80 protein-coding genes and 2 tRNA genes are annotated in these 82,410 nt (G+C 51.7%); 29 read left to right on the plus strand and 53 right to left on the minus strand.

The genetic code is table 11. From position 1 onward, the window contains the following. Positions 1-322, plus strand: a 322-nt coding sequence (locus MHN01_RS00005) for a DUF481 domain-containing protein (RefSeq protein ID WP_239409475.1), incomplete at its 5' end; no start/stop codon positions are given. Between the two features lie 95 nt (positions 323-417). Here MHN01_RS00005 and rplI read toward each other — a convergent pair. The 7 genes from rplI to nsrR form a co-directional block, all read right to left on the minus strand. Then, the gene (gene rplI, locus MHN01_RS00010; RefSeq protein ID WP_075767869.1) at positions 418-870 is read right to left on the minus strand and encodes a 50S ribosomal protein L9; all 453 of its coding nucleotides are present in this window, start codon (positions 868-870) and stop codon (positions 418-420) included. Positions 871-907: 37 nt separating this feature from the next. After that, positions 908-1,135, minus strand: coding sequence for a 30S ribosomal protein S18 (gene rpsR, locus MHN01_RS00015; RefSeq protein WP_002539422.1), 228 nt, complete (start codon positions 1,133-1,135; stop codon positions 908-910). 16 nt (positions 1,136-1,151) lie between these two features. Then, a complete protein-coding gene (gene priB, locus MHN01_RS00020) occupies positions 1,152-1,454 on the minus strand; it encodes a primosomal replication protein N (protein WP_075767868.1) in 303 nt (100 codons plus the stop codon). A gap of 7 nt (positions 1,455-1,461) precedes the next feature. Beyond that, on the minus strand, positions 1,462-1,860 hold the full coding sequence (rpsF, locus tag MHN01_RS00025; protein ID WP_075767867.1) for a 30S ribosomal protein S6: 399 nt from the start codon (positions 1,858-1,860) through the stop codon (positions 1,462-1,464). 227 nt (positions 1,861-2,087) lie between these two features. Next, positions 2,088-2,828, minus strand: coding sequence for a 23S rRNA (guanosine(2251)-2'-O)-methyltransferase RlmB (gene rlmB, locus MHN01_RS00030; RefSeq protein WP_239409476.1), 741 nt, complete (start codon positions 2,826-2,828; stop codon positions 2,088-2,090). 3 nt (positions 2,829-2,831) lie between these two features. Beyond that, positions 2,832-5,372 (minus strand): ribonuclease R, encoded by a 2,541-nt coding sequence (rnr, locus tag MHN01_RS00035; protein ID WP_239409477.1) that lies wholly within the window; start codon positions 5,370-5,372, stop codon positions 2,832-2,834. 124 nt (positions 5,373-5,496) lie between these two features. Further along, positions 5,497-5,928, minus strand: coding sequence for a nitric oxide-sensing transcriptional repressor NsrR (nsrR, locus tag MHN01_RS00040; protein WP_160657774.1), 432 nt, complete (start codon positions 5,926-5,928; stop codon positions 5,497-5,499). A 114-nt stretch (positions 5,929-6,042) separates the two neighbouring features. Between nsrR and hmpA the strand changes: the two genes are divergently transcribed. Next, entirely contained in the window at positions 6,043-7,227 is a 1,185-nt protein-coding gene (hmpA, locus tag MHN01_RS00045; RefSeq protein ID WP_239409478.1) for an NO-inducible flavohemoprotein, read from the plus strand. Positions 7,228-7,306: 79 nt separating this feature from the next. On the opposite strand, the gene MHN01_RS00050 is transcribed toward hmpA, so the two are convergent. The 12 genes from MHN01_RS00050 to MHN01_RS00105 form a co-directional block, all read right to left on the minus strand. Continuing rightward, entirely contained in the window at positions 7,307-7,933 is a 627-nt protein-coding gene (locus tag MHN01_RS00050) for a tetratricopeptide repeat protein (RefSeq protein WP_239409479.1), read from the minus strand. A 252-nt stretch (positions 7,934-8,185) separates the two neighbouring features. Further along, the gene (locus MHN01_RS00055) at positions 8,186-9,502 is read right to left on the minus strand and encodes an adenylosuccinate synthase (protein WP_239409480.1); all 1,317 of its coding nucleotides are present in this window, start codon (positions 9,500-9,502) and stop codon (positions 8,186-8,188) included. A 122-nt stretch (positions 9,503-9,624) separates the two neighbouring features. Further along, positions 9,625-9,819, minus strand: coding sequence for a DUF2065 domain-containing protein (locus MHN01_RS00060; protein WP_075767861.1), 195 nt, complete (start codon positions 9,817-9,819; stop codon positions 9,625-9,627). Positions 9,820-9,930: 111 nt separating this feature from the next. Further along, positions 9,931-10,926: a protease modulator HflC gene (gene hflC, locus MHN01_RS00065; RefSeq protein ID WP_239409481.1), complete on the minus strand. Its 996-nt coding sequence runs from the start codon at positions 10,924-10,926 to the stop codon at positions 9,931-9,933. Between the two features lie 2 nt (positions 10,927-10,928). Continuing rightward, positions 10,929-12,089 carry an FtsH protease activity modulator HflK gene (gene hflK, locus MHN01_RS00070; RefSeq protein WP_239409482.1) on the minus strand — a complete coding sequence of 387 codons (1,161 nt, stop codon included), beginning with the start codon at positions 12,087-12,089 and terminating at the stop codon, positions 10,929-10,931. Between the two features lie 56 nt (positions 12,090-12,145). Then, complete coding sequence (gene hflX / locus MHN01_RS00075) at positions 12,146-13,435, minus strand: ribosome rescue GTPase HflX (RefSeq protein WP_239409483.1); 1,290 nt, start codon at positions 13,433-13,435, stop codon at positions 12,146-12,148. Positions 13,436-13,463: 28 nt separating this feature from the next. Beyond that, a complete protein-coding gene (gene hfq, locus MHN01_RS00080) occupies positions 13,464-13,733 on the minus strand; it encodes an RNA chaperone Hfq (protein ID WP_075767857.1) in 270 nt (89 codons plus the stop codon). A gap of 85 nt (positions 13,734-13,818) precedes the next feature. Beyond that, on the minus strand, positions 13,819-14,754 hold the full coding sequence (miaA, locus tag MHN01_RS00085) for a tRNA (adenosine(37)-N6)-dimethylallyltransferase MiaA (RefSeq protein WP_160657758.1): 936 nt from the start codon (positions 14,752-14,754) through the stop codon (positions 13,819-13,821). Next, positions 14,751-16,874: a DNA mismatch repair endonuclease MutL gene (gene mutL, locus MHN01_RS00090; RefSeq protein ID WP_239409484.1), complete on the minus strand. Its 2,124-nt coding sequence runs from the start codon at positions 16,872-16,874 to the stop codon at positions 14,751-14,753. The genes miaA and mutL overlap by 4 nt, the downstream gene beginning before the upstream one ends. Positions 16,875-16,893: 19 nt before the next feature. Continuing rightward, the gene (locus MHN01_RS00095; RefSeq protein WP_239409485.1) at positions 16,894-18,564 is read right to left on the minus strand and encodes an N-acetylmuramoyl-L-alanine amidase; all 1,671 of its coding nucleotides are present in this window, start codon (positions 18,562-18,564) and stop codon (positions 16,894-16,896) included. Positions 18,565-18,614: 50 nt separating this feature from the next. Next, positions 18,615-19,079, minus strand: a complete 465-nt coding sequence (tsaE, locus tag MHN01_RS00100; protein ID WP_239409486.1) for a tRNA (adenosine(37)-N6)-threonylcarbamoyltransferase complex ATPase subunit type 1 TsaE — start codon at positions 19,077-19,079, stop codon at positions 18,615-18,617. Positions 19,080-19,087: 8 nt separating this feature from the next. Then, positions 19,088-20,575 carry an NAD(P)H-hydrate dehydratase gene (locus MHN01_RS00105; RefSeq protein ID WP_239409487.1) on the minus strand — a complete coding sequence of 496 codons (1,488 nt, stop codon included), beginning with the start codon at positions 20,573-20,575 and terminating at the stop codon, positions 19,088-19,090. A gap of 230 nt (positions 20,576-20,805) precedes the next feature. Between MHN01_RS00105 and queG the strand changes: the two genes are divergently transcribed. Beyond that, a complete protein-coding gene (gene queG, locus MHN01_RS00110) occupies positions 20,806-21,939 on the plus strand; it encodes a tRNA epoxyqueuosine(34) reductase QueG (RefSeq protein WP_239409537.1) in 1,134 nt (377 codons plus the stop codon). Positions 21,940-22,813: 874 nt separating this feature from the next. On the opposite strand, the gene MHN01_RS00115 is transcribed toward queG, so the two are convergent. From MHN01_RS00115 to orn, 3 genes are all read right to left on the minus strand, one after another. Continuing rightward, positions 22,814-22,889 (minus strand) — tRNA-Gly (locus MHN01_RS00115). 2 nt (positions 22,890-22,891) lie between these two features. Then, positions 22,892-22,968: transfer RNA gene (locus MHN01_RS00120), tRNA-Met, on the minus strand. Positions 22,969-23,095: 127 nt separating this feature from the next. Next, on the minus strand, positions 23,096-23,641 hold the full coding sequence (orn, locus tag MHN01_RS00125) for an oligoribonuclease (protein ID WP_239409488.1): 546 nt from the start codon (positions 23,639-23,641) through the stop codon (positions 23,096-23,098). A 133-nt stretch (positions 23,642-23,774) separates the two neighbouring features. Here orn and rsgA point away from each other — a divergent pair, with 133 nt between their 5' ends. The 5 genes from rsgA (at position 23,775) to MHN01_RS00150 (ending at position 30,741) form a co-directional block, all read left to right on the plus strand. Beyond that, positions 23,775-24,827, plus strand: coding sequence for a small ribosomal subunit biogenesis GTPase RsgA (rsgA, locus tag MHN01_RS00130; protein WP_239409489.1), 1,053 nt, complete (start codon positions 23,775-23,777; stop codon positions 24,825-24,827). A gap of 166 nt (positions 24,828-24,993) precedes the next feature. Continuing rightward, on the plus strand, positions 24,994-25,881 hold the full coding sequence (gene asd, locus MHN01_RS00135) for an archaetidylserine decarboxylase (RefSeq protein ID WP_239409490.1): 888 nt from the start codon (positions 24,994-24,996) through the stop codon (positions 25,879-25,881). Positions 25,882-26,018: 137 nt separating this feature from the next. Next, positions 26,019-27,434, plus strand: a complete 1,416-nt coding sequence (locus tag MHN01_RS00140; RefSeq protein WP_239409491.1) for a DASS family sodium-coupled anion symporter — start codon at positions 26,019-26,021, stop codon at positions 27,432-27,434. 249 nt (positions 27,435-27,683) lie between these two features. Further along, on the plus strand, positions 27,684-29,567 hold the full coding sequence (locus MHN01_RS00145) for a methyl-accepting chemotaxis protein (protein ID WP_239409492.1): 1,884 nt from the start codon (positions 27,684-27,686) through the stop codon (positions 29,565-29,567). Positions 29,568-29,856: 289 nt separating this feature from the next. Further along, the gene (locus MHN01_RS00150; protein ID WP_239409538.1) at positions 29,857-30,741 is read left to right on the plus strand and encodes a DMT family transporter; all 885 of its coding nucleotides are present in this window, start codon (positions 29,857-29,859) and stop codon (positions 30,739-30,741) included. 319 nt (positions 30,742-31,060) lie between these two features. On the opposite strand, the gene epmA is transcribed toward MHN01_RS00150, so the two are convergent. Then, on the minus strand, positions 31,061-32,032 hold the full coding sequence (gene epmA, locus MHN01_RS00155) for an elongation factor P--(R)-beta-lysine ligase (RefSeq protein WP_239409493.1): 972 nt from the start codon (positions 32,030-32,032) through the stop codon (positions 31,061-31,063). Positions 32,033-32,584: 552 nt separating this feature from the next. Between epmA and frdA the strand changes: the two genes are divergently transcribed. From frdA to frdD, 4 genes are read left to right on the plus strand one after another with little or no spacing between them, the layout of a single operon-like run. Then, on the plus strand, positions 32,585-34,399 hold the full coding sequence (gene frdA, locus MHN01_RS00160; RefSeq protein WP_239409494.1) for a fumarate reductase (quinol) flavoprotein subunit: 1,815 nt from the start codon (positions 32,585-32,587) through the stop codon (positions 34,397-34,399). Further along, on the plus strand, positions 34,399-35,139 hold the full coding sequence (locus MHN01_RS00165; protein WP_075768179.1) for a succinate dehydrogenase/fumarate reductase iron-sulfur subunit: 741 nt from the start codon (positions 34,399-34,401) through the stop codon (positions 35,137-35,139). Before frdA ends, MHN01_RS00165 begins: the two co-directional genes overlap by 1 nt. 2 nt (positions 35,140-35,141) lie before the next feature. Then, positions 35,142-35,525 carry a fumarate reductase subunit FrdC gene (gene frdC, locus MHN01_RS00170; RefSeq protein WP_075768180.1) on the plus strand — a complete coding sequence of 128 codons (384 nt, stop codon included), beginning with the start codon at positions 35,142-35,144 and terminating at the stop codon, positions 35,523-35,525. A gap of 10 nt (positions 35,526-35,535) precedes the next feature. Then, positions 35,536-35,898: a fumarate reductase subunit FrdD gene (gene frdD, locus MHN01_RS00175; RefSeq protein WP_239409495.1), complete on the plus strand. Its 363-nt coding sequence runs from the start codon at positions 35,536-35,538 to the stop codon at positions 35,896-35,898. A gap of 77 nt (positions 35,899-35,975) precedes the next feature. On the opposite strand, the gene MHN01_RS00180 is transcribed toward frdD, so the two are convergent. Then, positions 35,976-37,373 carry an SPFH domain-containing protein gene (locus MHN01_RS00180; RefSeq protein ID WP_370646380.1) on the minus strand — a complete coding sequence of 466 codons (1,398 nt, stop codon included), beginning with the start codon at positions 37,371-37,373 and terminating at the stop codon, positions 35,976-35,978. A gap of 176 nt (positions 37,374-37,549) precedes the next feature. Then, the gene (efp, locus tag MHN01_RS00185; RefSeq protein WP_075768197.1) at positions 37,550-38,116 is read right to left on the minus strand and encodes an elongation factor P; all 567 of its coding nucleotides are present in this window, start codon (positions 38,114-38,116) and stop codon (positions 37,550-37,552) included. 33 nt (positions 38,117-38,149) lie between these two features. Between efp and epmB the strand changes: the two genes are divergently transcribed. The 3 genes from epmB to alr all read left to right on the plus strand — a co-directional run bounded on the left by epmB (position 38,150) and on the right by alr (position 42,276). Then, positions 38,150-39,172: an EF-P beta-lysylation protein EpmB gene (gene epmB / locus MHN01_RS00190; RefSeq protein WP_239409496.1), complete on the plus strand. Its 1,023-nt coding sequence runs from the start codon at positions 38,150-38,152 to the stop codon at positions 39,170-39,172. Positions 39,173-39,403: 231 nt separating this feature from the next. Continuing rightward, positions 39,404-41,020, plus strand: a complete 1,617-nt coding sequence (locus MHN01_RS00195; RefSeq protein ID WP_239409497.1) for a methyl-accepting chemotaxis protein — start codon at positions 39,404-39,406, stop codon at positions 41,018-41,020. Positions 41,021-41,061: 41 nt separating this feature from the next. After that, the gene (gene alr / locus MHN01_RS00200; RefSeq protein WP_239409498.1) at positions 41,062-42,276 is read left to right on the plus strand and encodes an alanine racemase; all 1,215 of its coding nucleotides are present in this window, start codon (positions 41,062-41,064) and stop codon (positions 42,274-42,276) included. 216 nt (positions 42,277-42,492) lie between these two features. On the opposite strand, the gene MHN01_RS24475 is transcribed toward alr, so the two are convergent. Further along, positions 42,493-42,615, minus strand: coding sequence for a hypothetical protein (locus MHN01_RS24475; protein WP_255724903.1), 123 nt, complete (start codon positions 42,613-42,615; stop codon positions 42,493-42,495). Between the two features lie 81 nt (positions 42,616-42,696). Here MHN01_RS24475 and rimK point away from each other — a divergent pair, with 81 nt between their 5' ends. The 3 genes from rimK (at position 42,697) to MHN01_RS00215 (ending at position 44,784) form a co-directional block, all read left to right on the plus strand. Beyond that, the gene (gene rimK / locus MHN01_RS00205) at positions 42,697-43,602 is read left to right on the plus strand and encodes a 30S ribosomal protein S6--L-glutamate ligase (protein ID WP_239409499.1); all 906 of its coding nucleotides are present in this window, start codon (positions 42,697-42,699) and stop codon (positions 43,600-43,602) included. Between the two features lie 16 nt (positions 43,603-43,618). Continuing rightward, the gene (locus MHN01_RS00210) at positions 43,619-44,125 is read left to right on the plus strand and encodes an MgtC/SapB family protein (RefSeq protein WP_239409500.1); all 507 of its coding nucleotides are present in this window, start codon (positions 43,619-43,621) and stop codon (positions 44,123-44,125) included. Positions 44,126-44,619: 494 nt separating this feature from the next. After that, positions 44,620-44,784: a hypothetical protein gene (locus MHN01_RS00215; RefSeq protein WP_239409501.1), complete on the plus strand. Its 165-nt coding sequence runs from the start codon at positions 44,620-44,622 to the stop codon at positions 44,782-44,784. Between the two features lie 62 nt (positions 44,785-44,846). On the opposite strand, the gene groL is transcribed toward MHN01_RS00215, so the two are convergent. Both groL and MHN01_RS00225 read right to left on the minus strand, forming a co-directional pair. After that, positions 44,847-46,493, minus strand: coding sequence for a chaperonin GroEL (gene groL, locus MHN01_RS00220; protein WP_239409502.1), 1,647 nt, complete (start codon positions 46,491-46,493; stop codon positions 44,847-44,849). Positions 46,494-46,534: 41 nt separating this feature from the next. After that, positions 46,535-46,825: a co-chaperone GroES gene (locus MHN01_RS00225; protein WP_075768202.1), complete on the minus strand. Its 291-nt coding sequence runs from the start codon at positions 46,823-46,825 to the stop codon at positions 46,535-46,537. Positions 46,826-47,034: 209 nt separating this feature from the next. Between MHN01_RS00225 and MHN01_RS00230 the strand changes: the two genes are divergently transcribed. Further along, a complete protein-coding gene (locus MHN01_RS00230; protein WP_239409503.1) occupies positions 47,035-48,402 on the plus strand; it encodes an MATE family efflux transporter in 1,368 nt (455 codons plus the stop codon). 107 nt (positions 48,403-48,509) lie between these two features. On the opposite strand, the gene MHN01_RS00235 is transcribed toward MHN01_RS00230, so the two are convergent. After that, entirely contained in the window at positions 48,510-49,043 is a 534-nt protein-coding gene (locus tag MHN01_RS00235; RefSeq protein WP_239409504.1) for an FxsA family protein, read from the minus strand. A gap of 456 nt (positions 49,044-49,499) precedes the next feature. Here MHN01_RS00235 and aspA point away from each other — a divergent pair, with 456 nt between their 5' ends. The 4 genes from aspA to MHN01_RS00255 all read left to right on the plus strand — a co-directional run bounded on the left by aspA (position 49,500) and on the right by MHN01_RS00255 (position 55,815). Continuing rightward, positions 49,500-50,960, plus strand: coding sequence for an aspartate ammonia-lyase (gene aspA, locus MHN01_RS00240; RefSeq protein WP_239409505.1), 1,461 nt, complete (start codon positions 49,500-49,502; stop codon positions 50,958-50,960). 111 nt (positions 50,961-51,071) lie between these two features. Beyond that, positions 51,072-52,373, plus strand: a complete 1,302-nt coding sequence (locus MHN01_RS00245; RefSeq protein ID WP_239409506.1) for an anaerobic C4-dicarboxylate transporter — start codon at positions 51,072-51,074, stop codon at positions 52,371-52,373. 513 nt (positions 52,374-52,886) lie between these two features. Beyond that, positions 52,887-53,780 carry a LysR family transcriptional regulator gene (locus MHN01_RS00250; protein ID WP_239409507.1) on the plus strand — a complete coding sequence of 298 codons (894 nt, stop codon included), beginning with the start codon at positions 52,887-52,889 and terminating at the stop codon, positions 53,778-53,780. A gap of 160 nt (positions 53,781-53,940) precedes the next feature. Beyond that, on the plus strand, positions 53,941-55,815 hold the full coding sequence (locus MHN01_RS00255) for a protein-disulfide reductase DsbD (protein WP_239409508.1): 1,875 nt from the start codon (positions 53,941-53,943) through the stop codon (positions 55,813-55,815). 45 nt (positions 55,816-55,860) lie between these two features. On the opposite strand, the gene MHN01_RS00260 is transcribed toward MHN01_RS00255, so the two are convergent. Then, positions 55,861-57,045, minus strand: a complete 1,185-nt coding sequence (locus MHN01_RS00260) for a membrane-associated sensor domain-containing protein (protein ID WP_239409509.1) — start codon at positions 57,043-57,045, stop codon at positions 55,861-55,863. Between the two features lie 188 nt (positions 57,046-57,233). On the opposite strand from MHN01_RS00260, the gene MHN01_RS00265 reads away from it, so the two are divergent. The 3 genes from MHN01_RS00265 (at position 57,234) to MHN01_RS00275 (ending at position 60,077) form a co-directional block, all read left to right on the plus strand. Then, a complete protein-coding gene (locus tag MHN01_RS00265; protein ID WP_239409510.1) occupies positions 57,234-57,869 on the plus strand; it encodes a response regulator transcription factor in 636 nt (211 codons plus the stop codon). 226 nt (positions 57,870-58,095) lie between these two features. Further along, positions 58,096-58,362: a DUF4212 domain-containing protein gene (locus tag MHN01_RS00270; RefSeq protein ID WP_239409511.1), complete on the plus strand. Its 267-nt coding sequence runs from the start codon at positions 58,096-58,098 to the stop codon at positions 58,360-58,362. Positions 58,363-58,373: 11 nt separating this feature from the next. After that, complete coding sequence (locus MHN01_RS00275; RefSeq protein ID WP_239409512.1) at positions 58,374-60,077, plus strand: sodium:solute symporter family protein; 1,704 nt, start codon at positions 58,374-58,376, stop codon at positions 60,075-60,077. A 107-nt stretch (positions 60,078-60,184) separates the two neighbouring features. Here the strand turns inward: MHN01_RS00275 and MHN01_RS00280 are convergent, their stop codons facing one another. The 23 genes from MHN01_RS00280 to flgB all read right to left on the minus strand — a co-directional run bounded on the left by MHN01_RS00280 (position 60,185) and on the right by flgB (position 80,807). Continuing rightward, the gene (locus tag MHN01_RS00280; RefSeq protein WP_239409513.1) at positions 60,185-61,135 is read right to left on the minus strand and encodes a hypothetical protein; all 951 of its coding nucleotides are present in this window, start codon (positions 61,133-61,135) and stop codon (positions 60,185-60,187) included. Then, on the minus strand, positions 61,128-62,174 hold the full coding sequence (parM, locus tag MHN01_RS00285) for a plasmid segregation protein ParM domain-containing protein (protein ID WP_239409514.1): 1,047 nt from the start codon (positions 62,172-62,174) through the stop codon (positions 61,128-61,130). The genes MHN01_RS00280 and parM overlap by 8 nt, the downstream gene beginning before the upstream one ends. Positions 62,175-62,297: 123 nt before the next feature. Further along, positions 62,298-63,287, minus strand: coding sequence for a flagellar motor protein MotB (locus tag MHN01_RS00290; protein ID WP_239409515.1), 990 nt, complete (start codon positions 63,285-63,287; stop codon positions 62,298-62,300). 3 nt (positions 63,288-63,290) lie between these two features. Then, the gene (gene motA, locus MHN01_RS00295; protein ID WP_239409516.1) at positions 63,291-64,142 is read right to left on the minus strand and encodes a flagellar motor stator protein MotA; all 852 of its coding nucleotides are present in this window, start codon (positions 64,140-64,142) and stop codon (positions 63,291-63,293) included. Between the two features lie 12 nt (positions 64,143-64,154). Then, positions 64,155-64,895, minus strand: coding sequence for a FliA/WhiG family RNA polymerase sigma factor (locus tag MHN01_RS00300; protein WP_239409517.1), 741 nt, complete (start codon positions 64,893-64,895; stop codon positions 64,155-64,157). 25 nt (positions 64,896-64,920) lie between these two features. Further along, the gene (fliL, locus tag MHN01_RS00305) at positions 64,921-65,406 is read right to left on the minus strand and encodes a flagellar basal body-associated protein FliL (RefSeq protein WP_239409518.1); all 486 of its coding nucleotides are present in this window, start codon (positions 65,404-65,406) and stop codon (positions 64,921-64,923) included. 44 nt (positions 65,407-65,450) lie between these two features. After that, the gene (locus MHN01_RS00310; protein WP_239409519.1) at positions 65,451-66,674 is read right to left on the minus strand and encodes a flagellar hook-length control protein FliK; all 1,224 of its coding nucleotides are present in this window, start codon (positions 66,672-66,674) and stop codon (positions 65,451-65,453) included. 8 nt (positions 66,675-66,682) lie between these two features. Further along, entirely contained in the window at positions 66,683-66,973 is a 291-nt protein-coding gene (locus MHN01_RS00315) for a hypothetical protein (protein WP_239409520.1), read from the minus strand. Beyond that, the gene (gene fliS / locus MHN01_RS00320; RefSeq protein ID WP_160656302.1) at positions 66,963-67,370 is read right to left on the minus strand and encodes a flagellar export chaperone FliS; all 408 of its coding nucleotides are present in this window, start codon (positions 67,368-67,370) and stop codon (positions 66,963-66,965) included. The genes MHN01_RS00315 and fliS overlap by 11 nt, the downstream gene beginning before the upstream one ends. A gap of 13 nt (positions 67,371-67,383) precedes the next feature. Next, complete coding sequence (fliD, locus tag MHN01_RS00325) at positions 67,384-68,934, minus strand: flagellar filament capping protein FliD (protein WP_239409521.1); 1,551 nt, start codon at positions 68,932-68,934, stop codon at positions 67,384-67,386. A gap of 219 nt (positions 68,935-69,153) precedes the next feature. Continuing rightward, complete coding sequence (locus MHN01_RS00330) at positions 69,154-70,422, minus strand: flagellin (RefSeq protein WP_239409522.1); 1,269 nt, start codon at positions 70,420-70,422, stop codon at positions 69,154-69,156. A 292-nt stretch (positions 70,423-70,714) separates the two neighbouring features. Then, positions 70,715-71,800 (minus strand): hypothetical protein, encoded by a 1,086-nt coding sequence (locus MHN01_RS00335; protein WP_239409523.1) that lies wholly within the window; start codon positions 71,798-71,800, stop codon positions 70,715-70,717. A gap of 64 nt (positions 71,801-71,864) precedes the next feature. Further along, the gene (gene flgL, locus MHN01_RS00340) at positions 71,865-72,779 is read right to left on the minus strand and encodes a flagellar hook-associated protein FlgL (RefSeq protein WP_239409524.1); all 915 of its coding nucleotides are present in this window, start codon (positions 72,777-72,779) and stop codon (positions 71,865-71,867) included. A 25-nt stretch (positions 72,780-72,804) separates the two neighbouring features. After that, positions 72,805-74,211: a flagellar hook-associated protein FlgK gene (gene flgK, locus MHN01_RS00345; protein WP_239409525.1), complete on the minus strand. Its 1,407-nt coding sequence runs from the start codon at positions 74,209-74,211 to the stop codon at positions 72,805-72,807. Further along, positions 74,208-74,711 (minus strand): rod-binding protein, encoded by a 504-nt coding sequence (locus MHN01_RS00350; protein WP_239409526.1) that lies wholly within the window; start codon positions 74,709-74,711, stop codon positions 74,208-74,210. Before MHN01_RS00350 ends, flgK begins: the two co-directional genes overlap by 4 nt. Next, positions 74,711-75,814, minus strand: a complete 1,104-nt coding sequence (locus MHN01_RS00355) for a flagellar basal body P-ring protein FlgI (protein WP_239409527.1) — start codon at positions 75,812-75,814, stop codon at positions 74,711-74,713. Before MHN01_RS00355 ends, MHN01_RS00350 begins: the two co-directional genes overlap by 1 nt. Before the next feature lie 5 nt (positions 75,815-75,819). Further along, complete coding sequence (gene flgH / locus MHN01_RS00360; protein WP_239409528.1) at positions 75,820-76,479, minus strand: flagellar basal body L-ring protein FlgH; 660 nt, start codon at positions 76,477-76,479, stop codon at positions 75,820-75,822. Positions 76,480-76,489: 10 nt separating this feature from the next. Next, positions 76,490-77,275 carry a flagellar basal-body rod protein FlgG gene (gene flgG, locus MHN01_RS00365; protein ID WP_239409529.1) on the minus strand — a complete coding sequence of 262 codons (786 nt, stop codon included), beginning with the start codon at positions 77,273-77,275 and terminating at the stop codon, positions 76,490-76,492. 69 nt (positions 77,276-77,344) lie between these two features. Beyond that, positions 77,345-78,079 (minus strand): flagellar basal-body rod protein FlgF, encoded by a 735-nt coding sequence (gene flgF / locus MHN01_RS00370; RefSeq protein WP_239409530.1) that lies wholly within the window; start codon positions 78,077-78,079, stop codon positions 77,345-77,347. A gap of 12 nt (positions 78,080-78,091) precedes the next feature. Continuing rightward, positions 78,092-79,297: a flagellar hook protein FlgE gene (flgE, locus tag MHN01_RS00375; protein WP_239409531.1), complete on the minus strand. Its 1,206-nt coding sequence runs from the start codon at positions 79,295-79,297 to the stop codon at positions 78,092-78,094. Between the two features lie 32 nt (positions 79,298-79,329). After that, positions 79,330-80,001, minus strand: coding sequence for a flagellar hook capping FlgD N-terminal domain-containing protein (locus tag MHN01_RS00380; RefSeq protein WP_239409532.1), 672 nt, complete (start codon positions 79,999-80,001; stop codon positions 79,330-79,332). Positions 80,002-80,010: 9 nt separating this feature from the next. Continuing rightward, positions 80,011-80,430, minus strand: coding sequence for a flagellar basal body rod protein FlgC (flgC, locus tag MHN01_RS00385; RefSeq protein WP_239409533.1), 420 nt, complete (start codon positions 80,428-80,430; stop codon positions 80,011-80,013). Between the two features lie 5 nt (positions 80,431-80,435). Next, positions 80,436-80,807, minus strand: coding sequence for a flagellar basal body rod protein FlgB (flgB, locus tag MHN01_RS00390; RefSeq protein ID WP_160656262.1), 372 nt, complete (start codon positions 80,805-80,807; stop codon positions 80,436-80,438). Positions 80,808-80,940: 133 nt separating this feature from the next. On the opposite strand from flgB, the gene flgA reads away from it, so the two are divergent. The 3 genes from flgA to flgN form a co-directional block, all read left to right on the plus strand. Beyond that, a complete protein-coding gene (flgA, locus tag MHN01_RS00395) occupies positions 80,941-81,690 on the plus strand; it encodes a flagellar basal body P-ring formation chaperone FlgA (RefSeq protein ID WP_239409534.1) in 750 nt (249 codons plus the stop codon). A 93-nt stretch (positions 81,691-81,783) separates the two neighbouring features. Further along, complete coding sequence (gene flgM / locus MHN01_RS00400) at positions 81,784-82,056, plus strand: flagellar biosynthesis anti-sigma factor FlgM (protein ID WP_239409535.1); 273 nt, start codon at positions 81,784-81,786, stop codon at positions 82,054-82,056. Next, positions 82,056-82,410 (plus strand): flagellar export chaperone FlgN (gene flgN / locus MHN01_RS00405; protein WP_239409536.1); only part of this gene is annotated, 355 nt, incomplete at its 3' end. The genes flgM and flgN, both read left to right, overlap by 1 nt.

Genomic DNA, 82,410 nt, shown 5'->3' on the forward strand with positions numbered 1-82,410 from the left:
GGGCTATCGCCACCAGGAACCGAATATTGATGAGATTGACGATGATGACATCATCGTGCCGGAAACAGTCGATGAGCTGATCCTGCGGGGAAGTACCAAATTTACCTGGAAACCGTCGAAGACCGTCGAGTTCAATGCCCGCTTTACCGGTGTGGCCGGTAACAGTAACAGCACCCTGGAAACCGAGATTGACCTAACCAGCTCTATCACAGACCACATCGCCATCAAGTTCAGCAACACCCAGAAGATCAACAGTTGGGTACCGGACGGGCTGGAGAAACGAGACTCAACGATGACAATCAACCTGCTGTTCAAGATCTAGCAATGCCATCCTGCCGGTAACACTGCATTTTGTCAGACTCCAGATACAAAAAAACCAGCCCGGAGGCTGGTTTTTTCTAACAACACTAAAAGCTATTACTCTGCAGCAACAACGTTTAGGTTGATAGTTGCGAATACATCAGAGTGCAGCTGGATGCTGATCTCGAATTCGCCAGTAGTACGTAGTGCGCCTTCAGGTAGACGAACTTCGCTCTTCACTACTTCAACGCCAGCTGCAGTTACAGCATCAGCGATGTCACGAGTACCGATAGAGCCGAATAGTTTACCTTCGTCACCCGCTTTAGAAGCGATTTCTACAGCTTCTAGAGCGTTTAGTTTTTCAGCACGTGCTTCAGCAGCAGATAGTTGCTCAGCAACTTTTGCTTCTAGCTCAGCACGACGAGCTTCAAACATTTCAACGTTAGCTTTAGTTGCCATAACAGCTTTACCCTGTGGGATAAGGAAGTTACGAGCAAAACCCGCTTTAACGTTAACCTGATCGCCAAGGCCACCTAGGTTACCGATTTTATCAAGTAGAATAACTTGCATTATCTTGTCCTCTTAAACTTAATTAAACCGCTACCGATTACTGATGCTTGTCAGTGTATGGTAGAAGTGCTAGGTAACGAGAACGCTTGATAGCGCGAGCTAGCTGACGCTGGTATTTAGCGCGAGTACCAGTAATACGGCTTGGTACGATTTTACCAGCTTCAGTGATGTAGTTTTTTAGAGTTGCTACGTCTTTGTAGTCAATCTCTTGTACGCCTTCTGCAGTGAAACGGCAGAATTTACGACGACGGAAGAAACGTGCCATGGGCTTATCTCCTGAACTAAATTTTTTCAATGTGATCGGCATGTAACACTAATTTACCAATGCCATTCCGGCCGGTTTGATAAGAGACAAAGCCCCCTACCTTAATGTGACTGCCGACAGCTAAATCTTGAGTGAGTATTTGCTGACCTTGCCCGCTGACGACCACGTTAATGTAACAGTACACTTGACGGGGTAAATCAGCTTCCCGCTGGTAGGAACGATGCTCAAGCACAAAGTGACAATGAGGAATTCCCGCCAGGGACTTGCTTCGTTTGGGGTCTTTGGCGATAACGCCAGATAACTCCAGACGATTGGTCATTTACAAATTACTCAGCTGCTGCTTCGCCTTCAGACTGTGCTGGAGCTGGCTGCTCTGCACGCTCTTCACGACGTGGGGCACGCTCTTCTTTAGCCTTCATCATTGGAGATGGCTCAGTGATAGCGCCTTTAGTACGCATGATCATGTTACGGATCACTGCATCGTTGAAACGGAAAGTTGATTCCAGCTCGTCAATAACAGACTGCTCAGCTTCAACGTTCATTAGAACGTAGTGTGCTTTGTGCAGTTTGTTGATTGGGTAAGCCATCTGACGACGACCCCAATCTTCTAGACGGTGGATCTGACCGCCAGAATCTTTGATAGCAGCAGTGTAACGCTCGATCATGCCAGCAACCTGCTCGCTCTGATCAGGGTGCACCATGAATACGATTTCGTAATGACGCATTGGTTGCTCCTTACGGATTAATCAGCTTCTCTATTTGGCTCGGTCATCCAGGAGAAGCAAGGAACTAAAAAAAGAACCGAGAATTTGGAGGCAGAATAGTACAGAGAATGGACAATCTAAGCAAGCTAATTTTATGGTTTGGCGGGAATAAAAAAAGCAGAAGCGTTATCAATAATCCGCTTCTGCTCTATCTTGTCCGAGGCGTTGCTACGCGTTAGCTGCTACGACTAGCCGTCCTGGCGCTGGCGAACCGCTTCAAACAGGCAGATACCAGTAGCCACCGAGACATTCAGGCTCGACACCGAACCCGCCATCGGAATTTTTATCAGGTCGTCACAAGTCTCGCGGGTCAGACGGCGCATACCCTCGCCCTCGGCGCCCATGACAATCGCCAGCGGGCCTGTCAGCTTGCTGTGGTAGATATCGTGCGTCGCTTCCCCGGCAGTACCGACAACCCAGACACCTTTCTCCTGCAGTGCACGCAGCGAGCGAGCCAGATTCGTAACCCGTACCAATGGCACCACTTCTGCCGCCCCGCAGGCTACCTTGCTGGCTGTTGCGTTCAACTGAGCCGAGCGATCTTTTGGCACAATCACTGCCACGGCGCCAGCCGCGTCTGCATTTCGCAGGCAGGCACCCAGGTTGTGCGGGTCGGTCACGCCGTCCAGCACCAACAGCAACGGGTTCTCTTTGCCTGCCAGCAGATCGTCGAGATCATTCTCGTTGTACTGTTTGCCCGGTTTGACGCGCGCAATGATGCCCTGATGGGAGGCACCTTTGACTTTGTCATCCATCGCCTTACGACCCGCCTGCTGCATAGTAATACCCAGCATCTGCAGTTCGTTCAGCACAGGCATCAGACGATCGTCCTGACGCCCCTTCATCACAAACACTTCGATAAAGCGTGACGGATCGGAAGCCAATACGGCTTTCACGGCATGGATGCCGAAAATTATTTGATTACTCATTACTTATTTCTTCTTCGCTGCGCGTTCTTTCTTGCCTGCACGTTGTTTGCGTTTCTTGGTCGACTTCTTCTTGGCTTTCTTCTTATCGTCAGCCTTCGCCTTACCTTTAGGGGCCTTATCGTCCTCGAAGCGCGGAATAGCGCCTGCCTTCAATTTCTGCCGTATCGAGCTACGCTCTTTTTTCGACTTGCTACGATGCTCCTGCTGCGCCTCGCCGTCTTCCACCCGGTAGACTTTCATGCTCTGGCGCTGCAGCCCTTCAGCCTTACGCATCCGCTGTTGTTTCTCGCGGTTCTTGGCCGTTTTACCGGCGCCACGCTGTTTGCGGGTACTGCCAACAATGTCGAAATCTATCTGACGGTCATTGAGATTAATCGAGGCAACCTTCACTTTCACCGTATCACCCAGGCGGTAGACCTGGCCGGAACTGTCGCCAATCAGACGCTGGCCGATCGCATCATACTGGTAGTAGTCATTGGCCAGGTTGGAGATGTGCACCAAACCGTCAATGTTCAGCTCATTGAGGCGAACAAAGAAACCGAAGCCCGTCACGTTCGCTATCACACCGTCAAACTCGTCGCCGACATGATCCTGCATGTATTCACACTTCAGCCAGTCAGCCACATCGCGGGTTGCGTCATCGGCCCGGCGCTCGGTCATCGAGCACTGCTCGCCCAGCACGTCCATATCATCAAACGAATAATGGTAGCCGCCAGTCGGTGTCCAGCGATCGGTATTCTTGCCTTCCTGCTTCGCAATCAGGTATTTGATTGCACGGTGCAAGGTAAGGTCCGGATAACGGCGGATTGGCGAGGTAAAGTGTGCGTACTGCTTCAGGGCCAGACCAAAGTGGCCGATGTTATCAGCCTGATATACCGCCTGCTTCATCGAGCGCAACAGCATGGTCTGGATAAGCTCCTTGTCCGGACGATTCTGGATCAGCGAAGCCAGCTCGGCATAGTCACGTGGCGACGGTTCCAGCCCTCCCGACAGGTTCAGGCTCAGCTCGCCGAGGAAATCACGGAACCCCATCAGGCGCTCCTCGCCCGGCGCATCATGCACCCGGTACAGAGCCGGCTCTTTGGCTTTCTCGACAAAACGGGCCGAGGCGATGTTAGCCAGGATCATACACTCTTCGATGATCTTGTGCGCATCATTACGCTCTGCCGGTACAATGCGGTCAATCTTGCGATCCGCATTGAAAATGAACTTGGTTTCCACCGTTTCAAATTCAATCGCGCCGCGCGATTCGCGCTCGGTCTTCAGCACTTTGTACATGCTGTACAGCTCTTCAAGGTGCGGAACCAACGGTGCATAGCGCTCACGCAGCTCCTCGTCCCCCTCAAGCATATGACTCACCTTGGTATAGGTCAGACGAGCGTGGGAGTTCATCACCGCTTCATAATGCTTGTACCCTGACAGCTTACCACTGGCCGAAATAGTCATTTCGCAGACCATACACAGACGGTCAACCTGCGGGTTCAACGAACACAGGCCGTTCGACAGCACTTCCGGCAACATCGGGATCACCTGGGACGGGAAATACACCGAATTGCCGCGCTTGACCGCCTCGTTGTCCAGTGCCGAGCCCTGGCGAACATAGTGGCTGACATCGGCAATTGCGACCCACAGACGCCAACCGCCAGACTTCTTGCGCTCACAGTAAACGGCATCATCAAAGTCACGAGCATCTTCGCCATCAATCGTCACCAACGGCAGATCACGCAGATCAACCCGGCCTTTTTTGGCCTCTTCAGGTACTTCTTCCGATAGCCCCTGGATCTGTTTTTCAACTTCACCCGGCCACTCATTAGGAATATCGTGGGTACGCAGGGCGATCTCAATCTCCATCCCCGGCGCCATGTTCTCACCCAGCACTTCCACGACCTTACCGACAGCATTGTACTGACGGGTTGCCCGCTGGTTGATCTCGACCACCACGACATTCCCCATGCGGGCACCCATCCGGTGCTCATTCGGGATCACAATATCCTGGGAGATCCGGGAGTCATCCGGCACCACATAGCCCATGCCGTCTTCGATAAAGAAACGACCGACGATCTGACCGGAGTACTCCTGAAGTACACGAACTACACGGCCTTCGCGGCGACCGCGCTTATCAGTACCTGCCACCTGGGCAAGAATATAATCACCGTGGATCACCCCGCGCATCTGGTGATGCGGTAGCAGCAGATCTTCTTCTTTGGCATTGGTGCCTTCAGGGCGCAAAAAGCCGAAGCCGTCACGATGGCCAATAACGTGGCCTTTGATCAGATCAAGGCGCTCTGGCAGGGCATAACACTGACGGCGGGTAAAAATAAGCTGGCCGTCACGCTCCATCGCCCGTAAACGGCGACGCAGGCCTTCATACTGATCATCCCCTTCCAGCTTTAACTCAGCAAACAGCTGGTCACGGCTAACAGGAGCAGTAAAGCCGCGGATCACTTCAAGGAGCATCTCACGGCTTGGGATTGGGTTTTCATAATTTGATGCTTCGCGATCGCGAAAAGGGTCGACCGGTAAATCGGTAGTACCTTTGGACATAAGCAGATCCATATTGGCGAAGATATAACCATAGTATATCCGGGCCATAGGTGAACAGACGGGAGCAAAGTTCAATTTCTTTGCTCCACTGAAAAAATTTAGAAGTTATTGATTGGCTGTACGATTATGCGACAGGGCGATCCAACAATACACGCAGTGGCGGGTTATCCGAAATCAGGCTTGCCAGCGTATGTCTGTCAAGCTCGGCCAAAAATGCCAGTCTCGCGGAATCGAGGATCCCTTTCAGGCGACATGCCGGTGTAATGTGGCAAAAGTCTTCACTACAATTGACGATCTGCAACGGTTCAATCGCACGCACCACATCGCCAAGAACTATCTTGTCCGCAGGCATACCCAGGCGAATACCGCCATTCTTGCCCCGAACGGTTTCGACATAGCCCAGTTGGCCCAACCTATTGATGATTTTGACCATATGGTTGCGTGACACGCTATATATTTCGGTTACTTTAGAGATACTGGCCAGCTCACCTTCCGGTAACGTTGCCAAGTATATCAGGGCCCGCAGGCCGTAATCGGTAAAACTTGTTAACTGCACAATAACTCCTCCTGCCGCCATTTTAGTCTGGTTATTGACTAAAAGATACAGATCAGATACAACTTATAAGATGCATTATAAATATAACTTTAATGTGAGAAAGTAAAATAAGTCATGATAAGTCAAAAAACCATCGATACAGTGAAAGCAACTGCTCCGTTGCTTGCCCAAACCGGTCCGTCGCTCACGGCCCATTTCTACCAGCGAATGTTCAGCCATAACCCTGAGCTGAAAGATATTTTCAACATGAGCAACCAGCGAAACGGCGATCAGCGCGAAGCCTTGTTCAACGCCATTTGCGGTTATGCGAACAACATCGACAATCTGGCTGCTTTGCTGCCGGCCGTCGAGAAAATTGCCCACAAACACACCAGCTTTATGATCACTGCCGAGCAATACGCCATTGTCGGCGGCCATCTGCTAGCAACCATCGACGAGCTATTCTCGCCGGGACAAGAAGTGTTGGATGCCTGGGGCGAAGCTTACGGCGTGCTGGCAGATGTCTTCATCAAGCGAGAAGAAGAAATCTATCAGGAGAACGAGAGCAAAAACGGGGGCTGGCGCGGTACCCGTCAATTTGAGGTAGTCGACAAACGCCAAGAAAGCGATGTGATCACCAGCTTCACCTTCAAGCCGGTCGATGGCGGCCCTGTTGCTCCCTTCAAACCGGGACAATATCTGGGGATTTACCTCAAGCCTGACGACTTCGAGTACCAGGAGATCCGCCAGTACAGCCTGTCGAGTGCACCACGCCAAGACAGCTACCGTATCTCCGTCAAGCGCGAAGACGGCGGCAAGGTCTCTGGCTACCTGCACGATACCCTTTCAGTCGGCGACAAAGTTGCACTTGCCGCTCCCACCGGAGACTTTTTCCTGGAAGTTGATCCGACAACGCCTGTCGCCCTGATTTCAGCCGGTGTCGGCCTGACACCCACCCTGTCAATGTTAGAAACCCTCACCGGCCATCAGGCCGAGGTACATTGGCTGCACGCGGCCGAAAACGGTGCTCAGCATGCCTTCAAAGAGCAGGTGCGTACCATCGCCGACCAGCACGAGCATATTTCTGTCAACACCTGGTATCGCGAACCACTTACGTCTGACCGTCCAACAGAAGACTACCAGCACCAGGGCCTGATGGATCTGGGACGCCTTAAAGACAGCCTGGCGACACCGGGGATGCATTACTATTTCTGCGGACCGGTCGGCTTTATGCAGCATATCGGTAAGCAGTTGATCAACATGGGGATCAGCGAAGATCGTATTCACTACGAGTGCTTCGGTCCTCATAAAGTGCTGTAAAGTAAGCCAGAACAAGAGCGGATACTAAAAGAGAGGCCCAAGGGCCTCTCTTTCATATGTTCGTCATGATAACGCTATTCTACCAGAAGGTATCGCGACGCTTCGCCCGGGCAATCACATTGCCCGGCATGCGGTTTTCCAGGCTACGGCGTAAACTTGTGATTTTACTGTGAGTCTTGCGGCTAGCCGTCACCGTGTTATAGAGCCAGCGATAGGCATCCTCGAAATCCAGCGGGCTGCCGTAATTGCTGAGCAGCAGCTCGGCCAACTGGATGCGGGCATCGACATTGCCCATGGATGCCGCTTCACGCAAGTAAGGAATCGCTCGCTCCCGATCTTGCTGAACCAGCGTTCCCGTCGCATAGTAGCGACCCAACTGCTCCAGTGCTGCCGGTGATCCCTGATGAGCTGCAGACTGCATGTAATAGATGCCCGTCTCGACATCACGATCAACGCAAACCCCCCATGCCAGCATGTCACCATATAAGAACTGGTAAGCCGGAGATTCAACCCGGACTGCACGGGCTTCAATATCCTGAAGCAGCTGACAATCATCGGCTTTTACCTGCTGAAGGTGGCTGTTGGAGTCAAACATACGGATCAGGTCTGACTCGGTATACACAGGCACTGCCTCACCTACATCTTCTAATGCATAGGCGGGTGTCGCTGTCAGCAATGTGGAAAGAAGCAGGGCTTGCAGTTTCATTTACTAGTCTCTGTTGAACCGTAGATACCTTATCGGCAAGAGTCAGTCAGACTTTAACCTCTTTATCAGAAAAACGGCAATTTTTTGCCGCTTGAATTCTTTACACAGTAGGAAAATTGACGCAACCGGTAGCAGCTAATAATGGGAGCAAGATCCATAGTAGACGAGTATCGCCGCTCCCCCAATCCTCAGGCATAAAAAAACCAACCCCTCGGGGTTGGTCTTTATCCATCCAATCATCAGAAGCGATGATTATTCACCGTATGGGTGAACCTTGATGATAGTCTCGTTACGGTCCGGACCAGTCGAGATAATATCGATTGGCACACCTGTTAGCTCTTCGATACGCGCGATGTAATCAAGAGCCGCCTGTGGAAGCGCATCCAGTGACTTAGCACCAAATGTGTTTTCAGACCAACCAGGCATCGTTTCGTAGATTAGCTCTAGATCTTCGTAAGCGTCAGCCGCCATTGGAGACACTTCCAAGAGCTCGCCGGCTTTAGTCTTGTAGCCAGTACAGATTTTGATTTCTTTCAGGCCATCCAGTACGTCTAGCTTAGTTAGGCAGAAACCTGAAATTGAGTTGATCTGAATGGCACGGCGCATAGCCACCGCATCAAACCAACCAGTACGACGTAGACGACCTGTCGTTGCGCCAAACTCGTTACCGACTTCACCTAGGTGCTTACCAACTGGGTCTTGCTTGTCTTGACCGTCGTATAGCTCAGTCGGGAATGGACCTGCACCAACACGTGTGCAGTATGCTTTCGCGATACCCAGGATGTAACCCAGGTGACGAGGACCAAAACCAGAACCTGCAGCAACACCACCAGCAGTTGTGTTAGAAGAGGTTACATACGGGTAAGTACCGTGGTCGATGTCCAGCAGCGTACCTTGTGCACCTTCGAACATGATCTTGTCGCCACGCAGACGCGCATCGTCAAGCTCTTTAGTCACATCGATAACCATCGCAGTCAGTACGTCAGCCTGACCCATGATAGTTTCCAGCACTTCTTCGTAGCTTACTGGCTCGGCATTGTAGTAATGCTCAAGCTGGAAGTTGTGGTAAGCCATAACTTCTTTAAGCTTCTCGGCAAACGCTTCTTTGTCGAACAGATCGCCAACACGTAGGCCGCGACGAGCAACTTTATCTTCGTAAGCAGGACCGATACCACGACCTGTTGTACCAATCGCTTTTTTACCGCGAGCGATTTCACGAGCCTGGTCTAGTGCGATGTGGTATGGAAGGATTAGCGGACAAGCTTCTGACAGGAACAGACGTTCACGAACAGGAATACCACGCTCTTCTAGCGGGCCCATTTCTTTCATCAGAGCATCTGGAGAAAGTACAACACCGTTACCGATGATACATTTAACGTTGTCACGCAGGATACCTGATGGGATCAGGTGAAGGACAGTTTTTTCACCGTCAATGACAAGAGTGTGACCTGCATTGTGGCCACCTTGGTAGCGTACTACATACTTTGCATCTTCGGTCAAAAGATCAACGATCTTACCCTTACCTTCGTCACCCCATTGGGTGCCAAGAACGACTACATTATTTGCCATCTTTCTTCGTCTATCAGTAGTTAAAAAGGGATTCTAGCACCTTAAAGAGCGCCTTGCAGTCATTTTTTAACCATAAAGCGTATTTCTGCAAGAAGACTGTCACGGTTGCATGCTAGACCAATTTACATACTAGTGTACATCATGTAGGCAATCACACTGCCGGCAACAACCAGGCAGCCGCCGATCCGGCGCAGGGTATTGTCATTTTGCTGGCTCAACTGACTTACCATCTCTCGCCACCCTCTTGGTGCCAATAACGGTCCAAGTCCTTCAAAAACCAACACTAACCCCAAAGCCAACCAAATTGCTTTACTCATACTCACTACCTTAACGTTGCAGACTGCTCCAACGGGGAGCCGCTGATTATGATATAACGGCAAAAAAAAAGACAAGGCCGAGGCCTTGTCTTTCTGCTTATCTATACCGGCTTAGTTAGTGCCGCTAGATTCTTTCATGTACTTGAAGAAGTCAGTACTTGGATCAACCACCAGGATATCGTTCTTCGAGTTGAAGCTGTTTTCGTAGGCCTTCAAAGAACGCAGGAAGTTATAGAACTCCGGATCCTTGTTAAACGCTTCAGAATAAATCTCTGCCGTTCTTGCATCGGCCGAGCCGCGAACAACACGGGCTTCACGATCTGCATCAGCCAGGATTTTCGCCACTTCCAGTTCAGACTGGGCGCGAATTACCTCTGCCTTCTCACGACCTTGCGAACGGTGCTTACGTGCTACTGACTCACGCTCTGCACGCATACGACGGTAGATTGACTCACTGATCTCATCCGGCAGATTGATTTTCTTCATACGGAAGTCAACCACCTCAACACCCAAGTCTTTCATCGCACTGACTTTGATGTCGGCCAATACGTTGGCCATGATCTGATCGCGCTGACCTTCCACCTCTTTACGAGGTGCAACTTCGGCCACAATCTCAGTCGCAGGAGCCACTTCGTCGCCATTCTGCTCGGCGCTATCCGTTTGAGTACCGCGATCCGGACCAGACACAATCTGCTTGATCTCACGCGAACCGATTTCAGCACGCAGGCTATCCACCACTTTACGCTTCAATAGCGCTTCAGCAGTTGATGCATCACCACCACCGGTTGTCAGGTAGTACTGACCAAAATCTTCGATACGCCATTTCACATAGGTATCGATGATCACGTCTTTTTTCTCTGACGTTACGAAACGGTCAGCCTGATCATCCATAGTCTGAATACGGGCATCAAGCATACGGACGCGGTCGAATACCGGCACCTTGAAGTGCAGACCCGGCTCGTAAATGCGCGCAATTTCAGTATTGTTGTCTTTCAGGATCCGGCCGAACCGAACCACAATACCGCGCTCGCCTTCCTGTACGATAAACATCGACATCAGCAACGCAGCAATAAAGATGACAATCACTGGGATCATTAACTTACGCATAATTAATATCTCCCTTGACGGCCAGTATCGCCACGCGGAGCGGTAGATACAGGTGCTGTTGTTTCAACTTTCTCAAGCTCAATACCGTAAGAACCACTTGATGTGTTGCTCTTAGGCGTGCTGCCCTGCGCAGACGGGTTGATTAGCTTGTCTAACGGCAGGTAGAGCAAGTTGCCGCTGGAGTTGGAATCCACCATGACCTTGCTGGTATTGCCGTATACGCGCTCCATCGTCTCCAGATACAGACGGTTACGAGTAACTTCCTGAGCAGCCTGGTACTCCGGGAGTAGCTTCTCAAACTGGGCCACTTCACCGAGTGCACCGTTGATTGCCTTCTCAGAATAACCTTCAGCTTCTTTCTTCAGACGCTCCGCACGACCTGTGGCTTTCGGCAAGATATCATTGCTGTAGGCCTCGGCTTCACGAACGAAACGCTCTTCATCTTCTCGCGCTGCAATCGCATCATCAAACGCATCTTTCACCGCTTCCGGCGGACGCGCTGACTGGAAGTTCACATCGACAACCAGAATACCCATATCATAGGTCTGGATAATTTTGTCGATCGCTTCCTGGGTATTGGCACGAATTGTCTGACGACCTGTCGTCAATGCTTCATCCATCGTCGAGTCACCAATTACCGCACGCAGTGCAGAATCAGTCGCCTGACGCAGACTGTCATCGGCATTGGTTACGCTAAACAGGTACTTGTTGGCATCAGATACACGGTACTGAACATCCATTTCTACTTTCAGTACGTTTTCGTCTTTGGTCAGCATGAGACCGGAGCTACGCAGAGAACGAATCGCCTGAACGTTGACAGGTTTAACTTCGTCGATAAACGTCGGCTTCCAGTTCAGACCCGGATCCACCATCTCGTAAAACTTACCGAAACGTAGCACTACGCCTCGTTCTGCTTCACCAATGGTATAGAAACCAGAGAATCCCCATACCGCAGTCGCTAATACCGCAATTGCCCCAAGACCGGCAGCACTGCCACCAGCCGAAGGTCCTTTCTTATTCCCCAAAATGCCACCGAACTTACGACTTAGTTTTGAGAAAACCTCATCGAGATCCGGTGGACCTTGATCACGACCGCCGCGATTATTGTTCCCCCAAGGGTCTTTATCACGGCCGCCGTTGTTACCAGGCTCATTCCACGCCATTATAGAACTCCATCAATATGATATGACGACAGTTTTTCTTTTACTCTAGCAGTCCATTAAGCAACGATAAAGTCATCTAACGAAGTACTTTCTCTTTTTTGTAACCGAGACCACTCTGCCAGCGGTAATCGAATATCAATCGTCAGGCTACCATCAGACTCATATTCTTCGTGCAAAATACATCCCAACTGGTAAAACTTACTGCGATAGCGGCCAATCAGATGTGGCGGCAAACACAAGGTATGTTTCACCATGGTGCCAGACAAACGTTCAGTCAGCGCCTCGAACAACAGGTCAATGCCTTGCCCTTCAATCGCCGAGACCCAAACACGACGGGGGATCCCGTCTTCGTCTCGCTCGATACGCGGTTCGGCACCTTCCAGATTGTCGATCTTATTCATCACAATCAGGACAGGGACTTCGCCGGCATCGATTTCATCGAGCACGTTATTTACTGCATCAATGTTTTCGCGGAAACGCTCGTCGCTGGCATCCACCACATGCAATAGCAAGCTTGCATCCTGGGTTTCTTTCAGTGTTGCCTTAAATGCAGCCACCAGGTCATGAGGCAAGTGACGGATAAACCCAACCGTATCAGCCAGAATCGATGTCCCGACATCGGCCACGTCTATCTTGCGCAAGGTTGGATCCAGGGTCGCAAACAGCTGATCGGCAGCATAAACCCCGGCATCTGTAACCCGGTTAAACAACGTTGATTTTCCCGCATTGGTATAGCCCACTAGCGAGATAGTCGGTATTTCAGCCCGATTTCTGGCTCTACGCCCCTGATCGCGCTGTTTCGATACCTTTTCCAATCTACGTAAAATAGTTTTGATACGGTCTCGTAGTAAACGGCGATCCGTTTCCAGCTGGGTTTCACCCGGACCACGCAAACCGATACCACCCTTCTGTCGTTCAAGGTGGGTCCAACCGCGGATCAGTCGAGTGGAGATATGACGCAACTGAGCAAGCTCAACCTGCAGTTTCCCCTCATGGGTACGTGCACGCTGGGCAAAAATATCCAGGATCAGACCAGTACGGTCTAATACTCTGCATTTACAAATCTGCTCCAAATTACGCTCTTGCGCTGGAGAGAGGGAGTGGTTGAATATCACGATCTCGGCTTCTTCAGCCCGAACCGCTTCGGCAATTTCCTGTGCTTTACCTTCTCCCACGTAATACTTAGGGTGGGGAGTTTTACGACTACCTGTGACGACACGTAGCGTATTAACTCCCGCAGAGGAGACCAGCATTTCGCATTCACTTAGGTCTTCCCATTCCCCTTCTTGCGTGAAGTTGATATGAACAAGAATAGCCTGCTCACCGGCTTCATAACGGTCAAACAAGCAATCAACTCCTTATCGAAGAATAGTCTTATTCTTCTGTTTTTTCTTGAGAACGCTCAGCAGGAGCCGGACGGTCGCCTGCATGATGGTGGTTCACTGGACGAGCCGGAACCACAGTAGAGATCGCATGCTTGTACACCATCTGGTTAACAGTGTTTTTAAGAAGGATCACGAACTGATCGAATGATTCAATCTGGCCCTGAAGTTTGATGCCGTTCACCAGGTAGATAGAGACCGGTATTCTTTCACGACGCAGCGCATTCAAAAACGGGTCTTGCAAAGATTGCCCCTTAGCCATTATTTCTTTTCCTTATTTGTTTGTAGTTGTATTTAGCAACGAACAAAATTAAAAATACGCAAAACAGTGAGAGTATACACGTTAATCAAACATCACATCTAACTGAGTTTGTGACTGTTTGTAACGCTTTATCCACATCACTGCTATCCAACCACGTCAAATCTTTCCAGCTCCGAAGCCAGGTAATTTGACGCTTCGCCAATTGACGGGTTGCGCAGATTCCGCGGAAAACCGCTTCGTCCAAATCACACTTCCCGTCCAAGTATTCCCACATCTGTCGGTAACCCACACAACGTATCGATGGAAGATCTGGATGCAGATCACCTCGCTCATACAAAGCACGAACTTCCTGTTCAAAACCTGCTTCGATCATTTTGTCAAAACGTTGCTCAATCCTCTGATGTAGGACAGCCCTATCCTTGGGTGTTATTGCAAATTGGTGAACCTTGTATGGTAAAGATTCACCTTGGGTTTTCGTCAGCTCTGTTAAAGTTTTACCCGAAATACGGAAAACTTCCAATGCCCGAGAGAGCCGCTGCGGATCATTAGGGTGGATCCTGGCTCCCGATACCGGATCTATCCGCACCAGTTCCTCGTGCAATGCCTGCCAGCCTTTCTCTTCGGCTTCTCGCTCAATCTCAGCCCGGATCTCAGGATCCGCTGCCGGCAATGGCGACAAGCCTTCCAATAATGCCTTGTAGTACAACATAGTACCACCAACCAATAGAGGAATTCTCCCTGCTGCAACTATATCAGCCATTTCTTTCAGTGCATCAGCGCGAAAGTCTGCAGCTGAATAACTTTGCGCTGGATCACGAATATCGATCAGACGGTGGGGTGCAAGAGAAAGTTCCCGCGCATCTGGCTTGGCTGTGCCGATATCCATTTCTTTATAGATAAGGGCTGAATCAACACTTATCAACTCCACCGGCAACTGCTGGCGCAATCGAATGGCCAAATCTGTTTTTCCCGATGCGGTCGGGCCCATTAAAAAAATGGCTTGAGGTAGTGGCTTGCTCATAAATCAAATGCTTCTATTGCTGCGCCGACATCCACCGGTCGCAACAAGTTTGGATAATAGTGTTCTAGTGAATCGCCCCAGAGCTGCTCCAGATCCGTCACCAGCTGTATTGCCTGTGACAGACTAAAGCCTTCGGTCGGAATCACGAGCTGTGATGCTAACCAGTCCAGCAGCTTATCCCAGCCTTGCGCCTCAGGGTCATCGGCTACCGAAGCCAGATATCCCAACAGGGCCGGAATTAACTGTTGCAGGTTTTGCTGCCTAAGCGGCATACAGACCGACATAATGATCAGCCCGCTTTTGCCCTTGGCTTTTAGATGAATGCCCAGTTGCTTGAGCAACTGAGCATGCTGTTCTGCACATTCTATCATGCCTGGCTCAACTGGCACGGAGTGCGGGATCAACAATGGCTGCGGTTTCAACCCTTCCGTTTGGGCCAATCGCAGCTGCCCCTTGCTACGCAGGCGCTGTGCGTTATCCAGCGAGAGCACAAATACCCCGTCATCCCGGCTCAGCAATAAGTAGCGCTGCTGAGTCAAACACAACGCCTTGCCCAGACCGACCCCGTTTTGCGCATCAATCGCGGTTTGGCGAACTGGCGACGGCATGGCAGGAGAGCGAGAGTCCTGTGCATACGTCGTTGGCTCTGGCCGGAATTCAACTGGGTTTCCCCGCGAAGAAGGAGCGGATGGCTCCGGTGGAGAGACCGGTGAAGGCGGCGTATAGTCTGCCTGTTCCGGTGTCTGCATTAGCTGTTGGTAAGCGCTGACTTCTCGTTTTGATGGGGCATCATTTCCAAACTGGCGCTGCTGCCCCTGGCCTCTTTGCATCCCTGATGTACCCGATGAGCCCGCACTTTTTGACGCGCCTGAGTCTCGGTAGCGGCCATGGCCTGGCTGCGCCTCCGCTCCCCGGTTGGCCGTTGACCTTTCGCCGGAGGTAGGTAACCACTCACTCGAGTGGGCCTTGTTGGGGTAATCAGGTGTACGTGCCACTGCCGACATCACTGCCGACGGCTCGGCAACCCCATGGGCTGGCGGCTCGGCATCCAGATTGGCTGCCGCACTGGCTCGCTGGGGCGGAGAATATAGCGCTTCGCTGCTCTCTTCCCCGCTTTGCTCCAAACCTTGCAACAGAGCACTTTGCAGGCCCTGACAGATAAAGTCATGCACCAAACGGGCCTGATGGAAGCGCACTTCATGTTTCGCCGGATGGACATTGACATCCACCTGATGCGGATCCACCTCGATAAACAGCACATAAGCCGCATACTGATCAGCGGCAAGACTGGTTTCGTAGGCCTGACGGATAGCATGGTTGATGAGCTTGTCCTTCATCATCCGGCCATTAACATAGCAGTACTGAATATCGTTCTGGGCCCTGGCTCCCTGCGGGCTGCAGATCCACCCCGACAGTTTCAGGTCACCATGCTCCAGCTCGACAGCCAGTGCATGATTTAAAAAATTAGAACCGCACACCGCCGCCAGACGGCGCTCTTTTTGTATCTGGGTCTGGGCAGCACGGTATTGACGGATCATTTTGCCGTTATGGCGCAAGTTGATCGTGACATCCAGCCGACTAAGTGCGATGCGCTTGAGCAATTCGTCAATATGGCCGAATTCAGTTTTTTCGGTTCGCAGAAACTTGCGCCGGGCCGGGGTATTGAAGAACAGATCCAGCACTTCCAGCGTGGTCCCCACCGGGTGGGCTGCCGGTTTCAGCTGTACCTCCATATCCCGTCCTTCCGCATAGGCCGACCATGCCTCTTCCTGCTCGTCCGTCTTGGAGGTCAGGGTCAATCGCGATACCGAGCTGATACTTGCCAGGGCTTCACCACGAAAGCCTAGGCTCACAATGGCTTCAAGATCGTCTAGCGAGGTGATTTTTGACGTCGCATGGCGGCTGAGCGCCAGGCTAAGTTCATCTTTCGGGATCCCTTTGCCGTTATCGCGGATACGGATAGTCCGGCTGCCGCCCTTGTCGATATCGATATCAATACGGGTGGCACCGGCATCCAGGCTATTTTCTACCAGCTCTTTGACCACCGAGGCAGGGCGTTCAACAACTTCACCTGCAGCAATCTGGTTTGCCAGCCGGGCGGGCAAGATCTGAATCGGCATAATTCACTTCTAGGTATGGTTAACTACTCGGGATGGTTAGCTGTTGGCCGACCGCTAATGTATCTGAGCTTAGCTTATTCGCCTGACGGAGACTATTTACACTGATCCCATAACGGGAAGCAATCTTACCCAGAAACTCGCCACGCTGCACCGTATGCTTAAGTGCCTTGCGGTTACTGGTATCGATTTTGAGCTTCTGACCAATTGCCAACTCATCGGAGCGTAACTTGTTCAGGCTACGGATACTGGCAACCGTCACGCCATAATTGGCTGCAATCTTGCCAAGAAACTCGCCACGCTTCACCGTATGGGTCGTTATTCTGGCCGTTCGGATGGCAGGCTTTGCAGATGCCGGTGACGCAGTCTTCGTCGCAGCGACAACTGTGCTCCCGGGAATAACCAGCACCTGGCCAACTCTCAGGGTATTGCTGCTGAGCTTATTGACCTTTTTCAGGGCGGCAACCGATGTACCGTACTTGCTGGCAATCACGCTCAGGGACTGTCCCGAGGTGACTTTGTGTTTCACTCCGCCTTTTCTTGCTGCAAACAAGGTGCCTTCCGGCGGCTTGGCATTAAAGTAGGCGAGCACCCCTTTGTAGACGGCATTCGCCAGCTTGGTCTGGTGCGAGCGAGAGTTGAGCAACCGCTCTTCCTTCGGGTTGGTAATAAACCCGGTTTCAACCAAGAGCGACGGAATGTCCGGCGATTTAAGCACCGCCAGGCTGGCGTGTTCCGGTTTGCTTTTATGTAGGGTCGTCACCCGGCTCAGCTCTTTCAGTACCCGTGTCGCTACATCATATCCCTCTTTCTGGGAGTGGCTGAACTGCAAGTCCAATACGGCCATACTGAGGTACTGATCATCGTTCCCCCCGGATAATACGTCACCGCCGCCCAGCAGCTCCGATTGTTTCTCATGCTGCTCGAGCCAGCGACCAATCTCACTATTAGCTCGGCGGGTATTGAGTACCCAGACAGACGCCCCGCGGGGCTGCGGTTTGTGAAAGCCGTCAGCATGGATGGATACCAGCAAATGAGCCTTGTTACGACGGGCTATCTCCGAGCGTTTGTTGAGGTTGACAAAATAGTCGGCCTGACGGGTCAGTACCGCTTTCATTCCAGGTGTCGCATTGATCTTGGCCGCCACCTTCTTCGAGATATCCAAAGTGACATTTTTCTCGTACTTACGTGTCGGACCGATAGAGCCAGGATCTTCTCCGCCGTGACCAGCGTCAATTGCGACGATGATGTCATCGTTGCCATAAGGCAACAGGGCTTTCTGATTTTCAGTCACCGGTTTTTTCGGCGCCGCAGGTTTGGCCTTGACCGCTTTCTTCTGATGCGGCAAATCCAGCACCAGACGGTGGCTATAATGACCATCCGGCGTTGGCGCTAATTTGAAAATGGTTGGGTTAACACCAACCTTGGTTTCAAACACCAAGCGGTAGGTGCCTTTCTCCGGCGGACTACTCGTGCGAATTTTCTTCAGTACCGCACTGTTTTTGACCGTCACCGGCAACTTGGTTTTCAAGGCGGTTTTTTTAAGATCAACCACCAAGCGCTCAGGCTTGGTCAAGGTGAAATAGGAAAACGACACCTCATCTTGCAGATCCAGCACCACGCGGGTTTCATCTGGCGCAGGCCAGACACGAATACCCTTCAGCTCGTTGGCCATCGCCACCGAGCCGAACATTCCTATCCCCAAAAACAATAAATACAAAAAAGCCCGTAAAGACATCCTGATCAACACAACTCCAAACGCTTGATCAACTCTAGACCATATTCATTTCTTGCAGTGACGCAGACTTTTCGCTGCTCACCGACATAGCGCATTTCGATTTCCAGATCCGGCTCCGGCAACAAGCCTTCACCTTTATCCGGCCACTCCACCAGACAAATGGCGTCATTGCTGAAGTAGTCACGGATCCCCATAAATTCTAGCTCTTCCGGATCCGCCAGGCGGTATAAGTCGAAATGGTACACCTGCCAGGGTGGCAACTCATACGGTTCCACCAAGGTATAGGTCGGGCTCTTCACGTTACCCTGATGGCCAAGAGCCCGAATAAAGCCCCGGCTAAATGTGGTCTTGCCTGCACCCAAGTCGCCATACAGATAAATGGTTGTCTGGCGCTTACATGCCGTTGCCAATTTAAGGCCTAAGTCTACGGTTGCCTGTTCATCGGCAAGCAATGTTTCAAATGTTTGCATTGTTATCTTTATCTTGGGTTTACTAATTGTCGAATATAAGAAAACAGATCACTGGCCAGTACCCCGCGCTCCCCCTCTCGAGCACAGAGATCAGCGGCAGTACTATGGATCCAGACCCCGGTCCGGGCGGCTTCCGATAACGAAAGTCCCTGCCCAGCCAGCGCCCCGATAATGCCAGAAAGCACATCACCCATGCCACCTGTTGCCATTCCAGGGTTACCGGCAGTACATACCCAGCACTGCCGACCGTCATAAATCAGGGTGCCGGCTCCCTTAAGCACAACGACACCGCCAAACTTTTGCTGCAACGACTGCGCGGCAGCAAACCGGTCAGCCTCTACTGCAGCGACCGTGGTATTTAGCAGCCGGGCAGCTTCTCCCGGATGCGGCGTCATTATACGATTATTTTTATAGTCTGGTGAGAGGGCCAATAAGTTCAATCCGTCGGCATCGACGATCATTGTTTTTTCGGTGTCATCAAAGTGGAACAGCAGTGCCTTGCTCCAGTCACTCTGCCCCAGGCCAGGCCCTATCACAATAACATCGGCCCATTCCAGCCGCTGGCTGATTTCATGTGCTTTGTCTTGCCATCCCTGCACCATTATCTCAGGTCTGGCAGTAACAATTGACAGCACATTGTCAGGCTGGGTGATCACCGCGGTCAAGCCGGCCCCGCTTCTGGCACACGCCTCGGCAGCCAGTCGAATGGCCCCGGCCATCCCCAGATCACCACCGGCACAGAGTACCCGACCATGATCGCCCTTGTGGGCAATACGATCACGGCGAGGCAAACACCGCTTCACCGCCCCCTGGCTGATCCGGTAAGCCGACGGCTGCACCTGCTGGCAAAAAGCCTCATCGACTCCCAACCCGGCAAAATGCACCTCACCGCAGTACTTCGATGCCTGGCCGGTACACAGCCCTTGTTTGAGGCCAATAAAGGTCACTGTCGACTGAGCCTGAACAACGATGCCAAGGTTATTGCCCGTGTCGGCGCATAGCCCGGACGGCACATCGACCGCAATAACGGGGAGCCCGGCCTGATTAATAACCCGAATCAGCTCGGCACTGTCTTCCCGGACGCTTCCTTTCAGCCCCGTTCCCAGCAAGGCATCAACAATCACCTCAGCAGAATCCGGCACCTTGGCCTGTGGCGACACAATCTTTCCGCCACTGGCAAGCCATGCATCCCGGGCTCGGGCAGCATCGCCCGACAATCGCTCGGGCTGCCCTAACTGCCACAATGTTACCGTCAGCCCCGACTCCCGGGCTAACCTCGCCACCACATAGCCGTCGCCGCCGTTATTACCGCCACCGCAGCATATTAATAGCGAACTCGCCTCCGAATATTGTTGGCGAAGGTGCGAAAATACCGCCTGCCCGGCTCTTTCCATTAACTGGTACATCTCAAGCTGCATTGCCCGGGCCGCCAACTGCTCGCCGTGGCGAACCTGTCCTGCACGGTATAAGTGTGTCGGTAGTTGCGAAGTCACCATGGTATTGTTTTACCTCTGAGCCGCTAACGTTCTTCAAGGTTGCCAAGAAAAACGCAGGCAGGGCAACCAAACCACATAATGAATAAATAGTGCCCAAAACTCCCGCCCGGTACAATGTCAAAAAAGTATTTCTGCTCCCATTCTTGCTGAGTTTTCTATTATCAGTGAAAGCAGGGATGATTGTGTTACACTTCGGCCCCCTAGAATTCAGCCACACTGTGAATCAGAGCATGAACATCGACTACAGCGAACTGACCCAGAAAATCAAACAATGGGGCAAGGAACTCGGCTTCCAGCAAGTGGGGATCAGCGATATAGATCTTCACCAGCACGAGGCTCAGCTTCAACGCTGGATTGATGCCGGCTATCACGGTGAAATGGACTGGATGGCCCGCCACGGGATGATGCGAGCCCGCCCTGCCGAGCTGCATCCCGGTACAATTCGGGTTATCAGTGTGCGGATGAACTACCTACCTCCTGAGGCCGGGTTTGCCCAAAGCCTCAAAAAGCCCGATACCGCCTACATCAGCCGCTACTCACTAGGACGGGATTACCACAAGCTGATTCGTAATCGCCTCAAGCGTCTTGGTCAGCTGATCGAACAAGAAGTGGGCAAGTTCGGCTACCGCCCTTTTGTCGATTCAGCCCCTATTCTTGAACGCCCTCTGGCAGAAAAAGCCGGCCTAGGCTGGACAGGGAAACACTCGCTAATCCTTAGCCCGGAAGCCGGCTCTTGGTTTTTTCTTGGCGAGCTACTGATTGACCTTCCCATCCCAGTCGATACACCTATCGACAACCAGTGCGGAAAATGCGTTGCCTGTATAACCAGTTGCCCGACGGGTGCCATTGTTGAGGAAGGTGTTGTCGATGCCAGACGTTGTATCTCCTACCTCACCATTGAGTTTGACGGCATTATTCCTGAGGAGCTACGAGAGCCCATCGGCAACCGGATTTACGGTTGTGATGATTGTCAGCTGGTCTGCCCGTTTAACCGTTTTTCAGATCTTACCGAAGAAGTTGACTATCATTGTCGTGATAGCCTGTATCAGCAGCCACTGCATGTGCTGTACCAATGGACAGAACAACAGTTTTTGAAAAATACGGAAGGTTCGGCAATCCGGCGTATCGGTCATATCCAATGGTTGCGTAACTTAACGATTGCTATGGGTAACGCACCATATAGCGCAGATATCTTTGAAGCTTTGGAACAGCGCCTAGGGGAAAACGAATTGCTTGATATTCATATTCACTGGGCGATGGAAAAACAAACGGAGAGGCGTCAGGAACATGCCGTTGAGATATTGCCGGGCAAAACCAAGAGGCTAATCAGGATTGTTGAAAAAGGGCTGCCGCGAGATGCGTAGCTCTGTGGGCCTTTAAGCGTCTGCACACTTTTAGATACACAAACTGGGAGCGAAATCAGGCTTCTGCATGAATGTGGAAAACAATTTCATCCCCACGATTTTATCCCTAGTCGTAAAATATTAAACACAGGCCTGAATGCAGGGAATCAAAACAGTTACCCCAAGACAAAACATATTGATCAGGCTGTATATAAATGTTGAATAAAGATATTAAAATCCAGCAATATCAACACATTAGCTTGTTGATAATTTTTCTGGGATAACATTTTTCTGAGGCGGATTTATTGGGAAAAAGGAGTTATTCACACGGAGTCGGCACACGTAATCAACTGACTTACCCACAGTTTGACTCATGTGGATAAGTCTGTGTACTAACGAATGGTTTGTTCCAAAGATCAAGACAGCAGCCCAGAATATATCAGCATTCAGGCAATTATTGATTCTGGATAAAGAGAGCAGATACGATTCACAAGCCCTTATCAGCAGCGTATAAGCCAGCTACTGGTGTCAGCTAAATCAAAGAGCATGTGTCGTCATTTGGCACCAATTCCTCACGGCATTGGCTTACAGAGCATCGTATTTACCTAAGATACAAAATCAGTCACTGAAGACTGTCTAGGCAATAATCTGATGATGTCGTCGAAGCTGATTGCTTCTTATGGTTCCTTGTAGCCTAAGCTACGGAACTTGGAGCAACACACAAGGCTATCGGTGGTCGAGTAACCCAGGAATGCTGCATTTGGACTAATACTTCACAGTAGTAGTTTTGCCGTTTCACTATCAGATATAGCGATAGTGACAGCAGAAATTGGAGCGTCGCGGCCGGCTAGGTACACGAGGTTCCTCGCACATTTGCCATGACTCTCATTGAAATTGGAGCGACACACGAGGTTCGAACTCGTGACCTCAACCTTGGCAAGGTTGCGCTCTACCAGCTGAGCTAGTGTCGCATTGGTTGCGGGGGCCGGATTTGAACCGACGACCTTCGGGTTATGAGCCCGACGAGCTACCAAGCTGCTCCACCCCGCGTCCGTACTGTCGAAAGCAACCATTTGATAATTGCCTTTCGAGGCTGCGCATTATACGAGGAAAATTTACGGATGCAATAGATCTTCAAAAAAATCCGCAGATTTCCCCCCGAGCGACTATTTTACCATCAAATAGTGAAAATATGCTCACGATAATAGCGCAATTCAGCGATCGAATCACGAATGTCATCCAACGCTAAGTGGCTACCCTTCTTGGAAAATCCGCTCAGCAGCTCCGGCTTCCAACGCCGAGTCAGCTCTTTTAGCGTGCTAACGTCCAGATAACGATAATGGAAGTACTGTTCCAACTCAGGCATATGCTTATACAGAAAACGACGATCTTGGCCGATGCTATTACCACAGATAGGAGAAGCGCCTTTAGGTACCCACAGCTCCAGAAACGCAATGGTCTGACGAACTGCCTCTTCCTCGGTAATGTTGCTTTGGCGGATCCGTTCAACAAGTCCGCTGTTGGTATGGGTTGTCGTGCACCACTCATCCATTTTGGCCAGTTCCGCTTCAGGCTGATGAATTGCCAGAACCGGTCCCTCGGCCAAAATATTGAGCTGAGCATCTGTCACTATGGTTGCGATTTCAATGATTTGATGTGTTTCTGGATCCAATCCTGTCATTTCCAAATCAATCCAAATAAGGTTCTGATCGCTGATCGTCATCGGATATTGCCTATTTTGTGAGTAAACCATGTATGATAATACCAAACGGAGGCGCTGTCTGAATCCCTACCGGACCAGATAATCACTCCAAAGGGTAATTTACCGTAAGCCAACTCAACTGAACGATATTCTTGTGGCAAAAAAGAAAAAGCTCACCAAAGGTCAGAGCCGTCGCGTACGCTCTAACCAAAATAAACGACTTCGTCGTGATAAAGATGACGTCCAGTGGGACGAAACTCTGCTGGAATCTGCACGTGAAGGCCTAGTGATCACTCGCTTTGGCCAGCATGCCGATATCGAAGATCCTGAAACCGGGACAATCCACCGCTGCAACCTGCGCCGAAGCATCCAAAGCCTGGTATCGGGTGACCGAGTCGTCTGGCGCCCGGGCGTCGAAGCACTCCAGGGGATCGCCGGTGTCGTCGAGGCCGTTCACGAACGCGAATCGATGTTAACCCGCCCCGACTACTATGATGGGGTAAAAGCCGTTGCAGCCAACGTGAACCGTATCATCATAGTGTCAGCCGTGTTGCCGGAGCTTTCCCTGAACATTATCGACCGCTATCTGATAGCGGCTGAAACAGTAGGGGTCGAGCCGCTGATCGTCCTCAACAAGGTCGACTTGCTGGATGCCGAAAACCGCCAGCAAGTTGAACAAGTTTTATCTTTGTATCAAGACATTGGTTACCAGCTTCGCTACGTCAGTACCGATACCGGTGAAGGGATGGACGCGCTGAAAGAAGACTTGAAAGGCCATGTCAGCATCTTTGCCGGCCAGTCTGGTGTCGGCAAGTCAAGTATGGTCAATGCCCTGATGCCAGAGGTCGATGCAGAGATTGGAGACGTTTCCGAAAACTCCGGTCTCGGCACACATACCACGACGGCAGCACGCCTGTACCACTTCCCCGAGGGAGGCGATTTGATCGACTCACCGGGAGTCCGAGAGTTTGGCCTTTGGCATCTGGAGCCAGAGCAGGTCACCGAGGCCTTTGTCGAGTTCCGTGATTATCTGGGCGGATGTAAATTCCGCGACTGCAAACACGGCGACGATCCGGGCTGTATCATTCGGGAAGCCATGGAAGCGGGCAAAATCAGCCAAGAGCGCTACGACAGCTACCACAAGATCATTGATAGCATGTCAGAGAACGTAGCCAACCGTCAGTTTTCCCGCAACAAACCTGATTAATACCCCATCCCCTGGCAACAGGGGATAGTTCTCTCGTCGCAATCGCAGCCTGCAATTAACTGACTTTCCGCCGTCTTTTAGGTATCATGCTTGGTTCGAGTTATTCTTAAGATGTTATAAGAGTAACCAAGTTGTTGATTGGTTGACACTTTCTGGAAAACATACCGTGCAAGATAATCTCAAAATCGGCCTGCAGTACTGCGCGCCCAAACATGCTCTGACCCGTGTAGCGGGTAAGCTGGCTTCGTTAAAAGCCGGCATGGTGACCACCGCTGTCATTCGCTGGTTTATCGGCCGATACAAGGTTGATATGTCTGAAGCACGTAACCCAGATCCGGCGGCTTACGCGACCTTCAACGACTTCTTTGTCCGCGAGCTCAAGGACGGCGCCCGTCCAATCAATGACGAGGCAGATATCATCTCCCATCCGGCAGATGCCTGTGTCAGCCAGTTCGGTCCAATCACCGAAGGGCGTCTATTCCAGGCCAAGGGCCACTACTTTGATGCCGTCGAACTGCTGGGCGGTGACGAAGCACTGGCAGACGAGTTCAAGGACGGCGACTTTGCCACCCTGTACCTGTCGCCACGTGACTACCACCGTGTCCACATGCCTTGCGACGGTACCCTGCGCCAGATGATTTACATCCCGGGCGACCTGTTCTCGGTCAACCCGCTGACCGCACAGAATGTACCGAATCTGTTTGCCCGCAACGAGCGTGTCGTGTGTGTCTTCGACACCGAGCACGGTCCGGTTGTCCAGATCCTGGTGGGTGCCACCATTGTCGGCAGCATCGAAACCGTATGGGCTGGTACAGTTACCCCGCCAACCGGCCCAGATGTCCGCCGCTGGGATTACCCGGCTACCGGCGATCAAGCGGTTGTGCTGAAAAAAGGTGACGAGATGGGCCGCTTCAAACTGGGCTCGACAGTGATCAACCTGTTCCCGAAAGACATGATCGACTTTGTCGAAGAGATGCAGCCTGAGCAACCGACCCGCATGGGTGAACCCTATGCCAAGGTAAATACTCCACAGCTGGCAGCAGAAGAAGCGTAACTACTTAACAATTTTGAATAAAAGGGGCCGTATCTGCCCCTTTTTTAGTGCGAAAAATAGACCCTGTCGTAGAAATCTCAAGCGCTCAAATAGTATGCTGATTTGCAGTCTATAACTTATAAGCAAGCCAACATACTATGAAGAAGATATCCATTGCGCAGCTGGTCAAGCTGCTGATCGCCTTCGGGATACCGCTTGGTATATTGATGCTCCCTATCGACGTCATCCCGATAGACGGTCTGACCCTCATCCAGCATCGACTGCTGGCCATTTTTGCCCTCGCCGCCCTACTCTGGGTACTCGAACCGGTACCGGTTTTCGCAACGTCCATACTCATCATTGCCCTTGAGTTGATCATGATCTCCGATAAGGGGCTTCACTTGTTCCGCTCCAGCGTAGACGGACACGAAATGGGCGAGATGATGAAATACACTGATATCTTCAGCGCCTTTTCATCGCCGATTATTATTCTGTTCATGGGTGGCTTTGCGCTGGCGATTGCCGCCTCCAAGTATGAGCTGGATAACAACCTCGCCCGGGTTTTGCTCAAACCTTTCGGTACCCAGCCAAAATTTATCATGCTTGGTCTGATGCTCATTACTGCCGTATTCTCTATGTTCATGTCCAATACGGCGACTACCGTAATGATGTTGGCCCTGCTGGCACCGATTGTCGCTTCTGTTCCCAAGGGAGATATCGGGATCAAGGCTCTGGTTTTGTGCATCCCGATAGCGGCGAATACCGGCGGCATCGCCACCCCAATCGGGACACCGCCCAATGCCATTGCCCTTCAATACCTCACCGGGGAGCACAGCATCAGCTTCCTTGGGTGGATGATGATTGGTCTGCCGTTTGTGATCTTGCAGCTGACTTTTGCCTGGTGGCTGTTACAAAAGCTGTTCCCGTCGACCCAGCAACAAATGGAGCTCAAACTCGAGGGCCACTTCCAGAAAAGCTGGCAGGCCATTGTGGTTTATATCATGTTTGCCCTTACCATCATTATGTGGATGACTACCTCGCTACACGGCATGAACACCTATGTCGTCTCTATTATTCCACTGGCAGTGTTTACCCTGACCGGAATCATGGGCAAGGAAGAGCTTAAGCTGATCAACTGGGATGTCTTGTGGCTGGTCGCCGGTGGTATTGCTATCGGCCTCGGCCTCGACAAGACCGGGTTGGCGGCGGCACTAGCGCATGCCATCGACTATGATGCCCTTTCTCCGATTGCCGTGGTGCTGACACTGTCGATTATCTGCTGGTTAATGGCTAACTTCATGTCCAACACAGCGACCGCTAACCTGTTGATGCCCATTGCCGCAGCTGTTGCGGCCTCTATGGAAAGCCTGGCTTCGATGGGTGGCCTGCAGGGCGTACTGGTTGTCGTTGCCTTCTCTGCTTCTCTTGGGATGATTTTACCAGTCTCGACACCACCGAACTCGCTGGCCTATTCAACCGGACTGATCGAGAGCAAAGACATGGCCAAAACCGGGGTAATTATCGGCCTGGTCGGCCTTATCGTTGTCTATGCCGGAGCCCTGGTCCTGACCTAAAAACCACGCACTATAAACACGCACCACACTTGCTCCACCAGCGAAGGCAGCTTGGCTGCCTTCGCATTCTCTGCCCCTTCCAGTGTCTTTGACATGTATTTGCTACTGCTATCACATTATTTTCGCAGCAGGTCGATGAGGATTATCTGTTGAAAGCCGATATAACTATCGAGAGATACCATAACAACAACTCTTCCCACTGAGTCATACCCATATATCTATAAATCTGGCCACACGTGAGAGTCCAAGATGAAATATACGATCAAGCTAAAAATACAGGTCGCAATAGCCGCAATTATTGCCTCAGTCAGTGCCGTACAGGCCTGGATATCTATCAGCCAGCTGCAACAGGAAACCACCACGGAAGTCAGCAACCAGATGCGTGATATCGGCCAGGCCACCAGCCGCTATATAGCCGACTGGCTCGATACCCGCAGTGATATGATGCTGGCTAACGAATCCTTAATTGCCAATCAGGATAACGTTGATCGCGAGCTGCTGCTGACCAAGCGTGCCGGTCAGTTCCTGTCGGTCTATGCCGGTTTCAGCGACGGTAGCATTGCCTACGGTGACAAAACGGAAGACTGGCCCGCCGACTACGATCCTCGCTCTCGTCCCTGGTACCAGGATGCAATCAATGCTGGTGAACTGGTGCTCACCGAACCGTACCAGGATTTTGACGGCAGTATCGTCGTCAGCTTTGCAAAAGCGTTTCAGGGCCGCTACCAAGGTGTTCTCGCCGCCGACCTGACCGTCAGCCATATCATTGATCAGGTACTGAACCTAAAAATGGAACACAACGGGTTTGCCTTTCTGATCGACGGCAACCACAACATTGTCGCCTACCGCGATGAAGCACTCAGTCAGCAACCCATCACGCAACTAGACAGCGAACTAACTTCGGCGCTGTTTAGTCAGCTGCAAAACGAGCAAACCATCCAGACATTCACGTTAGATAGCGACAACCAGGAAAAGCTGATCTATGCCAGCCCGATTGCCGGAACAGACTGGACACTGGCATTGGTCGAAGATAAGTCACTGGCCTTCGCCTCCATCGGCGAGCAGATCAAGTTCATTGTCCTGGCTTCAGTCATGCTTTACCTGGTTATCTCGGTTATTGCGACCATGATCATCAACAGCCTGCTGCGCCCGCTTAACAATCTGAACCAGTCTGTCAGTCAGCTAGCACAGGGCAGCGGTGATCTGACACAACGTATCGCCATCGAGCGAATGGATGAGATTGGCGAGCTGGCCGATAATATGAATCGCTTTCTCGCCCAGCTGCAGACCATGATCAAAGGTGTCGTCAACCACTCTCAGGATCTGGGCCAATATGCCGAGCGTTCAGCCCAGCTCAGCAACCTTGCCTCACAGCGAGTCAGCGAACAGCAAAATGATGTCAACCAAATTGCCACTGCTATCCATGAAATGTCCGCCACGTCCGGTGAAGTTGCCAACCATGCCGAGATGACAGCCGCTGCCGCCCAGGCATCAACCGCGGCCTGCGAGCAGGGTCAGGGAGTTATAGGCCAAAACCGGAATGCCATCACCTCACTGGCCAACCAGGTTCAGGATGCTGCCAATGTGATCCATGAGCTGGAAAACAACGCCCAGGGCATCAACCAAATCCTGTCCACCATTCAGGGCATTGCCGAGCAGACCAACCTGCTGGCACTGAATGCGGCGATCGAGGCCGCGCGTGCCGGCGAACAGGGACGAGGTTTTGCCGTCGTGGCCGATGAGGTCCGGGTTCTCAGCCAGCGCACCCATGACTCAACCGAAGAAATCCGCAGCATGATTGAGACCCTGCAGCAAAACACCCAGCAGGCGGTCGACAGCATGCAAACCAGTACCGAACTGGCCGATCAGAGTGTCGGTTATGCCGAAGCGGCCAGTGAAAGCCTGAATCAAATCACCCACACTATTACTGAGATATCGGACATGGCAACCCATATTGCCAGCGCCGCCGAAGAACAGCGGGCCGTGAGTGAAGATATCAGCCGTAATACCCAGGCCATCAAGGAGGTCTCGGATCATCTGGCAGAACAAACGGCCGAGGTCAGCCAGAGCAGTCGCGAAATGAACAGCTCTGCCGACACCATGCGCCAGGATGTCTCGCGCTTTAAGGTGTAAATTCATTCAGCAGGTAAGCCTCTTCAAAGCCGCCTTTATTGGGCGGCTTTTTTCTGGAAGGTGGTAAACGCCCGCCCGCTCCAGCCAGTCAACGCCCGGTTAGTGCTTGAGTAGGGGCCAATATGGTAACACCTGGCAGAACATGAAAATCTCTCATACCCAGTATGAAAAAATAGCTGAATCCTTTATCAGCAGGCCTCCCTCCCTTGCGGTAAGATGAGCCGACTACAGGTCCCGGAGCACTTCCGGTACCGACTTACTGACAAGGATAGTTATGCCGCACGGGATTATTGGGTATGAATGGCTTGCGCTCGGTGCTGCCTTGCTATGGGCACTGAGCAGCCTGATCTCTGTCGCCCCCGCCCGCCACCTTGGTGCTTTTGCCTATAGCCGCTGGCGGATGGCCAGCGTCACCTTGATGCTATCTGTCATGGCTGTTGTGAACGGTGGCTGGGACAGCATGCAGTGGAGCTACGCCGGGATCATGATCCTGTCAGGGTTGGTGGGTATTTTTGTTGGTGATACGGCCCTGTTCTCTTGCTTTAACCGGATCGGGCCACGACGAGGCGGGTTGCTCTTTTCCTGCCATGCCGTATTTTCTGCCCTATTGGGGATCTGGCTATTTAACGAAGCCTTACTTGGCTGGAAACTGGTAGGCGGCCTGCTGGTTTTTCTCGGTGTCGTCAGCGCCATCTTTTTTGGCCAGCAGAAAAGCCACGCCTGGGAAGGCGTACAGGGCAAGCTCTGGATAGCTATCGTATTAGGATTGGTTGCTGCTTTATGCCAATCTCTCGGGGCCGTCATCGCCAAGCCGGTCATGCAGACCAATATAGACCCAATCGCCGCTTCCGCCGTTAGGATGGCCAGCGCATTCGGCGCCCATTTGCTGCTGCGGGTAAGTGGCGCAGCTCTTTTTCGACCGGTAAGGCCTATCACCCTGCCCATTTTGACCATGGTTGCCGCCAATGGCTTTCTCGCGATGGCTGTCGGTATGACATTGATTCTCTATGCACTGCGCTATGGCGATGTCGGTATGGTCGCCCTGCTCTCTTCAACGACGCCCATCATGGTCCTGCCGTTGCTCTGGCTGCACACCGGCAGCATCCCCAACAAGAGTGCCTGGGTGGGAGCCTTTTTGGCTGTCATAGGCACCGGGTTAATCGTCGGCAGTTAGCACGCTTGCTGACGCCACCAATTGCAAGTGATAACCGTTTGCATTTACCTGCAAGATTGCTTATAGTTTGAACCGCTTCGATAAGACGCCTTGAAATCCTAACTTGCCGCCTATCGATAGCCTGCAAACAGTTCCCCCTGCTTCCTGCCAATAAGGCAGAAAGCAAAGTCCGTTTCAACTGGCTAAGAAACGGCATACCAGTCAGCAGTATTGGCAACCCTCTGCACAATGCTGATGTCTGGTTAACAGCCAACATAAAAAGCGCGGCCTGGGCCGCGCTTCTTGTGCTTGATCCTTTCTGGCAACATATTTCCTGTTATCAGGCAATATCGATCGGAAAAGCCGTCACCTGATCAATATGATCCAGTTGCTGCGCTAGCATGATCAAACGATCCACACCAAGCGCAACCCCTGCGCAATCAGGAAAACCTGCACGTAGGGATTCAACCAAATGGTGATCAATCGGCTGAGGTGGCAAACCCATTTTCAGGCGCTTGCGGTTATCTTCTTCAAAACGGGCCAATTGCTCGTCGCCGTCAGCCAACTCATGGAAACCATTCGCCAGCTCAACCCCCTTAAAGTACACCTCGAAACGCTCAGCCACGCGCGGGTCGGCCGGGTTAATTTGAGCAAGCGCAGCCTGAGAGGCAGGAAAGTCATAAACAAAAGCAGGGACTTGCTGCCCTATTTTGGGTTCGACGCCGACACTGAACAGTAATTGCAACAAGGTATCGCGATCATCTTCGGGCTCTGCGATATCGCTCAGTCCCAACACCGATGCCGCCAGTTTCAGCTCCGCCATACTGCCTTGCAGCGGACAAACCCCCAGTATATCGACAAACGCCTGCTGGTAAGTCATTCGCACAGCCTGATCCGAGCCCAGCACCAGCTGCAGTAGCTCATCCATTTCATCCATCAAGGCATGATGGTCAAACCCCGGGCGATACCACTCCAGCATCGTAAATTCAGGGTTGTGGAACCGGCCAGACTCTTCGTTTCGAAATGACTTACAGATCTGATAAATAGGACCACTGCCCGCGGATAATAACCGCTTCATGTGAAATTCAGGACTGGTCATCAGGTACAGCGTCTGTCCTTTTGCATAGCCCGGCCCGACAAACTCAGTCTGGAAAGTATGAAGATGAATATCCGTCACTGTTGCCTGGCTCATCGCTGGCGTATCAACTTCCAGCACCTCTCGGCGAGCAAAGAAATCACGAATTGTAGCGATAGTCGCCGCACGCTGTTTCAGCTGCGCGATTGAGGCTGTCGGTTGCCAGTTCAATGTCATAGTCTACTTCTTTTCAGTCGGGGGGAAATCAGTTGCGCATCAGTTTACCAAACTCCTTTATTCGCCACAGCTCCCCCCCCTTTCCCATACCACAAGAGCATCAGCCATAGTTGTGAAGAATTATGAACAGTCAAACATCACCCTAGCGAGCCACCCATATCAAAACCGCCACCAAAACAACACCACTTGGCAACAACTACCACACCAAATCGAAATAAACACAACATTTTGTCACATGCGGCTACCACTAATGATTTAGTTTCCTTTTTAAATGAGGAGGTTAACAACCAAACACGAAACACACTGTTAATGAGCCAGAAACAATTAACACAAAATAAAACGGTCAATTAACAACCACAAAACATTACAACTTGTGACAATAATCACACTTTCTGTAATCACCCTATACTTTGGGGCTATTTCGATAAAAAAGCTGCGTCTAAATCAAATTTTCTATCGATATTGTTTCATAGAATGAAGTCAGGATTTCAAGGGAAAGTACGCAAAAGCGTACTTTTTTAAATTTTATCGTCTTACCTTCGGAGGATAGCTGTGAAGACTATTACCACAGATATCGCTGTAATCGGCGCAGGTGGTGCAGGCCTACGTGCTGCCATTGCTGCTGCAGAAGCAAACCCAGACTTAGAAATTGCACTAATTTCAAAAGTTTACCCAATGCGCTCTCATACCGTAGCTGCAGAGGGTGGCTCCGCTGCCGTCATCAAGGATGAGGATAGCTTGGATAACCATTTCAACGACACGGTTGGTGGTGGTGACTGGCTATGTGAACAGGACGTTGTTGAATATTTCGTAGAAAACGCGACTCGCGAGATGACCCAGCTGGAACAGTGGGGTTGTCCTTGGAGCCGTAAGGAAAACGGTGACGTTAACGTTCGTCGTTTTGGTGGCATGAAGGTTGAGCGTACCTGGTTCGCAGCCGACAAAACCGGCTTCCACATGCTGCACACTCTATTCCAGACTTCTATCAAATACACGCAAATCAACCGCTTTGACGAGTACTTCGTGGTTGATCTTCTGGTAGAAGAAGGCGAAGTACAAGGCCTGGTTGCTATTCACATGTCTGAAGGCGAGCTGGTTTGTATCAAAGCCAAGTCTGTTGTACTGGCAACCGGTGGCGCAGGTCGTGTATACAACTGCAACACCAACGGCGGTATCGTAACCGGCGACGGTATGGCAATGGCCTTCCGCCACGGTGTACCGCTGCGTGATATGGAATTCGTTCAGTACCACCCAACCGGCCTGCCTGGCACCGGTATCCTGATGACCGAAGGTTGTCGTGGTGAGGGCGGTATCATGCTGAACAAAAATGGCTACCGTTACCTGCAAGATTACGGCATGGGTCCAGAGACACCAATCGGTCAGCCTAAGAACAAATACATGGAACTGGGTCCGCGAGACAAAGTTTCTCAGGCATTCTGGCACGAGATGCAAAAAGGCAACACTATCAAACACCCACTGGGTGATGTAGTGCACCTTGACCTTCGTCACCTGGGTAAAGAATACCTGCACGAGCGTCTGCCATTCATCTGTGAACTTGCCAAAGCCTACGTGAACGTTGATCCGGCAGAAGAGCCGATCCCAATTCGCCCAACCGTGCACTACACCATGGGTGGTATCGAAACAGACAAAAACAACGAAACACGTATCTCTGGCCTGTTTGCGGTTGGTGAATGTTCGTCTGTTGGTCTGCACGGTGCTAACCGTCTGGGCTCTAACTCACTGGCAGAGCTTGTAGTATTCGGCCGCCTGGCGGGTGAAGGCGCGGCAAAACGTGCTGCAGAATTCAAAGGCTGGAACGAAGAGTCTATTGCCAAGCAGGTACAGGCTGTTCAAGACCGTATCGATACCCTGCTTTCTCAGGACGGTGACGAAAACTGGGCGGATATCCGTACTGAAATGGGTCACTCCATGGAAGCCGGCTGTGGTATCTACCGCCAGGAAGATTTGATGCAGGCAACGATCGACAAGCTTGCCGAACTTCGTGAGCGTTACAAGAAGATCAGCATCAAAGACAAGGGCAAGGTATTCAATACCGATCTGCTTTACGCAATTGAAGTTGGTTACGGCCTGGAAGTGGCTGAAGCAATGGCTCACTCCGCGATCCTGCGTCGCGAATCACGTGGTGCGCACCAGCGTCTTGACGACAACTGTACCGAGCGTGATGACGTGAACTTCCTGAAGCACTCGCTAGCATTCTACAACGGTGACCAAGCACCTCGCATCGAATACAGCGACGTGACAATCACCAAGTCTCAGCCTAAAGCCCGTCTATACGGTGCCGCGGCAGAAGAGGCAGCAGCGAAAGAAGCAGCAGAAGCGGCAGCGAATAAAGAGGAGCAGGCATAATGTCAGGCAACCGTATCCAAAAAGTTGAAATTCTGCGTTATGACCCAGAGAAAGATGCAGAACCGTACTTCGAGATGTTCGAAGTTCCATTTAACGAAACCATGTCTGTGCTTGATGCACTGGGTTACATCAAAGATAACCTAGACAAGGATCTGGCTTACCGCTGGTCTTGCCGTATGGCTATCTGTGGTTCTTGCGGCATGATGGTCAACAAGGTGCCAAAACTGGCCTGTAAGACCTTCCTGCGTGACTACCCGAACGGCCTGAAGATCGAAGCGCTGTCTAACTTCGCGATCGAGAAAGACCTGATTGTTGACATGACCCCGTTCATCGAGCGTCTGGAAGCGATCAAGCCTTACATCATCGGTAACGATCGTAAGCCTGAAGATGGTCCAAACAACCAGACCCCAGAGCAAATGGCGAAGTACAAGCAGTTCTCTGCCTGTATCAACTGTGGCCTGTGCTACGCAGCATGTCCTCAGTTTGGCCTGAACCCAGAGTTCATCGGCCCGGCGGCACTGACGCTTGCTCACCGCTACAACCTGGATAGCCGTGACAACGGCGCCGATGAGCGTATGAAGCTGATCAACGGCGAAAACGGCGCTTGGGGCTGTACATTTGTTGGTTACTGTTCTGAAGTTTGTCCGAAGAGCGTCGATCCAGCCGCTGCGGTAAACCAGGGCAAAGTGGAATCATCTAAAGATTTCGTTATTGCGATGATCAAACCTCAGGAGGCATAAGGATGAGCAATCGTAAACCTTACGTTCGCGAAATGAAGCGTACCTGGTGGAAGGATCATCCTTTCTACCGCTTCTACATGGTACGTGAAGCAACTGTATTACCACTGATTTTCTTCACTATCTGCCTGACTTTCGGTCTTGGTAGCCTGGTGAAAGGCCCTGAAGCATGGGCGGGCTGGCTAGAGTTTATGGCTAACCCAGTAGTTGTGGTTCTGAACATTCTGGCTCTGGCAGGCAGCTTGTTCCACGCGCAAACTTTCTTCAGCATGATGCCTCAGGTAATGCCTATCCAGATCAAAGGCAAGAAGCTGGATAAGAAAGTTGTTGTTCTGGCTCAGTGGGCGGCAGTTGCTGCAATCTCACTGTTCGTTCTAGTACTAGTTTAAGGAGAGCCACGTGGTTAATCTAAATCCTAAACGTTCTGACGAGCCAGTATGGTGGGGTCTGTTCGGTGCCGGCGGTACTTGGTTTGCAATGCTGACACCTGTGACTGTACTGGTACTGGGTATCATGGTTCCACTGGGCATGCTTGATGCCGAAGCGATGAGCTACGAGCGTGTATCAGGCTTCGTGACCAGCATCATCGGTGCGCTATTCACGATTGCGACACTGGCACTGCCTATGTGGCACGCGATGCACCGTCTGCATCACGGTATGCACGACATGAAATTCCACACAGGCGTGGCGGGTAAAGTCGCGTGTTACGCTTCTGCCTTCCTAGTTTCTGCATTGGCGGTTATCTTTGTCTTCATGATCTAATCTCAAGACAAGAAATTCCCCCTACAAAAAAAGCACCGCTCGACGGTGCTTTTTTTATTCATACTTTTGAACCACCATTATTTCTTGGGGTTCGACTCGGCCATTTTCTGGCTCTGCTCTAAAATACCTAACGCCCCAAAGCCTGTGATCACATCAAGGTTGGTGGTTAGCTTTCCGCCTTCACTGCCGCCAAAGTAGTTATTAGGCATCTGCACCTCATAGTTCTTCAGGTTCTGATACAGCGCCGTCGAGACATCGCGGTTCAGCTCGGCCAGGTACACATCACGGTTCGCACCGTAGGCATCATATTTCGCTTTCAGGATCTCCGCTTCCGCACGCCCCTTGGCCAAAATCGCCTTCGCTTCATACTCTGCAGAAAGCGCGTTGGCCTTCTGAATTTCAAGGTTTGCCTGAGCAATCGCCAGCTCTTTCTCTTTGTCTACCTCGGCAAGACGCTTTTTCTTCTCGACCTCAACAATTTCCCGTTCCGCTATCTGGCGGGCAACTTCGACTTCTTTTTGCTGGGCAATAATCGCCAGCTCTTTGTTACGCTGGGCATCCTGGACTTCGCGGGTACGCTGGATTTCTTTGCGTAACTGCTCGGTTTCGGCTTGTGCCTTTGAGGTTTCCTGCTCCTGGATGGCACGAATACGATCGGCAACCAAACGCTTCTTATCCATTAGCAGCTTGTTCAATTGCTCTTCCGGCTTCGGATCACCAATTGTCACCTGGGTGACGGCAATACCGTATTGCTGTAGCGGGTTGTTCTGGCGTTCGGGATTACCCTGCGCATCCAATACCGGTACTGTCTTCCAAACCAACTGCTGGGTACGCTGCAGCTGATTAGAGTTGGACTGATTGACCCCAACCGGTGCCAGGTCAATCTGCTCAACTTCGACCTGGCGACGCTCTGTCATATAAATACCGTCACGGAGTTGATCCCCCAGCTTGGACTTGAACTGGTTAAGCCCGCCCTGGAAAAACTCTTCCCCGGTATATTGGGTTGCGGTGATCACTGTAACATTGCGGGCATTTTTAACCAGCAAGGCATCAATCAGATTACTGTTGTTGCGAAACTCTCGGTGCATTTTTTTCACCGATTCAGGGTCAAGAGACAGCTTGAAGCGGAAAGTCACGGGAATATTGCCTATGTAGGTATCGGCAAAGCGTACCTGGATCGGAGGCAGGCGCTGGTAGAAGTCTTCACCCGTCGTATTACCATAAGAGACGGTAATCACCTGATCATATTTAGTGATCTTAGACAAGAATGGCATCCGGAAGTGAATCCCCGGCTCGTTGAACACGTCCAGCTCACCCGTCACGTTGTTCTGATGCACGTAGGTATAACCGGCATCAGTCATTAGAACGGAGCTGTTAACGAGACCAATCAGTGCTGATACGCCGAGAATTCCCCCGACGACAGGCAATGATATTTTCTTCTTTAATGTTGTGCTTGCTTGCGGCTTAAAATCCATTTCTTCGTTTACCTAGTCATATTGTTGTTGTGAATTAATAAATAGAAACGATTCTAACAACAAATACAACCAACTTCATAAAGACAATGCCAACAAACTAATATTACTGATTTTGCTTAAGTTACAGGCAACAAAAAAGGCCGCCGAGGCGACCTTTTCTCAGCAGTAGACGGTGATTACTTCACACGGCCTACGTATTCAGCGCTACGCGTATCAACTTTGACTACTTCACCAATCTGAATAAATAGCGGTACACGTACTACAGCACCTGTAGTTAGTGTTGCAGGCTTACCACCTGTACCCTGAGTATCGCCTTTCAGACCTGGATCAGTTTCAACCACTTCCAGCTCAACAAAGTTAGGTGGAGTCACAGTGATTGGGTTACCGTTCCACAGCGTCAGCGTACAAGTATTGTTCTCTACCAGCCACTTCGCATTATCACCAACAGCTTTAACATCGGCAGCAAGCTGCTCGAATGTTTCGTTGTTCATGAAGTGGTAGAATTCACCATCGTTGTACAGGTAATCAAGATCGATGTCGATTACGTCTGCAGCTTCAACCGACTCACCAGACTTGAAAGTCTTTTCAAGCACCTTGCCTGAAAGTAGCTTACGGATCTTAACGCGGTTGAACGCCTGGCCTTTACCTGGCTTAACAAATTCGTTTTCGATAATGACACATGGTTCATTATCTAGCATAATTTTCATTCCGCCGCGGAATTCATTGGTGCTGAAAGACGCCATTTCTATCCTCTTAACATCTTCGAGTTGTATTTAATGCCGCATATAATAACCCGAAACGCATCAACTGTTGAGCAAAACTGGCTCAATGATCTAGCGAATGCGATATCCGATCCCTTTCTGCTGCTCAAAACCCTGGAAATTGATCCGACTCCCTGGGAATCTGGCCTCGCAGCCCGGAAATTATTTGCGCTCCGTGTTCCTATGAGCTTTGTCGAAAGAATGGAAGTTGGCAACCCCTACGACCCGTTACTGCGACAAGTACTCCCGCTCGAAGAAGAGTTCGAGGTACATAGCGGTTATTCCCTCGACCCGCTGGAAGAGCAGGACAATGCCATTCCCGGCCTACTGCACAAATACAAGAACCGGGTGTTGATGATTGTAAAAGGAGGCTGCGCGGTCAACTGCCGCTACTGCTTCCGCCGTCATTTCCCCTACGAGGACAACAAGGGCAGCAAGCGCCACTGGCAGACCGCACTCGACTATATTGCCACCCAGCCCGAGGTCAACGAGGTCATTCTTTCCGGCGGTGATCCTCTGATGGCCAAAGATCATGAACTGCAGTGGCTGATCGAAAAGATCGATCAGATCCCGCATATCAAACGTCTTCGGATCCACTCTCGCCTGCCCGTGGTACTACCGGCACGTATTAACGAACAACTGTGCATGCTGCTCAAGCAAAGCCGATTGCAGACCGTTTTGGTGACTCACATCAACCATGCCAACGAAATCAATGACGAATTTCGCCAGGCGATGACCAAAATCAAGCAGGCCAATGTCACGCTACTCAACCAAGGTGTTCTGCTGAGAGGGGTTAATGATTCGGTCGGTGCCCTCTCGCAACTGAGCGAGGCTCTGTTTGATGCCGGTATCCTGCCCTACTACCTCCATGTACTGGACAAGGTACAGGGAGCAGCGCACTTCATGGTCGATGACGAACAAGCCCGCAAGCTCATCGCGGGGCTCCTGGAGAATGTCTCGGGCTATCTGGTGCCCCGCCTGACTCGCGAAATCGGGGGTAGAAACAGCAAAACCCCGCTTGATCTTCACCTCGAATAATCTCCCTGTTAGTCCCACCTAACTCGATGGGTTTGCGTGATTAGTCGCGCAAACCCATTTTCAGCATCCCCCTATCCACCCACGTCTTATCTCCGCCCCTTCTCTCCGCAAAACGTTGAAAAAAACAGCGAACGATGTTCGTCACCTTAAGTACTTTCATTGGCATGTCGCATATTATCCGTGCAACACAATTATGGAACTAATATCACATGACAAGAAGCAACTAACAGAATGAACCTTAAGACTAAACTATCGGCATGTTTTGCAACTCTCTCACTCATCATCATCCTAGTGCTATCCACTTTTTCCTACCAGGCTTTGCAAAACAGAACCATTAGCAGCCTGAATACCGAGCTGACAACGGCAGCCTATGCCACCAATAAAATAATCGGTGACGGACGACATGATCACCTGGACAAAGCCAACAACGATTACGACAACATTTCCCGCAACCTGACCAGCTTCACCCAGGCCTCAGATTTGGATTGGGCCTACTCGACCGTGATGAAAAATGGCCAGGTGTATTACACCTATATCAACCAAACTGATGACGAGGCACGCTCAGGTCGCTACCAAAACTGGTACCTGGAAGAGTACAAGATAGTGCCGAAAATGCTGCACAAGGCCTTTGCCACCCAACAGGTTCAATTTGAAGAATACCAAGGTGAATACGGCAGGTACCGCTCGATTTTCGTTCCGTTTCGCACACAGGCAGGCGACACCTATGTCATCGGTGTCGATGTCTCCCTGAGTGAAGTCGATGCCATGATTGAAGGCGAACTTAAGCTGGTCTGTATCACTGCGGTGATCGTAATGGCCCTGGCTCTGATAGTCGCCCGCCTGTTTGCCAATCGTCTTGTCGCGCCGATTAATGTCCTCAATGCCGTACTGCTCAATATTGCCAATGGGGACTGGAACTTAACCCAGCAAGTGCCGGTAACCAGCAAAGACGAAGTCGGCACCATGTCGCAATCATTCAATACTTTCATGGTCGCCCTGCGTGAGCGCCTGCTGGAAATCAACCAGTCAACAGACAGCGTAGCAGCCGTTAGCGCCCAGCTCGACAGTCTGATCCAGGCCGTTACCGAACGCTCCGTCGAACAGGCCGAGAATGTCGGCAACAGTGCAACCGCCATTGAAGAGCTGGCAACCAGCTCTCAGAGCATCTCGGAAGTGGTCACTCTCGCCAACCAAAAGATGACCCATTTCGAGCAACATACCCAGGACACTGTCGGGGCTATCAACCATGCCGTGACAGGCATGCAGAGCGTCCAACTCGAAACGAATACCGTTGCCGAAAAGCTTCACCAGCTTGATGGCCGTGCCAATGACATTAACTCCATTGTCGAGGTGATCAAAGATATCGCCGACCAGACCAATTTGCTGGCACTCAATGCCGCCATCGAGGCTGCCCGGGCCGGCGAACAAGGACGCGGTTTTGCCGTCGTCGCCGATGAGGTTCGCCAGCTGTCAGAGCGCACAGCCAAGGCCACGGTAGAGATCGGCTCCATGATCAGTACCATCCAAAGTGATACCAGCGGGGCCACCGATACCATGCAATCTGCCGTCGGACAGGTCGACAACTGCGTACAGCATGCCGATCAGGCCAATGAATCCCTCAACGGATTTCGCACTGAAATTACGTCGGTCACAGAAGGAATGGAAGAGATCACCGAGTCCGTCAAGGAACAGGCTTTCGCCGCCGAGCATCTGTCATCCAATGTCGCCGCACTCAGCAGCAGCGCTGATGAGAACCGACTCTCGACCCAAGAAGCCCAGCAAGGGGTCGAGGAGCTCAAACGCCGGGCGACTGAACTGCGCAAAGTGGTGCAGCTGTTCACCCTATAAATTAACAGCCTTTTTTAACCGTAAATAATAGGAAATACATTTTGAAACTGAAGCTTAGCCTCCTTGCTCTTGCCCTAACGGGCCACACTGCCGTTGATGCCGCCCCTCTGCTGGTTGATTTTGACAACAGCGAACGCGAAGAGCGCATTCAATCAAGCAATGCATGGCTGGAAATCGATACCCAGGCTTTCTCAGGCAACATTCAGTTACTCCAGAATCAACTCAACGCTGAGACAAAAATCTGTGCCATCATGAAAGCCGACGCGTACGGCAATGGCATCGCAGGCCTGATGCCGAGCATCATTGCCAATCAGGTACCGTGCGTTGGGATCACCAGCAACGAAGAAGCTCGCGTCGTACGTAAGCATGGCTATACTGGCAAAATCATGCGCGTGCGTGCAGCAAGCAAGAACGAAATCGAGGCCGGGCTGGAATACCAGATGGAAGAGTTAATCGGCACCAAGGCACAAGCCGATCAAATCATCGATATTGCCCGAGCCCACGGCACCACCATTCCTGTTCACCTCGCACTGAATACCTCAGGCATGGGTCGTAACGGCCTGGATCTGACAACTTATGAGGGGCAGGTAGAAGGAGTCGAGATCGCCGGCAACCCGAACCTGGAAATTGTCGGTATGATGACCCACTTCCCGAACGAAGGCCTTGACGAAATCAAGCGCAAGGTCGATCGCTTCAAGGTAGAAACCCAGTGGTTGATGGAAAGTGCCGGGCTTAAGCGTGAAGACATTACCCTTCACGTTGCCAACTCGTACATTACCCTGAACTTGCCTGAAGCTCACCTTGATATGGTTCGCCCGGGTGGCATGCTTTACGGTGATTACCCGGCGACGGCACCGTATCAGCGTATCGTCTCTTTCAAAACTCGCGTCGCATCGCTTCACCACTTCCCGGCAGGCAGCACCATCGGCTACGGCAGTACAAAAGTGTTAGAGCGCGACTCTGTTCTGGCTAACCTGCCTATCGGTTACTCTGATGGCTTTGCCCGCTCTTTAAGTAACAAGGCGGACGTACTGATCAACGGCCAGCGCGCGAAAGTGATGGGAATGGCCTCGATGAATACCACGATGGTCGATGTCACCGACATCATCGATGTACAGGCCAATGATGAAGTGGTTATTTTTGGCCACCAGGGCGCAGAGCAAATCACTGGTGAAGAGACCGAAGAGAAAAGCGGTCGCATTCTACCAGAGCACTATACGGTTTGGGGAGCAACCAACCCACGTATCTACCGCTAAGGACGACCTCATCGACATTCAAGGCCAGCGTCATGCTGGCCTTTTTCTTGATAGCGATATTTCACACGTACAGCTTTACCCCTCAAAAACAGCTAATTGATGCACCTTTCACCTCATCACAAGGCAAACACAAAAAATTAAGTTAAATCTCTGATTTTTATAGACTTATTTACGTACAGCTTTTCTAGCTTTTTTCCTGATAAACTCAACACGCCTCTAAAAGGCTACTACAAGCCAAATGCTGCCTTCGAAATCACCGGGTTCAAGCAAATTCCCTTGTCCAGACGATAAAAAAATATCATCGCCATTTCGCTCGCTTTTCAGCCATTTCGGGCGCATAGTCGCGCTCCATTCAGCAGGATCGAAGGCAGCCAAACTTCTCTTGCTGAGCCTTTCTGACTATTGATAACGAGTAACGCAATGAAAATTGGCATTTTATCCCAGAACGAAAACCTGTATTCCACCCGTCGCCTGCGCCAAGCCTGCGAAGAGCGTGGCCACGAGGCAGTAATCATCAATGCACTGCGTTGTTATATGAATATCAACTCGGTACAACCGTCGATTCACTTCGAGGGTAATGATTTAACCGGCTTTGATGCCATCATTCCCCGTATTGGTTCAGACATTACGTTCTATGGCTGCTCGGTACTGCGTCAGTTTGAAATGATGGATGTATTTTCGGTCAATCAGTCCATTGCGATTTCTCGTTCTCGCGACAAGCTGCGCTCACTACAGCTGTTAAGTCGCAAAGGCGTCGGCATGCCTATCACCGGGTTTGCCAGCAAGCCCGACGATGTGCCCGATCTAATCAAAATGGTCGGTGGTGCGCCGTTGGTGATCAAGCTGCTTGAGGGCACCCAAGGAATTGGTGTCGTACTGGCAGAAACCCAAAAAGCGGCCGAGAGCGTGATTGAAGCCTTTATGGGCCTAAAAGCCAATATCATGGTACAGGAATTTATTGAGGAGGCCGGTGGGGCCGATATTCGCTGCTTTGTGATTGGCGACAAAGTGATTGCTGCGATGAAGCGCCAGGCTGCCGACGGAGAATTCCGTTCCAACCTGCACCGTGGCGGCAGTGCGACCCTGATCCGAATTACACCGGAAGAGCGCAAAACGGCCGTTGCGGCAGCCAAGGCGATGGGGCTCAGTGTCGCCGGAGTTGACCTGCTTCGCTCTAAGCGCGGGCCACTGGTGATGGAAGTCAACTCCTCACCGGGGCTGGAAGGGATCGAAAACGCGGCAGGCAAAGACATCGCCAGCCTGATTATCGAGTTCATCGAAAAGCATGCCGCCAAAAAGGGGCGTCGCCGGCTACCGTTTCAGTAAACCAGGAGAATAAGCAATGTGGCCTGACATTGCCCCTTTTGCATGGCCAGCACTATTGAAGTGCGGAGTTTGTGGCGCTCTGATCGGTTTGGAGCGCCAGCTACGAGGCAAGCCGGTAGGGATCCGAACATCGACCTTAATCATTGTCGGCACTTACTGCTTTATTACTCTCGGGCGGACTCTGTCTGACAACAATGCCGATATTGCCCGTGTCATGGCACAGGTGATCACCGGCATCGGCTTTCTCGGTGCCGGTGTGATGATGAATCGTGACGGCCAAATACACGGTGTGACATCAGCGGCTGTGGTCTGGATGCTGGCCGCGCTGGGCGTCACCATCGGGTTAGGCTATGGCCAGAGCGCGGTGATCATGACTGGCGTCATGATTGCGGTACTGCTCGGCGTCGACAAGCTGGAAAACAGCCTGCGTTTTCTGCGCAAGGGCGTTCACGCCCATTGGTCTGGCCGACGTCAGCGCAAGCTGATGAAGCGCAATCCGCCTCAGCCGCAACCCGAGGAATAACCAGTACACCTTTATTGAAAAAGTACAGCTAAAAGCTGAGCAAAAACAGATTTTAAAATAAAGACAACCACACAATGCTTAAACAATTTTTTTTATTGGAAATTAATTTGATCAGCTTTTTTGGCTTTTTTCCTTTAAAGCTTACTACGATAAAAATGCAGCAAACGCCGAGCACGCGTACAGCTTTATACCTCAAAAACAGCTTTTATATGAGCAAATTACCCACCCTGTTTCCAAAGCTCCTCGACAAAATTAAATTATTGATTATTAAATATAAAATTCACGTACAGCTTTTCCAGCTTTTTCCCCGACAAACTTTGCACAGTCTTTTTGTAGCTTTTCCCTTCTCATACTGTCGAACATGATCAGCAAATAGAGCTTTGTTCAACAAAAAGCTGAGCAAAAGTAACACCATGAGCTATAGTCTTTAGAGTTAATTATAAGTTATTGTTTTAAAACGATAATAATAAACGTACAGCTTTTTGAGGAAATTTATGGATGAACTACTCGAGGAAAGGAAAGTAGCCTTAACCGTCAAGGAAGATAGTCGGTACGAAAGCATTTTGCCCCAGAAAGCCACCGCTTCTTTGCAATATACGACAGGCACAAAAAAGCTGGAGACAGAGCTCCAGCTTCAAGAATTTTCAACTCAACGCTAGGTAGTTCAAGAGCACTTCCGACACCGCTATTGGGCTAACTAGCTAAGAGGTGATAAGTTCGACTACATCATGCCGCCCATACCACCCATACCGCCCATACCGCCCATGTCAGGCATTGCAGGAGCAGAATCTTGTGGTAGGTCAGTCACCATCGCTTCGGTAGTGATCATCAGGCCAGCAACAGAAGCGGCAAACTGCAGTGCAGAACGCGTTACTTTTGTTGGGTCCAGGATACCCATTTCGATCATGTCGCCGTACTCACCAGTTGCCGCGTTGTAACCGTAGTTAGCTTCGCCAGCACGTACGTTGTTGGCAACCACTGATTCTTCATCACCGGCATTCTTGGTGATTTGACGAATCGGTGCTTCCATAGCGCGTAGTGCAACACGGATACCCACGTTTTGCTCTTCGTTCGCACCTTCAAGGCCAGCAACTTTAGAAGCCGCACGGATTAGGGCAACACCACCACCAGCAACCACGCCTTCTTCTACCGCTGCACGCGTTGCGTGTAGTGCATCTTCGACACGGTCTTTCTTCTCTTTCATTTCAACTTCAGTAGCAGCACCGACTTTGATTACTGCAACACCGCCTGCTAGCTTAGCAACACGCTCCTGAAGTTTTTCTTTGTCGTAGTCTGACGTCGCTTCTTCAATCTGCTGACGAATTTGAGCCACGCGGCCCTCAATCATCGCTTCTTCACCCATACCATCGATGATAGTGGTGTTCTCTTTAGTGATTGTTACACGCTTCGCCTGACCCAGGTCTTCAAGCTGAACTTTCTCAAGCTCCAGACCGATTTCTTCAGAAATCACCGTACCTGCAGTCAGTACCGCGATATCTTGTAGCATCGCCTTACGACGGTCACCAAAACCAGGTGCCTTAACAGCAGCCACTTTCACGATACCGCGCATGTTGTTCACAACTAGGGTTGCCAGCGCTTCACCTTCTACGTCTTCTGCAATGATAAGCAGTGGACGAGACGCTTTCGCTACTGCTTCCAAAGTCGGCAGTAGTTCACGGATGTTAGATACTTTCTTGTCAACCAGCAGGATGAATGGGTTTTCCAGATCAACAGAACCCGCTTCCTGGTTGTTGATGAAGTAAGGAGACAGGTAACCGCGGTCGAACTGCATACCTTCAACAACGTCTAGCTCATCGTGAAGAGCCTGACCTTCTTCAACCGTGATAACACCATCACGACCTACTTTTTCCATTGCTTCTGCAATGATGTTACCAACAGTCTCATCAGAGTTTGCAGAGATAGTACCTACCTGAGCAATCGCCTTAGTATCAGCACACGGTACAGACAGCGTCTTCAGCTCTTCAACGGCTGCAGTAACGGCTTTGTCGATACCACGCTTAAGATCCATTGGGTTCATGCCTGCAGCAACTGCTTTAAGGCCTTCGTTAACGATAGACTGTGCAAGTACAGTCGCTGTTGTCGTACCGTCACCTGCCGCATCGTTGGCTTGAGAAGCAACTTCTTTAACCATCTGTGCGCCCATGTTCTGGAACTTGTCTTCCAGCTCGATTTCGCGTGCAACAGAAACACCATCTTTAGTGATAGTTGGTGCACCGAACGATTTGTCCAGAACTACGTTACGACCTTTAGGACCCAGTGTTACTTTTACTGCGTCAGCCAGAACGTTAACACCTTCCAGCATTTTAACTCGTGCATCGTTACCAAATTTAACGTCTTTAGCAGCCATGTCTTTCTTCCTTTCTTAATTCTTTATTCGTAGTGATCGGATTATTCAACGATTGCCATGATGTCATTTTCAGACATGATCAGGACTTCTTTACCGTCGATCTTCTCAGACTTCGTGCCGTAGCCTTCAGCAAAGATCACAGTATCACCAACTTTAACGTCCAGCGGCTGTACCGTGCCGTTTTCTAGGATGCGGCCTTTGCCTACTGCCAGTACTGTACCGCGAGTAGATTTTTCAGCTGCAGAACCAGTTAGAACGATGCCGCCGGCAGATTTTGATTCAACTTCTTGGCGCTCAACGATAACTCGGTCATGTAAAGGACGAATGTTCATCGGTCGTCTCTCCTGATTTTGGTAATATCCATACGATTAATAAAGCTAGCATGGTTTCACACTAACTTTTTCTGATAACTAAACATGTTGGGACGTTTTTCTGGATCCCAAGTCCCCTGTACTATTTTTTTCAAAAAATTCTCACAGACTTTTTGCCCGATCACACTCTTTGCTTTAGGGTAGGCGGGCATCCCGATAATGAGACAGCTATGGCAACAGAAAGAAAAGCAGACAAACATGGGCTTTTATCAGCGCCCATTCCTATCGTCCTGCGCCGGTTAACCGTTCCGATGGTATTCGGGATGGTTGCGATCTTGCTGTTTAACCTGGTCGACACCTTCTTTATTTCGCTTCTGGGCACCGAGGCACTGGCCGCGGTCAGCTTTACCTTTCCGGTCACCTTTGCCCTCAACTGTATCACCATGGGCGTCAGTGTCGGGATATCAACCCGGGTAGGACGCCTGCTGGGCAGCGGCGACAATCATACCGCCGCCCGGTTCGCCAGCCACGGGCTGTTGCTGGCAGTACTTTTGATGATCACAGCATCCAGTATAGGCCTGCTGACCCTCGAACCCTTATTTTCGCTCATCGGTGCGTCGCCGGAGCTATTGCCAATCATTAAGCAATATATGGATATCTGGTATCTGGCTATTCCGTTGCTGGTCATACCGATGGCGGGCAACAGTGCCATTCGTGCCACCGGGGACGCCAAGACGCCGGCCAAGATCATGATGCTGGCCGGGGTGATCAACGGTGTACTCGATCCTTTACTGATCTTTGGTTATGGTCCGTTTCCCGAGCTGGGCGTAAGAGGGGCAGCGATAGCCAGCGGGATCAGCTGGGCCTTCGCCCTGATCTGCTCCCTCTATATTTTAATCAAAAGAGAAAAACTGCTGGCGATGCCACAGCTGAGGTTGCTCGGCAGGGACTGGCAACAAATCATGCAGGTCGGCACTCCGGCAGCCCTCTCCAATGCCCTGACTCCCCTGTCCGGAGCCATACTGATGTCGCTGCTAGCCGGCCTCGGCACTACCTCGGTGGCCGCCTACGGCGCCGCGATGCGAATCGAATCCCTGCTGGTGCTCGTTATGATGGCACTGGGATCTGCCCTGATGCCGTTCATGGCCCAGAACCTGGGCGCCAACAACCCGCAACGTGCCTTCAAGGCAATGTTTACCGCGATGCGGTTTGCCATTCTGTTCCAGCTGCTGATATTTATCATGATGGTGCCGCTTAGCTGGCCGTTATCGGCATTGTTCAGTCAGGACATCGCCGTTCAGGAGCAACTCTGGCACTACTTGATTGTGGTCCCGATCAGCTACGGCATGCAGGCCGTGTGTATGCTGCTCATCAGCGCTCTCAATGCTATGCACAAGTCCGTCCATGCCCTAGTGTGGAACCTGCTGCGGCTGTTTGCCTTCTTGCTGCCGGCGGCTTGGCTGGGCAGCTGGATAAACGGAACCGAAGGATTATTTGTCGGCATTGCCATCGCCAACTTACTGAGCGGTATCGGGGCATACCTGTACGCGGTCAAAATGCGGCGACACATGTACAGCAGTCTGGCCAATCCAAGCTAAAGATCACACCTTTTGGCTGACAAAAAATATGAACAGTATTAACAAAAAGGCAGCCATTCGGCTGCCTTTCTATATTCACGTTGTTGTACAATGCTTGCCGTGCCTACTCAAGGCAGCCGGCGATCATTGTTGTCCTTGTTTTCATCTTTACGCTCATACTCGCCATCGAACACGTCGCCGTCGGACGGACGCTGATTGAATGAGTCCGAACGGTGATCAAACGGCCCCTGGCCGCTGAAGCCCTGACCGCCACCGAAACCGGCACTAAAGCCCGAGCCCATACTCTGGACCTTCACCCGGCTCATTAGCTGCTTGGCCAGCATTGCACGCGGTGCCGGAAGCAATACAAGCATCCCCAGTGCATCAGTCATAAAACCCGGTGTCAGCAACAATACCCCGGCAACAGCCAGCATTACCCCTTCGACAATTTGCTGAGCAGGCAACTCGCCTTGCTGCAGGCGGCTTTGCACCGACATAAGGGTGGCTATCCCCTGGCTCCGTACGAGCGATGCACCGACAACCGCCGTTACCAACACCAGTGCAATCGTTGGCCATAGGCCCAGAAATCCCCCTAGTTGGACAAACAGGGCAATCTCAATAATCGGAACAACAATAAACAGAAATAGTAAAACAGGAAACACGACTCACCTCTTTGCGGTTGCGGTCTGTAATAAACGGGTATACGCGACACGGATAAAATCATCCGGAGTCATCACGCCAGGTTCTATCTTTTAATATCGGGAACAAATGGCCCTTTTTCAACCTCTGGAGTGTACCAAAAAACACAGCCTGAACCCACGCTGACTGCGCAAAACAGAACTTTCACATCTTGTCATTTTTGCTCATTAGTCGACATAAACCACCGACTAGCTGTTAACACTAAATGTGATGTAGATCGTGTTTTTGTGCAAATGTTTTCAGGCCGATTAAAAAAGTGATCTGGATTATGTTTTTACCACTAAAGGGGAGTATTATCGGCTTCAGACAATAGGTGTCAGGTACGATCATCTAGCCAAAATCTCTGCGGAACGGATTCTAATCATTCAGAATTGGCTCAATAATTGAATTTCATTAGCAGATTCCACTAAGGCTACACTATGTCTCAGATGATTGATCTAGAAAAAAATGAAGCAACTCTAAACGTTGCAACCCGCATCGAAGAAGATCTTCTTGGCGATCGCCACGTCCCAGCTGACGCATACTGGGGTATTCACACTCTTCGTGCTGTTGAAAACTTCAACATTTCCCAAACGACTATTTCTGACGTACCAGAGTTTGTTCGCGGTATGGTTTTCACCAAGAAAGCTGCTGCAATGGCGAACAAAGAGCTGGGTGTTATCCCTTCTGATGTTGGCGAGTACATCATCAAGGCGTGTGACGAGATCCTTGAAACAGGAAAGTGCATGGATCAGTTCCCGTCTGACGTCTACCAGGGTGGTGCCGGTACTTCAGTTAACATGAACACTAACGAAGTGATTGCAAACCTTGCTCTTGAGCTAATGGGCAAAGAAAAAGGCGAGTATGACATCGTTAACCCTAACGACCACGTCAACAAGAGCCAGTCAACTAACTGTGCCTACCCAACAGGCTTCCGTGTCGCTGTATACAACAGCATCATGAACATGGTTGAAGCTCTGGAGTACCTGAAAGGTGCCTTCGACGCGAAAGACAAAGAATTCGCTGACGTACTGAAAATGGGCCGTACCCAGCTGCAGGACGCAGTCCCAATGACTGTCGGTCAGGAATTCCACGCATTCGGCGTACTGATCAAAGAAGAAATTAAAAACCTTCGCCACACCGCCCAGCTTCTACTGGAAGTTAACCTGGGTGCAACGGCAATCGGTACCGGTCTGAACGCAGCAACAGGCTACCAGGAACTAGCGGTTCAGCGTCTGGCTGAAGTCACAGGCCTTCCTTGCACACCAGCAGAAGACTTGATTGAAGCGACCTCTGACTGTGGCGCATACGTCATGGTTCACGGCGCACTTAAGCGTACTGCCGTTAAGCTATCTAAGATCTGTAACGACCTGCGTCTGCTGTCTTCTGGTCCTCGTGCCGGTCTGAACGAAATCAACCTACCTGAAATGCAGGCTGGTTCTTCTATCATGCCAGCAAAAGTAAACCCAGTGATCCCAGAAGTGGTTAACCAGGTTTGCTTCAAGGTGATTGGTAACGACACCACCATTACTTTTGCCGCAGAAGCCGGTCAGCTTCAGCTAAACGTGATGGAGCCAGTTATCGGCCAGGCACTGTTCGAGTCTATCGACCTGCTGAAAAACGCCTCTATCAACCTACGCGACAAGTGTATTGACGGTATCACAGTGAACAAAGAAGTATGTGAAAGCTTCGTGTTCAACTCTATCGGTATCGTTACGTATCTGAACCCGTTCATCGGCCACCACGAAGGTGACATCGTCGGTAAGATCTGTGCTGAAACAGGCAAGAGCGTCCGTGATGTTGTACTAGAGCGTGGTCTGCTGACTGAAGCTCAGCTAGATGACATCTTCTCAGTTCAGAACCTGATGCACCCAGAATATAAAGCGAAGCGTTACAACTAATAAAGCGCAAACGCGATAAAACCCGGCGGATTGTCAGGATGAGAGTCCGCCACTTTTTTGCTACAGATTCCCCCTTTTATATTTTTTTAACTTTAAAGACAGGACAATCTCATGATTGGTGTAGAACTCTTTGTCGTTCTTGCGTTTATCTATTTAGGCGCTCGTATCGGCGGTATTGGTATTGGTTTTGCTGGCGGTGCCGGCGTATTGGTACTTTCTCTTCTTTTGGGTGTCGATGCAGGTAATATTCCTGTCGACGTTATCCTGATCATCATGTCAGTAATTACAGCCATTGCCGCTATGCAGGTTGCCGGTGGTATGGACTGGCTGGTTGATCTTGCTGAAAAATTTCTTCGAAAAAACCCTAAGCGCATCACTTTCTATGCGCCAATGGTCACTTACTTCATGACACTGCTAGCAGGTACCGGTCATACCGCGTTCTCTACCCTACCAGTTATTGCAGAAGTCGCCAAAGAGCAAGGTGTACGTCCTTCTCGTCCGCTTTCTATTGCAGTTGTGGCTTCACAAATTGCAATCACCGCATCGCCTATCTCTGCAGCGGTTGTATTCTTCTCAGGCATTCTTGAACCGCTGGGAGTAGGCTACCTAACGCTACTGGCTGTTTGTATCCCGACAACGTTCGTCGCTTGTATGGCCGGTGCGTTTGTTTCTAACTTCCTGGGCTGCGAGCTAAAAGACGATGCTATCTATAAAGACCGTCTGGCAAAAGGCCTGATCAAAATCCAGGGTGAAACCAAGCGTGAAATCCTGCCGACAGCGAAGCCTGCAACTTACATCTTCATTGCCGCTATCATCGCGGTTGTTGCCTACGCAACAATGATTTCCAGCGCTGTAGGCCTGATTGAAGATCCGGCGCTAGGCCGTAACGATGCCATCATGGTGTTCATGCTGACAGCTGCCATGGCTATCGTCACCATCACCAAGATCGATGCGTCTAAGATTGCCAACGCCGCGACTTTCAAGTCTGGTATGAGTGCTTGTGTGTGCGTACTGGGTGTTGCCTGGTTGGGTGATACATTCGTATCTGGCCACATCACTGAAATCAAAGAACTAGCAGGTGAGATCCTGGAGCAGTACCCTTGGATGCTGGCTGTAACCCTATTCTTTGCCTCTATGCTGCTTTACTCTCAGGGCGCAACAACTACCGCACTAATGCCTGCAGCACTGGCTATCGGTGTCGCACCACTCACAGCCATCGCGTCTTTCGCTGCTGTAAGTGCGCTGTTCGTACTGCCAACTTACCCAACCCTGCTTGCTGCCGTTGAGATGGATGACACAGGTTCAACCCGTATCGGTAACCTGGTATTTAACCACCCGTTCTTTATCCCGGGTGTGGTAACCATCGTCACCTCTGTTGCCCTGGGCTTTGCCTTTGGCGGTGTCTTCCTGTAACAGGGTCGGCTGAACAATCTGTCACTGAGGCCACCTTATTGGGTGGCCTTTTCTTTTATAGGTACTGGGTATTGAGTACTACAAGCAGTTTGTAACAGTCAAAATTTTGATATAAAGCTCTGTTCTTCCCTAGGACAAGATCTTCCAGGACTTAGGCTCTGCGGTACATACAATCCAAGTAAGCAATTACTAACAAAGCATATTAATTTAAGGGGAATAACGACAAATCCGGTTACTTTTTATTAGGAAAGAGAGAAAGAATTGAAGTAATAAGAAAGATAGGATGATGGATTTGTTGTCTCCGCCCCATCCCGAGGCGAAGACAGCGAACCAATACGGATTCCAACGTATCGGTTCAGCCCGGCTACATCGTCAATCCCGACGATCTACCCGGAACCATGTCTCAATTTGCTACAGATCAGGCTTAAGACAGGAAAGCCTGCCAGACAATAGTAGTGATTGAGCGAGCCAGGCGATAGAGGTAAAAGCGTTATGCAGCGATGCAAAAATGGTATGAAGTTAGACGACCTGCGCACTCTGATTGCAATTGCTCAACAAGGAAGTTTCAGAGCTGCAGCCAGTGCGCTAGATATTCCCCCGGCCACCCTAAGCCGCCGGTTACAACGACTGGAAGATACCCTGGGTAGCCAGCTGGTGATCCGTGACAGCCGCAACGTATCCCTGACACCGCTGGGGCTACGTTATTTTGAGCGCTGCCAACCGCTGATTGACGAGCTCGAGACCACCACCAACGAGCTGCACGATAGCAGCCACGCCAACCCGCGCGGCGCGCTGCGGATCTCCGCGCCCGTCGGCCTGCTCACTTACCGGCTGATGCCGCTCTTTAACCAATTTCTGGCCCGCTATCCGGACATCACGCTGTCGCTGAACCACCTGTCAAACCAGCATCATGACTACAGCCCGGAGCAATATGATGTCGTCTTTCGGGTCGGCCAGCAGCCGGACTCCAGTTTCGCCGCGGCCAGAATCGGCGAATCACAGCGAATTCTGGTCGCTTCCCCGCACTATCTGGTCAGTCAGGGAACGCCGGAGCATCCACAGGACCTAAATCAACATGCCCGTCTGGCCAGCGTACCTGAGTTCGAGTGGGCACTTACCGACAGAAACGGTACCGAAGACGTAAAAACATACTGGATAAACTCGCCGGTAAAAATGGCCATTGCGGATCTCAACAGCATCAAGAAAGCGGCCATTGACGGGCTGGGCATCGCCTGCCTGCCAAACTATGTGGTCGCCGACGCCTGTGATCAGGGCTTGCTGACAACCATGATGGGTAACTGGTACTCACCGCCGCGTCCGATTTATATGCTCTACCAACGTCTGGGATACGTACCTGCGCACATTCGCAGCTTTACGGACTTCATGCGCGACGCGTTAGGTAAGTAATCACTTACAAGCATACTGGCTACGGCAATCAAACTTATTGTTTTTACTGTAGATGAAACCAAACGCTGAATAACACGGTCTGAGAGAGTATAGTTAATACCCAAACTACACCTTCAAGGTGCAGTTTGGGCATAAATCCCTGCAGACGAGCCTGATCTGAATGATGAAACTAAAATACTATCGCGGATTCTCCCGTTTTCTTGCGCTTGTCGCGCTGGCGGGAACGCTACTGGCCGGTATCGCCAGCCTGCCTGTCCGGGCAGAATTTTCCCTACCGGGCTTTTCAGCCAGCAGCACCAACAAGTTTGTGACGGTCGACGAGGCCTTTCCGTTTAACTTCAGCCAGCAAGGCGAGGTGGTATACCTCGACTGGCAAGTAAAACCAGGCTATTACCTGTACCAGCATCAGCTGTCGGTCACCTCCGACAATGCCGAGCTCGGCACCGTCGATATTCCCGCGGGCCAACCCTACCGGGATGAGTTCTTCGGCGATGTCTTTATCTATACCGATCCCCTGACCGTCAGCGTACCGGTAATTAAAGCCTCGAATGATTCAGTGCTGACAGTTCGCTACCAGGGCTGCGCCAAGGCCGGATTTTGCTATCCGCCGGAGATCCGCCAGGTTCCCCTGTCGGCGGTAACAGCCGGGGCTTCCCCGATGCCACCAGCTGACACCGGGGCAATTAGCAAGGTAGCAAACCGTACCAGTAATACAGAAGATACCGCGCAAGTAAGCACTAACATTGCTAGCAATACCCCGGCACCGGCCTCTGAGCAGGACAAGCTGGCCAGCGATTTGGCCGAGCAATGGTGGACGCCGCTGGTGTTCCTGGCTCTGGGGATCGGCCTGGCCTTTACCCCATGCGTACTGCCGATGTATCCGATCCTGACCGGAATTGTGCTGGGGAACGGCCAGCTCAGCCACGGGCGAACATTCCGTCTGTCGTTTACCTATGTCCAGGGCATGGCAATGACCTATACCCTGCTTGGTCTGGTGGTCGCCTCGGCAGGCATGCAATTTCAGGCCGCGTTGCAACACCCTTATGTCCTGATCGGACTGAGTGTCATGTTTGTGCTGCTGGCTCTGTCGATGTTTGGTGCCTATACCCTGCAACTGCCAAGCAGTGTCCAGACCTGGCTCAGCAACCAGAGCAACAAACAGCATGGCGGCAATACCGGTGGCGTATTTGCGATGGGGGCTATTTCCGGCCTGGTCTGCTCCCCCTGTACCACCGCCCCACTGTCTGGCGCCCTGATTTATGTCGCCCAGAGCGGTGACTTGCTAACCGGGGCCATCGCCCTGTATGCACTGGCAATCGGCATGGGGATCCCGCTGATCCTTGCGGCGATGTTCGGCAACAAACTCCTGCCTAAGGCCGGCAACTGGATGAACCATGTCAAAGTCTTCTTTGGCTTTGTTCTGCTGGCCGTCCCTGTCTTCCTGCTAGAGCGGATCCTGCCGCACAATCTGGTTCCTTATCTGTGGTCATTGCTGGGGCTGGCTGCATTCGGCTGGCTGTATCATGTCAAAAACACCCTGACGGTATCCTGGCGCAGCAGTACCCTGGCAGTCATTGCCATTGTCGGCCTGTTCGCCTCTGCCCAGCCGCTGTACCAGTCACTGATCGGAGGCAACACACCGTCAGTAAGGCAAGAGCCGGTCACCGTTGAATTTGAACGTATCAGCACCATTGACGATCTAAACCTGGCACTGGCCGAAGCCAAGGCCCAGGGCAAACCGGTCATGCTGGACTTCTATGCCGACTGGTGTGTCGCCTGCAAGGAGTTTGAAAAGTACACCTTCCATGATCCGGCCGTCGCTCCCAAGCTGCAGCAATTTATCCTGCTGCAAGCCGACGTCACCAACAGCTCGCCGGCAGATATCGAACTGCTCAAAGAAATGGATGTACTCGGCCTGCCGACGCTGGATTTCTGGGATGCCAAGGGCAACCGCATTAGCAATGCGCGCCTGACAGGTTTTATGGAAGCCTCGCCGTTTCTAAGCCATCTGGACAACCACAAACTGCTCTACTAGCTTCGTATCCCCACAACGAAAAAGAGCACCTCAGGGTGCTCTTTTTTATTTTCCAAACCGGCTCAGTGGCTCATAGCGGGCAATAATATCAACCGGTTCATGCCCCTTTTCAGCATCATCCGCACCCTCCGGTTTATCATCAGCACGAAGTGTATTGATCGCATCGTGCATGTGCTTGCGAACCTGACTGACATTCCAACCCGGGCTCCATTCGATAACCGAGGTCTTCACACTGACAGGCTGCTCCAGATCCACTTTGACCAGATTGTCACAGCAACGGTGAACATGTCTCTGTATCCGCTCCGCCACAATCTCTGCTCCCTCCATATCCGTATCGGGCAACAAGACAGAAAATTCATCGCTGCCGACCCGGGCAATGAAGTCCCGGGGCCGGTATACGCCGCGTCGCAATCCCTTGGCAACACGCTTTAGCAGCACTTCATAAGCCTGATGGCCGCATGTCATGGTATAGAGCCGCAGTAGCTCGACACTGACAATCAACAGCGTCAATTCACTGTGATGACGACGCGCCGCCATGATCTCCCGCTCCAGCATCAACTCAAAATGACGGCTGTTTTGCAGCCCGGTGATCGGATCGACCAGTGATATCGTAGCAAGCTCCTGACGCAGGCGCTGCTCTTCAAATTCATGAAAAACCGAGGAATGAAACCAGTGATAGAGACATTCGCGAACCACTATCACTATCGCCAGTCGGCTGATTACACTCAGAACAGTAAGTGCCTCGTGGTTGAGCTCTAAATACACCCCTGAGAACAAGAACGAGCACAGTACAGGGCCGATGGCCAGGTACATAGCCGGAGGGTAGCTAAAAAACGCCACCACCGAGAGAAAGATAAACAGATCACTATAAACATAGAGGGTAGAAAAATGAGAGTAATGGATCAGTAACGGAAACAAGACCGCCCAGCAGCTTCCCAGCAACCCGGCCAGTGCCAGCGAGGCTATCTGCCATTTCACCTTGATTGGCATCACCTGCACCACCAGCCACAACACAAAGGCCACTCCACCCAATAAGGCCAATACACCGCTAAATACCGACTTCACCTGACTTGTTACCGCTGGCTCTAACCAGAACAGCTCGATAAATACCAGACCCAACAACAACCCGGAGGTTACAATGATCAGTTTCCAGCCCTGTTCCTGACGCTTGAATTGTTGCTGTTCAAAGTAGTCTCGCCCTGTCGTCCATGTCTCGATGTGTCGGATCATTCCTTATTCCCAGATTAACGCTATCCCATTGAAATAAAGCGACCAATTTGATCAATACCTTAATAAGCGATCTGTCATTGCTCAACATATCGCATAAGAGCCGATCCAGCTCAGATCTTGAGTGTTAACAAATTGATCTACGCTATAAGCAGTGATAGCGTAATTAAAAACAATCAGACACAACTGCCATGGACGCTCAGTACACTATTGTTATTGCCGATGACCACCCGCTATTTCGCAATGCCCTGTTTCAGTCAGTGCATATGGCGATAAGCGGGGCCAATCTGCTGGAAGCCGATTCCCTTGATACCCTGCTCTCCCTACTTGAAAAAGAGCCGGACGTAGACCTATTGCTGCTGGACTTGAAAATGCCCGGCGCCAACGGCATGTCGGGGCTGATCCAGCTCCGCAACCAGTACCCGGATCTTCCCGTTGTGGTGATCTCCGCCAGCGAGGAAACCAATGTTATCCGCCAGGTTCGTAGCCACGGCGCGTTTGGTTTTATTCCGAAATCCAGTGACATGCGGGCCCTGATAGGAGCCCTGAACCAGGTGCTGGAAGGCGACCCATACTTCCCGGAAGGACTGGGGGAAGAGGACGAGGAAATCAACGAGCTGGCCGAACGTATTGCGACCCTGACACCCCAGCAATACAAAGTCTTGTGCATGCTCTCTGACGGCCTGCTCAACAAGCAGATTGCCTATGATCTCAATGTATCCGAAGCCACCATCAAGGCCCATATGACGGCTATCTTCCGCAAGCTCGGGGTCAAAAACCGGACTCAGGCAGTTATTCTGCTACAGCAGATGGATCTGACTCAGTAAGTCTTATCCGGTCTGTTTTTTTTCATCTGGCAGTTAGACCTTTGGCTAACTCAACATTTTCGTAACATCCGCAAATTTCTGCCCTGGTCACAAAATCGCCGTATTTTCGGCGATTTTGTCGTTTCTGTCTCGACTAAAGTTGCACTGTCTCCTTACCTATTCGTTGCTATTGTCAGTACGTAACATTTTATTAACGTGATTTATAACGACGTGAAAGGAGATGACAATGGCGTTTGAATCCAAGGAGCAGGCCCAGGCCTATTGGAAAGAGAACCTCGCTACGATGGGCTCCCTCCTAGCCATCTGGTTCCTCGTATCTTACGGCGCAGGCATTTTGTTTGTCGATGCCCTCAACAGCATCCAGCTTGGCGGCTTCAAGCTCGGATTCTGGTTCTCACAACAAGGTTCTATTTATACCTTTGTTGTCCTGATTTTTGTCTACGTAGTGCGTATGAATGCGCTCGACCGTAAGTTCAACGTACATGAAGACTAAGAGGTTTTAGCATGGATATCCAAACCTGGACGTTTATATTAGTAGGTATCACCTTTGCGCTGTATATCGGCATCGCAATCTGGGCCCGCGCCGGCTCAACCAGTGAATTCTATGTCGCCGGCGGCGGCGTTCACCCGGTCGCCAACGGCATGGCAACTGCCGCTGACTGGATGTCGGCAGCCTCCTTCATCTCAATGGCTGGTATCATCTCTTTTGTCGGCTATGACGGCGGGGTATACCTGATGGGTTGGACCGGCGGTTATGTACTGCTAGCCCTCTGTCTTGCGCCTTACCTGCGTAAGTTCGGTCAGTTCACCGTGCCTGACTTCATTGGTGAGCGTTATTACTCCAAAACTGCACGTATGGTAGCTGTCTTTTGTGCCATCTTCGTTTCCTTTACCTACGTTGCAGGCCAAATGCGTGGGGTTGGCGTGGTATTCGCCCGCTTCCTGGAAGTTGATATCAACATGGGTATCATCATCGGTATGGGTATCGTGTTCTTCTACGCAGTATTAGGCGGCATGAAAGGGATCACCTACACCCAGGTTGCCCAGTTCTGCGTACTGATTTTTGCCTTCCTGGTACCGGCGATCTTCACGTCTATCATGATGACAGGCAACCCGCTGCCACAAATCGGTATGGGCTCAACAATATCAGGTTCGGAAACCTATGTACTGGATAAGCTGGACGGGTTAACCACGGAATTAGGCTTTACCGCCTACACCGACGGCTCGAAGAGTATGGTTGACGTATTCTTTATCTGTGCCGCGCTAATGGTCGGTACCGCCGGTCTGCCACATGTTATCATCCGTTTCTTCACGGTACCGCGTGTTAAAGATGCCCGTATCTCAGCAGGCTGGGCACTACTGTTCATCTCTATGCTATACACCACAGCACCGGCTGTTGCCGCATTTGCCCGCGTCAACATGATTGAAACCATCAATGGTCCTGACATGAAGGGTGTGGCCGCGGCAGAAGCACCGAGCTGGGTGACCAACTGGGAGAAAACTGGCCTGGTTCAGTGGGAAGACAAGAACGGCGACGGCAAGATGTTCTACTCGGGCGATGATCGCAACGAGATGAAGATCAACCGCGATATCATCGTACTAGCAAGTCCTGAACTAGCTAGCCTGCCTAACTGGGTGGTAGCCCTGCTGGCAGCAGGTGGCCTGGCCGCCGCACTATCGACAGCCGCCGGTCTGCTACTGGTTATCTCGACCTCGATTTCCCATGACTTACTGAAGAAAGGCTTCAAGCCGAATATGACTGACAAACAGGAACTGCTCGCCGCTCGGGTAGGCGCAGCCGTCGCCATTGTCGGTGCCGGTTACCTGGGTATCAACCCACCGGGCTTTGTGGCACAGGTTGTGGCCTTTGCCTTCGGACTGGCAGCGGCGTCCTTCTTCCCTGCCATCATCCTGGGTATCTTCTACAAGAAGATGAACAAGGAAGGGGCGATTGCAGGTATGTTGGCCGGTATCGTATTTACCGCCTCTTACATCATCTACTTCAAGTTCATCAACCCGGCAGCAAGTACGCCTGACAACTGGTTCTTCGGTATCAGCCCTGAAGGTATCGGTACGCTGGGTATGTGTCTGAACTTTGTTGTCTCGATTGTTGTGAACAAGTTCACTGCCGAAGTACCGACAGAAGTACAGGATATGGTTGAGTCTATCCGTTATCCGAAAGGCGCAGGTGCCGCACACGATCACTAATACTGCCTGGAAAGTCAGTGGCTAGATGACAAAAACGGAGCATGATGCTCCGTTTTTTTATTCGTCCTGGTTCGCCTATTTGATTCACCATTGCTCGCCAAGGAGGCTTACCACAACCCTTTTTTCTTGACCTTCTGCATACTGGCAATGGTCGTAGTCAAGTCGGCTTCTTCTTCCGGTTGGGCTTTCGCCTGCTCCGCAGTACCATTCAGAGACAGGGTTTTGATCAGCTGGCTTTGCGCCTTGATCAAGGCTTTGAGCTCTGCAATCTCACGCTTGTGGTTATTGGCGCGGATCTCTTCCGTCAATGCCTGCTGCAACTCGGAGAAGTCAGCTGTAACCACTGCGTCATTAGGTGTTGCCACCTCAGGATCAACCGCTGCTGGGGCGACAGCTTCGGAAGCAGCAGGGTCGGGAGCAACAGGTTCTGGTGCAAAAATCTCGTCAGCCGAAGCTATATTCGCCGCCACCGACTCGGCCAGTTCCGAGCACAAGCTCATCAGCGTCTGTCGGGTTTCGACCAGTTCCTGTTGGGTATTTTGCTGTCCCTGTAACAGGGCCTGTTCACGCTCGGCTGCCTGAAGCAACTGATGCTGATGCGCCTCGCTGGCCTGACGCTGGTGCTCACTCGCCTGCTGCAGCTCGCCACGCAGGGACTGAATTTCACCCAGCAGCGGCGTCATATCGACAGCGGCCCTGAGGCTATCCAAGTCTTCCCGGGAGATCCCCGACTCCTGGGTCGGCGCCATTGGCACCACCAGTCCGCAGGCATCAAGCTGCTGCTTCAGTGTCGCCATTTTAATGGAGTCATCGCCAAGCGAATTGGCCAGCCCGGCACTGAGTGTCGGGCTCAGCAAGTGCAGAAACATCCCCGACAGGTAGATGTTTTTGTGCATGTGCAGACTGTTATGCAGATTGAGGCCATCATCTGGATTATCGAGCATATCCTTACGCTCGTTGACCCACTTCTGCATAATGCCGACCGCATAGCGGTCGGACAAGGAGTTAACCGGATTTAGATAAATCGAGTAGTTAACCCGCTTTAGCTTACTACTCATCTTCTACCTCGATGAGGGTCTCGCGCTCGATGTGAATATCTTCTTCTTCGGTATTGTACAGGCACAGCTCACGAGCCAGGGCTGACTGGGCATCCTTGATCAGTACCACACGCTCGCCCAGGGTTTCATACGCCGACATGATTGCCGGGTAAACCAACGGCGCACCGCCACCGACCAGGTAAACGCGGTTCGGGTTCTTGGCAAATTTCTTCGCTTCATAGGCCACCGCATTGCCCAGCTCTTCAATCTTGATATCGATCTTGTCCAGGATGCTGTCGAGCTTGGATTCGTCGTTCACCACATCTTTGACAAACTCCAGATCGTTACGGCGCTTGATCAGCTCGTTGGCCACCAGGTAGCTAGAATCACTGTCGGCAGAAGCCAGGGCCTTGCGCGCCGCATCCGTTACCATCGACACACCGATTTCGTTATTACCATAGATAGCCGATACGTCATCAAACTCACCAACCACAATACCCATATCCAGCGTCGTACCGCCACAGTCAATCACCAGCGAACGGGTAAACTCGTTACAGTTGGAGTTAATCAGGGTCGACATTACCGCAGGCAGGCTCTCCGGCATCACCTCAACATCCACTACTTCGAACAGCTCACCCTTGTTCAGGCTGATCTCGCGCATCAGGTTCTGGCGTTTCTTGGCAATTTTTTCTTCATTGCGCTGACAGTCTTCTGAGTTGTAGAACTCGGTAATTGGCAAGGTAACCACCAGAATCACCGGGCAAGGTTTCAGGCCAGTTTGCAGCAGCGCATGGTGCACCGCCAGCAGGTTCAGATCATCATACTGATAGTCAACGTGCGTGGTTTCCAGCGCCTTGTCCGATGTCGCATCGTAAGTGTATTTGGTTGTACCGATTGTGTAGTTATAAACCTTCTTATCGCGTCGCAGTGCAGCACTCTTCCAGTCTTTACGGAAAGAGTTCGGTGATACGATGGTCTTTAGCTGATTGTTCTCAATCCAGCTTACCTTCACATTTGTTGACCCATCATCAACCGCAATTTTAAACGCAGATACCGTCATAACTTTACTCACAATAACTATTAATATTTCGTAACCAACCCGGTATTGAAAGCTACCCTCGTCAATACCGAGCCAAGTTCAATCAACTAAAACAAAATCAAATAACAACGCTGACAGAAACACTTAGTTCGTCAGCATCTCCAGACGCGAGACCGGACGGTTCGCCTCGGCATAATCTCGGGCCTTGTTTACAGCCTTGCCTTCATTAACATGTGGCTGCCCCTTACCAAACAGCAGGGCCAACTGTTCGTCGGCTTCCCTGGTAAGCACCATCATTTCAATCCGGCGGTTTTTCCCGCTTCGGGTATCCTTCTCGTATACCGGCATCCGTTCAGCCATCGCAGCAACCTGCAACACATTGTCGACAGGCAAACCGGAGTCCACCAGCACCTCACGGGCCTTCAGGGCACGAGCACCTGACAAGTCCCAGTTGCTGTAATCTCTGCGCTGGAACTGGGTACTGTCAGTGTGGCCACTGATCACCAGTCGGTTCTGGATCTGTCCCAGTACCGGCGCGATATTAAATAGCATGTCTTCAAAGAACGGCGTGATCTGAATGCTGCCACGCTCAAACATGAAGTGATCATCATCATCCTGAATCAAAATTCGCAATCCCTGTGGCACAATTTCCAGCACGATATTGTTCGATGCCGACAGCTCTTCGGCAATGATCTCCAGCGCCTTTGCCAGCACCTTTAGTTCAGGGATCGACAGGTTCTTCCCTGCCAGCGCCGAGTTAAGCTTGCGATCCCGGCCGCCTTGTTGCTCGCTGTCCGATGACGGCGCAAACATCGACTTACCGAAACGATCCGTTCCCGGAGTGATTTCACTCATTGGCTTCTCGAATGGCGACATGTTGCCATCAAAATCAATCGGAAACGGGCTGTTGGTGATCTCGAAAATATTGTCGAACACCGTCGCTGTCTGAAGGCGCTTTTCAATTTCTATCCGCTCTTCCTGGGTGGTGATCCCCATCAGCCATAGCACCATGAAAAAAGCCATCATCGCGACCGCAAAATCGGCAAAGGCCACTTTCCAGGCACCGCCATGATGCTCGTCGTGATGACCGCGGGCTTTTTTCTTTACAACAATAATATGGTGTTCTTTGCTCATGGTTTACGACTGCCCTGTCATCCAGTTTTCCATGTCCGCAAAGGTCGGCTTATACTCGCTGTGCAGCACCTTACGTCCGGCATCCAGTGCCAACAAGGTCGGCTTGCCCTGCACCTGAGCAACCAGAATGGCCGAGATCATATGCAGCGCCATCATCTCTTTCTTCACCTGGTTGCCAACGGTAGCTGCCAGCGGCTCAAAGACCGCATAACACATCAAGATACCGAAGAAGGTCCCCACCAATGCCGCGGCAACTTTGACCCCAATCAGGGCCAGATCGCCACCAATGCTCTGCATCGTTACCACAATCCCCAATACCGCAGCGACGATACCGAAACCCGGCATCGCCTCACCGACTTTGCCCAGCGCTTTCGACGGGCGCATCAGGTCTTCTTCCAGGGTATGCAGTTCGAGCTCCAGCACCGCTTCCAAATCATGGTGATTCATCTTGCCCATGGCCATCATGCGCAGATTGTCGGTAATAAAGCTCACCAGGACATTGGACTTGGCCACCTCCGGGTACTTGTTGAAAATCGCACTGCTCTCAGGGTTCTCGATATGGTCATCGAGCTTTTTGATCCCGTCCTTGCGAATGGTTTCCAACAATTCAAACATCAATTCCAGGGTCGATTTATAGAAATCGGCCTTGTACCCCTTGCCGAACGCCATCTTGAGGCGGGTTAGGGTATTTTTCAGAACATAGGTTGGGTTGGAGATCACCATAGCGCCCAAGCCGGCCCCTATGATAATAATGAATTCAGCGGGCTGCCAAAGCGCCAGCAAGCGCCCGGATGCATGGGTGTAACCGTAGATAATACACCCAAAAACAATGACAAAACCGATAATAATTTGCATCTTGTTACTCCGTTAAACTGACTCACGCCAGTCAGTCAACATACTGTTAAGGCTTTTCAGCGCTTTTTTATGGATCTGGCTAACTCGTGCTTCGGTCAGCTCAAAGACCAGGGCAATTTCTTTCAGGTTCATTTCATGCTCGTAGTAGAAACTCAGCATGATCTGCTCTCGCTCGGACAGCCTCGACAGCGCCTTGGCCATCGCCTGTTTGAGCTGTGCTCGCTCATAGCTGTTGCACTGAAAGCTCAGGCCGAAAAACTGCTCACCATCTTCCTGCATCCCTTCCAGGCTACCGAGATTTTCGGCCTGGGTATCAAGCCGGCGCTGTTGAATATCAGCCAGCTCAATGCCCATTTCAGCCGCCAGTTCCTGATCGGTTGGCACCCGTCCCAGCTGACGGCTGAGCTGACGCTCGACATCCCGAAGTTCATGGCCGTTCTGGCGAGACCGTCGAGAGCGCCAGTCCATCCGGCGCAGCTCATCAAGAATGGCGCCACGAACACGTTGCACTGCCAGACGTTCCAATGCGGCATCGTCTTCATCCGGGTAGCGGCGAATAACATCAAGCAGCGCCACCAGGCCTATCTGCTCCATATCTTCCGATGACATTACCGTCGTTACCTGCCCTGCCAGGTGCCTCACAACACGCTTTACAAGACCGGAAAACTGTTTGATCAGGCGCTGTTCCCGCGATTTCTGACCCAGTTGGCGGCTCTGCTGGTAGGCATGAAGCCCCTGAGATTCATAAGACATTGCTGCACCGTGCACATCAGACTCCTTACTGAATCACCATCTTGGTGATCAGTACCTGGTCGATCCCCTTGCTGCTCACCATGTCATTCATGACAGTCTGAATAGACTCGCGCAATGCCTCCTGCAATGGCTTCATCACGCCCGGCTGGGCCAGCTCGTTGTAATGCTGTTCACTCAGCAGGGTGATCACTGCATTGCGAACAACCGGCATATATTCCCCGACGATATCGAGCTGGTCCTGGCTGTAGCTCATCAGTGAGAGCTCCATCATCAGGTAGTGCAAGCGGTCGTCACCGGGCACACTGACTATGAACTTTTTCAGGGGCAGAAACACCGGCTTCTTCACCAACGCTGCCGCAGGCACATTCTCGGCCACTTCGACCACAGCCTGCTGTTTCGCCTGCTGCTGGAAATACCACCAGCCACCGCCCCCGGCGAGGGCAACAACCAATACAGCAGCGGCAATGATCAGCGGAAGCTTACTCTTTGTTTCTTTTACTTCTTCAGTCATATTAATTTCTTACTTATTTCAAACCGCGCCATCAAACCACACCGTCAAACCATGGCCTCGTAGCGACCATCCAACCCAGAAGCCGCCGTCGACGCTTCTTCGGACTGAATCACGGCCTGGTTGGCCATAATGCCCGGCTCATCGTCCATGCCTGATTGCTGGTGTGACTGCTGGTACAAACCGCTGGAAACGGAAACGTCCGCCAGCTGCATCTGGCTACCGTCAAAATCAAAACGTAACCGGTCAGCATTGGCTGCCAACGCTTCGCGAAGTTGTGGATGGGCTGCGGTAAAGTGCACCGAGACCTTGTCGCCATCCAGGCGGAGGTTAACTTCCAGCCGCCCTAGCTCGGGCGGGTCAAGCCTGACATGGGCATGCTGGATCTGATCCGTTTTACTCAGCTGCATACGCGAACGCAGTTGCTCAACCAAGTCGCGTCCCCATTCAGGCTGGGTAACATCGACCCCGGCATACAGCTGTTGCGCTGCACTGGCAGGCGCACCTGAAGCAGGCGCGCTCAGGTTGCTACCACCGACCACAAGGCTGCTATGTGCACTCTGCGCAGGCACCGGCATCACGCCAGCTGTCAGCTTATCGGTCAAGGCACCGTCCAGCGGCATCGTCATTCCTTTAGCCAGCGACAGCGCGTCACCAGTATTCGGCTTTGGCTGCTTAAGAAGGAGCTGCATTTGTTCAAGCAACTCGGGACTGGCTGGAGCCTGCTGCGCCGCCTGACCTGTGTGTTGTGCCATTTTTTGCTGAGCAGTTTGTACGACGTTTTGTCCTGCATTCTGTCCGGCCAACTGCGTCAGAAACGAGTTGGCTTGTAGCCCGGTTTCTCGTCCAGACACCGCGCCGGCTCCCTCCTCACCAGCAGGTGCCATCTGAGGCTGAAGAGCCTGGTTCTGAGCTGCAAGGAACTGAGGCGTCGTTGCCGTGCCCGTTACCATTCCAGTCTTGTTGTTCGCAGCCGCAGAAGAGCTTTTCTGGGCTCCCTGCTGGGCCTGATTCATGGCTGTCGCTTCAAAGGGTTTATCCTGTTGCCCCTGAATCTGCGCATCCGCCGATAACGGCTGTTCTGACTCTTCAGGTGAATCATCAGAGGCTTTGCTCTCATCCTTCGTCCCCGACGATTTATCCAGCCGTTGCTCGAACTCAGCAAAGCTCATCGGCTCACTGTCTCCGGCGTTGTTTGGCTGAACCTTTCGCGAGTCTGTGGATGATGTTTGGGAAGCCGTTTTTACGGCTACATTGGCTGATACTTGCATGTCACCCTTTATTGATTATTTTGCATATAGGCGTGCATACCTTCACGGTTGCTCTCCTGCTGCTTTAGTTGCTGCTGGGTACGTGCCTTTTCTCGCTCGCCTTCAGCGATCATGGTGCTATACAGCGCATTTAACCGTTCAAGTTGCTGCTTACCGGCAACCGTCAATACTTGCTGCCTGATACGCGGAATCGCCTGTTGCAACTTAGCATCCAACACAGCGAGCGCGTCCCAGTCCCCAGCCGCCAGTGCCTGCTCGAACTTGTCGTGCAGCCTCTGCAACTGCAACTCAAGCTTCACTGGCCACCTGCACACGATTAGGTTTGAGTACCACCCAACCTTCAAGGATGTCGCTAATCAAGCGGCTCACCTCGTCAATGGCTTCCACATCGTTGTTGATGTTGGCCTCGAACAAACGGCGACCGCAGTAGTCGTAGAGACGAAATAGCTCCTGCGTCACCTCACCGCCTTTTTCCTCGTCCAGTACGGTGCTAAGGCCGTTCAAAATATCGAGACACTTGGAAATCATCATACCTTTATCGGCAATCTGGTCGCGCTCCATAAAACCGCGGGCACGGCCCAGATTTTCCAGCAGCCCTTCCAGCAACATCTGGATCAGACGGTGCGGGCTGGCCGATGCCGCCTGGGCATGGTTCTGTGAATGTTGGTAAGCACCTAGACCTTCGTTATTCATCATTCTTCGCTCTAAATTACATCAACATGCTAACCAGCATGCTCTGGGTTTGGTTCATTTGGGCAATTTGACTATCCATCTTGGCGTAATAGTTACGCAGGTAGATGGTTTTGGCTTCCATTCGCTCATCCAGCTTCTCGCGATCTTCGGTGATCTGCTTGTTACTGTATTCCAGCTGGTCAATACGCCGGTCATAGACACCACCGTTTTTGTGGTAGTCATCCAGGATCACCAGCATTTCATCCATCATGCCGGTTTGGGTGTCATCACCCAGAAACAGGGTCGAGACGGCTTCGAAGTCATCTTCCAGCGCCTTATCAAGCTTCTTCTGGTCGATTTCCAGCGTCCCTTCACGGGTAGTGGTGATCCCCAACTGTGATAACGTCTGGAAGGTCGATGCGGTATATTCGTCACCGATCACTCCGCGCATTCGGCTGATCATGCTGCGGGTAGCCGAGTCGCCTGACAGCGCCGCGGCTGAATCCTCACTCGATTTGGTGTAGATATTTACCGTCTCGATCACCGAGTTATAGGCTTCGACAAAGGCCTTGATATTGGTATTGACTGCCGCATCGTCACGCTCAACCGTGACGTTGACCGTACCGGTATCTTTCAGATTCAGACTGATACCGTCGATCACATTTTCCATCTTGTTGGTTGCCGAGGTCAGCTCCATCGAGCCGTACTTGACGATGGCATCTTCGGCTGCCTGCAAGCTCTTATTGCCATTGTCTGGCTGGGTAATGTCAACCGTATTACCCTTGATATCCGCAGGATTAAGCGTGACGTTAACGGCACCGATAGCATTCGCCTGACCAGTATTTTTGCCATTCAGTACCATGCTGATCCCGTCGCCAGAGCGCACCAGGGTGGCTTTTACGCCGTCGTTGTCAGCATGATTGTTAATCGCCGACTGCAACTCCTCAATCGTCACCCCGTCATTGGTCAGGCGGGTCACTTTGTCATCGTAAGACTGCTGTCGGCTGTTGTAGCTATCTAACCGGCTCTGATCGAAATCCGGGTTGGCCGAATTGGTCAGAATATCTTCGATTGCAGCCTTGTCCGTCGTGACATCAAGACCGTGCTTGTCGGCAATCTCTTTGTAGACCTTATCCTGATGTGCCTGCTTGTTGTCGTTTTCCTTGCTGATCAAATCTGTCTGCAAGGTGGCGATATCAATATTGACCGAGCCAAAGCTAATGTTACCCTTGGTGAAAGTACTGCCATCCGATACCTTGAACAGCTGATCACGCTGGGCCTTGGCCAGCTGAGTTACCTCGAAGCTGTATTCACCAGCAACCGCATTACTGTCAACCGTCACTGACAACACATCATCATTACTTAATGTCGACTTAAGTTTTTCAAGATCGCTGCTGGAGTTCAGATCCTCGACTTTGTCGCGGAAGCTGTTAATGGTGTTCTGAATTTCTTTCAGTGCATCCATTTCGGCACTATTCATGCCTTCCTGGCGGTTGAGCTGGTTATCTTTCGGGGCACGTTCGGCAGCAACAATAGCACCGATCATGCTTTCATAATCGATACCTGAACCTAATCCTGTCATTAACATATTCTATTCTCCGCCAAGAGTGCCTGTACCTCGAGCCAGCCAACCGGAATGACCAGTTATCATATCCAGCGCTCTGAAGCAGCACTATTAGCAAAATCCATACCATCTTTAAAGTGGTGATTTTAAAGGGGCAGATAAAAAGAAAGCGGAAGTAAAACTTCCGCTCTGAATAATGGAGCGACATAAAATAGCCGCCTGCAATAAGGAGAACTACAACAATTAACGTAGTAGCTGAGAAACCATGCTTGGCATCTGGTTTGCCTGAGAAAGCACAGTGATACCAGCCTGCATCATCGTGTTCTGCTTAGTCATGTTGGCAGATTCTGCCGCGATGTCCGCATCAACGATACGGCCTTTAGCTACAGACATGTTCTCTTTGATGTTGCCCAGGTTGTTGATAGTAGACTGGAAGCGGTTCTGTGTCGCACCCAGGTCAGCACGGATAGAACCAACGTTTTCGATTAGCTTGTCAATTTCAGTAACAGCTGTTCCTGCATTGGCTTCTGATGTGATGTCACCCAGAGAGCCCGTACTTAGGTCAGAAGCATCCACTTTAACGTTGATAGTGTTCGCACCAGCACCAGCGCCACCAGCAGTTGCTGCTGCATAGTTGTTTAGTGCGGTAGTTACAGCGTTCATATCAGCTACAACTTGTGTGCCTGCATCAACTTTTGTTTGGTAAGCTTCAGCAGCCGTTGCAACTGTTTCTAGGTCACCCATTTTAGTTGCAAAATCATCTGGCAAATCGATTTTATCTAGCGTTGTACCAACTGCGATTGCAGTACCGTCTTTAGCTTCTGTGATGCCCACAGCTTTAAGTGCTTCAACAGTATCAGCTGTCATAGCAAAGTTAGAGGCAATCGTTGGATCTTTCAGTGCTGTCGCACCAGCTTTAATTTTTGTAAGATCCGCTTTTGTCGTAGTACCTAGCGTTGCTTCCAGTGCATCTGCAATATCAGCTTGTGCACGAAGGTTACCTTTACCGTCGTCGACAACTGTAGGAAGCGCACCCGCAACGCCTTGATCAACTTCAGCACCTACCTGGAAGTTCACACCAGTATTTAGCTTATCAAACAGCTTTTCGCCTTTACCGAAAGTAGTGGTTTCGGTGATACGGTTAAGCTCTTTGCTCAGTGCCTGGAACTCTTTGTCCAGTGCCGCACGGTCAGAATCTGAGTTGGTGCCGTTTTTAGCCTGAACAGCCAGGTCACGCTGACGCTGCAGGATGTTAGTGTATTCCTGTAGTGCGCCTTCTGCAGTCTGTGACATAGAAATACCGTCATTGGCATTACGCTGAGCCACACCCAGACCGTTGATCTGAGAGTCCATGCGGTTAGCAATCTGCATACCTGCAGCATCATCTGCTGCGCTGTTGATGCGAAGGCCGGTAGACAGGCGGTTCAATGATGTGTTCAGGGAGTTCTGGGTGCCCATCATGTTGCGCTGTGCATTCAGGGATGCGAAGTTGGTGTTAAGGCTCATTGCCATGGGAATATTCCTCAGTTCAGTATTAAACGAGCTATGTCAAAACGGATGTCAAAACCAGCGTTGAAATGCTTGGGTCGAGGCTCGAATGACAGTGCTTCTTGTCGTGTTACTTTTTTAATGCGACCTGCAAACTGAAATGCTTAAACCCTTTTTCGTCTTTTTTTTAAAAAAACAATACAGCGTGATACCGCTTCCAATCCCAGTCCAAATCCCCTTTTAAACCGCGCACAAAAAAGCGAGCTGATGCTCGCTTTTACCTTGCTTTTGTATAACTTTCAAAATATAGAGTCGCTTACGGTTCGAGTAACGCCACGACGTTATGCCTAGAGGCATTAGCTTGCGCCAATAGTGTCGGTACCGCATTATCAATCAGTTGCAGCGATACATTATTAGGCGCTTCCAACCAGCTTGCCTCTATCACACCATCGGCATTGATCACACCGGACTTCATCATATTGGTCGTGATCAGCTGCTCGAGATCCATGCTTACCTGACGCTGAACCTTGTTCATCTGACTCAGTGCCTGCTGGATCTTCTGCATCATCCGCTCGATATCAGCCAAGGCCTTGCGGGTAGACTGGGGCTTACCGAACTCCAGCTCCTGCGGCTCCACGGCCTGCTTGTCATGCGACTCCAACTTAGCTTTAACCGGATTGCCAGCTGGCAGGATCTGCCCACCGCCCGACATCCAGATCCCTTTCTTGATTGACGGCCACTGCTCCTTCGGCACCGAAAAGGCCAAGTCACCATATTTATCGACATCAACCTGAATGTTGCGCGGCGCAAATGCCTGATTCAGCTTCTCGGCAATTTCAGCTGTCGACTCGTCATTATCAATACGTGCCCGTACCGAGTTCGGCATCCCGGAATCAAACTGAAAACGTAAGATTTCATCTTGCTGGCGCAGGGTATTCAGGCGCAGGCCTTTCATCGAAAAGCTTTCCTGCTGCGGCTGATCACTGAGCCGTGGCGTCAGGTCGTGGTGCAGCACCGATTCGCCCTCGTACTTGGCTTCACGTGTCAGCTTAACCAGCTTATTCTTCAACTGGTGCAGTGACTGCTGTAACTGGTCTTTTTTGTTTTCCTGCACATTGAGCGATCGGCGTGCCATCTGACGCAGCTGGGTCAGCAAATCACTCGCTTCCTTCAGCGCCTTCTGGGCACTCTGGGCCTGGGCCGCCTGTCGGTGTGCCTCGCTAGTCTGCACCAGCAGGCTGCGATTTTTGCCGCCTAAACTCGAATACTGTTGCTGCTGTTTCGGTTGTTTCTCACTAACCTTTGCCACTGCGACAACAGGCTGCTGTTTCGCGATACGGTCAGGCTGGGTACTGTCACTACTACGCAGAGTATTGTGGCTGGAGGTAATTTGATTAACCAATGTGGCCTCGTATTTCAATCTGACAGGGCCGAAACTTTGCTACCGGCCCTTCGGGCTGCCCCGATTACATCAATTTAAACAGGGATAAGTTCTGGATCTTGCTATAAGTCATCTGGGTTGCCTGCAGCGCCGCCATCTGGGTATTCATTTCCAGAATCGCTTCACTGTAGTCCAGATCCTTCACTTCACCGATTAACTTATCATTCAGCAGCTTATTGTCCTGATGCGAACCATCGACCATGGTCAGGGCATTACGCTGTCCACCGACTTCTGTCCACACCTTGTTGATACTGCCCATGGTGTCATCAATCGACACCTGAGCATTGGTCACACTGGCCTTAAGCTCATCTTGCACTACGGACGGGTCACGCAAGTCGGTTACCAGCTGATCCAAGGTGTTGAATATATCACTTCCGCCAGCAAAAAAAATCTCACCGGCAGTCTGATTGGCAGGAATTGTCATCGATTCTGCCACCTGAACCATGCGCTGGTCAGTATTGCCCATGAATACGTACTTACCTGTTGCCGGATCTTTTGCCACCGGCTGGGTATCGGTTAGCGTACCGGCAAAAATATAATCGCCATTGGGATTTTTGCTGTTGGCAATATCAGCGAGCTGATCCAGTATCGCATCGAGCTCGGTGGCAATCGCCTCGCGGCCGGCGGTGGTGCTATTACTGGCGTTAAGGACACTGGTTGCCAGCTCCTGTGCACGCAGTACAGCATTGTTCGACGCATCCAGGTGAGATTCCGTCTGCCCCAGTTGTGCTTCCAGGTTTGAGATATTCTTCTGGAACTGATTGATATTCGCCTGCTCGCGATCCAGCATCATCAGCTGAACCGAACCGAGCGGATCATCCGACGGCTTAAGCATTCGCTCACCGGAGCTCATCTGCATAAACGACTTGTTAACCCCGGTGGTCGAGGTCTGCATGCTGGTAAGCATGACACTGTTGAGCTGAGCCGTACTTAGACGCATGGCAATTTCCTCTCGTTATGATCCGTTAGCGAAACATCGACAAAGTGATATCAAATAGCTGCTGCGCCGTTGAAATCACCTGGGCATTGGCCTGATACATCTGGGTATAGGTCATGATATTGGCCGCCTCTTCATCAAGGTTGACCCCGCTGACACTGGCTCGCTCACCTTCAGCCTGCTCGACCAAAGACTTCGCCGCACTGGTGTCCGCCTCGAGCTGGGCTGTTTTAATCGCCCAGTCCCCGGTAATACCGGTATAGCTGTTGTAGATGCTTTTGCCGTCAAGAACCGCAATGGCACTTTTATACTTCTCTGCCTCGGCAGGATCCAGCGTGCTGATATCAATCGCTATCGGGGCGTTTTTCAGATCAATCAGCTGCTGAAGATTCTCGCTGTTGCCCGGCTCTCCCGGCTTGGCGGCAAACGCCAGCTGCTTGGGATCATCAATCAGCAAAGTCAGGTTCTTTGCCGCGCCGTCAATCTTGTCGACACCGCCAAACACCGCCAGGCCCTGATCACCGTTCAGATCATAGCCCTGGCTATGTACCTCGTTAAACTGGGTCGCAAAGCTATATGCCATGACATCGAGCTCTTTCTGCAGCTCTTTGAGTTCACCATCGCGGTAATTCAGCAGTCCACCGATGGTCCCGCCCAGTTTGTCATCCAGGGCGAAACGCCCCTGGCCACGCTGCAGCTCCAAGCCGCCGTCCGCCGTCTGGCGAAGGGTGCTGGCCTGCGACCCACTGACCAACGGCTGGCCCTGATCCAGGGTAATAGTGACCGTACCGTCTTCGTTATAGTTGGTATTGATATCCATCTGTGACGACAACTGACGAATGGCCTCGTCACGGGCATCGAGCAGATCAGTCATCTGCTGTCCGCTACCGCCAGTGTCACGCAGGCTGTCATTCATTTCGGCAATACTGGCCACCAGCGCATTAGCCTCAGAGACAGCAGCATCTAGCTGCCCGCCCACCTGCTGCGCCTGGCTGTCCAGCTGGGCATTCAGGTTATTGAAGCGCTGAACCATCGACTGGCTCTGACTAAGGATAGTCTGGCGATAGGCGATATCCTGCGGATTGGTCGATGCCTCGCTCAATGCGGCATTGAAACGATCCAGCCCGGTATTGATACTGGTACTGTCGTTATTGAGCAAGGTCTCGGTTTTCGCCATGTACTGGGAGCGAATCGAGTTAAAACCCCAAGAACCTTTCTGCTTGTAGATTTGCTGGTTCAGGTAATTGTCGGCCATTCGCTCAACGCTGCTGACGCCGACACCTGCACCACTGCCCATCCCGCTCGTCTGGGCACCAAAACCGATACGCTGACGGCTATAGCCTGGCGTCATGGCATTGGCAGTATTGTGTGCAGTGACTGACAGCCCGGCATTGGCCGCACTCATGCCGGATAAACCGATATTAATTATGCTCATAAGTCTTCGTCATCAAGGTGGATATTCAGTTGCTGCGACAAGGGTGCGGAATTTCCCCACCATGGCCGTTGTACTTTACTGTACGAAAGTTCGGCATCACCCAGCAGCGGACTGGCTGCTACCGACGCATTTTTCAGCTCCTGATGATTAACAGCGACCAGTTGGTGCTGTGGCTTAAATGCTTCGTGCTGTCCAAGTTGCCTCACCAGCATGTCGGCAATGCCCAAACTCTGCTGCTGACTCATTTCCATCGCAATCTGGCTATCGTGCATCGAGCGATAGAACTTTTGCTGGCGGCTGTTGAACAAGGCATCTTCCTCGTCATTCAGCGCGTCCGATGCCTGACGCATATGCTTGAGTACGCTCTGAAGAAAGACCGCCTCGAACTGGCCGGCGGCCTGCTTAAGGGCTTCGGTCTTGTCGCCGTTGGCCTTGATGTTCTGCAGGCTGGTCAGATCGTTATACATAGCCGGATTATTGTCGTTGTCGAGAATTTTCATTACAGCACCACCAGCTCACCGTCCAATGCACCAGCTTCGTCAAGGGCGATCAGGATCGCCATCAAATCGTTCGGCGTTGCTCCTAAACTATTTACCGCATCGACAATAGTTTGCAATGACGTACCGTCTTCACTTTCCGGCCAGATAAAGACCTTGCCGCGCTCCTGGTCAATCGACACATCGGATTCCGGTGTCACCGCGGTATTGCCTCGGCCAAAGGCATTCGGCTGACTGACGTTATAGCTTTCCGCCACACTCACCGTCAGGTTACCGTGGCTGACTGCCGCAGTGTGTACCTTGACATCCTTACCGACAACGATGGTGCCGGTACGGGCGTTGAACACTACCTTGGCCTTGCGCGGACCTGGCTCGACATCGAGATTTTCCAGCATTGCCAGAAACGTCACCCGCTGGTTCTGATCATGCGGGGCACGCACGGTGATCCGAGCATGGCTCTGGGCAACGGCAACTTCCGGGCCGAATACCTTGTTAATGGCTTTTTCGATATTTCGAGCAGTGTTGAACCCCGGCTGCTTAAGGTTCAGCACCACATCGGTGGCGGTCAGAAACGAGGACGGGATTTCACGTTCGATGATCCCGCCGTTGGGGATCAGCCCGGCGGTCGGAATATTGATAGTGATCCCGCTGCCGCTGTTACCTTCCGCCTTAACCCCGCCGACCACCAGGTTACCCTGGGCCACCGCATAGATTTGACCGTCCAGCCCTTTAAGCGGTGTCAGCAGCAAGGTGCCGCCCCGCAGGCTTTTGGCATCACCAATGGAGGAAACCGTCACATCCAGTAACTGCCCTTTGCTGGCCAGCGGCGGAAGCGTGGCATGGATTGCCACTGCCGCAACGTTCTTGAGCTTGGGATCGGCCTTGGCCGGCAACTGCACCCCAAACTGGCTCAGCATGTTCTTGACCGACTGAGAGGTAAACTTGGTCTGGCTTTTATCGCCGGTACCGCTCAGGCCAACCACCAGGCCGTAGCCGACCAATTGGTTGTCACGCACGCCCTGAATATCGACCAGGCTCAACAACGGGCGGGCCTGCACCAGCCAGGGCATGGCCAGCACAAGCAGGCCCACAATAATTTTTTTCATCAGCATCAGATCGGGAACCAGGAACTGTTAAAGAATCGCGATAGCCAGCCGGCCTCATTGGCATCTGCCAGCGCACCACGGCCGGAATAAGTGATCCGGGCATCGCCCAGACGCTGCGAGGACACCCGGTTAGAGCCATCGATATCATCGACCCGCACCAAGCCGGACAGGCGAATATATTCATCGCCCTGATTAAGCTTGAGCCACTTCTCTCCCCGGATCCGCAATACGCCGTTAGGCAGCACGTCGGCCACCATCACGGTAATACTGCCCGACAACGAGTTTTGCTGTGAGCTTGACGACGAGCCTTTGAAATCCCGCTCGCCCTCGAGGGTAAACTGGCCTTTCGGCTGTGACTTTCCGGCAATCAGCGGAACACCAATACCGACATTGCTGTCCTTGCCGAAACTGGTACCGGCCTTCTTACTAGAACGAGTCTGCTCGTCGAGCTCCACCGTCAGGATATCGCCAATGCGAAAGGCACGGCGGTCCTGAAACAGCGCCAAACCGTAGTTGGCACTAAACAAGCTACCATCGGGATCAACCTTGTATTCCGGAAACTCCATATTCGGCACGGTTTCCTTAGGCTGAACATCGACAACGGAAGAAACCGGCGCACAGCCGGAAAGCAATATTGCACCGAGCAAAAAAATTACACGTAGCATGCCTGAGCACTCACATTGACTGGCTGACAAATTTCAGCATCTGATCGGCACTGGAGACCACCTTGGCGTTCATTTCGTAGGCACGCTGAGTAGTGATCATGTTGACCATTTCCTCCACCACGTTGACGTTTGAACCTTCAAGGCTGAACTGGCTGATCTGGCCCAGGCCGTCCTCGCCGCCCACGCCTTCAATCGGGGCACCCGAGGCACCCGATTCCTTGAACAGGTTACCGCCCAGTGCTTCCAGTCCTGCCGGGTTGGTAAAGTTTGCCAGTGTGATCTGGCCAATTTCCTGTGCCTGCGGATCCTCTGCTGTCGATATTGTCACCACGCCATCGGAGCCAACGTTGAAGCTGGCCGCATTGTCCGGGATCTCAACATTCGGGATCAAAGGCAAACCGGACGCGGTTACCAGCGTGCCCTCAGAGTTACGATGAAACTGACCGTTTCGGGTATACGCTGTATTGCCATCCGCCAGCTCGACCTGGAAAAAGCCCGCACCCAGGATCGCCAGATCGGTGGCCTGCTCGGTGTTTTGGTAGGCGCCGGTTTTCATCAATTTCTGGGTGCCGATGGTGCGAACACCATTACCCAGCTGCAAGCCGCCCGGGGTTTCATTCTGCTGATCAGCCATTGAACCCGGCTGCTTTTTCATCTGGTAAAACAGATCTTCAAATACCGCACGGTCCTGCTTAAAGCCAACCGTATTAACGTTGGCCAGGTTATTCGAAATAACCTGCATCTGGGTATCTTGCGCTGCAAGGCCTGTTTTACTGACCCAAAGTGCTGCATGCATCTTGTATTGCTCCTAAAAAAACAGGCAGCCCTGCATAGCAGGTGCTGCTCTCAAACAAATAAGCCAGTGTTAGCTGCCGCGAATTATTCGGTTACCGGCATTGGCCAGGTCTTCAGCGGTTTTCATCATCTTGACCTGGAACTCAAAGTTCCGGGACAGTGACATGTTATTGATCAGCGAGTCGATAGCATTAACGTTGCTGCTCTCGAGGTAGCCCGAAGCCACCGTAACAGTCTCGTCCATATCAGCCTGGGCTCCTGCTCCGGCCACCCGGAACAGACCGTCTTCACCTTTACGCACGTTGTCCAGATCCGGCTTCACCAGTTTCAGCCGACCGACTTCCTGCACCAGGCCACCGCCCTGTGGCACTATCGAGATAGTGCCGTCGGTACCGACATCCAATTGCTGGTATTGCGGAATCACCAGCGGACCGCCTTCTCCCATTACCGGTCGGTTGCCCAGCATCAGTCCGCCATCAGCATCAAGGTGAAAGTTCCCGCTGCGGGTATAGGCTTCACCATTTTCTCCGGCCTGAACCGCAAAGAAGCCCTCGCCGCGAATGGCGATATCGAACGGGTTATCCGTGTGTTGCAAGGCACCGCTGGAAAAGTCTGTTCCCCCCGCTCGTGCCGCTACCAGGGTACGGCTTTTATAGCCTTCCCCTTTTACCGCAATGCTTTCGGCCTGTTCGATATCCGCGCGAAAGCCGGTCGTGTTCACATTGGCCAGATTATTGGCGTGTACCTGCTGTGCCATCATGACCCTGCTGGCACCAGACATGGCGGTGAATAACAGCTTATCCATGACCGACTCCTACTACAGGTTCTGGAACAGGATCTGGGTCATCTCCTGCGCGACCTGAATCGTCTTGGCATTGGCCTGGTAGTTGCTTTGAGCCGACATCAGACCAACCATCTCATTGGTCAGGTCAACGTTCGAGCTTTCATACATACCAGTACGCAGTTCGCCCATCTGGCCGCTTCCGGCAACGCTTGTCAGTGGTGCGCCCGAGGCAAAGCTCTGGGTCCAGCGGGTGCCGCCAGCCTGCTGCAAGCCTTCCTGATTGGGGAAGCGAGCCAGGACAACTTGACCCTGTGCCTTGGTCTGGCCGTTTGAGTAACGTGCGTATACCGTACCGTCAGTTTCGAAATACCAACCAGCCAGCTTACCCGGCGCATAACCATCCTGGGCATTCTTGTTAATCGAAAAATCGCTGCCGAACTGGCTTACTTCTGCCATATCAAAGGCCACGGTTTGCGAACTCGCACCACTGCCAGGGTTAAAAGTCAGGCTGATACCGCCAGTTGGCGAAGCCAGCTTACCATTGGCATCAAAACGAAGGGGCTCGGTTTGCATCGGGGTTTTCTGATCATCCAGTACATAGTGAACCTGCCACTCGTTGTCACCGGTTTTCACAAAGTACTGGGTCATCTCATGCTCACCGCCAATCGAGTCGTAGATTGGCGTAGTGGTGCTGGAGGTAAATGTCTTCGGATCCTCGCGGTTAAACGGCGTCACCTTAGGATCGATAGCGGCAGAATTGGCATCCAGGTTCAGGCCCTGATTAATTCTTGAGGTTATTTTCGCCGCCATATCGCCAGTACTGACCGTCAAGTCACCCAGATTACCCGTCTGGATCTGACCGGTATCGGTCGCGTCATACCCTTGCAGACGGTAACCGTCCGCCGTAACCAGGTAGCCGTCCGCATCCAGATTCATCACCCCGTTTCGGGTAAACATCTGCTGACCATTGCTCTGGACCATAAAGAAGCCTTCGCCGTTGATCGCCAAGTCGCTGTTACGACCGGTCGGAGTAGTCGTACCGCTCATGAAGCTCTGGCGAACTGTTGACACCTCGACACCGTTCATCTGGCCACCGCCAAACTCCGGCGCGTAGATATCCTGAAACTCAGTACGCGATGACTTGTAGCCAATGGTGCCCACGTTGGCAATATTCTGGCTGATGGTGTTCATTTGTTCGGTGGTGGACTTCAGGCCACTCATACCAATATTAATTGACATTACCTTTCCTACTCTGCTTCTTATTCGTCGGCTTATGCCGTTATTTCACGCATATCGTACATAGACATCTTGCCCAGCCCCTTAAGGCTCAGCAAAATCGTCCCGCCGTCAGACGGAATGTTGACCGACTCCACTTCGGCAGCGATCATCATTTTCTGGCTCCAGGCATCGTCACCCTTTTCCGCCAGCACCTCGAAGGTATAGGAGCCGGCACCCAACTCGTCACCATCGATCTGAAATTCCGCCATCCCCGTCCCCTGCGGGCCCAGCTTGATTTCATCCACGACCTTGCCGTCTTCGTCGTAGACCATGACCTTGGCGCTATCGACCGGCTTGTCAAACTGGACACGGCCTTCAATCACCTGGCCTTTGGCAACATCTATTTCCTGGTTGGCCTCCATCAGCACTTTCTTGCCGACCAGGCTGGTGGCCTGTAGCATTTCCACATTGGTCATACCGATATTGAGGTTAGCCAGGCCTGACTTGACCCCTTCCAGGCTCTCGACCGCCGACATCATGCCCAACTGGGTCAGATACTCGGTACCGTCAGTCGGATTCAGCGGATCCTGGTTCTGCACCTGGGCAACCATCATGGTCAGGAAATCATTACTGGACGGGTTCATTCCGTTACCGGCCACCTGAGGCTCAGATGAGGCCGCCTTCGGACTGTACTGACTGGTGGTCGTAATTTGTGGCAAACTCACTTAAGCCTCCTAACTTGTCTTACCGAGACGCAAAATACTCTGCTGCATACTGCGAGCCCGGCTCATGACATCCACACTGGTTTCAAAACTGCGGGATGCCGCCATCATGTCCGCCATCTCTTCCACGGCATTCACGGTAGAATGAAACACATACCCGTCTTTATTGGCCTTAGGATGATTTGGCTCATAACGGCGACGCAGCGGTTCGTCACTGTCAATAACATCCTCAATTTTCACCTTGGCACCAGCTGCCGGGCTGTTGAGGTCAATCATCACAGTCGAGAATACCGGCCGCTTGGCGCGGTAACCGGCCTGCTCCGAACCCGATACCACGTCGGCGTTAGCCAAGTTGCTGGCCACTGTATTCAGGCGTACTGTCTGCGCCGTCATTGCGGAGCCGGCAATGTCATAAATCGTAGAAAAAGCCATAGCTGTTACTGTCCGTTAATGGCTTTTTTCAAGCCGCTGAGTTTCATGTTCAAAAAAGTCGTGCTGGTCTGAAAAGCCATTGCATTGGCGGCAAACTGTGCCTGCTCAACCCCCAGCTCGACCGTATTACCATCCCTTGCCGGCTGCTGCGGGGCACGATAAAGCAACTCATAATCTTGCGGCCGGCGGCGAGCTAGATGTTTCGCCCTGGCTTCATTGGCAACCTGACTCATCGCGTCTTCGAAACTAATATCCCGCGCCTTGTAGTTCGGGGTATCAACGTTGGCCAAATTACTGGCCAATACCTTTGCGCGTTGTGTTCGAAACGCCAATGTATTAGGGTGTACCCCCAGTGCTTGTTCAAAGTTAATTGCCATTACCTGCCGCCATTAATTGTTGCAATCGTGCCTCGAGGCACACCATAGAGATGGTCAAACCAGAACGGCAACAAGCACGAAACATGCCAACAGTTATATATCAATACATTCAGATAGTTACGGTTGTATCAGCGTGCATCTTAAGCAAATGCGGAAGTACCGCTTCCGAGCGGAAACGGTGTTAATCGCCTGTCTGCTCGGCAGTGTCGTCCCGGCTAGCAGCCTGGCAAAAAATACATCTCCCTCCTCACCAGAGCATGCCTCGGTGCAAAAGGAGATCACCCGCTACCTGGACAAGCAAGTCCGGCGCTACGCCGCCAGCATCGGCAGCGATGACTACCAGATCAGCCTCCAGCCACCCGCAAAATTGCCGCCCTGCAACCAACCATTACGCCAAACCCTGAGCGAGCCGACGAAACCTGTCGGCCGGTTATCTGTCACCCTCGAATGCCACCAACCCAACTACTGGAAAGCCAGGACCCGGGCCGAAGTGGCTATTTTTCTTCCGCTGGTGGTTGCCAAACAGCCTCTCAGTCGCCGACAAACCATCACCCGGACAGATCTCAGTCTTAAACGCAGTGATCTGGCCCACATGCGCTATGGCTATTTCACCCGCATTGATGACGTCGCCGGACTGACTAGCCGACGCAAAATTTCGGCAGGCAAGGTGATCAGCCCGCGAATGGTCGAAGCACCCGAGCTGGTCAAGCGCAACGAGGAGGTGATTATCGAGGCCCGGATGGGTGGGATGACGGCAAAAATGAAAGGCATGGCACTGGAGTCAGGTGCAGAGGGGGAATCTATCCGGGTTCGGAACCTGTCATCCGGCAAAGAAATTTATGCCACCGTGATCGGGCGACAAAGGGTACAGACCACCTTTTAATGGTATTATTAGTTGCCGAAATAAAATTATTTAAGCATTTCGCCGAGTGGTCGCTTTAGATCAATAACCGCACATCTGTTTTTTGTGAAGACTATGATTGGAAAAATATCTCACTCGCAGCCCGTCGTTCTACCTACAGAGGCTGCCAGTAAAACTGCCGGGGCAAAAACAGCGCCTGTCGCACAAGTCGAACTCAGCCATGAGATGAAATCGCTGCAATCTGCCAAGCAGGCGATGGAGAGCACCAGCGATGTCAATATGGACAAAGTGGCGCAAATGAAGGCGATGCTGAATGCTGGCAAGGTTTCGGTCAACCTGGACTCGCTGGCCGGCAGTATGGTCGACTTTTACCAGGGACAAAACTAATGGCTTCCCAAGCCGAACTGGTCAAAGCCCTGCTCAGCGAACTGGCTCTGGATGTAAAGAGCTACCAGCAGCTGGAACGACAGCTTCAGCAACAGGAAACATTGCTGGTCAACCGTGACAGCCAGGCATTGCTGACGCATAACGCCGAGCTACAGCAACTGATGCAGCAACTTGGTGAGCGTGCACAGCGCCGCTGCGAATATCTCGAGTCGTTGGGTGTCAGCGCCGATGATACCGGCATGAAGCGTCTGCTTTCAGCCTTGCCTGCCCAGTACCGCCAGCAAGGCAATGCCCTGTGGCAACAACTCTATGAACTGACATTGCAGTGCCAGGCCCGCAACAACAGTAACGGCC

It is taken from the genome of Photobacterium sp. OFAV2-7 (assembly GCF_022347985.1).
Classification (GTDB): Bacteria; Pseudomonadota; Gammaproteobacteria; order Enterobacterales; family Vibrionaceae; genus Photobacterium.

Bases quoted from the DNA above. Each gene is read 5' to 3' on its own strand.
- rplI (WP_075767869.1), bottom strand. From the start codon at position 870: ATGCAAGTTATTCTACTTGATAAAATCGGTAACCTAGGTGGCCTTGGC.
- rpsR (WP_002539422.1), bottom strand. From the start codon at position 1,135: ATGGCACGTTTCTTCCGTCGTCGTAAATTCTGCCGTTTCACTGCAGAA.
- priB (WP_075767868.1), bottom strand. From the start codon at position 1,454: ATGACCAATCGTCTGGAGTTATCTGGCGTTATCGCCAAAGACCCCAAA.
- rpsF (WP_075767867.1), bottom strand. From the start codon at position 1,860: ATGCGTCATTACGAAATCGTATTCATGGTGCACCCTGATCAGAGCGAG.
- rlmB (WP_239409476.1), bottom strand. From the start codon at position 2,828: ATGAGTAATCAAATAATTTTCGGCATCCATGCCGTGAAAGCCGTATTG.
- rnr (WP_239409477.1), bottom strand. From the start codon at position 5,372: ATGTCCAAAGGTACTACCGATTTACCGGTCGACCCTTTTCGCGATCGC.
- hmpA (WP_239409478.1), top strand. From the start codon at position 6,043: ATGATAAGTCAAAAAACCATCGATACAGTGAAAGCAACTGCTCCGTTG.
- MHN01_RS00050 (WP_239409479.1), bottom strand. From the start codon at position 7,933: ATGAAACTGCAAGCCCTGCTTCTTTCCACATTGCTGACAGCGACACCC.
- MHN01_RS00055 (WP_239409480.1), bottom strand. From the start codon at position 9,502: ATGGCAAATAATGTAGTCGTTCTTGGCACCCAATGGGGTGACGAAGGT.
- MHN01_RS00060 (WP_075767861.1), bottom strand. From the start codon at position 9,819: ATGAGTAAAGCAATTTGGTTGGCTTTGGGGTTAGTGTTGGTTTTTGAA.
- hflC (WP_239409481.1), bottom strand. From the start codon at position 10,926: ATGCGTAAGTTAATGATCCCAGTGATTGTCATCTTTATTGCTGCGTTG.
- hflK (WP_239409482.1), bottom strand. From the start codon at position 12,089: ATGGCGTGGAATGAGCCTGGTAACAACGGCGGCCGTGATAAAGACCCT.
- hfq (WP_075767857.1), bottom strand. From the start codon at position 13,733: ATGGCTAAGGGGCAATCTTTGCAAGACCCGTTTTTGAATGCGCTGCGT.
- miaA (WP_160657758.1), bottom strand. From the start codon at position 14,754: ATGAGCAAGCCACTACCTCAAGCCATTTTTTTAATGGGCCCGACCGCA.
- mutL (WP_239409484.1), bottom strand. From the start codon at position 16,874: ATGCCGATTCAGATCTTGCCCGCCCGGCTGGCAAACCAGATTGCTGCA.
- MHN01_RS00095 (WP_239409485.1), bottom strand. From the start codon at position 18,564: ATGTTCGGCTCGGTGGCGATGGCCAACGAGCTGAAGGGTATTCGTGTC.
- tsaE (WP_239409486.1), bottom strand. From the start codon at position 19,079: ATGCAAACATTTGAAACATTGCTTGCCGATGAACAGGCAACCGTAGAC.
- MHN01_RS00105 (WP_239409487.1), bottom strand. From the start codon at position 20,575: ATGGTGACTTCGCAACTACCGACACACTTATACCGTGCAGGACAGGTT.
- queG (WP_239409537.1), top strand. From the start codon at position 20,806: ATGAACATCGACTACAGCGAACTGACCCAGAAAATCAAACAATGGGGC.
- orn (WP_239409488.1), bottom strand. From the start codon at position 23,641: ATGACGATCAGCGATCAGAACCTTATTTGGATTGATTTGGAAATGACA.
- MHN01_RS00140 (WP_239409491.1), top strand. From the start codon at position 26,019: ATGAAGAAGATATCCATTGCGCAGCTGGTCAAGCTGCTGATCGCCTTC.
- MHN01_RS00145 (WP_239409492.1), top strand. From the start codon at position 27,684: ATGAAATATACGATCAAGCTAAAAATACAGGTCGCAATAGCCGCAATT.
- epmA (WP_239409493.1), bottom strand. From the start codon at position 32,032: ATGACATTGAACTGGCAACCGACAGCCTCAATCGCGCAGCTGAAACAG.
- MHN01_RS00165 (WP_075768179.1), top strand. From the start codon at position 34,399: ATGTCAGGCAACCGTATCCAAAAAGTTGAAATTCTGCGTTATGACCCA.
- frdC (WP_075768180.1), top strand. From the start codon at position 35,142: ATGAGCAATCGTAAACCTTACGTTCGCGAAATGAAGCGTACCTGGTGG.
- MHN01_RS00180 (WP_370646380.1), bottom strand. From the start codon at position 37,373: ATGGATTTTAAGCCGCAAGCAAGCACAACATTAAAGAAGAAAATATCA.
- efp (WP_075768197.1), bottom strand. From the start codon at position 38,116: ATGGCGTCTTTCAGCACCAATGAATTCCGCGGCGGAATGAAAATTATG.
- epmB (WP_239409496.1), top strand. From the start codon at position 38,150: ATGCCGCATATAATAACCCGAAACGCATCAACTGTTGAGCAAAACTGG.
- MHN01_RS00195 (WP_239409497.1), top strand. From the start codon at position 39,404: ATGAACCTTAAGACTAAACTATCGGCATGTTTTGCAACTCTCTCACTC.
- MHN01_RS24475 (WP_255724903.1), bottom strand. From the start codon at position 42,615: ATGCGCCCGAAATGGCTGAAAAGCGAGCGAAATGGCGATGATATTTTT.
- rimK (WP_239409499.1), top strand. From the start codon at position 42,697: ATGAAAATTGGCATTTTATCCCAGAACGAAAACCTGTATTCCACCCGT.
- MHN01_RS00210 (WP_239409500.1), top strand. From the start codon at position 43,619: ATGTGGCCTGACATTGCCCCTTTTGCATGGCCAGCACTATTGAAGTGC.
- MHN01_RS00215 (WP_239409501.1), top strand. From the start codon at position 44,620: ATGGATGAACTACTCGAGGAAAGGAAAGTAGCCTTAACCGTCAAGGAA.
- groL (WP_239409502.1), bottom strand. From the start codon at position 46,493: ATGGCTGCTAAAGACGTTAAATTTGGTAACGATGCACGAGTTAAAATG.
- MHN01_RS00225 (WP_075768202.1), bottom strand. From the start codon at position 46,825: ATGAACATTCGTCCTTTACATGACCGAGTTATCGTTGAGCGCCAAGAA.
- MHN01_RS00230 (WP_239409503.1), top strand. From the start codon at position 47,035: ATGGCAACAGAAAGAAAAGCAGACAAACATGGGCTTTTATCAGCGCCC.
- aspA (WP_239409505.1), top strand. From the start codon at position 49,500: ATGTCTCAGATGATTGATCTAGAAAAAAATGAAGCAACTCTAAACGTT.
- MHN01_RS00245 (WP_239409506.1), top strand. From the start codon at position 51,072: ATGATTGGTGTAGAACTCTTTGTCGTTCTTGCGTTTATCTATTTAGGC.
- MHN01_RS00250 (WP_239409507.1), top strand. From the start codon at position 52,887: ATGAAGTTAGACGACCTGCGCACTCTGATTGCAATTGCTCAACAAGGA.
- MHN01_RS00255 (WP_239409508.1), top strand. From the start codon at position 53,941: ATGATGAAACTAAAATACTATCGCGGATTCTCCCGTTTTCTTGCGCTT.
- MHN01_RS00260 (WP_239409509.1), bottom strand. From the start codon at position 57,045: ATGATCCGACACATCGAGACATGGACGACAGGGCGAGACTACTTTGAA.
- MHN01_RS00265 (WP_239409510.1), top strand. From the start codon at position 57,234: ATGGACGCTCAGTACACTATTGTTATTGCCGATGACCACCCGCTATTT.
- MHN01_RS00270 (WP_239409511.1), top strand. From the start codon at position 58,096: ATGGCGTTTGAATCCAAGGAGCAGGCCCAGGCCTATTGGAAAGAGAAC.
- MHN01_RS00275 (WP_239409512.1), top strand. From the start codon at position 58,374: ATGGATATCCAAACCTGGACGTTTATATTAGTAGGTATCACCTTTGCG.
- MHN01_RS00280 (WP_239409513.1), bottom strand. From the start codon at position 61,135: ATGAGTAGTAAGCTAAAGCGGGTTAACTACTCGATTTATCTAAATCCG.
- parM (WP_239409514.1), bottom strand. From the start codon at position 62,174: ATGACGGTATCTGCGTTTAAAATTGCGGTTGATGATGGGTCAACAAAT.
- MHN01_RS00290 (WP_239409515.1), bottom strand. From the start codon at position 63,287: ATGAGCAAAGAACACCATATTATTGTTGTAAAGAAAAAAGCCCGCGGT.
- motA (WP_239409516.1), bottom strand. From the start codon at position 64,142: ATGCAAATTATTATCGGTTTTGTCATTGTTTTTGGGTGTATTATCTAC.
- MHN01_RS00300 (WP_239409517.1), bottom strand. From the start codon at position 64,895: ATGTCTTATGAATCTCAGGGGCTTCATGCCTACCAGCAGAGCCGCCAA.
- fliL (WP_239409518.1), bottom strand. From the start codon at position 65,406: ATGACTGAAGAAGTAAAAGAAACAAAGAGTAAGCTTCCGCTGATCATT.
- MHN01_RS00310 (WP_239409519.1), bottom strand. From the start codon at position 66,674: ATGCAAGTATCAGCCAATGTAGCCGTAAAAACGGCTTCCCAAACATCA.
- fliS (WP_160656302.1), bottom strand. From the start codon at position 67,370: ATGATGAATAACGAAGGTCTAGGTGCTTACCAACATTCACAGAACCAT.
- fliD (WP_239409521.1), bottom strand. From the start codon at position 68,934: ATGTTAATGACAGGATTAGGTTCAGGTATCGATTATGAAAGCATGATC.
- MHN01_RS00330 (WP_239409522.1), bottom strand. From the start codon at position 70,422: ATGGCAATGAGCCTTAACACCAACTTCGCATCCCTGAATGCACAGCGC.
- flgL (WP_239409524.1), bottom strand. From the start codon at position 72,779: ATGCGTCTAAGTACGGCTCAGCTCAACAGTGTCATGCTTACCAGCATG.
- flgK (WP_239409525.1), bottom strand. From the start codon at position 74,211: ATGAGCATAATTAATATCGGTTTATCCGGCATGAGTGCGGCCAATGCC.
- MHN01_RS00350 (WP_239409526.1), bottom strand. From the start codon at position 74,711: ATGAAAATTCTCGACAACGACAATAATCCGGCTATGTATAACGATCTG.
- MHN01_RS00355 (WP_239409527.1), bottom strand. From the start codon at position 75,814: ATGAAAAAAATTATTGTGGGCCTGCTTGTGCTGGCCATGCCCTGGCTG.
- flgH (WP_239409528.1), bottom strand. From the start codon at position 76,479: ATGCTACGTGTAATTTTTTTGCTCGGTGCAATATTGCTTTCCGGCTGT.
- flgG (WP_239409529.1), bottom strand. From the start codon at position 77,275: ATGCATGCAGCACTTTGGGTCAGTAAAACAGGCCTTGCAGCGCAAGAT.
- flgF (WP_239409530.1), bottom strand. From the start codon at position 78,079: ATGGATAAGCTGTTATTCACCGCCATGTCTGGTGCCAGCAGGGTCATG.
- flgE (WP_239409531.1), bottom strand. From the start codon at position 79,297: ATGTCAATTAATATTGGTATGAGTGGCCTGAAGTCCACCACCGAACAA.
- flgC (WP_239409533.1), bottom strand. From the start codon at position 80,430: ATGGCTTTTTCTACGATTTATGACATTGCCGGCTCCGCAATGACGGCG.
- flgB (WP_160656262.1), bottom strand. From the start codon at position 80,807: ATGGCAATTAACTTTGAACAAGCACTGGGGGTACACCCTAATACATTG.
- flgM (WP_239409535.1), top strand. From the start codon at position 81,784: ATGATTGGAAAAATATCTCACTCGCAGCCCGTCGTTCTACCTACAGAG.